Source organism: Agrobacterium sp. CG674, assembly GCF_053521645.1.
On sequence record NZ_JBNWDZ010000007.1, the window covers coordinates 113313 to 228655 of the forward strand.

Sequence of the window (115343 nt, forward strand, 5' to 3'; positions counted from 1 at the left end):
GCTTCAGACAGAATATCCATCGTCCAGAAATTGTTGGACAGCGCCGGCGAGAGCCAACCAGCCAGTTCCTGACCCGTGTGTTTGCGCACCGTGTCAAAAGCATCGCGGATGATGGCGCGCTCCTGCTCGATGTCGAGATTATAGACATAACGCGTATTGTAGATGCCGTGAGAAAAGAACTCCCATCCGCGATCCGCACAGGCCTTAATGATCTCAGGATGGTGATCGCACAGGGCGACATTCAGAGAGATAGACCCGCGAAAACCGGCTTTGTCCATCGCCGCCATCATTCGTTGCCAACCGGCGCGATTGCCATAATCACGATGGGAATATTGCAGAACATCTGGGTTTGGCCGCGCCCACGGTGTGCGGGTTGGATTGTTGGGCGGATTGTATTCGTAAAACTCGATATTCGGTGCAATCCAGACGGCGATCTTCTTGTTGCCGGGCCAGACGATCTTGGGGCGGTTGGGCCAGGGCAGGTAATCGTACAGCCCCAGATCAGACTTCATCGCGGCATCTTCAGCGGCCATCTCAGCGAACCTCCGGCTGATAGGCCTCGTACCAGGCAATGGCATCCGCAACGGGGATCACATCGCCATACTTGACCGAGATATCGTATAGATTGGCGAAATGCGGGCTCTCATGCTTGTCCGCCACACACTCCTCGGGAACGATGACGCGGTAGCCGCGCGAGATTGCATCCACCACGCAGGCGCGAACACAGCCCGATGTCGAACCACCGGTCAAGACAACCGTATCGCACTGGTGCCAGACCATCAGCGACTGGAGATTGGTCTCGTGAAATGGCGATGCCATGCGCTTGTTCATGACAATGTCTTTGACATGATCAATTTCCAAGCGCGGATCGAACTCGGCCCTGCGCGAACCGACCTTGATGTTTTGTAGCGAGTCCGGCGTGTTGGTTCGCGTACCCCACACACCACAGTCCTCACCCGATTCCATGTAAGCCACATAGGTCCACGTCACCGGAAGGCCATTACTGCGGGCAAGATTTGACAGCGTGTTGACGTATTCGAGCTGCCGAGGATCCGTTTCATAAGCGGATACGAACTCGCCCAACGAGGTGTAGGCACACTGCAAATCTATGTTGATCAGCATTGGCTTGCGACCGAATCCAAAACGCCTGCGAGTGGGATTTCGCTTGGCGTTCTCGTAAATCTGACGCGCGGTAAGCGATGACATTTCCATGACGACCTCCAGTGCATGACGACCCTTCACACGACCGAAACACAGGTCGCTTCCTCAGCAAAGGCATCGCTTTATTATTTCTATTGTTATCACTTTATATCATTTGTAAAGCCTCTTTTCATAGGCGTAGCGCTCTTTTTAGAAGACGCTTTTTGCCTGGGCAATTGCCTCGGGAATGACGGTGTTTTTGCTGATAAAGTGAGCAATAAACGCTACTTTCAGAGGGAAAAGCGACGGGTTTTTCACTCTCCCCACATTACAACAGAAGCGGATGATCACTGAAATATTTCCAAGTGGACACCGACAATGACCAAGCACATTAGCGATGGATAGCCCCAACAAACGGTCTTATACTAAAGGCGTACTCGAGGTCTGTGACGCTGAAAATTGATTATTAACAACCTTAAGATATTATCATTTATAAACAACGCCTGAGTAATGAACATCTTTGGGTTTGCTTCTTCTGACCGCTCAGCAGTCTCGCACTATAATGCTATATCACAGTCACATTCAGTGATTTGGTTCACTCCAGAGGGAGTTATACGCGGCGCTAACGCCAATATTTGCAAGACGCTCGGATATGACCTCAAAGAAATCGTTCAGCATCATCGGTTGTTTGTTTAGGCAGCAATCAAAGACTCTAATGAATATGTTTCCTTTTGGCGTCGCCTTGCAGCCGGAAAGTACAATCGCGGCCAGTTCCGCCGCATTTCAAAAAACGGTGATGATGTCTGGATCGAGGCATCCGATGATCCGATCGTCGAGAACGGCAAAGTGGTCGGCGTTGTCAAGATCGCTGCAGACATTACCGCCACCAAAATCGCGGCACTTCACAATGAGAACATTCTGAGAGCGCTGGAGCGTTCTGTCGGAATGATCGAGTTCGACCCCGAAGGGGTAGTCGTCGAAGCCAACTCCGCGTTCTGCAAAGTAATGGGCTACGAGCGCAGTGAAATCATCGGACAAAAGCATAGGCTGTTCTGTGAACAGAACTATGTTGCTTCTCAAGACTCTACTGAACTTTGGAATAAACTCCGGGCGGGTGTTTTCTTTTCAAACACATATCGTCGCGTGGGCAAGTGAACTGCACCCCGTTTCGACCGGAAAGTCGGCATAAGCAGAAAGGCTCAAGCACAGGCTTGGGTATAGGCTTATGTCTGACGAGTATCGACACGTTGAATTGCTGACGGGAGATGTGCGCCGCAGGCGGTGGACAACCGAGCAGAAGCTGACAATTATTGAGCAGAGTTTTGAACCAGGCGAGACGGTATCATCGACCGCTCGCCGCCATGGTGTTGCGCCCAATCTGCTTTATCGGTGGTGCAGGCTTTTGAGTGAGGGAGGTGCTGCAGCCGTGGATTCTGACGAGCCGGTTGTCGGGAATTCTGAAGTGAAGAAACTGGAGGATCGTGTTCGGGAGCTGGAGCGCATGCTCGGTCGCAAGACGATGGAGGTCGAAATCCTCCGCGAAGCCCTTTCCAAAGCGGACTAAAAAAAACGGATATCGCGGCCGATCTTGTTGCCGAAGGATGGTTCCCGATGAAGACCGTCGCAGACACGCTGGGCGTCTCTCGCTCGAACCTTGTCGAGCGGTTGAAAGGCAGATCAAAGCCACGCGGACCTTATAACAAGGCCGAGGATGCAGAGCTTCTGCCCGCCATTCGCAGGCTGGTGGATCAAAGGCCAACCTATGGCTATCGGCGGATCGCCGCGCTCCTCAATCGTGAAAGGCGAGCCGCCGATCAGCCTGTCGTCAACGCCAAACGGGTTCATCGCATCATGGGCAACCATGCCATGCTGCTGCAGAAACATACGGCCGTTCGCAAAGGCCGCATCCATGATGGCAAGGTCATGGTCATGCGCTCTAACCTGCGCTAATGTTGGAGGCAGTCGAGAAACGCTTCCGCGCAACCCGAGCCCCCAAGGCTATCGAGCACCTCTCGGACATTGGTTTGGCTTACACAACGCGGGACACGAGGATATTTGCCCAGGCACTCAATCTCATACCGTGCTTCACGCCGGTCGCCAGCCCGCAGTCGAACGGCATGTCGGAAGCTTTCGTCAAACCGTTGAAGCGCGACTATATCCGCATATCCAAGTTCCGGACGCCCAAACAGCGCTCCAGCTCATCGACGGATGGATCAAGGACTACAACGAAATCCATCCCCATTCCGCGCTCAAGATGGCTTCCCCTCGGCAGTTCATCAGAGCTAAATCAACCTAGCCGACCTGTCCGGTGAAATGGGGTGCACTCCAGCGTCTCGGGCCCAGATTCGTTTGCGCATCTGCTTCCAGCGCTCGGTGCCGTACCATTGGCGCCACTCTATCTCTTGATTACGCCGCCGAAGCCTTGCCTTCTCGTCCCCCTACTAATCTGCCAATGAGCGGCTTAATCATGGATATCTGGGGCTTAAGGCTCCTCAGCTTGGCCATTGTGCTCCAGCCTCGTCCTGTGCATTCTTCATCACTGGCATGGGTCAACCCTTGGGAGGAAATGGAATGGTCAAGCTAGTGAGCTTTACGCAGTCCGCAGAATCGGCGTCTCCGGTCTCGATCAACCCAGAGGCCGTTGCGGCAGTGTCCAAAGCCGGTGAGAAGACGAAGATCTTCATGAGAGCGCCCAGTGTTAACGCCCACGGGCTTGAATTCACGGTCAACGAAGACATTGAGGCCGTTGTGTACGCTCTCACACGCTAAACACCCTGCCTCCTGGAAGGCAATGTACTGATCGCGTGTACTATGCTGTGTGGGCACACCGCCGAATTGACGCAGTGCAGCAGCAACCGAATGGTCGAAGCGCCGTTGAAGCCGTCACCAACGCTCTATCGGAGGAAAGCACATGATGAGCACTCCTAGCATCGCTTGCAGCCTATCGCTTCTATTTCTGTCTGCGTTCGTTCTGTTCATTTGATCGGGCGGCGGCACGCATACCCGCTATTGGTAACCGTCCGGCAGCCCTCTGGCGAAGCCTTGCGCCATCCGTTCATTTGCCGCTAACTGGGGGCCGCAGGGCTGCAACCTCTCCGGTTCCCAAGATCATATCATCACAAAGGCAAAGGTTCATGAGCGACGATATCGATTTCTCAACAGTTATGGGCGCAAAAGAACTTGTGACACTTCGCAAGGCAATCAAGCTCACGCAGCTGGAAATGGCAAGGCATATTGGCTTAAGCAGAAGTGCCTATGTGGCCCTAGAAACCGGCACTACGACCATGCGGAAAATCCACCAGGCTGCCGCTGAAAGGGTTGCTATTTCCACCATAGCATCCAGACCCGAACTGGCGGCTGGACTACTTGACACTAAAACCGCTTTATTTCTTGTCGACGTCAAAGATGCGTCGGAAGCGCTAAAAGCAGCGGGGATGAAGTAGCCCTTCGACTCATGGCCCCGCTGAACGTTGCGCATCTCTAATTTCCATAAACGAAAACCCCACCTTGTTACGGGCGGGGCTGTTGAACTGGAGCGGGCTGTGGGAGGCGAACCCACCTTGGCAGCTTGGAAGGCTGTTGCCTCACCTCGAAGAAGCCCGCGAATATCATTCAGGAAGTTCATGCCTCCCGCGTGTTGATCCTGCGTCCCTAATCGCTGTCGCAAGGTTGACCGCCCATCCCGCGCTTCCGGCACGCCTGCTAGGCCCATCTGACGCCCTAGCACCTCACCTCTTTCGAGGCCTTCCTGATTTCATGAGGACCGGGCGTTAGAAGCCTAGACTTCCATTGCCCCCCTCAAAGGCTTCCGCCTGATGTAATCGCATGCCCAGCGCCAACCACTCGGATTACTCTACACCCTTTCGGGGAGGACGGCCGTGGCGAATTACCGCGTCATCATGCGAACTGATCGACTTTTTCGAATACCGCCGAGTCATCACTGGGAAATTTCGGCCGTTCCTTCTGCAAAATCAGCGGACTAGTACGTCCCGGGCTTTCGAAATATGTGTCAAAAGAAATTTTATTTTGGGGTCAACATTGGCTGGCAAAAAGTCATGAAATAGAATGTCATTGATTCATTAGAGATACTCCAAACAGCTCTTTTGACGATGCAACATACGGACACGTGGTCAATCCGCAAACGCAAAGCTAAGCGAAAATCTCTGTTGCGATCAAAACAAAAGCAGGGCGTAATGTTCAAAGGCCGAGAAAACGATGTGTCTCACAAACACTTGGTGTCGTTCCTCGGCCTTGGTACGGCTAAGCAGCTTGACTGCAACCGCGTATGGAGATGGTTGGGCTGGTACCCGATCATCTCCTGACAGCCATCTTGATACATTGCTTTCAACGAAGCAATATGGTTCACCCCAAAAAATAAAACTACCTTCGTGGACCCCGGCTTTACATCCGCGAATCGGCGGGCTCCTTTTCAGGTGCTGTCCACGAACGCAAACCGGATGTATCGATTTGCCCGTGTGTTTTGCCCTCTCGTGGGACACCTGCAAACCTCCCTCAAGAGGCCAGATTGTTCCGCTCTGGCGAACGTGGACCTCAATTATCTGCAAAGACCGAACTTCCAGCGCTGAACGGTTCGTTTAACCCATGCTGCTCTTCTTCGGGTCTTTCCGGTTTCGCGTATTGATGTAGCGGCTCCACTCCCATCCGCGGGCTTTACCTCGGCATATGCAAGCAGAACCTGGCGGGCATCTTCATCCCAGATGTATTTCCGGATCCAGTCAAAGGCCTCTTCCATCCGGCTAATGCGTTCTCGCGAACACTTGGCGCGGCGCATGGTGCGGCGGCGCTCCTCAGCTTCCATATCCTTCTTCCAGCGGCGCCCACCGGCAGTGTCTTCCCGCGCCATGGCGAAGTTCTCTGCCGGCGTGTGGATGTAATCCGGCATTGAGCTGCCGAAGAATTGTGGACTGACGCGCACCGGCAACGCGATGTCTGTTTCGAAAGCCTCGATCAAACGCTCGAGAATGGTTTCTTGCTGCTCTGTCATTGCCGTTGATATGGTGATGCCGTTTTGTCCTATAGTAAGATGGTGCGCGCCAACTCCATACTGATTGCCGCCGATGATTTTGTGAGTGCCCCACCCTCTCATCTCACGAAGGTATGATGGAAGCACTGCGGCTCGCTGCAAAAGAAAATGAGGAATTCACAACTTCGATCATTGCAAAGTTGCTGTCGCCGCTGCAATCGCTTTCTTTGAAGAGCAGGAACTGGAACTGCCGGTGGAACGCGTGGAGCGTCTTGCCCGCGAACTGTCAAAGACACTGCCAAACTTGCGGTTAGCGGAACTCGCTATGGTCGGCCGCCAGCACATGAAGAACGGATGGCTTTCAATTCGCCCAGGCAAAACCCGGAAATCGAGGGGCGTTCTTGTGGAGCTACCCGTGCTTCCCGCACTTCAGAAAACAATTGATGAGAGCCCTACCGGGAACATGACGTTCCTCATAACGGACTTCAACAAGCCCTTCACAGTCAACGGTCTTGGCAACAAGATGAGGGACTGGTGCGATCAGGCGCAACTGTTCCATTGCTCAACCCACGGCCTGCGAAAGGCAGGTGCTTCAATCGCGGCTGAGAATGGCGCGACCGACGAAGAGCTTATGGCCATCTATGGATAGGTGACGAAGGCACAGACCACGACTTACACCAAGAATGCTAACCGAAGACGGATCGCAACAAACGCCGTTGAGAAGGTCATGCCGGAACAAAAGAGCACAGAAAATGTCTCACAGCCTGAGGGGTTACCGAATGATGAGACAAACGGCATGAAAGCCGAATGAATTCAATGGTGATGGTAGGTTAGTGGTGCCCCTTGCCGGAATCGAACCAGCACTCCTCGCGGAACCTGATTTTGAGTCAGGCGCGTCTACCAATTCCGCCAAAGGGGCAACTTTGGAAATCTCATTCCTTGGTATGCGGCGGGACTATACGAACCGATGGTGTCAGGTCAACAGATTTTTCCGAAAATCTTGGTTTGGCGAAACTTTGTTGGGAGGTTTCGGCCACGGCTGGTTTGCAAGCGGGGTAAGAGTCCAATAGAGGCTTTAATGGGTGAATCGAAAATACCGTTTCCCGCCTTGTTTTCCACCTGATCAGGTGCTTTTAAATCTCGCGTCGAATATTGAGGAAAAGATCATGGCACGTTCAGTCTCACCTGAGAGAAACCGCAGTATGTCTGCGATTGCGGTGACAGCGGGGATGATCTTTACCGTGGGATCGGCGCTCGGCTTTCAGCATATTGGCGGCTACACGCCCTGTGCGCTCTGCCTTTTGCAGCGAGATCCCTATTATTACGCCATTCCAGTCGGCATTTTGGCCATTGCGGCCAGTCTGTTCAAAATGCCTGTCTGGATCATGCGCGCGGCACTCATCCTCGTTGGCATTGCCATGGTGATTGGTGCAGGACTTGGTGTTTATCATTCGGGCGTGGAATGGGGCTTCTGGGCGGGGCCGATTACCTGCGCCACCGGGGCGCCATCGATCACCACCAATGCCGGCAGCTTGCTGAGCGACCTCAACGCTGTCAAACCACCATCATGCAATGACGCGGCGCTTCGGGTGCTTGGACTTTCCTTTGCCGGTTGGAACGTGATTGCAAGCGCTGTGCTTGCGGGCATCGCCTTCTTCGGCGCGACCCGCAAGGCTGCTTAAGCCGATCACGGCTGCAATTCGGTATCCCAATAGAGATAATCCACCCAGCTTTCGTGCAGGTAGTTGGGCGGGAATGACCGGCCATTATTGTGCAGGTCCTGCACCGTTGGCTGGTATGGCTTCTGATGCGGTATCATGCCTGCAATCTTGGGCAGCTTGCTGCCTTTTTTGAGATTGCAGGGCGAGCAGGCCGCAACAACGTTTTGCCAGGTAGTCTCGCCACCATGCGCGCGAGGAATGACGTGATCGAACGTCAGATCATCATGCGATCCACAATATTGGCACTCGAATTTATCCCGCAGAAACACGTTGAAACGTGTGAATGCGGGATTTCGTGTGGGCTGCACATAGGTCTTGAGGCTGACGACACTCGGCAACCGCATGGAGAAGCTTGGTGAACATACCGAGTGATCATATTCTGCAATGATGTTCACGCGGTCAAGAAAAACGGCCTTGATCGCGTCCTGCCAGGACCACAACGACAAGGGGTAATAACTCAGTGGCCGGTAGTCTGCGTTCAACACGAGCGCAGGCAAAGCCTGTGGTGAAACGGCAATCGTCAAGGGCGTCTCCTGACCGATTCTGCATCTACATCTTGTATATTAGGTCTGTTGTTACAGGATTGTGAAGCCCATAAATGAAGCTCTCAAAGAAAGGCTTATTTCAGGCGATTGGAACCGCTTCTCGGCGCGTCTTGGATGCGTAGTAGGCCCAGAAAAGCCGGGCAGCTATGGACCTGTAGGGCGACCAGCGCATCGCGATTTCTGCCAGCACTTTAGGGCTGGGGCGGGCATCCATCTGAAACGCTCCAGCAACCGCAGCCTGTAACGCAACATCGCCGGATGGAAAGATATCGGCATGGCCGCCACAAAACATCAGATAGACCTGAGCCGTCCACGGGCCGATGCCATTAAGCGCAGTGAGCAGACGAAGCGCTTCCGCCTCATCCAGACCATTCAGCCTGCCAAGATCCAGTGAACCGCTGGCTATGGCGCTGGCTACGCCATGCAAGGTTTTCGCTTTCGCCCGTGAGAGCCCGAATTGCGGCTCGATGCCTGTTACTGCCGCAAGGTAATTCTCCGCGCTCACCACCTTCATCTCGTCCAACATCCGGCGCCATATGGCATCCGCGCTGGCGCGGGAGACGACCTGCGAGACGATGATGTGTGCCAGACCGGAAAATCCTGGTTCGCTCAACCGCAATGGCAACGGCCTCGCTATCGCAGCGACGCTCTCTAGGCGGGGATCTATTTTCAAAAGGGCCGCCAATCCCCTCTTCGATATCATCAGCATTTCGAATGATGTTGACCAAGGCGGCTCACCACATAGGACTTCATCTTGGCGAAGCACCAGAAACCATGGCAGAAGAAACCATGTCTTTGCTTTCAGGTCAAAAGCCGGTTTTTCGCTTCGCCCCCAGCCCCAACGGGCGGCTTCACCTTGGCCATGCGTTTTCTGCGATCCTCAATCACGAGATGGCAAACGCCACAGGCGGGCGGTTTTTGCTGCGGATCGAGGACATTGATCTGACACGCTGCACGGCTGAATTTGAACAAGAGATCTATAAGGACCTTGAATGGCTTGGTCTTGGATGGGAAATGCCTGTGCGCAGGCAATCGCAACATTTCGAGCATTACAAAAAAGGGCTGGAACATTTGATCGAGGCGGGACTGGCCTATCCCTCTTTCATGAGCCGCCAGGAAACGAAAGCCTTTGTGGCGAGCTATCAGGCCGATGGAAAAACGTGGCCACGCGATCCCGACGGGGCGCCCTTATATCCACCGCTGGATAAGCAAAGATCACCCGCAAACGTCGCAAGCCTTCTGTCTTCAGGGGTCAAACACGCCTGGCGGCTCGACATGGAGAAGGCGGTATCGACGCTCCAGTATTCAATCGCCTGGGAGGAAAACGGCACCAGAACGAAGATGACTGTCCAAGCTCAACCGGCTTCCTGGGGCGACGTCGTGCTCTCTCGCTCGGATGCACCGTCAAGCTATCATCTCTCTGTCGTGCTGGATGATGCGTTGCAGGGTGTTTCCCACGTGGTTCGCGGCATTGATTTATACCATGCAACATCCGTTCACCGGTTGCTGCAGGAATTGCTTTCACTGCCGGCACCTCGCTACCATCATCACCGCCTCATCCTTGATGATGAGGGCAAGAAGCTTTCCAAGAGCATTGCTAGCACCGCGCTGAGCGCGCTTCGGGATCGCGGCCTGCGGCCGTCAGATATCCGCAGCCTCCTCAGCATCTAATGCCTCTCTCAGGCTGCCGCTGTGGTAACCCGCCTTGATGATGTGGCGGACGCGGTACTTCATCAAAGCGGCGTTAACTTCGGCCCCCAGCATGAAGATGACACCGACCATGTAGAGAAAGACCAGCACGATCATGACCGATGCCAGACCGGCATAGGTCGCGGCGTAATTGGCGAAGGTGGCCAGATAATAGGCGAATATGGCTGCACCGATGACCCAAAAGAGCAGCGTCAACACAATGCCTGGCAACACATCCCATATCCGCCGTCTTCCCGCTGGAAGCCACAAATGCGCAGCCGCCAGCCCGACAGCCAGCACGATGATGGTACCGTAAAGCCCAAGATTCGAAACCGTTTCCAGAAAGTCTTTCAAAAGCGGAAAGCGGGTTTCGGCGAAAGACAGCGCGACCGGAACCGCAACGAGAACAATGCTGATAACGGCGAATATGGTCACGGCAATGACGACATAGAACAGGCTGAGCAGACGCGTAACGTACCACCAGCGGGTCTCGCTGACCCGGTAGGCGCGATTGAGCGAGATTCGGATGGCCTCTACGCCGTTGGATGCAAAATAGGCGGCTGCCAGCACAGAAATCGTCAGCAATCCACCACGCGGGATGGTCAGGACCTGTTGTACTTGTGCGGCAAGAGGGGCTGCAATCGCCTCCGGCCAGGTATCGAAAATGATATGCACTGCCGTTTCGGCAAACTGATCGGCACCCAGAAAACTGGCCAGCGCCGTTCCGAAGATCAGAAAGGGAAACAAGGCGAGGAGGATGGAAAGTGCCACATGGCTCGCCATTGCCCAGCCGTCGTCCTCTGCGAAGTGGATATAGGCGTCCCAGGCGACCTTACGGACGATGTCCAATGCGGCGACCATGTCACCTCCTAAATCGACATTTCAATTGTAACCCACGGCAATATATGGGAAGGCAAGCATCGCTTGTACAGCGCGTGAAACCGTGCGGCGGTTCCAAAGATTCCGAAAAAGAATTGCGCACTACTGAATTTTGCCCGCAGATATTACTTAAGCTTTATACGATGTTCGTTCTGAGGAAAGACCTTCCATGACTGAAAAACCGGTCATCATCATCACCGGCTGCTCATCTGGGATTGGTGCATTTTGCGCGCAAGCGCTTCACCATGATGGCTGGCGGGTTTTTGCCACCGTGCGGCGGCGGGAAGATGCGCGAGCGCTTGAGCAGCAGGGCATCGAAACCGTGCTGATGGACTATACAAAGCCGGAAACCATTGCCGCATTGGTCGACGAGGTAGTTGCAAAGACCGGCGGGAGGATCGACGCGCTGTTCAACAACGGAGCCTATGGCCAACCGGGTGCTGTCGAGGATTTATCGGTCGATGTGCTGCGCCAGCAGTTTGAAACCAATGTCTTTGGTTGGCACGACCTGACATGCCGGGTCATTCCCTTCATGCGCCAGCGCAAGATGGGCCGTATCGTTCATTGCTCGTCCATTCTCGGTCTCGTACCCTACCGTTTTCGCGGTGCCTATACGGCGTCGAAATTTGCGCTTGAGGGCTTGGGCGTGACATTGCGCATGGAACTGCAAGGCAGCGGCATTCATGTCAGCCTGATCGAACCGGGCCCCATTGCCTCGAAATTCACGGCAACGGCGCTGGCCCATATCAGAGGCAATATCGATCTCGAAAATTCTGCCCACGCCGAGGAATACAAGCGACAACTCGCGCGGCTGGATGGCAGCGGGCCGCCGAACAAGCACAAGCTTGGACCGGATGCCGTGTACAGCCAACTGAAACATGCTTTGACTGCGACCAACCCCAAGCCGCACTATCTGGTCACCACACCAGCCAAGCAAGCCATGATCCTGAAACGGCTTTTGCCTGCCGGATTGTTTTACCGTCTGCTGCGCAAGTTCGACTAGCATTCGCGTAATCCAATCAGCTACAACGCACGTAATAGGCACAGGTGGCATTTTCGGGAAGGTAGAGCATGTCCAGTTTCGCAACGGTTCTTGCAGTCATCGTGATGGGTCTGGTTGTGCTTGTGTTGATACGCGGGCTGTTCAACATGCTCAAAGGTACCGATGCCAACAAATCCAACAAGCTTATGCAGTTGCGACTGCTGTTGCAGGCGATTGCCATCATACTGATCATGTTCGTGCTGTGGCTGACAGGCGGCGGACGATAAGATCGCAGGAGTAAAACATGGTCAAGCTGAACAAAATCTACACCCGCACCGGTGATGACGGCACGACGGCTCTGGTTTCCGGTCCGAGACGCACAAAATATGACATGCGCGTTGAAAGCTACGGCACCGTGGACGAGACGAATTCTGCCATCGGCGTTGCGCGCCTCCACACATCAGGCCTGCCTGAACTTCATGACATGCTGTTTCGCATTCAGAACGATCTGTTTGATCTCGGTGCTGACCTCGCAACACCGGAAACCGGTGAGGTTCTTTCCTATGAGCCTTTGCGAGCCGTAGAAACGCAGGTCACGCGTCTGGAAAATGAGATCGATGCATTGAATGCGGATCTTTCGCCGCTCAAATCTTTCGTTCTGCCCGGCGGCACGCCAGCAGCGGCCTACCTGCATCTTGCCCGCACCATGTCGAGACGCGCAGAGCGCCAGATGGTGGAGCTTTCACGGATGGATGGTGAGGTCGTCAGCCCTGCCGCGCTGAAATACATCAACCGGCTCTCCGACTTTCTGTTCGTTGCGGCGCGATATGCCAATAACGCGACCAATTCGGATGTGCCTGACATATTGTGGGTTCCGGGCAAGAACCGCTGATCCACGACGGGGCCTATTCGCATGTTCATTCCATTGCACGATGCGAATTCGCTCAAGCATATCAAATTGCAGTGGGTAACCCTGTCGCTGATTGCAGCAAACGCGCTCGTCTGGGTGCTGGTAGGTGTATTTGCCAGCATCCAGGACGGGAACGCTGCGATCCTGGGGTTCGGTTTCATTCCCGCTGTGATTTTTGACGGCGCGCAACTCGATCCCGCACTTCAAATCATTCCAGATCAGATGACGGCCGTCACCTATGCTTTCATGCATTTGAGCTTCTGGCATCTGGCCTCCAACATGCTTTTCCTCTGGGTCTTTGGGGATAATGTGGAAGACGCGCTGGGCCATTTTCGCTTTCTGGTCTTTTACCTTGCCTGCGCGGCTGCGGGCGCGCTGTTCCACGGAGTTGTTTCACCCTCTTCGCAAGGTCCGCTGATTGGTGCCTCAGGAGCGGTCTCTGGCGTTGTCGCCGCCTATCTTTTGCTGCACCCCAAGGTGCGTGTGTGGATTTTGGTGTTCATGCGCATTCCGATTCCCCTGCCCGCATACATTCCGCTTGCGCTTTGGACCGGCCAGCAATTCTTCATGCTGGCCTTCGGCTTGCAGGAGCAGGTGTCCTGGGGCGCGCATGTGGGTGGCATTCTGGCGGGCGCTGTTCTCGTACTTTTTCTGCGCAGGCCTGACGTTCCGCTGTTCGACCGCAAAATTGTCACGCCCCGCGCTGTCGAGCATGTAATTAAGCGGCCCTAGGTCTATATCGTGTCGCAAACGGGACGACGTTGCGAAGGTAATCCATGAAGATTGAGACGAGGATTGATATTTACGTTCACGTTAACGTAAGATATCTCCACAGCGCATGAGATCATGAGCATTGCTCCGTTGAATTCACGGAAAAAATGCGTATCCATGTCGCAACTTGATTGTCAGGAGGACCATGTGGTGTTTGCGCCTGTGGTCAGGAGTTGAAGGAAGGTTATCGATGAAGATCCTTGTCCCTGTGAAGCGTGTCGTGGACTATAACGTGAAAATCCGGGTCAAGTCGGATGGATCGGGCGTAGAGCTTGCCAACGTCAAAATGTCGATGAACCCGTTTGACGAGATTTCCGTTGAAGAAGCGCTTCGCTTGAAAGAAGCTGGCAAGGCAGAGGAAGTCGTCGTCGTTTCGATTGGCCCGGCCAAGGCAGAAGAAACCCTTCGCACCGCGCTTGCCATGGGGGCAGATCGCGCCATCCTGATCGAGACAGACGAAGCAGTCGAGCCGCTGGCCGTTGCCAAACTCCTCAAGGGCGTCGTTGAAGCGGAAGCTCCTGGTCTTGTGATCGTGGGCAAACAGGCCATCGACGATGACAGCAACCAGACGGGCCAGATGCTGGCCGCTCTTCTGGGCTGGGGCCAGGGCACCTTCGCCTCCAAGGTCGAACCATCGGACGGCAAGGTCGCCGTTACCCGCGAAGTCGACGGTGGTTTGCAGACGGTTGAGCTGAAGCTTCCCGCAGTTGTGACCACTGATCTTCGTTTGAACGAGCCGCGTTACGCATCGCTGCCGAACATCATGAAGGCCAAGAAAAAGCCTTTGGACAAGAAGGCACCGGCTGATTTCGGCGTCGATATTGCCCCACGCCTCAAGGTTTTGAAGACCGAAGAGCCCGCAGGCCGCAAGGCTGGCGTGAAAGTTGGCTCTGTTGCTGAACTGGTGTCGAAGCTCAAAGCTGACGGCGTCATCTAAGGATAAGCGAAAGGGAGATTATACCATGGCCATTCTTCTTCTGGCAGAACACGACAACGCGACCCTTTCCGACCAGACAGCAAAGACGCTGACGGCGGCAACGCAGATCGGCGGCGACGTGACAATTCTCGTTGCCGGCTCCGGTGCACAGGCTATCGCCGATGAAGCTGCCAAGCTCGCCGGTGTTTCAAAAGTCCTGCTTGCCGATGACGCATCCTACGGCAACGCGCTGGCGGAGCCGCTGGCTGCGCTGATCGTTTCGCTGGCCCCATCTTACGACGTCATCATCGCGCCAGCGACAGCATCGGCAAAGAACGTCCTGCCCCGCGTGGCTGCCCATCTTGATGTGGCGCAGGTGTCTGAAATCATCGAAGTCATCTCGGCTGATACATTCAAGCGCCCGATTTATGCTGGCAATGCCATCCAGACCGTTCAGTCGACGGACGCGAAAAAGGTCATCACTGTGCGCACGGCAACATTTGCCCCCGCCTCTACCGGCGGTTCTGCCCCGGTCGAAGCAGCAGCCGCTGCGGAAAACCCTGGCGTTTCCTCTTTCGTATCGGATGCGCTAGCGTCCTCTGACCGCCCGGAACTGACATCTGCAAAGATCATCATTTCCGGCGGCCGCGCCTTGGGTTCGGCAGAAAAGTTCAAGGAATTGGTGCTTCCAGTTGCCGACAAGCTAGGTGCTGCCGTCGGCGCATCCCGTGCAGCGGTTGACGCAGGCTATGCACCCAATGACTGGCAGGTGGGCCAGACCGGCAAGGTCGTCGCTCCGCAGCTTTACATTGCGGCAGGCATTTCCGGTGCCATCCAGCACCTCGCGGGCATGAAGGACAGCAAGGTTATCGTTGCCATCAACAAGGATGAAGAAGCGCCGATCTTCCAGGTCGCGGATTACGGCCTTGTCGCGGACCTCTTCGACGCCCTGCCTGAGCTTGAAAAAGCACTCTGATCCAGTCTAATTTTGAAAGCGGCGCGTTTTTCCAACGCGCCGCTTTCGTTTTTCGGCAATATGCGTAACATCACCGCCGAGCCGCAGTGCCCAGACCATGCCCTACAGGAGAACTACACCATGACAGCCCCTATCAAGAATGTCGGTATCATTGGAGCCGGTCAGATGGGGTGCGGCATTGCGCATGTTTCGGCACTGGCCGGTTACAAGGTTCACATTTATGATCTTGCCAAGGATCGTATCGAGGCAGGTCTTGCAACCATCAACGGCAATTTGGCCCGGCAGGTCAGCAACGGCAAGATGCAGGATGAGGAGCGCAAGGCAGCCCTCGCGCTGATTTCCGGCTCTTCCGACGTCAACGACCTTGCGGCGATGGATCTGGTGATTGAAGCTGCAACGGAGCATGAAGAAACCAAGCGCAAGATCTACGCTCAGATCTGCCCCGTGCTGAAGCCCGAGGCGCTGTTGGCAACCAACACGTCCTCGCTCTCCATCACACGCCTTGCCTCTGCCACCGACCGCCCTGAGCAATTCATGGGCATCCACTTCATGAACCCCGTTCCGGTAATGAAGCTGGTGGAACTTGTGCGCGGCATCGCCACCGGCGAACAGACCTTTGAGACAGCCAAGAACTTTGTTCGCTCGCTCGATAAGGCGATTACGGTGGCGGAAGATTTCCCTGCCTTCATCGTGAACCGTATTCTTCTGCCGATGATCAACGAAGCGATCTATACGCTTTACGAAGGCGTCGGCTCGGTCGAAGCCATCGACACGGCCATGAAGCTCGGCGCAAACCACCCGATGGGACCGCTGCAACTGGCAGACTTCATCGGCCTCGACACCTGTTTGTCGATCATGCAGGTTCTGCATGATGGCTTGGCCGACAGCAAATATCGCCCCTGCCCGCTGCTGGTTAAATATGTCGAAGCGGGCTGGCTTGGCCGCAAATCCGGTCGCGGCTTTTACGATTACCGTGGCGAGACACCGGTCCCGACACGGTAATCAACACCAGCCTTATTTCGCTTTTGCAAACTCCACGAGTGCCTTGGCGTCCTGGCTGTCCCAAGCCGCCGGGCCGTTCATGGAGCCGAGCAAGCATCCACTGTCATCGATCAGCAATGTTGCAGGAAGGCCGAATGCAAGGCCTTCCTTTTTCAAGGCGTTGAACACGCCCATGGAACTGTCGCGGTAGAGCTTGAGCGAATCGATCCCATATTCGCTCATAAATGTTCTCGGCTTCTCATCGTCACCCGTATCGATGTTGATCGTGACGACTTCGAAATTATCCGCGCCCTTTTCCTTTTCCAGAGCGTTCAGCGCAGGCATTTCCTCGCGGCATGGAACGCACCACGTGGCCCAGAGATTGAGAACAACGGTCTTGCCCTTGAAGTCTGCCTGGGACATCGCCGCCCCATCCGGTCCCTTAAAGGACAGCGGAACGACGCGTGGCCGCTCGCTTGCCGACATGGCCGCGACATCGCCCTTCAGAAATGGCTTCAAGGATGCAATCCGCTGTGCCGCACCCTCACATAAACCCGATTGTGCCGCGACTTCCCCTTGAACCTGATCTTCAGACCCAATAAGCCTGAACATCACGACGCCCGCGCCGCAGACGATGCCGGCCAGGGCAGCAATTGCAACAAGTCTGGCGGAAGGAAGCCTGAAAGGCCTTTTTTCTGTCATTGAATACTCCAGGGCAGGCAAACATGGCTGATGGCACCGAACAGAAATCCTCCAACCAGATGTGGGGCGGACGTTTCGCTTCCGGTCCCTCTGCCATTATGGAAGAGATAAATGCCTCAATCGGCTTCGACAAGAAGCTTTATGCGCAGGACATCCGCGGCTCAATAGCGCATGCCACCATGCTTGCCGCAAAAGCCATTATTTCTGAGGAAGATAAAGACAAGATCATTCACGGCCTGAACACGATCCTGTCAGAAATTGAGGCGGGCTCGTTCGTTTTCTCGCGCAAGCTCGAAGACATTCACATGAACATCGAGGCGCGCCTCGCCGATCTCATCGGCCCGGCAGCTGGACGTCTTCACACGGCACGTTCGCGCAACGATCAGGTCGCGCTCGATTTCCGCCTTTGGGTGAAAGAAGAACTGCAAAAGACCGAAGCCATGCTGACGGGACTGATCGCGGCCTTCTTGGATCGCGCCGAAGAACATGCCGATACCGTCATGCCGGGCTTTACCCATCTCCAGACCGCCCAGCCGGTGACCTTTGGTCACCACTGCATGGCCTATGTGGAAATGATCGGCCGGGACCGCGCCCGTGTTCGCCACGCCATCGAACATATGGACGAAAGCCCGATTGGCGCTGCCGCACTTGCCGGCACTGGATACCCTATCGACCGCCACATGACGGCAAAGGCGCTCGGTTTCCGTGAACCGACGCGCAACTCAATCGATACTGTATCGGACCGCGACTTTGCGCTGGAGTTCCTATCAATTGCGTCGATCTGCGCCACGCATCTGTCGCGTCTGGCCGAAGAAATCGTCATCTGGTCGACACCGCAATTCGGGTTCATCCGTCTGTCGGATGCCTTCTCAACCGGCTCCTCGATCATGCCGCAGAAGAAAAACCCTGATGCTGCAGAGCTTGTTCGCGCCAAGACCGGTCGTATCAACGGGTCGCTGATCGCTCTTCTCACCATCATGAAAGGCCTGCCGCTGGCCTATTCCAAGGATATGCAGGAAGACAAGGAACAGGTCTTTGATTCCGCGGAAAGCCTGGAGCTTGCCATCGCGGCCATGACGGGCATGGTTCGCGACTTGGAGGTGCGTGCCGACAAGATGCGCCAAGCGGCCGGTTCCGGCTACTCGACCGCCACAGATCTGGCCGACTGGCTGGTGCGTGAGGCAGGTCTACCCTTCCGCGATGCCCACCACGCTACCGGCCATGCCGTCGCCCTTGCGGAAAAGAAGGGATGCGATTTGAGCGACCTTTCGCTGGAAGACTTACAGTCCATCAATCCGGCGATAACGGCTGGCATCTTCGATGTTTTGTCGGTTGAGGCCTCTGTCGCCAGCCGCACCAGCTTCGGCGGTACAGCACCATCGGAAGTGCGCAAACAGATCGCCTGGTGGCGGACCAAGAACTGATCTTGGCCAACGTGCAGGGCACCGTTCAGCCGCAGATGCCCCGCACGGCAACGTTATGCCAGCATCAAAAGAAACAGGGTGCACAAGTGCCCTGTTTTTCGTTATCAGGAATGCAGAGATTTCCTTTGGATAGGCCCATGTTTTTAAAAACCTTGCGTAGTTTCATTGTTCCAGTCGGCATGACGCTTGCCGTCGGCCTCGTTCTTTCAGGTTGCGGCCGCAAAGGCGATATCGATCCGCCGAGCACGCCCCGGGAACAGCGCAACATCCGCTCGACGGATGACAAGGTGCAGCCAACACCAGAGCGGCCGTTTATTCTCGACAAGCTTCTTTAAGGTCAATCGCTGTGAACCATTTTCACTATATCGACGGCGTGCTCCACGCCGAAAACGTTGCTGTGCCTGAAATCGCCAAGGCTGTCGGCACACCGTTCTACGTGTATTCCACAGCGACGCTGGAGCGGCATTATAAAGTGTTTTCTGACGCATTTGCCGATGTGGATGCGATGGTTTGCTATGCCATGAAGGCAAACTCAAACCAGGCCGTTCTCAAAACGCTGGCAAAGCTTGGCGCTGGTATCGATGTCGTGTCTGGTGGGGAGTTGCGCCGCGCGCTGGCGGCAGGTGTTCCGGCAAGCCGCATCATGTTCTCAGGCGTTGGCAAGACCGTTGCTGAAATGGATTTCGCGCTGAGTGCTGGCATCTACTGCTTCAACATCGAGTCCGAACCAGAGCTGGAGGTGCTGAACCTGCGCGCCGTCAAGGCCGGCAAGAAGGCTCACGTTTCCTTCCGCATCAACCCCGATGTCGATGCTGGTACCCATGCCAAGATTTCGACGGGCAAGAAGGAAAACAAATTCGGCATCCCCTATGAGCGCGCCCGCGCGGTCTATGCCCACGCAGCCACCCTGCCCGGCATCGAGGTCAGCGGCATCGATATGCATATCGGCAGCCAGATTACTGAATTGCAGCCGTTCGAGGCTGCATTCCGATTGCTGCGTGCGCTTGTGGAAGCACTTCGCGGCGATGGCCACACGATCAGCCATGTGGATATTGGCGGTGGCCTTGGTATTCCCTACCGAGACGATAACAATCCACCACCCCTGCCGGACGCCTATGCCGACATCGTCAAGAACGAGCTGAAGAGCCTGAACTGCAAGATCGTGACAGAGCCCGGCCGCCTGATTGTCGGCAATGCGGGAATTCTGGTGACGGAAGTCATCTATGTGAAGGATAGCGGCGAAAAGACATTCGTCATCGTCGATGGTGCTATGAACGACCTCATCCGCCCAACTTTGTATGAAGCCTATCACGGTATCCGGCCTGTTGTGCAGCCCATGCCCGACGCACCGCGAATCAAGGCGGATATTGTCGGCCCTGTCTGCGAGACAGGCGATTATCTGGCGCTCGACAGAGATATGGCAGCACCACAGCCCGGTGATCTGATTGCAGTTAGCTCCGCCGGTGCCTACGGCGCCGTTCAGGCCGGAACCTATAATTCTCGCCTGCTGGTGCCGGAAGTTCTGGTCAAAGGCAGCGAGTTTCACGTCGTGCGCCCTCGCGGAACTTATGACGAACTGATCGCTCTGGATTCTGTGCCCGCCTGGCTTGAGTGATCACAATTGAGCGAATAGGCCTTAAAAACGGGGGTTAGCGTCGGCTTCCCCTCGTCTTCGCCATAAAGAGTGTTATCCTGACGCTCGTTGCACGGAATTGTTTTGCTGTCTCGGGATGGTGAAATCGGGTGGCCAGAACCGGGAGAGCGGATTAATGACCACATCGGTTAAGGGCGGAAAAGGGGCTTTCCAAGACAGGCCTGACCTTGCGCGGCGCGTGGCATCCAAACGTCTGATCGCAAAGCTGGTTATTGTTTCAGAGCGGATCGCACCCAAAACCCTGTTCCCGCTTTCCATTGCCGCACTGTTCGTCTCCCTGTCATGGTTCGGCCTTTACCGGCAAATGCCAGATGTGCTGCGCCTCGCCATCATTTTCATTCTCATCTTTGCCTTCATCAGTTCGCTTCTGCCAATTGCTCGCCTTAAATGGCCAACGAAGGACGAGGCCTCCCGCCTGCTGGAAGAGCGCAATGGTTTGGCTCACCAACCGGTCGGCGTCCAGGAAGACGAACCCGCCTTCGATACGCCTTTTGCCCGCGCACTTTGGAAAGAGCACCAACTGCGCATGGCAAAGCGGATTGCGGAGCTTGATGCGGGGCCGCCTAGGCCTGACATCGCCCGCCAAGACCCTATGGCGCTGCGCGCCATTCCAGCGCTTGTACTGTTTGCGGCTTTCGGCTTCTCGTTCTCGAATGGTGCCGGGGACTTTATCGATGCCTTCCGGAACCGTCCCTCAGGCGGGCTGACCAATCCGGATATTCGCCTCGACGCCTGGGCCACTCCGCCCTCCTACACCGGACGCGCGCCCATTTTCCTCACAGGCAGCAATGCCGCAACAAATGATGTAGTGTCTCTTCCGCAGGGCTCAAGACTCACCATTCGCATGACAGGCGGGAGTGGCGAAGAGGTCATTACCTTTGAGCCGGATGTGGGTGGAGAGGTGAAAACGCTTATCCCCGAAGGCGCTGAAAAGGCCGATGCGCAGACCGTCGCGACAGCTGAAACCAAGGACGCTTCTGCGCCACGCGCACCACGGACCTATGGCATGGATGTGTCAGAAAGCGGCTTGGTGGAAGCGAATGGCCAGCGTTGGCGGTTCAATATCATCCCTGATCAAACTCCGACGATCGCGTTTGACAATCTGCCGCGCCGTGCGGTGAATGGTGCACTGGAAATCGGCTTTACCGCCAAGGATGACTACGGCATTCGTGAGGCCCATGCGGTGATTGAACCCATTGGCGTCGAAACAGGCGCCACGCCGCTATATCCCCCGCCAGAATTCAAATTGGACCTGCCACGCCAAAATCCCCGTGACATGAAGGGTGTGACCAGTCGCAACCTGACAGAACACCCGATGGCTGGCAAAAGGGTGCGGATAACCCTTGTCGCGACCGATGGCGCCGGACAAATCGGTCGTAGCCCTCCACAGGAATTGACGCTTCCCGGCAGGAATTTTTCAGAGCCTCTGGCCGCATCCATTGTGGAGCAGCGCCAGATCTTTTCACTCGACACACGCCAGATGCCCAAAGCCGTCGCCTTCAACGAAGCCGTGGGCATGAGACCTGCCGAGACAATTCCAAACTCCACGCATTACCTTCTGCTGCAGTCTGCACAGACACGCATGAAGCTTGCCTATAATGAGGAGATGCTGAAAAACACCGCCGATTACCTGTGGGAAATCGCACTCGGCATTGAAGACGGTGATCTTTCACAAGCCGAGAAGCGACTGCGCGATGCACAGGATGCCCTCGCGGATGCCATGGATCGCAAAGCGGGCGACGAAGAGATCGCTAAGCTGATGCAGGAGCTTCGCGACGCCATGAACGAGTTCATGCGTGAACTTGCGCAACGCATGCAGAACGCTCCACAGAACAACATGAACCAGCAGGCGCAAAATGTTCTGCGTCAGCGCGATCTGGAAAATATGATGAACCAGATAGAAAATTTGGCCCGTTCTGGTAACCGCGAAGCAGCACAGGAAATGCTCTCGCAATTGCAGCGCATGATGAACAATCTTCAGGCCGGTCGTCCCCAGCGTGGGCAGCAAGGCCAACAGCAGCAACAGAACAGCCAGTTGCGCCAGCAAATAGACAAGCTTGGCGAGATCATGCAGCAACAGCAGAAGTTGATGGACGAGACCTTCAAGCTGGATCAGGCACTGCGTGATCGCATGCAGCGAGGCGATCAGCCTGGGGCGCAAGAAGGTGGCGAGCCGCAAATGGGTGAGAACGGCCAACAGGGCCAGCAACAGCAGAACCCGACCGACCAGATGACGGCCGAGCAGTTGCGTGAAGCCTTGAAGAAGCTGCGCCAGCAGCAGGACGGACTTGGAAAGCAACTCGGTGAATTGCAGCAGGGTCTGCGCGATCTGGGTATGGAGCCCGGCCAGAACTTCGGCAAGGCCGAGCAGGAAATGAAGGGTGCAGGCCAGGCGCTTGGCGATGGACAAGGCGAACAGGCAGTCGAAGGACAGGGTAACGCCATGAATGCCCTGCGCCAAGGCGCGCAGGATATGATGGGCCAAATCATGCAGGCGATGCGCCAGCAGGGCCAGCAGCCCGGCCAAGGCCAGGAAGGCATGATGGGACAGGGCGGCCAGAACGGTCGCGATCCGCTTGGAAGGCCGCGCGAAAGCAACGGCTCGGATTTCGGTGATAATCAGGTCCGGGTTCCCGATGAAATCGACGTTCAGCGCGCCCGCGAAATACTGGAAGCCATCCGAGAGAAGCTGGGGAACAACCCGCCCGGCGAGATCGAGCGTCGATATCTCGAGCGCCTACTGGACATTCAGTAAGCTGTACAGCGGAGTGTCCGACGGCGACAACCTGATCTCCTGCGCAAACATCTTGCTAGATGATGAGAACGGTGCTGTGTCTGTGGCAGTTGCTCTGTTTTCAGTATAGAACGCAGCATCAACAGCTCAATCATGCCGTATGCCCTGCGCGCTCGATAACAAGGATCACGATTTGGCCCTTTCCAACCCGCCACTCTCACTGGACACGCTGGGATGGTCAGATTTCTTCGCAGATCAGGTCAAGCCAGATGAGATGGACCTGATACCCGCGCGCATTGCCTCTGTTCACCGCGCCCGTATTGAAGCTGTCAATGTCAACGGGCAAGTCGAACTTGATCTGCCTCCCAATTCCAACACCGCAGATTTTGCGGTGGGAGACTGGGTGCTGACTGACCCTGCAACGGGCATGTTCGTTCTGCGGCTGCAAAGAAAATCCGTGTTTCAACGTCGGTTGGAGGGCGGTCACGGCCATCAGCTTGCCGCAGCCAACATCGATACACTGTTGATCGTCACATCGTGCAACGCAGATTTCAACCTCACACGGCTGGAGCGTTATCTCGTCATGGCCAATCAGGCTGAGACAACCCCCGTCATTGTGTTGACCAAGGCTGACACCACTGACGACGCAGCAACGTTTCAACAACAGGCAGAAGCGCTTCAGCGCGATCTGCCCGTCATCGTCCTGAATGCACGTTCAGCCGATGCGGTCTCCGCGTTACGGCCGTGGTGTGGTGAAGGTCAGACTTTGGCTTTGGTTGGCTCGTCGGGAGTCGGCAAGTCAACGCTTGTCAACACGCTTTCAGGCCTTGGACCGGACGCAATGCAGAAGACCGGGACCATTCGCGAGCAGGATGCGAAAGGACGCCATACCACAACGGCACGATCACTCCATGCCATGTCCAATGGCGGCTGGATCATAGATACGCCAGGCATTAGAACACTTTTTGTCAGTGATGCCAGCGACGGTATCGATACCCTGTTTGCGGAAATAACGGAACTTGCCCCATCATGCCGATTTCGCGATTGCACCCACGCCCATGAGCCGGGATGTGCCGTGCAAGCCGCGGTGGCGCGTGGCGAAATCGACGGCGACCGTGTGAAACGCTGGCGCAGCCTTTTATCCGAAAATCGCGACAGGACACCCGTTGCCAGCGGGCCGAAGGGCAATAAAACGATCAAAAAAAAGAAATACTGAGCGCCTGCAATTGATCGCCGCCAACGGTAGATCGCGCGCGGCAAACGCCGAACTGTGGGCAGGAAAGCGATTGTAATCTCTCAGCACTATTGCTCGAATAAATCCGTTGTTTAGAACGCGAAAAGCTTAGGCACTATCATCCCGTTCAAGCGGAGCTGTTGATGAAGATATTGCTGATTGAGGACGATACCGAGCTTGCGGAGTGGCTTCTGAAAGCATTGGCTCGCTATAACTTCATGACTGAGTGGACGGAAGATGGGGCCATCGCCAACCAGCGCCTCCAGACAGAGGAATTTGACGCGGTCGTACTCGATCTGGGGCTTCCGGAAATGGACGGTCGGTCGCTGCTATCGACCATGCGAGCGCGTGGAGATGCCACGCCAACGCTTATCCTCACAGCAAGAGACACATTGGCTGAACGAATAGAAAGCCTCCATCAGGGCGCCGATGATTTTCTTGCAAAGCCTTTCGCTGTCGAGGAGTTGGAGGCGCGATTGGTGGCTCTCGTGCGCCGCTCGCATGGCAAGAACGCTGGCACGTTTTCATCCGGTCCGCTGAGCTACCATTCTTCCGAACAGCGTTTTTCCCTTCATGGAGAGCCACTGGAACTGACACCGAGGGAGCATTCGATGCTGCGTATTCTCCTGCAACATGCGGGAGAGCCCATGTCGAAACAGAAAATCATCGACCGGATGTTTTCCTATGACGTGGACATCCAATTGGACGCTGTGGAAGTCATCGCCCACCGTCTTCGCAAGAAGCTGGGCGATGATGTTCACATCCGCACTCTGAGGGGCCTCGGTTATGTTCTCGAGGTCGACCCGACGTGAGAGGGCAAGCAGGTCGCCGACTGATTGTCACGCTCGTCATGTGGACTCTGCCCGCTTTGATGCTTGGCATGGTGTCTACGCTCTGGTTCAGCGCCACCACAATCAACGAACTTGCAGACAGTGCCTATGATCGCTCTCTGGCCGGTGCAATACGGGCCATCGACGCCAATATTTCCACCGAAAGCGGGGGCGTGGGCGTTGAACAGCCTTACCAGCTTTTCAAATTTTTCGAGCTGACGGCTCAGGGCGCTGTCTATTTCAACGTCTATACCGATGATGGCCTGGTTCAAATCGGCGATGTCCTGCTTCCACCTGCTCCAGCCCTTGCGAAAGGCGAGCTGCGGTTTCAGGATGAAACCTATCTTGGTCAGGAAATCCGGCTCGGCTCACTGAAGCGCCCTCTTTCGCCAAAGCTGCCGGACGGAACGCAGATCATCATTCAGGTTGCAGAAACGAAAGGATCGCGCCTCGGCTTTCAGAATGAATTGATCACGCGCGCCATTCTTCGTGACCTTCTGGTCATTGTGGCTCTATCCGTTCTGCTGGCTGCCGGTGTTTATGCGGCAGTTAAGCCACTTAACCGGCTGCGTGAAGCAATCGACAAGCGGCAACCTGATGATCTGACATCCATTGAAGTGGCGTCTCTGCCGCTTGAAGTGCGCCCATTGGTGGAGGCGGTCAATCGGCTGATGCAGCGCAATGTCGAGCAGGCCGATCAGCAACGGCACTTTCTGGACGATGCCTCGCACCAACTCAGAACCCCAATGGCAATCTTAAGAACACAGATCGATGTTGCGCTTCATCAGACGGAACTGGACGAGGTTCGAAAGACGCTGACATCATCACGCGATGTGCTTGACCGCTCTGTCCGCACGACGAACCAGCTTCTGGCACTTGCCCGCGCGCGAACATCCCATGGCTATGACACATATCCGCAGGAGCGAATATCGCTTGAAGAGACCATAGCCGACACTGTCCGAATGTTGTGGTCTCGCATCCGTGCGCGGCGCATGGAATGTGTCTTCGACCCGCCGCCCTACACTGTGCATGTTCGCGCCAATGCCGGGCTTTTGCAGGAGGCACTCGTTAATATCATCGATAATGCGATTGCTTATGCGCCACCTAAATCCGTCATTTCCATTCGACTTCTGACCGACGAGCAACATGCCATCATCGAGATCACGGACGAGGGTCCTGGTATGAGCGCAGAAGAGATTTCCCATGCGGGCACCCGTTTTAGACGGGGTTCCACAAAGAGGTCTGGCGATGGCAGCGGCCTTGGTCTGGCAATTGCCTTGACCGTGGCGCGTGCATCCGGCGGAACGATGGAGGTGCGCAATCGCGCAGACAAAAGCGGGCTCATCGTCTGCATCTCCTTGCCAAATCTTGACTCGTCCCCGCTTTGAAAGCTGATTGAAAGCTGCGATCAGATATAGCGGAAGCAATGCGGATGGAGGTCCGCATTCTTGATTTCCGGAGGAGATTTTTATGAGCGCCTATATTCGCGCAGCGTCCGCGGCCGCTATTCTATCTGCTGTTTTCACTGTTCCAACTATCGCGCTTGCGGAACCCGCAAAACCCGAATGCATCGCACCGGCCCAGCCTGGCGGCGGCTTCGACATCACCTGCAAGCTTGCCCAGGCATCCCTGCAGAAGTCTGGCGCACTCAAGGCACCATTGCGCGTCTCATATATGCCCGGCGGTATTGGCGCAGTTGCGTATAATGCCATCGTTGGCCAGCGCCGCGCAGAACCCGGCACGATCGTTGCCTTCTCTGCCGGCTCGCTTCTCAATATTGCCCAAGGCAAATTCGGCGCATATTCTGAAAAAGATGTTCGCTGGGTTGCCAATATTGGAACCGACTACGGCGCAGTCGTCGTGCAACAGGACAGCCCGCACAAATCCCTCACCGAGCTGATGGCTGCCATCAAAGCCGATCCGACTTCTGTCATAATCGGTGCAGGTGGCACCATCGGTAGCCAGGACTGGATGAAGGCGGCAATGGCAGCACGGGCTGCGGGCGTTGATTACAAAGCCATGCGGTTCGTAGCGTTCGAAGGTGGCGGTGATTGCGCGACGGCTCTTCAAGGCGGCCATGTCCACGTCTGCATGAACGATGTTGGTGACAGCCAGGCGGCAATCGATGGCGGCGCACCGCTGAAACTTCTCGCCATATTCTCCGAGCAACGCCTTACCGGGAAGCTGGCAAATGTGCCGACCGCTGTCGAGCAGGGTTTCGACATCAAATGGCCCATCGCACGCGGGTTCTATGTCGGACCAGAGGTTAGCGATGCGGATTACAAATGGTGGGGCGATGCTTTTGCCGCGACCATGAAGTCTCCAGAATATGCAAAGCTGCTTGAGGAACGCAATCTGTTTCCATTGCCGATGACGGCGGACGAAACCACTGCATTCGTCAACAAACAGGTCGCCGCATATAAAACTCTCGCAGCCGACTTTGGCCTGACGACAAAGTAGGATTGCAACGATGACACAGGATCGCTTCCTCGGCGTCGCAGCGCTAGCGTTGGCCGCTTTCATGATAGCCTATGGCTACAATCTGCAAGCGCCATTTGCCTACGAACCGGTAGGACCACGCGCATTTCCATTGATGGCCGCAGGCGCCATTACGATATGCGGATTGCTGCTAGTGCTGAAACCCGGGCAAGCGGATACGACAGAAGGATCGGGCATCAGCCGCCCGATCCTCGTTCTTGCTGTTTGCCTTATGGCCTACGCTCTCCTTTTCCAGCCACTCGGCTTTGTCCTATCGACAACGGTGATGATGGTTCCGATTGCGATGGTGTTTGGAGCGCTGTGGTGGCAGGGCGCAATCACAGGTGTGCTGCTTGCCGTTTCATCCTACCTCCTCTTCGACAAAGTTCTTGACGTTATCTTGCCTGTTGGACCCCTGGGGGGAATGATCTGATGGAAACCCTTTCTTATTTGGGCCATGGCTTTGGCATTGCGCTGCAGCCCACAAATCTTTTCCTGGCAGCGATTGGGGCCGTTGTCGGCACCATGGTCGGCGTATTGCCCGGACTTGGACCGATCAACGCTGTTGCCATGCTGGTACCCGTTGTCTTTGCACTCGGCCTCACACCGGAGTCATCGCTGATCCTGATGGCCGCCATCTATATCGGCTCGGAATATGGAGGCAGAATCAGTGCAATCCTTCTGAACGTTCCCGGCGAAGCTTCGGCGGTCATGACCGCCATCGAAGGATATCCGCTAGCACGGCAGGGCAAGGCGGGTATTGCTCTGTCGCTATCTGCATGGACGTCCTTCGTCGGCTCGGCGATCGCGACCGTTGGTATCGTACTGGCGGCTCCCGTTCTGGCGCGTTGGGCGCTCGCCTTTGGCCCTATCGAATATGTTGCGCTGATGGTGTTTGCCTTCGCATGCCTGACAGGCCTGCTGACTGACCAGCCGGTCAAGGCACTGCTTGCCATCATGCTTGGCCTTGCAATTTCGACAGTGGGCATTGACGCAAATTCCGGCGTCTATCGCTATACATTCGGCTCCCCCAATCTCGTGGATGGCGTCCAGTTCGCAACCGTCGTCATCGGGCTCTTCGCCATCAGCGAACTCCTGATCATGCTTGAGAGCATGAAAGGTGGAGCCGCTCCGCGCATCAAGCAGCTTGGGCGACCGCTTTTCAACCGTGCAGAGATGAAGTTCACCAATGCTGCAACACTGCGTGGATCTCTGATTGGGTTCTTCGTGGGAATCCTTCCCGGTGCTGGAGGAACGGTTGCCTCTGCACTCTCCTACACGACCGAAAAGCGCGTGGTTGAGCGCAGTGATCCAGAGGGCAGCCGTTTTGGTAACGGTGATATGCGCGGTCTCGCATCCGTTGAAGCCGCCAATAATAGCGCTTCGAACAGCAATTTCATCCCTATGCTGACGCTAGGTATTCCAAGTTCGGGGACTACCGCCATCATGCTCGGTGTGCTCACCCTCTACAATATCACACCGGGACCTGCCCTTTTTCGGTCGCAGCCCGATCTTGTATGGGGCCTGATTGCATCACTGTTCATCGGCAACGTCATCCTGTTGGCAATCAACATTCCCCTGGTCGGCCTGTTTGCAAAAATGCTGTCCGTGCCAGCCTGGGTGCTTGTGCCCTTCATCGTGGTCATCAGCACTATCGGTGTTTATTCCGGCAAATCGACAACGTTTGATCTGGTGCTGATGGTCGTGCTTGGCGTGGGAGCCTATTTCCTAAGACGGTTCGGCGTACCCATGGCGCCGCTCATTCTCGGGCTCGTTCTTGGAAAAATACTGGAACAGAGCTTGAGGCGGGCACTCTCCCTCTCTGCGGGTGACGTGGCGATCCTCTGGTCCAGCCCAATCTCCATCGCACTGTGGGTCATGGCTGCTGCTGTCCTGCTCACACCGCTGCTCATGCCACGGTTTAGAAAATGGCGGGAAAAGAGTGTGGTGGAAACCGACTGAGCAAGCGCACATACTCGATCCGATCGGACCAGAGATGCAAAAGCAGATACGACTTGTCAGGTGCACTGCGCATCCATACGCAACACCTGGTCCGTCGCAAGTCTGCCCTGCTTTAGAATTGCAAAGGATCGATCGGCAAACTTTATAAACGTTAGCACGAGAACATAGGTATATCCCGCGCCCTCCATTGCAGAGCCGGGCAGAGCTTGAAACACTAGGCCATAAAGGCCTTTTGGCACGAAGACGTCACGCATATTTGTGACCGTGCCAATCTTTAAAAGTGAGTCGACCTCGAAAGGAACCTGAACCGCCCACTCAGCGCCAGCATCCAGTTTTAGTTCGTCACAGACATCAATTCGGAGAACGCACTGCCCATCGTGATCCGGCACTCCGAAACCTACAATACCTTCCGACCAGGCAAAGCCTTGATCTACGTGATCATCATCCCACAGCAAGCCCGGCAGTTGCAGATTAGCGTGTTGAACGACAAGTTGGGTATACAGTATCGTTAAATCAAATTCCGTAAGCACAGCAAAAATCTCACTGCTAGAAATTATATTCAGAACATGGAAACATGAATTGTGTAGATCAGCCAGAGACAACTATTCCGCTGGCTGAGCCACCAACTCCAAGTCAGACGATACATCCATTTCATCATCTGCTTTGCGGATTTCAAAGACAGGATTATCGTCTTTTACAAACCTGAGCCGAATGCCGTGCTCGAACTGCTTGTCCGCGTAAACGCCATGAGGCAGCAGTTCAAAAAACAATTGATATTTCGCGGCCTCTCCAATCGAGACCCTTTTTTCTTCTGTGATAGAGCCCACGGTAACGGAATTGTCTTTGATCCGAACAAACGGCGTCAGGATGATCCGCGTCGGTTCACCAACGAAGGCTGACGCCTCCGAATTCTGAAGCACTTCCACAATGTAATTCTCACCGTCCGGCACTCTGAAGGAAACGCTTTCGGCGCGCCAGGAAAAGCCTTGCGAGACGTGTCGCGGCTTCCAATCATTAAAAGGGTTATAGAGACCGTGATTGAAAACTGCCAGTTGCTGGTGGCTTATAAAAAGAGGAGTAATTTCCGTGATTGTCATCATCCTGCGCACCGGCCTCAAGTTTTTCCAGAGTGTTTTTACCGGAAAACTAAAGCCTTTCTCGGTCAGGCTGGCGCGTTCCTCAAACAAGCCGCGCCTCAGAAATCGCGATAATACTTTGAATCATCACAAAACCAGTGAAATATTCAACATCAAGAGAATTCAATATTGAAGGTGCGCCAATGATCGAAAAATTCTTTAACCTGTTTTTTGGGCGAGGTAGTTCCGCTTTTCACCAATGCTGAATACGTTACACCGCCCTTATCCGATATACTCGAGATTAGATTACCAATTCTCTCTGCAGATGAGGCGACGACGAATATATCCCTGTCGTCACTGACGTAGATGCACGCGTATCCGGGAGAGAAAATGAATTTGTCCTGATCTACAAATTCGCTTTCAGTTTTTACGGCTTCTGAAAAGGATTGTATTTTTACGTGGTCGTCCGGCTTTCCAGCGACCGTGATGAACAGGTCGCGACCCGCAAAGAACTCATCGAAAGACTCATATTCTTCATCGCTCAACCAATCGACGCCGAAAAAAATCTTGCAATCGTTCTCCACGCAGAACTCTTCATCGATACCAAAGCGATCAAATTTCATCGTAAACCTCAACTCGACGGGCTGCCGGGATATCTATATTTCCGGAAGGGTCTTCCGTTCGGCTTTATGATATCCAGTGTAGGGCCGTTGCTTTTACTATTGGGCCTGACCGTCACCGTGCGGCCATCAGAGAGCTTACCAATTCGTACACCGTTGCCCTTGTCAACCTCGTTGCCTTTTACGAGGTCATCGAAGTCTTTATTTGCATCATCGAACGTGCCGGGCCGGTCCTTGTTGAAGTCCTTATCTCCGGGCTTTTGAACCGAATCTGCATCCATCTCAGCGATTTTTTCTTCTTCTTTCTTTGCTTTCTCCTCGGTGCAATCTCCCGTGCATTCAGATGCATCACTGCTATTCAACGTGTTGCTCGCGTCACTATCAGCCTCTGACATTTCGCTGACGATATAGATGCCGCCAATGGTGACGACGGCAAGAAGACCATAAGCAACCCAGCCTGGTGGCCCACCTGCCAGAAGTGGAGCGCCTAGCGCAAGTGACGTCATGAAGACACCTCGCTGTTGCTTGCTGCAGTTTGCACCGACCTGAATAACAAGCGAAGCTTGGTGTCGGGCGTGTGTTCACCGCCATTTCTCATGTACTCGACGACACCGGGCTGGCGCAAGAGCTGGCCCTTGGTGATGGCCTGCAAATAACACCAACGACCGAGATCCGCTTCAGACCGCACGCCGAGCGATCTCGCTTCTGTCATATGCGATGCTATCCAGCGGTCACGATCTTGCTGCTTGAGGTGACGCAGGTTGCTTGAAGCATTCCGCTCCAGATAGTGTGAAATGCGTTGGGAGGATACGTCATCTCGCAACAGAGAGATGTTCTTAATCTGAACTGGGGAAAGCGTCAGTACGTCTTTGCCGTGATGTTGCGCAGACGACGCTTGTCTTGCCCTCTTGACGCCGCCGCCCCAAACCTTATCCGGCGCGAAGATAATCTGCGTCGCGGGGCCGAATAGACGCGCGAGTTGAGCCTCATCCAGAGCCGGGATCATCTGCATCATGACATTTGCGTCCGCATGTCTGAAGATGACCATTTCCTGCCCGGCGGATGTCAGGTGTTCTGACGGCCACACCTCGCCTGCAGTGGCAACCTCCTCGTCATTCCGGACGCGCGACACTTCGTTTGGAGACTGGTTATCTTTCCAGTTTTTCGGCACGGATATGCGGTTGAGGCCCCGCAGGTGTTTATAGAGGTGCTCGGAATTCAAGCCGTTTTCGCCCGTCCAGAACACGGCTGCGGGCTTTCCATCGCTGAGCATAACGACTTGCCGAAGGCGCTCGATGACCAATGCCGGGTCATCATTAACATGTGCGGGCAGCATTCCGCCGCCGGTCGGATCACCCGCCTGCAAAGAGGCGACCATTTGTGCCGAGAGAGCGGTGGAGCGCGCCTCAAGCTGCTCATCAGAAATGTCGTCCGCGCCTTCCTCGGCCAAGGTCTGGTCAGTCGTTGCGGGCAGCGCCGGCTGATACGGGTTGATCAGCCAAGGCCCGCCGAGGATGACCGCGTAGTCGCCGCCGGCGTAACGATAGAGCGGTCTGTGAGAGACATTGGCCGCTTTCAATAGTTTGGGAAGATCATCAAATTGGGAGCCATCCATGACGGCAAAAACGCGCTTGTCGGGATCGGAGACAAGGTCTGAAACGCTTTTCAGCAAAGCCTGAGCGACTGAAGACAGTTGGGTCTCGTCAATGGCATCAGGTGTCATAAAGTCTATCCTCGCACCATCGGCATCGACTGGGACGCCATGCTTTTCTGACACTCGGTCCCGCCCGCTCCACCCGACCCTGAACCGCCCTCATCACCGATGAAGACGTTAGACGAACCCGTCTGCGCCTGCCCTCCGCAATCGATAGCATCACCGATGCGCCCGGCAGGCTTGCCGTTGATGAAGACGGTGGATGAGCCAGCAGCTAACTTCCGCCCATGGACTGGCTCCGGGCACACCGGGCAACCATGCGGCACATAGGCATCACCAACGCGCATCAAGGGCTTATTGTTGACGAAGACGTTGGAGCTTCCGCCAGTCGCGAGGGTTGGCGGGAAGTGGCAGGCGTGGCCGGAGCCTATGTCGGTGCGGCGGTGGCCTGGGGGCATAACTGACACTCCAATTCGAGTAAAAAAGAGGCACCTGCATCACAGCAGAGGTAATTTCTCGTTCAGTTTATTAGTTAAAATGCGCTCCGAATTTGCTCTTTCAATTGCCGCCAAGATTGTCGAGGCAGTGGAACATGGTCTTCTATCCCACGCAGCCAATCGCCGCTGGCATCTCGTCCAGTATGAGCCTTATTCCAATCCGATAAATCCATTTCGCCAGCAGCGACAATCTGCTGAGGTGAACCGTTGCCCGTATAATCATTTGCAAGATCGACATGAACCTTGGGGCCTAAAAGATCGCCAGGCAGCCAATCCACAGTCAGCAACGTACGTGTCATCGGCAATGATCTGCCGCTCGGAAGCTGGGTGGCAGCTGTGCCTATACGAATGTGAGTCCCCAAAAATATAACTTTTTTAGAAGAGTCTAATAGGAAGCTTTCGCAGTTTGGAAAACCATCGCCCGATATCGCAGAGGAAACTTGAATCCTTTTGCTAGAGCGATTGATTCGAAAACTGAACTCGTGAGTGACATCCAAGTCTGGAACCATTCCGCCCCAACGCTCCCACACTTTCGCGCTGCCTCCTCGCGTATCAGAACCACCGTCAGAAATATTGCCCCCTAATATGAAGTGGCCTGCGTCAGTATCTGCTCCGTAAAACGCAAAGTTTTTGCCAGCATAGGATAAGCGCCCATTAACACTCTGATCTCCGTCTTCACGATATGGCGTAATTTTTCCTGAAATATTCTTTCTTGGATGCTTTCTTACTTGCGAATAATCATTTGCCATCTTCGGCAAAATATCGCCACTTTTAGTCCAGTCATTTTGTGGCAGATCTACTCCACGGTCCCCAACCTCGTCCCTAGCCATTGTCTCGACAGCACGATGTCCACGCAACTCAAGGATTCGAGGTATAACTTCATTAGACGAAGGATCGGAAGTGCATATCTGATCGACAAACTCCGAAGCCTTAAGATCAATTGTGACTTGGTGAAATATTCGAGACGTTACTCTCGTGCTAGATGAGAACCCGCGCGCGTCACCATGGAAACCCAGGCCGCCAACCCCAAAATTTCGATCAGGGTGGAATGAGCGTGTGATGAGAGTAAAATAAGTCATTTTGTATCCCTCACATAAGCATCTATCGCAGCATCGGATAAGGCAATTACCCGGCCTGCCGGAAATCGATCCACAAGTATTTGCTCTGGATTTGCAAAACGGAATGCAGTTGCGAATGTTGACGTGAGTATTCGTGCCCACCCCTCATCATAATGAGATCCTTGAATATGAATGACACTAAACGAAGGCCAATCCACCTGTTGTCTCGTCTCAGGATCTGTGACCTCAGCACTGCCGACTAGAATTTCACGACTTTGTAACGGTGCTTCCCGATTCTGCGGAACAGACTCTAACTTGAAACTGTAGGTACCGCCTTCCGGGTAAAAGAATTCGATGATTGTCGCAGGCGATGAAACCCGGACATGAAACTCTTTTTCTTGTTGACTTTTATTGGGCACGGAGCCGGGCAGAAGACGCCATTCTTCATCAGCAATGGGACGTCCAGATACTATAACTGCTCCACCTCTTTCAAGTATCGGCATATCAACATTAATAATCAAGCGAGTCGACAAATTTGGCTCCTTTGCCTGGTTAATTGTGAATGCAGAAAAAGTTACAACAAGCAAAACGGACAACGAAATTATATATTTCCTCAAAAACCCTCCTGAAGACATGTGCTTAATTTAAATCTATGCGGCTAGCGGTCATCTTTATATTTTCCTCCTTTTCGATAATGAGATTTTTTCCTTTTATCCTCACCGTACCGTCTGAAAGCATGCGTAACTCTGATTTACCGCAACGAAAGACGATTTCCTCATGAGCATCAATCGTCTTTATGCCGCCCACGACCTCACTTGATGTAGTGACGGCGCTCTCGTAGATAGCACCACCAACATTAAGAGTATGGATACCTCCTACAGTCACGATATTTGCTCCTCCAACTGTAAGCGTTGAAGCACCGAGTGCGTTGATCGAAATCGCGCCTGCAGCGTTGACAGTATAGTGCCCACTACCACTCATTGATGACATGGTTTTAGCAAGGAAATACCCCGCATCTCTTACCCCAAAGGGACTTGAAGCAAGCAGACCACGCACGACACCACCACCTATACCTGTCCCTATGTTAAGCGTAGCATTTTGCCCGATATGTGTCACTTGACTGGATTGAACCTCCGTTAGAGATGCACCACCCACAGATGTAATTTTGTTGGCATCCACCCTCTCAGTCGCGTGGTTAAGTACTTTCAGCGTTAGGTCTTTCTGCGCATGAAGAAAAATTTCTTCCAGCCCGTTTTCGTCTTCGAAGCTCAACTCATTGAAGCCTTCCCCCTTATGCGTCTGGGTCCGAAACGTGCTCTTAGTCTTGTTCGCAGGCAGTTCATACGGCACCGTCTGCCGCGCATTTGGCACCACTCCCGTCACCAGTGGCCGATCCGGATCGCCATCGACAAACGCAACCATCACCTCCATGCCAATGCGCGGGATGATCTGGCCGCCCCACGTGGAGCCGGCCCAGTTTTGAGCGACGCGGACCCAGCAGGTATCTGTGCCGTCTTTCTTGGCCTTGCGGTCCCATGGGAACCATAGCTTGATGCGACCGTATTGATCCGGGTGGATTTCTTCGCCTTCGGGACCGGCAACGATGGCTACCTGTGTGCCTTCAATCTTCGGACGTTTCGTGGTGCGGTGAGGGGTCAGCGGTACGCGGGCGGGTATGGCCTCGAAGGTGTTGCGGTATTCCGGCTCGTTGCTGTTGGTCTCATAGGAGCGGTCCACTATCGTGTGGCTTGCTTTTATGATGACGTGTTCTTCGTATTCGTGCTCGGGGTGCGCAACTTCGTATGGGGTAAAGCGCCGACCGGCTTCGAGAATGCGGGAGGTCGATCCGCCGAAGACGCGGTCATGGTCGGCCTCGATGGATTGTGCTCGCAGTTTCTGCGCACGCTCTGCCTCTTCCACCGTTTTGATGCGGGCAGGATATTCGTAGAGCTCGCGCTTGGTCGCATCCGGCATCTGCACCAGCGATGGCGTCATATTGCTTGGCACCATGCCGGGTGTCTCGAAATTCCAGTCGGCACCGGCACGTTGGCCCGACACATAGGAAAAGCGACGAGCCCATTCGTTAATATGGTTGCGGTCCGACGAACCCTGTGCCAGTCTCACCTTGCCTTCACCCTGTGCTGAAGGCGACGGTCCAAGCCAGCCATTGGCGGTATCGGCCACATGCAGTTTGTGAGAGCCATCTTCGTGGCTGAACCAGTAAAAAAGCCCATCTTCTTCGAAACGTCTCAGTAAATAAGACAGATCATCTTCGTTAAACTGCACGCTATAGTGCTGCACTGGCAGGACTTTGATGATGCCTGAAGTATCCGGGGCGGGAATGCCGTGCTCGGAAAACAACGTCTCAACGATATCCACCGATGTCTTGTCCATCCAGATACGGCAATCGGAGCGGCGGGATAGAAGCCACATTTGCGGGCGGATGGTCATGGCGTAGGAGCGCAGGCCACGGGTGATGGGTGGTCCTTCATGAAGATCCGTCACCAGACCATTAAAGGGGCGGCGGATGCCGCTGCCCTCTTCGCCGTCGCCCTGTTGCACCTCGATGGAAACATCGACCAATCGACCGATCAGCTCTTCCGGTTTCACTGCTTCCTGCTTGGCACGGACATTCAGCTGTATCTCGAAGAGCTGCGACACACCTTCGCTGATCACCATCCGCTCCGGCAGCAGCTGGTCTTCGCCGAGCGGCGACTTGACCTTCAAAACACGACTGGCCTGGATGAAATCGGACGACGATGGTTGTTCGGTCACAGTCTATCTCCGCTATACATACGCAAAAATCTCGAGCTCAACGCAATTAGAGACGCTCTCCGACAAGATATGCATATTTGAACTTCGTCGCGTTGTTCGGGACGTCATCGATTTTCGGACCAAACATCAGCTCAGGCGTCAAAACGGTGCCGATCTCTTTTCCCGATTGTGCAGTTCCCAGCAGGTAGATGTCTCGCGACATAAACACCTGATTGCCGAAGGAATTGCCGATGGCGTAGTTGACCTGCAAGGCGAATGCGCCGTGGCCTTTCTGGAGAAGGGCTTGCTTGATTTTGGCATCGTTCGCCTTCAGCCACTTCTTGAGCCAGACCGACAGCGAGTATTCATTGACCCCGCCCGAAATCTGACTGAAGACGGCAGCGACAGCACCTCCAGCGGCCATCCGCGAATTAAATTGGCGAGGCCCATCCGGCAGAGACATATAGGATGAGTCAGGACCCTTCCCCATGCGTTGAACCGGTACGACTTCATCCTCGCGCACCGGGCGCACGACGAAAGAGTCCGTTGAAACAGCAAAATTTGGCATTGATAACTTCTCCCAGCAGCGTCCGAGAGCGGACGGTAAACACCTGGCACAAATGGAACCTGCGCGTATCCGAACTGTCGGAACTGCGATGACGCAAGAGCTGGCCCGGCGCCCCATGGAAGCGCCGGGCCGGACCGATTTGTTAGCCGGCCTTAGTTGTTGCCAGATCGTAAGAAGCGATCATTGGCGCCTGCTGCGTGTTGTTTTCATCGGCAGGCGTGTACTTAACTTCCATCTTGGTGAAGTTGAGCTTGATGGTTTCTACCGGACGATCACCGCTGGAATCGACGGAGTAGCTGGCGATCAGTGTGTTCGTCAGCAGGTACTGGATGTAGGTGTTGCCTGGGTCACCTGTCGTTACGAGATGGATCGTCGCAAGCTTGCCCTGGCGGCCAGAGCACGCTTCACTGAAAAGCTTTGTGGAGGACGAGTCGCTCACCTTGGTGAGAATAACTTCCGAAATGGTGGGCTCGGAGGCTTCGCGGTTTGCAGCAGAACCAGCAGAGGTGTTCATGTTGCGGGATACATTCCAGTGAATGGCCTCGATATCCATCCACTTGCGGTGTTCTTCGTGAGTCGCATCACCCTGAATACCGTCGATCTGCAAATAAATTGGCATGCTTAATGCTCCTGTAGCTAATGAAAGACCTCTTGCTCCGAGGTCGTGTTTGCCTCTCAACTACTGCCGCATGCGCCGGGACTTCCCATCCGACGCGGCAACTTTATCCACTGCACCCTTTTTGGCTGCTGCGAATTCATCACTTTCCCCAGCCGCTTCGACAATGATGTCGAAACCGCTTTCACCAAAATCGACAGTCACTCGCTTCACCTTTTCGCCAGCGATGACCTTTTCGAGGAAAAAGCTGGAGAGTGGCGGCAACAAATCCCTGCCAATCATGATTTCGATGGCGCGTGCGCCAATTTCGCTCGAGCCCGCCCGTCCGACCAGCGCGTCACGGGCGCGATCTGACAGAGCCAACTCCGTGCCGTAAGCGTCATGGACGCGCCCGCTGACCTTTGCGATCTGCATATCGACAATACGGGAAAGTTGCTCCGGCCCTAAAGGCATGAACGGCAGAATGACCGTTCGGCCGAGGAATGCAGGTTTGAACTGTTTCGTCAGTTCCGGCATCAGCAGCGCTTCCAGAGCCTCTCCATCGGGCATCGTATCCGGGTCGGCAGCGAGTGCCGTCAGCATTTCCGAACCTGTATTGGCCGTCATGAAAATGGTGGTGTTCTTGAAGTCGATGTCCCGGCCCTCGCCGTCCTTCAACATGCCCTTGTCGAAAACCTGATAAAATATATCCTGGACGCCCGGATGCGCTTTGTCGATTTCGTCCAGCAACAGCACGCCAAACGGGCGGCGGCGAACGGCCTCTGTCAGAACGCCACCCTCACCATACCCCACATAACCGGGTGGCGAGCCGAGAAGGAGGGAGACCTTATGCTCTTCCTTGAACTCGGACATGTTGATCGTCGTCAGGTGGCTGTTACCGCCATAGAGCATGTCAGCTAGCGAAAGCGCGGTTTCCGTCTTGCCTGTGCCCGACATGCCAACCAGCAGGAACACTGCAGGCGGACGACGCGGATCGGACAAACCCGCGCGGGCAGCGCGCATGGCATCGGCAATGCGATCAATCGCCCAGTCCTGACCCACAACCCGTTGCTTCATGCGCTGGTCAAGCGATCTCGCACTCTCAATCTGGTCCGCTAGCAATTTACCAAGGGGGATACCAGTCCAGCGCGAGACAACAGCAGCAATCATTTCCCGGTCAACAACTGTCGGGACCAACCTCTCGTCACTGTTGTCAGGGGCTATCGCCAAAGCTTTGCGCTTCTTTTTGGCAGCATCAGCGCCGCCCTTGCCGTCGTCTTGCACACTCAGCGCGGCGATTTCCGCGTCGTAGCGCGAATGCAATCCCTCAATCGCTGTGTCCAGATTGCCGATCTCAGCCTTTATGGCATCGATGCGGGCGGTGATGTCTTCACTGGCCGGTTCACGCGTAAGCCATTCAAATTCGGTGGAAAGGAGCGTGCGTTCATTCTCCATGGATCGCAGCTTTTCAGGAAGCGTCTGGCGCGCCAGCGAAACAGCGGCAGATGCCGTGTCCAGCAGACTGACGGCCTTGTCGGGCAATTGGCGGGCTGGCATGTAACGCGCAGACAGTTGCACTGCAGCGACAATCGCCTCATCACGGATAATCACGTCGTGATGCTTCACAAAACTATCCGCAACACCACGCAACATGCGAATAGCCGTCGCTTCATCCGGCTCGCGCACATGCACAGGTTGGAACCGGCGGGTCAGAGCCGCGTCCTTTTCGAAGTATTTCTTGTATTCAGCCCAGGTGGTGGCGGCGACAGTCCGAACTTCACCTCTGGCAAGTGCAGGCTTTAATATATTTGCTGCATCACCCTGCCCGCTGGCGCCACCGGCACCAACCAGACCATGTGCCTCGTCAATGAAAAGAATGATGGGATCGGTTGAACGCTTTACCGCGTCAATCACCCCGTGCAACCGCCTCTCAAACTCTCCCTTCACACCAGCCCCAGCCTGGAGCAGCGAAAGATCAAGGCTTAAAAGCCGAACATTTCGCAATTTTTCGGGCACATTGCCTGACACAATTTCCAGCGCCAAGGCTTCGGCAACGGCAGTTTTGCCAACGCCAGCCTCTCCCACCAGAATAGGGTTGTTCTGCCGACGGCGCGTCAGGATATCAACCATCTGGCGAAGTTCATCGTCACGGCCAATGACAGGATCCAGCTTTCCCGTCCGCGCATCGTCCGTCATGTCCTGCGTGTAGAGGCGCAAGAAATCATTCTGCTCTTTGCCCGCACCGCCGAGCACCGGATCCGTTCGATTTTCTGTCGGTTGGGAAGCGTCTTCAGTGCGCAAACGCTCTAAAGCGCCGCGATCCATGAGTTTCAGCGAGGGAAAAGCGGCGCGGACCATGCTGCGCAGGGATGCGTCTTCGTCCAGAGCCAGCAAAAGATGCAGCAACGAAATTTTCGGCCGGCCATCCTGCAGGGATGCCAGAAGCCAGGCTTCTCGACCCGCAGTCAACACGTTTTGGGAGAGCGCCAGCGCCTCGCCGTCACCAATCGCTGCCTCATCAAGGGCGCGATCAATCTCGGATTGAAGCTTGTCTGTCGGTATCTGAAGTTGTTGGAAAAGGTCAGCGTTGGTGTCCGATTCTACAACTGCACACAACCAGTGGGAAATATCTACAAATTGATGTCCGCGCCGCGCAGCAATCGATGCAGCGCTTTCAAGTGACACACGCAACCCCGGCTCAAGCGCTTCTACAAGGCGATTGAGATCAATTTGCGACATGCAGCGAGCCTCCAGTTTGGATCATTCCACAACGTGACGTGGCATAGTTAGGTTGCTAAAACTCGCTTGTCTAGCCGAAAGTTGCATTTTTATTTGGAGAGTTTAAAAAGGGGTGGTCACAATTATGCCTCATTTTCCATAAGTCTGTTCAGTGAATAACATTACGTAACGGAAGTAACTGTCACAGAACTATCATTTTTTACGGGGGATAAACTGGCTTTGGATCTCAATGAAGACATTTCAGTTAAAGAATACCTTGGAGATTGTGGAGAAAATATTCGCTCCAACCAAAGAACTCGCGAACTATATTACAAAATTAAAGACGAAAGAAACCAAGCAAGAGCAGAAGAGCGCACTGTCTCACCACAAGAAGTTCTTCGGGTTTCTAATAAATGGACAGAGGTCAGCAATCTCGGATTGCAAATTATATATTCGGAAAGCCGCGACGTTGAAATATTAGCATGGCTTGCTGAAGCAGAACTACGCTTAAAGGGCTTTCTCGGGCTGCGTGAAGTTTACCGCGTTACATATGATATATTTTGCAACCAGTGGGACTCGGTTCGCTCTATCAGCGACGAGGATGATGATGAAAGATTTGCACCCTTTGCCGGTTTGAACGGCATTGGCAGCGAGGGAACGCTCATTCAGCCTCTGCGCCTCAGCTCTCTCATTCCTGGCGGCAAATTCGGTGAAAACACGCTGTGGGATTTCCAGCTGGCGCAAAGATCCTCCGAAACCAAACGCAAGGAAGAGCTGTATAATGCGGCGTCCGAAGCAGGCATTGCGGCCATGTCGGCCCATCTTGCGCAGGTCAATGCGTGTCTGTCGCTGTTTGATGAGATCAGCACGATCCTGTCGCAGAAATGCGGGGCGAATGCGCCTGCCAGTTCCAACATTCGCAACGCCCTGATCGAGGTCGCAGCCGCTATCCGCGCACTTGGCGGGCGCGACGAAATACCTGCTGCCGTCGGCGAGATTGCACGGATAGCGGAGAATGGTGGCGCGCCATCACAGCCAGAGGTTCAGAAAACAGCGATAAAAAATCCCGAAGAAATCGCTTCACGTGACGAAGCGTTTGAAACTCTTCTTACAGTTGCGCGTTATTTCCGCCGAATGGAGCCACATTCTCCGATATCGCTGGCCATTGAAACACTGGTTCGCAGGGGGCGCATGGATTTTTCAGAATTGCTCGCGGAGCTTTTACCCGAGGCGCAGGCACGCAACGCCGTGCTGACTGCTGCAGGCATAAAGCCCGGCGGCGAGAACAACGGAAAATAGTGAAACCACGGGAGCTTGAGCGCTCTCTTCAGTCAGCAATGCCCAAAAGGCATCAAGGAGGTTTGAATGGCAAGTGTGCACGAAAAGCTGGAGCGGGTTCGCAAGCCCCGCGTTCACATCAAATACGAAGTAGAAACCGAAGGCGCGATGGTGGTGAAAGAGCTGCCGTTTGTGGTTGGTGTTCTGGGCGATTTTTCCGGCAACCCAACGCAGCCGCTAAAGCCATTCGGTGAGCGAAAATTCGTTCAGATCGACCGCGATAATTTCGATGAAGTCATGCGCCGCATGACTCCCGGTCTGAACATTGCCGTCCCCAACACGCTGCATAACGATGGCACCGATATTCAGGTGAACCTGAAGTTCGAAAGCATGGACGATTTCCTTCCGGCGTCGGTTGTCGACCAGGTGCCTGCGCTGAAAGCGCTGCTCGATGCCCGCAATGAATTGCGTGACCTGCTGTCCAAGGCGGACCGGTCGGAAGACCTTGAACGCCTACTGGAGGATATCCTTCAGAACAAGACGGATCTCGGCAAGCTCGTATCCGAACTGAAAGAGAAGAATGGCGCACCACAGTAATTCGCTGCGGTTCAACCTGCATTGATGGCCCCGGCGCACGGGGCTTCACATGTTCTAGCGGCGAAAGAAGCCGCATTTGGAAGGATTGAAAAATGAGCGCTGAGAGCCTGCTGAAGAATGAGACACAGGCAACAACCGAACAGGACGGCGGTCTGCTGTCCAAGGTTGTCGCTGCCACTCGCCAAACCGAACCCGATCGCGCCCAGAACCTGCTGCGCACGCTGACCGACCAGGCGCTGAAAGGCACCGTCAAATACGATCGCAACCTGACCGTTACGTTGAACCAGGCCATTGCTGAAATCGACAAGGCTATATCCAGCCAGCTTTCGGCCATCATGCAATCCCCGGAATTCACCAAGCTCGAAGGCACATGGCGCGGACTGAACTATCTCGTCAAAAACTCGGAAACCAGCGTCAATCTGAAGATCCGCGTTCTCAACGCATCCAAGCGTGAGTTGGGCCGCGATCTTGAAAAGGCTGTGGAATTCGATCAGTCACGGCTGTTCAAATCCATCTACGAAGACGAGTTCGGAACACCCGGTGGCGAGCCTATGGGTGCCATCATCGGAGACTACGAATTCGACAATTCGTTCGATGATATCCAGCTGCTCCAGGGCGCGTCATCGATTGCCGCTGCCGCCTTTGCGCCTTTCATTTCGGCTGCGAGCCCGCACATGTTCGGCTTTGACGATTACCGCGACCTGGCACGGCCGCGCGATCTCGAAAAGATCTTCGACACTGTGGAATATGCGAAATGGCGTAGCTTCCGCGAGAGCGACGACTCACGCTTCGTAACACTGGCCCTTCCGCGGGTTCTGGCACGCATGCCCTATGGCCCGAAGACAAATCCTGTGGACGAGTTTGCCTATGATGAGACGAATGGTTCCCCTAATGGTGACCTGCCGCATGATCAGTATTGCTGGATGAACGCGTCCTACGTCATGGGAACGAAGCTGACCGACGCCTTTGCCAAATATGGCTGGTGCACGGCCATTCGCGGCGCGGAAAACGGCGGCAAGGTTGAAAACCTGCCTATGCATGTCTTCTCCAGCGATGACGGCGATCTGGATCTGAAATGCCCCACTGAAGTTGGCATTACCGACCGTCGGGATGCCGAACTTGGCAAGCTCGGCTTCCTGCCGCTGTGCCATTACAAGAACACGGATTATGCCGTCTTCTTCGGCGCGCAAACGGCCCATAAGCCGAAACTCTACGACCGCCCGGAGGCAACTGCCAATGCCGCGGTTTCGGCTCGCCTGCCTTATATGATGGCGACGTCTCGTTTCGCGCATTACCTGAAAGTCATGGGTCGCGACAAGATCGGCTCCTTCATGGAAGCATCCGATTGCGAAGTCTGGCTCAACCGCTGGATCTCCAACTACGTCAACGCCAATGACGAAGCGGGCGAAGAGTCGCGAGCGAAGTATCCTTTGCGGGATGCGAAAGTGACCGTTCAGGAAATTCCGGGGAAGCCGGGTGCCTATAACGCAGTCGCATGGATGCGTCCGTGGTTGCAGATGGAAGAGCTGACCACATCGCTGCGCATGGTCGCTCGTATTCCTACCAAGAACTGAACCAAACAGGAGATGGGGGCTTTTCGGCCCCCATCCCGGCCTTCTTGCCCGGAGCCCATTCATGCCGCCACGGTCCGTTTCGGACATTCGCAGTCAGGCCGATCAGCTCATCGCGCTGATCGACGACGCGCTGAATCGCCAGGTTAACGCTATTCTGCACCATGCCGATTTTCAGGCCATGGAAGCACGGTGGCGTGGCCTTGCCATGGTCGTGCGCGAGGCGAGCCGTAGCCCCGAGGTCAAGATCAAGCTTTTGAATGCGAGCTGGCGTGAACTGGCGCGCAGCATGGAAAGAGCGACCGACTTCGATCAGAGCCATCTTTTCGAAATCGTCTACAACCGCGAATTTGGCATGCCCGGTGGAGAACCCATCGGCCTGATGTTGGGCGATTACGCATTTTCCCCTGAGGATATAGATGGTGTAGACGGCATCACGACATTGTCGCAGATCGGCATGGTGGCTGCTGCCGCGTTCTGCCCGTTCATTGCCGGTGCCTCTCCGTCCACAATCGGATTGCAAGATTTTTCGGAACTGGCCCGCGTGCAGGATTTCTCATGGCTGAAGCAGGAGAAATCGCGCCTGCGCTGGAATACCTTGCGCGCCCGCGATGACAGCCGCTTCATCGGCCTCGTTGCGCCGCGCATCCTTCTTCGCTCGCCCCACAAACCCTTCTCCCGCCGACGCGAAGACCCCTTTCCGTTTCGCGAACACATTGGCGAAGATGGAGATACACTGCTGTGGGGCAACCCGGCTTTTGCCTTTGCCTCCGTGGTGGTGCGCAACTTCATCGATTCAGGCTGGTTTGCCGATATTCGCGGCGTAACGCAGGATGAGATCGACGGCGGAATGCTGTCTTCCTGGCAGCTGCCGCCGCTTGATCTGGGCATCGAGAGCAACGGCCTTTCCGCCCAGCCGCCGGTGGAAATGCAGCTGACCATGGGACAGGAGCAGCAATTTTCCGATCTCGGCATCGTGCCCGTTTCAACGACGTATCTGTCGAGCATGGCGATTTTCAATGCCAATCAGTCCCTTCACGCCCCCGGCCACTATTCCAAGGAAAGCGCCCGCCAGAACGCGCGGCTGGCCGCCATGCTGCAATACGTGCTCTGCGCTTCCCGCTTCTCGCATTACCTCAAGGTCATCATGCGCGACGATATCGGCCAGTTGAGCGATGCGCTGACGATTGAGCGCAAATTGGAAAACTGGTTGTCGTCCTACACTTTGGGCAACGACGATGCCGAAGCTTCGCTTCGCATCCGCTACCCGCTGCGCTCAGCTGGCATCAAGGTTTACGAAATTCCCGGAAAGCCGGGCAGCTTTTCCTGCACGGTGCGGCTGCAGCCGCATTTCCAGCTGGACGACGTATCCACCAGCTTTCACCTCATTGCCGAGACAACCACGCCAACCGCATCGATTACGCGGTCTTCGCCTGAGCCACAAAGGATACAAGCATGACACTTCGCGACGACATCACCCGCCTCATCGATGCCGACCAATTGCAGGAAGCGATTGCCCACGCCCGGGACCATGTGAAGAAAAACGCCTCCGAGAAAGAGGGTCGCTATCTCTACATCGATCTCCTGATACTGGCGGGTGAACTTGAAAAGGCGGACGCCCAATGCAACGTGGCCTCAACCTTCTCCCCTCAGGATGCCGTCGGCTTTTCCCTTTTCCGGCAGCATTTGCGGGCCATGGCGGCGAGGGTAGCATGGTTCGAGAAAGGTGCCGTTCCCGACTTCACACATGGACCATCCGAGCTGGACCAGCTGGCCATTCAGGCCAATATTGCCGCCCGTGAAGGTCAGCTGGAAGCCGCTCGCAAGGCGTTGGCCGAGCTGGATGAGAAGCGTGCTGAAATTTCCCTCACCGTGAACGAGGGCAAGGCGGGCTACATCCGCGACCTCGACGACCGTGTACCTCACGCGCTTGAAGTGCTGACCAACGGCGGAAAATATCTCTGGATCGATTATGATCGGATCGAAAGCCTCGCCATCGAGCCCATGAGCCGTCCGCGTGATCTCGCCTACCGGCAAGCGGAATTGACCCTTCGCGATGGCGCTATCGCCTCGGTCCTGCTGCCCGCGCTCTACCATAGCAATGACTCCAGCACATCACTGCTGCTGGCGCGCGAAACAGTCTGGGACGAGGACGCGGCGCTTGTGACTGGCAGGGGTCAACGCTGCCTGATTGTTGGCGATGATCTCGTGCCTTTCCATGAAATCTCCAGCATGTCGGCACCGGCGCATGAACAAGAAAGGCAGTCTGCCCTTGGTTGATCCGCTGGAACAGTACCGCCCCAAGCAAAGAACTTTGGCTCGCTCGGTTCTCGACCGGCTGCTGGACGACGCGCCGGATATGGAGAGCGATCCGCCGACAAGTCTTTCCGACCAAGTGCGGGAGATGCGCGAAGTCATCAGGCGCGATCTAGAGCAGTTGCTCAACACCCGGCGCAATCCGGCAGGTCCGCCCGCTGTATTGAAGGAGCTGACGGACGCGCTGGTGAGCTATGGCGTGGACGGCATTCTCTCGGCAAATCTGGTCACCGACCAATCTAAGGCAAAGCTGGCGCAGACAATCGAAAGGCGGATTTCGATGTTCGAAACGCGCCTGTCGGACGTGACAGTGACGATCGTAAAAAACCGCATTGATGGAGACCGGGCTTTGCGGATGCGGATCAACGCGACCTTCCGCCTTCATGAAGGTATGCCGCCGATCAGCTTTGAGTCCAAGATTGATCCATCGACGCAGCGTTTCCTTGTGGAGGCGGGTCATGGCTGAGGGCTTTCTCGAAAAATACAATGACGAGCTCTTCGCATTGCGAAAGCGCGCGTCGCGCTTCGCTGCCGCTTTCCCGAAGATTGCTGGCCGCCTCCGCATGACCGGCGAGGTTGCCGATGATCCGCATGTCGAACGGTTGATACAAAGCTTTGCCTATTCCGCAGCCCGCGTTCGCCAAAAGCTGGATGACGAGTTTCCGGAGCTTTCCGACAGCCTGTTGGAGACGCTGTACCCGCATTATCTTGCACCGCTGCCCTCCATGAGCGTCGTGCATTTTTCGCCGAGCCCCGCGCTCGCAACCGTGCAGACCCTGCCCCGACATAGTGAAATTCTGGCCGAGCCGATTGGCGGTGAAAGCTGCCGGTTCCGCACCACACAGGACGTCCATATCGTACCGCTGGAAATCGCATCCGCAACGCTTGCCAGCCAGCCGATCGATGCGCCCTTTTCGCCCTCATCCGCTGGAGCCGCATCGTGTCTGCGGATTTCATTGCGCACCACCTCGCCCCGGCCCACAAGCTTTGGCGAAATGGGTCTGAATTCATTGCAGATCTTTATTTCCTCGGCGTGGCAACAGGCAACGGCACTTCATGAACTACTGACCAACCATTGCATCGGGCTTGCGCTTGCGCAGCATTCCGAAGACCGCAACGCCGTATTTCTACCGCCGTCGAGCCTGAAGCCATCGGGCTTCTCGAAAGACGAGGCGATGCTGCCCTACCCGGCAAACAGCTTTGATGGCTACCGCCTGCTGACAGAGTTCTTCGCGCTTCCGCAAAAGTTCCTGTGTTTCGATATCGCAGGGCTCGATCAATGGGGCGGGAGCGACTGCGAGCTTTACATCTATCTTGATGCCGCCGACTCTCGCCTCGAGAGAATGATTGCAGCGAAGGATTTAGTGCTCAACGCGTCGCCCGTCATCAATCTTTTCAAGCAGAGCTGCGAACCGTTGACGCTTGATGGCACCCGCACGGAATATCGCTTGCTGCCGGACGCAAGACGGCAGCGGACCCGCGAAATCTACGGCGTGGAAAACGTGCAATTGACCACCCGTTCAGGCCAGATTGAGAAGACATCCCCCTTCTTCGGTCGCACGCAACGCAGCAACGGCTCCAATGTGTTCTGGCAGACCTATCGCCGTTTTGATGATGATGACGGTTCCTCCGATACGGATATTGCGTTCATCGATCAGCAGCGTGGTCCTTTGGGCCCGCTTGATGTCGTCGCCAGCGTCGATACGCTGTGCATCAACCGCGAGCTGCCAAGCCAGCTTCCCTTTGGCGGCGGGCATCCCTTTCTGCAGCTTTCGGCAGGCAACGAGGCCGTGGGCTCGATCCAGGCTTTGATGCCGCCAACGCCCGCCATCCGCATGAATGAACGTTCGGCGCGGGAATGGCGGTTGGTCTCGCATCTGCTGCTCAACCACCTTTCACTATTCGATAATGGTGGCGCTCCGCTGAAGGATATTCTCTCCCTTTATGCCTTCCGCGACTCGCCTGAAACGCGGCAGCTGGTGGAAGCGATTACATCAGTCGAAGCCCGCAATTCCCATGCGCGTATCGGCTCTGCCATGGTTCCCGGCACTGACATCACGCTTGAATTCGACCCGGCAATGATCGACAGGCCGGCGGCCTACATCTTCGCCAGTGTGCTAAACCATTTCTTCGGGCTCTATACGTCGATCAACAGTTTCACACGCCTGACCGCAACGATGCGCGGCCACTCCGAACCTCTTGCCCGTTGGCCTGCCCGTGCGGCGGACCGACCCCTGTTGTAGGAGGAAGACGATGCAGCGTGAGATGCTCGACATTGAGAAACAGCAAGCAGAGCTTCTGGCAACCAACCCAGGTGGCTTCGAGCCTGCAACGGCGTTCCGGGTTGCGCAGCATCTGTCCTCCAATGATGAGCTGACGATCGGATCGCATAACGGTGCCCGCCCTACCCCCGTTGTTATCAGCGGCTATCGCAGGAAGAATGGCACGCTCGAACTGCGCTCTGCCTTTGCCCCTATCATCGGGCCGCTTGGTTCCTTGCCGCCGAGCTATTCGGAATTGCAGCAACGCGAGGAGCGCAATCGCTCCAAGGCGTTGACGAGCTTCTTCAACCTGTTTGCCGCCCGTTTCAGCGAACTCTTTGTTTCGGCGACCGAAAAATACCGGATGGCGCGTGGCCTGCGCTGGTCGCACGACCGCGAAAACAATGCTTTTCGCAAGACCTTGCTGGCCCTGACCGGCTTTGGCACTGCAGGTTTGAGTGATAATGCTGGCGTCAAGGACGACGTTCTCCTTCGGTTCAGCGGCCTGTTGGCAAATCGCAATCGCAACACGACGGCGCTGACTTCGATGCTGCAGGAATTCACTGGCCTACCGGTCACGATCGAGCAGTTCTGCAGACGCTGGGTGCCGCTACCTGTCCACGAGCAAAGCCAGCTTGGGCAGGCCGGTGGCTTACGTCTGGGCCAGAACGTGACAGCGGGCAGCGCCATCGAGGATTTCAGCAGCCGCTTTCGCATCGTTCTCGGTCCGGTTGGCTATTCGGACTATCTCGCGCTGACGCCCGGCTCGAAACGGCTTGCCGAAATCTTCGCAGTGGCACGCCTTTTCGTCGGCAGCGGTTTCGATTTCGATGTTCAGGTCATTTTGAAGAAAGAGGACATTCCGTTTTGCCGCCTTGGCCAGGACGCTTCCCCGGCAAGGCTTGGTTGGAACAGCTGGGCGCGGGTGGCACCGGCAGGCAAGGATAGCATGGATGCGATCGTAACCGAGCGCGAAGGCTCGGCGGTCTCAAGCGTGAGGGCGCTATCGTGAAACTTGTGCTGAAGGACACACAAACGAACGGCGCAACCAAGCCTAACCAATGGAGCCTCGAACACGGCAGTCGCATGATTGGGCGTTCCAGCGACAGCGACTGGCAGATGAACGATGATGCAAGGCGAGTCTCCAAGCATCATTGCACTATTTCCCGGGATCAGGCCGGGTTCTTCATTGTCGACCAAAGCGCCAATGGCACGCAGGTCGATGGGCGGCTGCTGCTGGAGGGAGAGACGAGCCGCCTGCAAAGTGGCTCACGCATCGGCATCGGCACGCGCACTTTCGAGGTCGTGATTACCGGTGAGGCAGAGGCGGATTTTAGTGATCCCGATCAGTCACTGCGCATCAGCGACGAGACAATGACAATCTCGGCAATCCTCTCAGACATTGCCCCGAGCGGTCGTGCCTCACGTGGGCCGATCGCCGCAGGCGCTTCCAATGATGGCTGGCCTGATGCTGCACCAAGCCCATCGGGGAAGAAGACAAAGACCATTTCGCGCAATGTGGAGGTGGGCTGGGATGCCCCGCCCTCTACCAGTGGCGTTGGGACCGTGCTGCCAAATGACTGGAACGAGGAGCCGGTTGAAAGCAGCAAACACGAACATACGGATGCAATGAACATTCCCGTACTCGTGTCCCGCCCTGCAAAGCCGAAGCCGGACGCTCAGGATTTCGACGCGATCTTCACACCGGAATCGGAAACGCAGGAAAAGGAGCCGGAGGCTTTGAACAGCACGCCGGGTCATGACCCGGTCGATGATCTTTTGACGCAACTGGAAAGAGAAACGGCAGAATGTTTGGCCGTTCTGGATATCGACCCGGCCGACCTCGCGCATGAGACCGATGCAACGACCGACAGGGCGCGACTTGAAGGCCTCATTCGCCAGCAACGGCTCCTTGCGTCATCGCTCGAAACGCTGATCCGTACCTCCACGCTCAAGCTGGAGCCAAGGCTAATTGAAGCGAAGGCAGATGCGCAAAACGATTGGCGCACCCTGCTTGCCCGCAAGCAATGGCGGCAGATGATCAGCAGGACGGATTACTGGTCCACATTCAAAAAGCAATTCGACGAGGGTGGCCGAGCTTTATCGGTCAGGGAGTTTCTTCAACGGGCAGCGCGTGGAGACGCCGCACCTGAAGAGGCTCTCAACCCACGCCAAACAGACACCAAGGGGGTAAGCAACCAAGATGAGGCATGAAAACCGTGTCGCGTGGAGCGAGGGCATGTTCCTTCGCGTTCAACATTTTCAGCAATCCGACCGCTGGACGGAACGACTTGTGCGCAACACGACGCGCAATCTCTCGCCATATCCATGGGGTGTGGCAGAGATCGGCATAGACCGCAGTGCACTGGCAATCGGGCAGTTCGCCCTGTCCAATCTGCGCGGCATCCTGCCGGATGGCACGCCGTTTGAAGCCCCCGAAGATACCGACCTTCCGTTGCCGCTCGATCTGGATGAAAGCGTCAAGAATGCCATTGTGTATCTGGCACTTCCGGCCCGCCAGCCGGGCAAGGCTGACATGTCCACCGGTGGAAAAGCCGATATCAACAGCGTGCGGATTGTTGCCACGACCTATGAGGCCACGGACGCCAATGTCGATACCGATTTCGTGGCACCCATCGAAGTTGGACGGCTGAGCCTGAAGTTCCTGAAAACCGGCGATGATCTTTCCGGCTATGACCTCATCGGTTTGGCTCGCGTTGTTGAAGTTAGGTCTGACCGCGCCGTAATCCTGGATCCCGATTTCATCCCGCCCGTGCTGAACTGCGCCGCGTCATCGCGGCTGAGCGAACTTTTGACCGAACTGCTTGGCATCGTCAGGCACAGGGCACAGGCCATTTCGGAGCGGATCGGTGATCCGACTATCAGAGGCACGGCGGAAGTGGGGGATTATTTCCTTCTGCAGATCCTCAATCGCGCCGATCCGCTGCTTGCTCACCGTTCCGCCAATGCAACGCGCTTCCACCCCATTCGCTTTTACGAGGACTGCATTCAGCTGGCCGGTGAACTTGCCACCTTCACGACGGATAAAAAGCGTGCAACGGATTTTCCGCCCTATCGGCATGACGATCTAAAGACCAGTTTTGCCGCGGTATTCGATGATCTGCGCACATCGCTCTCAGCGGTTCTGGAGCAAGCCGCTGTCGCGATCGAACTGGTAGAGCGCAGGCACGGCGTGCGCGTCGGAACCATTCACGATCGCACCCTCCTGCGCGATGCCGGTTTTGTGCTCGCGGTACGCGCAGACATGTCCGCCGAGGATATTCGCCGCAAACTGCCAGCGCAGATCAAGGTCGGTCCGGTCGAGCGTATTTCCGAACTGGTCAATGTGGCGCTTCCGGGTATTCCCGTCCGGTCTCTGCCAGTGTTGCCGCGCCAGCTCCCCTATCGCTCGGGCACGATTTACTTCGAGATCGACACCAAGTCACCTCTTTGGAAGCAGCTTGAAACCTCTGGCGCCATTGCGCTGCATCTCGCGGGTGAGTTCCCTGGCCTTGAGATGGAAATGTGGGCCTTACGCGAATGAGCAACGACAAGCCTTCTTCATGGCAGGATTTGCCGACAGTGGTGGAAATTACCGACGAGAGCCGGCTTCGAAACAAGAATGCCCGCAACATGGCTGCCATTCTTGATGACATCATCGAGACTGACATCGTGCCCTCGCGCGCGGGACGCGGCGACAGTTCGCTGCCGATCGATGCGCTGCTTTCCAATTTCCGTTTCGGCGGAGAAGAGGTGCCAACGCTGGTGCAATCGGCAGCGCCGTTGCTCAACCTCGCGCATGTGCTGCGCTTCAGCGATGTTGAGCCGGACCCGGAACATCTGCGCCGCGCTTGCATGGAAGCCATCACGCGTTACGAGCGCGACCTGGGGTCGGCGCGTATAAGCCCGGAACGCGCCAGAGCCGCTCATTACGTGGTCTGCGCGACCGTGGACGATGTCATCCTGAGCAAGCCTTGGGGCGTGCGTGCGGGCTGGGCGCGCTCCGGCCTCGTTTCCACCTTCCATAATGATGTAACGGGCGGTGACCGCGTATTCGACATTCTCGACCATTTTCACCAGTCGCCGGGTGCCAACAAGGACCTTCTGCTGCTCCTCTATCTCAGCCTTTCTTTGGCGTTTGAGGGGCGCACACGCGTTTCCGCCAAGGGAGCGCTCGAGCTTTCCCGCATCCGCGACAGCCTCTATAAAACGCTGATTGGCCAATATGGCGTCTTTGAGCGTGAACTGTCTCCGCACTGGCAGGGTGTCCAAGCCCGCCACACGCCGCTGCGCACCATGGCAGCACTCTGGACGCTGCTCTCACTGATCGCACTGGCATTTGCCTTTGGCTATCTGTTCTTCACCCTGTCTCTGAACAGCGCCTCCGACACAACCTTCGAGCGGCTGGCATCGTTGCCGCCAACGGATACGCCGAGTGTGCTGATCACAACACCACCAGCCCCACCCGAAACACCCACAATCGCCGCGCAGCAACCGAGAGCCGAGCCACCAAGGACTGTCGTGCCGCCAAAACCGACGCGGCTGGATAATCTGATGGCTTTCCTCCAGCCAGAGGTTCAAAGAAATCTGGTAACGCTGGCAAATGTGAATGGGCGCCTTCGCGTGCGCATCAACAATTCCGGCCTCTTCAATGTGGGAAGCGCAGACGTCAGCCCGCAATTTCGTGATCTGATCCAGCGCATTGGCGGCGCACTTGCGGCCGACAAGTTCCGTGCGGTTGTTATCGGCTACACGGACAATGTGCCGATCAAGACCATCCAGTTCCCATCAAACTGGCATCTTTCGGAAGCACGCGCCAAGGCGGTGGGCGATATTCTCTCCACCTTCACCGGTCCCGACGCCATCCTGACTGAGGGCCGCGCCGATAGTGACCCGATTGCGGACAACAATACCGCCGAGGGGCGCGAGAAGAACCGCAGAACAGAAATCATGGTGCTGACCAATCCCGGCGAGCAACTGAGCGAAGCTGGTATTCTTTCCCCCTCGATAACAACGACAACCGGACAGCAACCAGGTGAGGCCCAGCAATGAATCCGCTGAGTTATTTTTATACGATCCGGTCATATGTCGATAGCTACGCTTCCCTCATCGGCAGACGGTTCATCTCGTTGCTGTGGGCTGTGGCGATCTGCGTCGTCATCTGGTTCTACGGCTATCTCGTCAGCTTCGGCACGTTCAAGCCGTTCGGAACAACCCAAGCGCGGTTGATCGCCATCGGCATCATCCTGCTGATCTGGATCATCTATATCGCTGTCACGCTGTTCCGCGCGCGAAAGCAGGACAAGGAACTTGTTGATAGCATCGAGCAGGAGGCCTTGAACAACAGGAATGCAGAGGTCGGGGAAATACAAACCCGCCTGAAAGAGGCGCTTGCCCTCTTGCGCCGCGTTACAAAGAAGCGGTTTGGCTATATCTACGATCTGCCTTGGTATGTGATCTTCGGGGCACCCGGTTCCGGTAAGACCACGGCGCTGACCAATTCCGGCCTGCAATTTCCCTTGGGTGACGCTCTGGGCGAAAGCGCCGTGAAGGGTATCGGCGGCACGCGAAACTGCAATTGGTGGTTCACGGATGAGGCAATCCTCATCGATACCGCGGGTCGCTACACCACACAGGACGACCTAGACGGCTCATCGAAGGCCGGATGGGAGGGCTTCCTTAACCTCTTGCGCCGCTATCGTCGCTCCCAGCCAATCAATGGTGCGCTCGTCACTCTATCCATCCACGACCTTCTGACGCGCGACCCGGAAGAGCAGCGGCAAGAGCTTCGCTCCATCCGGCAGCGTCTGTCGGAACTGGACGAGTACCTGCACGCCCGCGTGCCTGTTTATGTCGTGTTGACAAAGGCCGACCTTTTGGATGGCTTCATCGAATTCTTCGATGGCTTCAACAAGACGGATCGCCATCAGGTCTGGGGCACGACATTCAAGCTGGACGAAAGCTATTCTGGGCAGGATCTTCCGCAACGCTTCCTCGAAGAGTTTGAACTGTTGCAGCAGCGTGTCGATGCGATGCTGATCGAACGGTTGCAACAGGAGCAGAATGCCGAGATTAGGGGCCGCATTTTCCGCTTCCCGGCAGAACTTTCCAAGCTCAAGGACAGACTGCATGAGGCACTGAGCGAGCTTTGCGCCAGTTCGCCTCTCATCGAATCGCCGTTGCTCCGGGGTGTCTACTTCGCCTCAGGCACACAAGCGGAAGCTGGCACAACAGCGCCTCGCGCCCACCGCAGTTACTTTCTGGTACGCCTTTTCAAGGACGTCATATTTCCGGAAGCCGCACTCGTCATGCGTGACAAGCGCCTTTCCGGCAGACAGTTGCTGGTCCGGCGCATAGCATACGGCGTATGTACGGCTGTCGTCGCCATCGTCTTTGCTGGCTGGATCTTCACCTATTTCGCCAACACGCAGGCGCTGGCGGAAGCAGACCGCAAGCTCAACGCCTATCAGCAGCTGGTACAGGGCATTCCGGTCCGCAACGTCTCGGATGCAGATTTTCTCCGCATCCTGCCAGCGCTCGACAATCTGCGCGACGTCAATTCCGGTTTTCAGAAGGATCGCGTCTGGAACGTTGGCTTCGGCCTGGATCAGGAAGAAAAGATCGCGGGACGGCAGCGGGACGCCTACCAGCGCGCGCTGAATGCATTGCTCCTGCCACGCATGATCGTCCAATTGCAGAAACAGTTGCAAGATGAAAACGATGTTGCCCGCACGTTCAACTCACTCAAGCTTTACGGCATGCTGGGTGGTCTTGGTAATCTGGACCGAGAATTCATGACTGTGCAGTCGCAGGATATGTTTGCCTCACTCTATCCGGGGGATGGGCGCGCTGCTGCCCGCGATGCACTCAATCGACACGCTCGCGCTCTGGCCACTGGTGCACTTGCACCGATTGAACTTGATGCGAGGCTGATATCCAAAGCGCGAGACACGATCCGGAATCAGGCGATAGGAGCGCGTGCCTATGATATCCTGGCGGGCCTGCCGCAGGCACGGGAGCTTGCGGAGTGGAGTCCATCTGGCGCTTTCGGCCCACTTGGAGAACGTGCCGTAGAACGTGAAAGCAAGGCACCGCTAGTGGATGGTATCGAAGGGCTATTTACCGCCAATGGATACCGCAGCGTCGTCATTCCACAGGTGTCGTACGCCTCTCGCGTCGCATTGTCTGAGGCCTGGGTTCGCGGGTCTGACGATGCAATTCGTGGTGCAACGGTGGAAACCGTGGCGCAGGCTGCGCTTCAGATTTACTTCGACCGGTTTGAAAAACGCTGGAACGACCTTCTCACGGATGTCCGCATCAAGCCTTCGCAAAGCCTTGGTGACGCGGTTGAAACCACTCGCATTCTGGCCAATGATCGCAACATCGTCATTGAAGCCGCGAGATCCATTGCCGATGCCACAGACCTGCGCCCCAATGCGGGGGCAAGTTTGACGACGCTTGCCTCAACCGCAGACGGCGACAATACGGCTGCGATTTTGTCGGCGACCGTCGATGCCTCCGACCCCTACGGCCCTCTGCGCGACATGCTGGCGGTGAAAGGTTCAGGCAGCGCCAACCAGCAAACTGGCAGCAAGGACGCTGGTTCACCTTCCGAACAGCTGCTCGCAAATATCAAAGAGTTGCATGAGCAATTGGCACGCTCCTCGACGGCATCGGACGAGGTCGCGAAGGTGTTCGATGTGGACAGCCAACTGACGAAAGCCAATCAGGATCTGTTGCAAGAGGCCCGTCAGCTTCCCGCACCGCTCGATATATGGGTTGCTGGCCTTGCAGCCGACGTTGGCTCGCTTGCCGTCAAATCCGCCCGGGGCCGGATTGCCGATCTTTGGGCGGCAGAGGCTGCGTCACTATGCTCATCCATCGTTTCCGGACGCTACCCATTTGATCGGGCGTCGCCGAGAGATGTTGCGATGGCGGATTTCACGAGGCTTTTCGGGCCGACCGGCACCTTCCAGACGTTCTTCAAACAGCGCATGGAGCCATTCGTGGACAAGACGACAAACCCGTGGGGTTGGAAGGGCACATTTGGCGCGACGAGCATACCGAGCGACGCCATTGCGCAGTTCGAAAATGCCGACAAGATCTTCCGCGCATTCTTTCCCAATGGAAGTGACGTGCCAGCCGTTTCCATCAACGTAAAGCCGGTTTCGCTGTCTCAGGCATCCAGCGCGGTGATGCTGGAAATCGAAGGCGAGCGGGTCGTCTATTATCATGGTCCGGTTCAGGCGAAGTCCATCACGTGGCCATCGGAGGCCAATTCCGCCAATCTTTCGCGCATCGCCTTCCAGCCAGGAGGTTGGCAGCAGGCGAAAACAGAAAACGGAGACTGGTCTCCTTTCCGCCTGCTCGATGATGCTAAAATCGATAATCAGGCCGGTGATCTGTTGCGAGCGAGGTTTGAAAATAGCGGTCAGGTGGCAGAGTTCGATATTCAATTTGGATCGGTGCTCAATCCTTTCAGGCTGGACGCGCTTGCGAAGTTTAGCTGCCCTGCTCAATTCTGAGCGACAGATGTCACCTTTAACGGAGGGGATGATGACAATGAAACTAGACCGATGCCGCAGAGCTGACTTGTCAGTCTGATGGCAAAGCAAGTCAGCACTCCCGTTAAAGCCGCAGTCGAAAGCGATCGGATCGGCTTTTTCGGGAAAATCCAGAGCCACGGAGATTTCCTCTCCGAGGGTCTGGACCGCGATCTTATCGGCGCCATCGATGGCTGGGTACAGGCAGGAATGCACGCCTGTTCCGATGCATTTGCGTCGCGCTGGAATTCCGTGTTTTCCGCGTCCCCGCCATTGCGCTTCATTACCGAGCGCGGAATTTGGGGGCCCAATGCCTATGCGGGTGTTCTTCTTCCCAGCCGGGACAGGGTTGGCCGTAAATATCCGTTGGTCGTCTTGGCTCAAATGGCGGATTTCAACTATCACCCAAGAACGATCTATCTTGATGATACGTGGTTCATGGCCGCAGAGGCGGTGGCCGAAACATCCATGACACAAGACTTCGACATGCAGCGTTTCACCAGCGCGATCAAACGTTTGCGAATGCCCAAGCCCAAAGGCGAAGATGAAGATATCAGGTTTTCAGCCCGCTCCGGGGAGCCGATAAGCCTGTGGTGGTACATCGACGCCGACACGCGCCGCGCCCGCGGCATGAAATTCGAAGGAAAGCCGAAGGCAACGGATTTCGTGAAGCTTTTTCGTGAGCAGATTGCCACGGATGAGGCGGCCACGGATGCAGCCCCTGCCTCAACACCGCCTCAGAAAGCGACGACCGAAACCAAACCGGCTGTCCCACCAAAACCCGCCGCTGCGCCAGCTCCGCCGCCGCAAGCTGCACCCGCGGCTTCACTTGTTTACAGTTATGCCACCCATCCGGGCACGCGCCTCAGCGTTAACGCGGATGCGCTGTTCGTCTCAAAGAGCCCTGCTCTCTTTGCCATTGCCGACGGTGTGGGAGACAGCAATGCAGCAGTCGAGGCTGCAAGGCTGACGATGAATGCGCTGACAGATATTCCCAGCAACGACCATGCTGAATTTGTCGCGCAGGATATCAAAGGCAAACTCGGGACCGTCAACAGCCTGTTACTGTCACGCCAGATTGGCCCAGAAGCGCCAAGGCCAATGGCAAGCGTGGTTCTGGCATCTGTTGTTGAAAACACTCTCAGAGTTTTATGGTCAGGCGATGCGCGCGCCTACCTGATGCGTGATGGCACAATGCATATGCTCTCGCGTGATCACGTCATCGTCGGCATAAGGAAGCAGCTGTCGCAATGCCTTGGGCTTTCCCAACAGTTCCGTCCAGATACACTAAGCGAAGAATGGGGCTTACACGACCGCCTGCTGCTTTGCAGTTTTCCACTGATACAGGCACTGAAAGAGCGCGTCGTTGCTGAGATACTGCAAGAAACGAGGATCGATGATTGCGCCAATGCTCTGATACAGGAAGCACTTATCGAAAATATCAGAGAGAATACCAGCGCGATCGTGATTGGAAACCGGCTTGAGCAGCAATGACGAGGTTGTTAGGCGTTTTGCCGATTTGTGGACGGCGATACGACAGTCCGACGCACCGAACGACGTGATAGATCGTGTTCGTGATGCGCTTGACCGCAAGGCGACGGCGCTGGCTCGTCAAAAGCCTGACTATATCGAGAACAGTTTCACTGTCGAGGCTGTGGCCCACGAAACGGAAACCACACAAATCCTGCAGGTAATGCATCGCGACCTGGGCACCTCATTCGCCATCAAGACGGTGCCGGAAAAAGCGCGTGATGACGCCTTTCTTGTTCAGACCCTGCGAAGAGAAGCTGAGATCGGCCTTTCCATGCGGCATCCCTGCCTTCAGGAAGTTTCGGCCCTGCTGCGGCTGACCGACGGGCGGCCGGGCCTATTGCAGCCGTGGACGCCTTTTACGTTGGCGTCTCTACTGAACAGCAGGAAAGTGACGCCGCATGAGATCAACGCCTCCTTGCATCGGCTCCTTGGCGCTGTAGCTGCTCTTCACGCTGCGAATTTCGTCCATGGCGATATCACGCCCACAAATCTTTTGGTTCCAGACGGGGAACTCGATAAGGCGAGGCTTGGGGATTTCGGGATCACGTTGAAAACAGGCGAATGCCACCATATGCACGGCATCAAGCAAGCGGGTTCACCCGCGTTTTCAGCGCCGGAGCAAATGGCGGGCGAAGCGGCACATCCGAAGCACGATATCTATTCGGTCGGAAGGCTCGCAGAGCGGATGCTGAGTACCCTCGATGGAGAGGCGGATAAAAAGCTCATGAGATTTGTGCAACTATGCACCTTATCAGATGCATCAAAGCGCCCTCGTTCTGCTACCGATGCGGCTCTTCTTCTCAGCGGCGAATGACGTTACATCACCGCCGCCTCGGCAAAAGTCAGTTTTAACCGCCCGGCTGAGGCGCTGCTGCGGTTGGCACGCTCTTCTGGAAGACCGTCAGCAGCTTTGCAGAATCCACGAGTGGCGCATTGCTGGCATAGAGAACATCGCCCTTCTGCATCTGGAAGAGCTGCATCAAGGCGATGCTGGACGCATCACGCATGTTGACGTGGTAAATCACCGGCTTCATTGTTGATGTAAAAGCGATCGGATCCTTCGAGCCAGCAGGTGCCCTGGTCGGTACATTCACAATCTCATTGCGGAAAACATACACGTTGCGGGCGTCAGCACGGTCATCCAGCAAACCACCGGACCGACCAACAGCCTGCGCAAGTGTCATCTTGCCAGTTTCGAATTGAAACTCGCCAGCGCTTTTAAATGCGCCCAGCGCAGTGAAGCTAGAGGCATCGCCATCGATCATGATCTGGTCATCTGGTGACACACGAATATTCTGGCGATCTTCCCGCATGATGCGATCCAGAGAGGCGCTGGCGCGTTGGCTTCCGCGAACAACGGTCACCTGCGCTGCAGCCGGTGCGACCGTCGGCCCACCAGACTGGTTGATAACATCAAGCACGCGTTCCTGTCGGGCAGTCAGGGCAATCTTGCCGGGCGTCTTGACTGCTCCGCTCAGCATAACCGCGCTGGTCGGCTTATCGACAACTGTTACAACAGCCTGGGGATTGACCGCAGACCCCTTGAGACCCGTCACGACCTGCGACTGCAGTCCCTCGGGTGTCGAGTCGATCACGCGCTTTTTGCCTATGAAGGGCAGATTGACGCTGCCGCTCTGATCAACCGTAAAGCGTCCGAGGTTGAGTGTCTTGCTCTGCGTAGAAGAAAAAAGTCCATCTTCGCCCGTATCAAATACAGTGATGTCAATAACATCGCCGCGACGCAGACGCTGAGAATTATAACCAGTATTGCGCAAGGCAGTCAGGCCGGGGCCGTTAGCGCTTTCCAGCGAAGACTGCAACAATGGCGCAGCAGGTGCATCCGCCAATTCGATAACACGAATTTTTTCGTTGGTTTTAGGAAGAGTTGCTGACCGGATATTTCCGGCAGTCGGACCATCCGAGGGCTTTGCACAACCGGCCAACAAAGCCAAAAGAAGTACCGACGCAACCTTCTTCATCCGACATCCCCGCAACAGAATCACATACACGCAGGAATAGCATCAAAGCGATGATGGGCAACAACAGTGAAGCTGAAAATTGAAAAGATGAGAACGGTAACAAGCGCGCTGTTGCCTTTCAGCAACCACTTACGTAACGTAAGGCATTGAATTTTATGACACTTGGCGATGCACAGCTCAACTGGCGAGCTCAGACCCTTAAAATTCACCCCTCATAACCGACGGATGCGGCCTCAAGGCTACCGCTGCGCATGCCTGTCGATACTGCTTGGCTAGGCAGCTAGCAGGCGGCGGAAACTGGTCCGCCGCCTGTCTCAAAATTAGAAGCGGTAGTTCACGCCGCCCTTAACAACGTGGTCGGTCAAATCCGTGTGCGAGGCGACGCCGTTGGAGAAGGTGCGAACATCGTCTGTGGCTACATAGTTGTATTCAACCTTGGCAGATACCTGCGGCGTAAAGCGGTGCTCTGCACCTGCGCCGAGCAAATAGCCTTCCTTCATGCCGTCTGGGCCGGTTACACCGCCGCTATCACGCAGGCTGGTGACGGTCAGACCGGCTGTGCCGTAGACGAGCGTGTCGTCGAGCTTAACACCGGCGCGAACTTTCGCGGCTGCGCGCCAGCGTTCCTTGAGGTTACCATTTGGCACCTTGGCACGGGTGTCGCCCAGATGCGTGGCTTCAACTTCACCACCAACGACGGCAGATCCGAGATCATAGTCGTAACCCGCCTGCGCGCCGAGCGCCAAGCCCTTGCCGCCCTTGAAAGGGTTGGCGCTTGGCATAGCCGCACCGATGTGGCCGCCGACATAGGCACCAGTCCAGGAGGTCTTTGGTTCCTCGGAATAAGCAGGCGGCGGCGCCTCGTAGGATGATAGATCTGCGGCCAACGCCGGTGCTGCCGCAAAGGAAACAAGGGCTGCAGCTGCAACAGATTTCAGGGTCTTCGACATAGGTTTACTCCACACTTTGTTCTCACACTGTGGCCCAAGCTGGCCACTAAATTCTAAAACACATCCTGGACTGTGCGTCTGATTGCGGTTTTGACTAAGAATGGCACAAAGGTAAGGCACGTTCCGCAATTCCGTTAGAATTTGCCTAAAACTTTAACTGTATGGATAACAAAGGGTTAACTGCCTGGGCTCATGCAAAGCTGCCAGTCGCTACGCAAAACCGCGCATTATCCGCAAACGCCTGCCGGATGCGGCATACCGCTCATCAAAGACGGCTTATCGGCCGAATTGGAACAGAATCTGCCCCGAGATCATTTCTGTCGCAAATCATACGAATTATTTCCCTCAATATCACTGATGATGACGTCAACGATAACGCGGCCAAAACAGGAATAACCATGCGAGAAACCGACAGCAAAGCAATGACTGGCGTTGAAGGACTGGATGACGTTTTATCTGGAGGTCTGACACGGCGTCACGTGTTTTTGCTTGAGGGATCTCCCGGCACCGGCAAAACAACCATATCGCTTCAGTTTCTGATTGAAGGAGCTAAGAGAGGCGAAAGCTGTCTCTATATAAGTCTCTCGGAGTCTGAAGAGGAGTTGCGCGACAGTGCGGCGTCTCACAATATGGTCCTGCACGAGAACATTGAAATTTTCGAACTGGTGCCGCCGGAAAGCCTGCTAGATGCGGACCAGCAGCAAAGTCTGCTCTATTCCTCCGATCTGGAGCTGGGTGAAACGACGAAGCTGATATTTGACGCCTTCGAGAGGATAAAACCTGAACGAGTCGTCATCGATAGCCTTTCGGAAATTCGATTGCTTGCCCAAAGTTCCCTACGCTATCGGCGCCAGATATTGGCACTGAAGCACTTTTTCTCGAAGTCGGGTGCGACGGTTCTACTACTGGATGACATGACCGCTGATACTCTCGACAAAACGGTTCATAGCGTCGTGCATGGCGTTATTCACCTTGAAGAACTCTCCCCGAACTATGGTTCGGAACGTCGGCGCGTGAGGGTTTTGAAGTATCGTGGACAATCCTACCGTGGGGGCTATCATGACTTCGTCATTCGCACCGGTGGCGTCGAGGTATTTCCGCGCCTCCGTGCTGTCGAACACAAGACGACGTTTATGCGAGATACGCTAAGCAGCGGCATTGAGAGTCTTGATGGGCTCCTCGGTGGCGGCATTGATCGCGGATCTAGCACGCTCCTCATTGGGCCTGCTGGCACAGGGAAAAGCATTTTCGGCATCCATTTCGTTGCCGCCGCCTTGGCGCGTGGGGAAAAGGCAGCGATGTTTATCTTCGATGAAGAACTAGGCCTGCTCTTCAATCGAATGAAACATATTGGCATCGATCTGGAGGCAATGCGCGACGAAGGCAGCCTCTACATTGAGCAACTCGATGCGGCCGAACTGTCTCCGGGTGAGTTTGCCCAACGCGTGAGAGAACAGGTCGCAAAATATGATGCGAAAACCGTTCTGATCGACAGTATCAACGGGTATCAGGCATCAATGCCCGAGGAAAATGCGCTTATCCTGCATATGCACGAGCTGCTACAGTTCTTGAATAGGCAAGGAGCAAACACCTTCCTGACGGTTGCGCAGCACGGCCTTGTCGGCGACATGAAATCTCCTGTCGATGTAACTTACCTAGCAGATACGGTTATCCTGCTTCGTTATTTCGAGGCTGTCGGCCGCGTCAGACGGGCTGTGTCGGTGATCAAGAAACGAACTGGCATGCACGAAGATACGATACGTGAATACAAGATCAACGAGAGCGGCTTGACGCTCGGAGAACCGATTTCGTCCTTCCAGGGCGTGCTGAGGGGTGTCCCGTTTCTGATGCCCGAAAAGTCTATCGATTCTCCAGATTAAGAAAGCTCGGAAAATTATTGATCCCGGACACTTCGCTCTCATCTACACGCCAAATGGCAGAGATGGTGACATAGCAAAATCTATCCTCGCAGAAGCAGGTATAGACTCACGATCGGTCTCCTCTTTGCCCGGCATGGTATCGGCGCTGGGCGAGGATGTGGCATTTGTCGTCGTGACTGAGGACACGTTGCGCTCTGCAGACTTGCGGGGCCTTTCCGACTGGATCGGCGCGCAAGCCGCGTGGTCCGACCTGCCCTTCATCGTTCTGACCCATCGCGGTGGAGGGCCAGATCGCAACCCGATAGCTTTGCGGCTCTCGGAGATTCTCGGCAATGTCAGCTTTCTGGAACGACCGTTCCATGTCACCACCTTCATCAGCGTCTCCAGAACCGCATACCGAAACCGTCTTCGCCAGTTCGATGCCAGAGCCAAGATCGAAGCATTAGCAGATAGCGAATTGTGGCTCCAAACCGCGTTAAGCGCGGGCAGGCTCGGCTCGTGGCAGCTTGAACTGTCGTCGATGCGCCTTATCAGCTCTGTAGCGTGCAAGACCATATTCGGATTTGAGGCGGGTGCGGCTTGGACCTATCAGGACCTTCTAGCTAGGGTCCACCCAGACGACCGCTTGCGCGTGGAAGCTGCGGTTCACGATACCGTCGAAAATAGTAGTGAATATGCCATTGAGTACCGGATTATCCGGCCCGATAGCTCTGCGCGTTGGGTGGAAACGAAAGCACAGCTTTATCGTGACAGGCGGGGCCTACCGAGCAAGCTGGTCGGCGTCGCGGCTGATATAACGGAGCGCAAGGAAATCGTTGAGCGACAGCGCCGCGTGAACGAAACGCTGGAGCTACGCGTAGCCGAGAGAACGGCGGAATTGCTGAAGGCCCATGAAACTGTCATGGCCGAGGTGGATCACAGGCAGAAAGCCGAAGAGCAGCTGCGGCAAGCGCTGAAGATGGAAGCCATCGGCCAGCTGACCGGCGGTGTGGCTCATGATTTCAACAATCTGCTCATGGCCGTCATGGGCAATCTGGAATTGCTGGCAAAGCACGTCTCCGGGGATGAGAAAGCCACCCGGCTTATTGATGGCGCGCTGAAGGGTGCAAAGCGTGGCGCGTCGCTGACCCAGCGGCTTCTGGCATTCGCCCGCAGGCAGGACCTGCAGGTCAAACCGGTCGATATGCCCAAGCTTGTTGAGGACATGGATGAATTGCTCCGCCGCTCCGCCGGCTCGCGTATTTCGATTGAGCGCGCGATTGATGCGGATCTGCGTTTCGCTTTGGGCGATGCGAACCAGATCGAGCTGGCTCTCCTCAATCTCGTCGTGAATGCACGAGACGCCACGCCTGATAGCGGCACCGTGACGATCAGCCTGCGCGAAGACACCATTGAGCACTCGACGCCAGAGCTTTCTGTAGGAGACTATATCGTTCTCTCCGTTGCAGATACAGGCGTTGGCATGGACGCAGACACCTTGAAAAAGGCGATTGATCCCTTCTTCTCGACCAAAGAACTCGGCAAGGGCACGGGGCTTGGCCTTTCCATGATCCACGGACTGGCGTTGCAGCTGAAAGGCGCACTTACTCTCCACAGCACGAAGGGACTAGGCACAAGAGCTGAGTTGTGGGTGCCGGTCTATGCCGATGATGCGGGCTGCCCCACGGAACCGGCCCTGCCCGCTCAGGTGGACAACTCGTCCATCGACAGGCCATTGAGGATTCTGATGGTCGATGATGATCCGCTGATTGCTATGAGCTCGGTCGACATGCTGGAAGATCTTGGGCATGACGTCGTCGAGGCAAATTCCGGGAAGCAGGCGCTTGAATTGCTGGCCAGCGAACGCCAGTTCGATCTGCTGGTGACGGATTTTTCGATGCCAGGCATGAATGGTGCGGAGCTATCCCGCAGGGCGCGCGAGTTGATCCCCAGCCTTCCTATCTTGATCGCCACCGGCTACGCAGAGCTGCCGGAAGGCACCGATCTGGAAATCAACCGACTGGGTAAACCCTACACGCAAGACCAGCTCGCAAGCGAAATATCGAAGGTGATTGCTTCCCACTCTGTATAAGCTATTAGCAAAACATCAGACAAATAATGAATTGATTGGCAAATCGGGTAAATCATCATATGTATGTGATGATATCGATGTCGTTCTCATCCATGAGTCTCCGAAATGCACCTCAATCGAAAAGAGCGTCCTAAAAACGGGGCTTCGCTCGTCAGCCAGCTCAGCGGCATTCTGCGGGACGTTATCGCATCCGGTCGATACAGACCGGGAGACCGGTTGCCCAGTGAGGTGGAACTGACAGAGGAGCACGGCGTGAGCCGCACTGTTGTCCGTGAGGCCATCGCTGCGCTGCGCCACGACGGTCTAGTCGAAGTTCGGCAAGGGGCGGGCATATTCGTTTTGAAAACGGAAAAGGACGTCCGACCGCCCGTCAACGTAGATAAGGCGAGGCTTTCTTCGGATCTGGAGGTACTGGAAATCAGGACCCCGCTTGAAATTGAAGCCGCCGGCCTTGCCGCTCTTCGCCGCTCCCCCTCTCAGGAAGAAATAATCTTCGATTGCCATGCCCGTGTACTGGATTGTATCGAAAAAAACCAGTCCATCCGCGAAGCCGATCTAGCGCTGCATTTCGCAATTGCGGCAGCAACGAACAATCCCCTGTTCACGCAGTTTCTCGAACTGCATGGCCCAGCGGCCATTCCGCAATCCAGGTTTGTTCCGAAACTAGAGGAAGTCGACCAAACCGCCTATCGACGCCTGATCCACAGGGAGCACGAGGCTATCATTGTTGCAATTTCAGACCGCGACGAACAGGCCGCGAAGCTTGCCATGCAAGAGCACTTGCGTGGAAGCCAGCTCCGCTATCGCGAGATGATGCGCGATCTGCGCGGGATTTCCGCCAACTAAAAGCTCACAATTCAAGCGACATCTGCGCCCCATATTTCCAGCTGCGTGAGCGCCGGAAAAGGTGACGGATCATCTGCTTTTTTGAGGTCGTGGACCCGCACCCATTCCACAATTCGGGGTGAAATCGCAAAGACCTGCGCAAAGCCGGATTTGAGCAATGGAACGGTCAGTGTATGGCCATCAGAAAATGTCAGGCTGGCCTCACTCCACCATGCATCATGGGGGAAGTCAGCGCGGAGATACAAGATGACCTGATCTATCTGGACGGGCCTTGCGAAATCAAGCGTCAATGCCGCCATCGGATCCTGATTGATGCCCCAGCTCGTATAGGGCCAGAAGCCGTGGTCCGTATTGGCTTTTTCGCCATCGATGGCATTGCGGGCTGCAAAAACAGCCTCTCCGCGCGTTTCCACATTGGCGCTTGAATGTGGAAAGAGCGTGTTGTTTTCGTGGTGGTCAAACGGGTTGAGGGCCAGGTTACGGCGTGTTTTCGCCTCTTGTTGATCAACCACACAGACCGAGATCCGGTGCAATTTTCCCAGAAATGCATGGGGTGGATAGGTCTTGCGGGTCGCCCCGAAGGGAACAGGTAGCGAAAAATCGGTTCCAGCCATGAAAACACGTGCTGACGGCATTCCCGCATCAAGGCTGACATCCAGATGGCACGGCTCTGTTGTCTCAATAACGATCCTGTCACCTTGTGCATATTCGCAGCGATAAACCAGAATGGCTTCATCGTCCGCGCTCGTTTGGGCCAGGACCCTTCCCGTAGCTTCAACGACTTTCAATGTTAGCTTCATCGGCATTCTCCCTTAGCGGATGACAAGGCGAAGGCGATTGCCTTTGAGTGGAATGAGTGTGCGGTATATGGTCTCGGGCCAGGACTGGCGCAGACGCTGATCATCGATCTTGATCGCTTCGACGGTCGGGATACCTCCCCCCTCGACATCAACAGATGCGAGGTCACCAATGACCAAAGCATCTCCATCAACAATGGGCATTTCTGCTGTCATGAGCGACAAAACGGCATCGCGCCCACCGTTCTGCTCCTCAATGATCTCCACGTGCTGGCCACGAACAAGCCGAACCGTTCTGGTGTAGCTTTGCACGCCAGCCTCAGGCGGATAGGCCGCAGCAAGATCGAGCGATATCTCTGCGCAATCATCGCCAAAATCGACCTGAAAATTTCGAGCCGCAAAAACCGCGCCATCGGCCTGCATGACACAGCCGAAGGTGGGAACGTTGTGAAAGGCTGACTGCATCGTCCAGATGTCATAGCGCTGCTGCGAGAAAGTCTTCGCCGTGTAGGTCTCCACTCCAACATCGATGAGAAGCGGTCGCTCATTCTTGTAGAGCGTTATGCTACCGACATCATTGTGGTTATGGCTCTCACCATTATTGCCGCCCTTTACGGCAAGATCGAAGATGTCGTCGCGGGCAATCGCGAGTTCAATGCCGGGATAAAAAATGTCACCCTTTTCGGGCGGCGGCAGAGACTTCTCTGTTAATTCCGTGCCGAGCAGGACTGCCTGCACCCGATACCAGAGGTTCCACTCATCCTGCATCAGCCGCTTGGATGACGTCCGCCACCGCTCTGCGGCGAAGGCGTGAAGCTGGGGGGATGCGATGGCTTTGCCGACCCAGTATTCACGCAGGCCACAGGTTTCAAACCGTGCCGGAGCATCTGCAAAGTTGAAGAACCTGTTTTCAGCAACGTGCATATGCCTGATGAATTCCGCCATATTGCGAAGCTTGTCGTTGCCGAGAAGGGGCGACATGACGCCGGGTGCCGCCTCGTTGAGAACCGCGATGGCGCCGAACATGCACAGGGTTGCATGCCCATAATACAACGCGCCCTCCTCGCAGGCTCCGTCAGCCGCATAGTCCTTTTGAAATGCATCGAGGCTTTTGAGCGATTGCTCCGCAACGGCGCGGCGCGTAGCCTGCCCGGTGGGGCGCAAATATGTGGCGAGCAGCACATTCTGCGTGATCCACGCCGTCCAGTTGTTCATGCGCTCCGCACCATTTCCCATCCACCAGAAGTGCCGCGAAAGGTATGGATCGGCTATGCGCCGGTCGATTTCGGCGGATATCCGCGCAACCAGCGTTGGATCGAGCATTGTGTGGAGCAGATGCGACACGAGCGCCAGATTGGCCGCTGTTTCCGCTGCGAAAAGATCAATGACAGGGTTTTGCGGATCAGGAAGTGGCGTTCGCGGGCCACCCCTCACATGGGCATTGTGCGCTGGCAACTGCCAGCCACTCTCTTCGCATATGAGCCATAGGCCATCCGTTATAGAGGCCAAAAAACGGCCTTCGCCTTTGATACATTCGCCCAGAACCAACGCATTGAGCTTGAGTCGACGGGCGAAATAAAGCGCCTCGAAGCGCGAGCGATTTCCGTTGGACGTATATTCCAGATAATCGCTTGCGAGGATGACAGACCATTGCTCATCCAATGCCTTCACAGCCAGATCGACAAGCTGCGCACGGCTTTCCTCAGACGCACAAGCGCGAATGCGGTCAACGGTGACATCCGCGGCAAAGTCTCCGAGCCTTTCTGGCAAGAGCGGTATCATTTCTGCAAACACGCCCTGAACCTCCCGCGCATCCGATGTCAGATGTCCGCTCCTATCATACGTCTTTTCAAATCTCCAGAGAATTTGTCTGATGTTATGTGAAGTTGTTTGACCAATGCGGATTCTGTGTTATCAAAACGGCAGGAGGCGTCAGGCTGAAAAGCTGATCGCAGGAGATGTTGCAGCCGGTCTACGCCGATCATGATGACGGTTGGCCGACAATGGGAGAAGTGCCGTGGCCACTACGACCGCGTCTGACACGCAGGCGGCCCCATACCGCAAAAAGAAGGTGCGTATCGTTTCAAAAAAACGACGCAGATTCGAAAATGCGTTGATCGCCTATTCCTTCATCGCCCCCAATTTCCTTGGCTTTGCCATCTTCACGCTCGGCCCTATCCTCTTTGCTTTTGCGCTGGCGTTCATGCATTGGGACGGCTCAAATGCGATGAGCTTTGCAGGGCTAGACAACTTCTGGCGCTTGTTCGAAGACAAGGCCTTCATCTCCGCATTCTGGAACACGATTGTTTACACCGTGGTTTCCGTGCCTGCGACGCTGGCCTGCGCGCTGGGCCTTGCCGTTCTCCTCAACCAGAAAATCCTCGGACGTGATTTCTTCCGCACGGCGATGTTCTTTCCCTATGTCGCTTCACTGGTCGCCGTGGCCGTTGTCTGGAACATGATTTTCAATCCGGAAATGGGTCCGGTCAACATGCTGCTTTACACCCTTGGCATGGACCCTGCCGATATGCCGGGCTGGGCGGCGGACAGGCATTGGGCCATGGTCACGGTGATCCTCTTCGGCATCTGGAAGAGCATGGGTTACTACATGGTGATCTATCTGGCCGGATTGCAGGGTATCAATTCCGAACTGTATGAAGCGGCGGGGCTAGATGGTGCCAATGCATGGCAGAAGTTCATCCACGTCACCTTGCCACAGCTGGCACCGACCACATTTTTTGTGACCGTGATGCTCACGATCCAGTCTTTCAAGGTGTTCGATCAGGTCTACATGATCACTCAGGGCGGACCCGGCACGTCGACGCTCGTTCTCGTCTACCACATCTATAACGAGGCCTTCATCTCCTGGGATCTCGGCTATTCCAGCATGATTGCGTTGGTGCTGTTCTTCCTCGTGCTTGCCGTCACCGTCATCCAGTTCAAAAGACAGCGGGAGGACTGAAGCGATGCGCATCATGGGCAAAAAAGTCACGCTAGGAACCATAGCCGTCTACGCCACTATCATCGCCATTACCATCGTAATGCTGCTGCCTTTCGTGTGGATGCTGTCTGCATCGCTCAAGCTCAGCCGCGATGTTTTCGCCTTTCCCATCGAGTGGATACCGTCGCAGCCGCGCTGGGAAAACTACACCGAGATCTGGACGAAGATCCCGCTGGCGCTGTTCATCTACAACACGTCGAAACTGACAATCATCGTCACGATCATGCAGCTGCTGACGTCAAGTTTTGCGGCCTATGCCTTTGCGAAGCTGAACTTTCCCTACAAAAACACGCTGTTTCTGGGTTACATCGCCACAATCGCCATGCCTTGGCAGGTCTATATGGTGCCGCAGTTTCTATTGATGCGGGAGTTCGGTCTCAACAACACGCACCTTGCGCTGATTTTGCTGCAAGCCTTCACGGCCTTCGGCGTGTTCCTCATGCGGCAATTTTACATGTCGATACCCAACGAACTGTGCGAAGCGGCGCGTATCGATGGTATGAACGAGTACCAGATTTGGGCGAAGATCATGCTGCCGCTTTCCAAGCCTGCGTTATCGACGCTGACCATCTTCACCTTCGTCACCACCTGGAACGACTTTCTCGGGCCGATGATCTACCTGACGAAAACCGAGCTGAAGACGATCCAGATCGGGCTTCGCATGTTCATCTCACAGTATTCAGCCGAATACGGGCTGATCATGGCCGCATCGGTCGTGGCGCTCATCCCGGTGCTGATCGTTTTCCTGGCGCTGCAACGTTTCTTCGTCGAAGGCGTCGCCTCTTCCGGGATCAAGGGCTGATATCATGCTGCAAGTTCCAACCACGCAACCCAACCCGATCAGCGACGCCGAAATCAGTGCCGCGATGGCGACCGCTGTGGAGCAGGTGCGCCGCAATCTGCCGGAGTTTACTTACAAGGCGCAGAACCATTCGAGCGTTGGCAACGTCTATCCAGCCGTGGCCAACAACCAGTGGACTGCGGGCTTCTGGCCCGGCCAGATTTGGCTTGCCTTCGAGCATACCGGCGACAAGGTCTTCCAATACGCAGCGCAGATACAGGTCCAGAGTTTCCTTCACCGTATCGAACATCGCATCGAAACAGACCACCACGATATGGGGTTTCTCTACTCGCCCTCCTGCATCGCCGCGTGGAAACTCGTGGGCGATGAGGATGGCGCACGCGCAGCCCTGATGGCGGCCGACCAGTTGATGGAACGGTTTCAGCCTGTTGGCCAGTTCATCCAGGCGTGGGGAGCCAAGGGCAACCCCAATGAATATCGGTACATCATCGATTGCCTGCTCAACCTGCCCCTTCTCTACTGGGCAGCGGAGCAGACGGGTCGCGAAGACTATCGCGACGTTGCCTTGGCACATGCCCGCACGACCCTTGCGCATTCTGTCCGTCCAGACGATTCCACCTACCACACATTTTACATGGACCCTGAAACCGGAGCGCCGGTACGGGGTGTGACGAAGCAGGGATATAGCGACGAGAGCTACTGGGCGCGGGGCCAAGCCTGGGGCATAGCCGGTATGGCGTTTTCCTATCGCTATGAGCGACTTCCTGCCTATCGAGATGCTTTCGAGCGGCTGCTCGCCTTTTACCTGAAGCGTCTGCCAGACGATCTTGTGCCCTATTGGGATCTGGTCTTTTTAGACGGGGACAATGAGCCGCGTGACAGCTCGGCAGCGGCCATTGTTGCCTGCGGCCTGCTGGAAATGGCCGATCTAGAAGAGCCTGAAAAGGCGGAACAATATCGCGATCTGGCGCGGCGGATGATGAAAAGCCTTGTCGATGGCTATTCAGTAAAAGACCCTGGCATATCCAACGGGCAGCTTCTCCATGGCACCTATTCGAAGAAGACACCGCACAACACCTGTCGCGGTGAAGGTGTCGATGAATGCGTGTCCTGGGGTGATTATTATTATCTGGAAGCACTGACGCGTCTTTCGCGCAAGTGGGCATCCTACTGGTGAGCGCGTGAGGGAACAATGGCAAGCATTTCGCTGAAAAAACTGAACAAGACCTTTGGCGCGCTCAAGGTCGTTCACGATATCGATCTGGAAATTGCCGATAAGGAATTCATCATTCTGGTCGGCCCCTCTGGCTGCGGCAAGTCCACAACCCTGCGCATGATTGCCGGGCTGGAGGAGATCTCCGGCGGTGAGCTTCGCATTGGCGATGATGTGATGAACGACGTGCCGTCCAAGGACCGCGACATTGCCATGGTGTTCCAGAATTATGCGCTTTATCCGCATATGACGGTCTACAAAAACATGGCGTTTGGTCTGCAACTGCGCAAAGCTCCACGCGATTTCATTGACGAAAAGGTCAAGGAAGCAGCCAATATTCTCGATATTACCCATCTCTTGAACCGCAAACCAAAAGCTCTGTCCGGCGGGCAGCGCCAACGCGTGGCGCTGGGCCGTGCGATGGTGCGCAACCCGGAAGTCTTTCTTCTGGACGAACCGCTATCCAACCTGGACGCCAAGTTGCGTGGCACGATGCGCGCCGAAATCAGCAAACTACACAAACGGCTGAATGCGACTTTCATATATGTGACGCATGACCAGATCGAAGCGATGACGATGGCAGATCGCATCGTGGTGATGAAAGACGGGCACATTCAGCAGGTAGACACACCGCAGCAGCTGTATGACCGCCCCATCAACATGTTCGTCGCCGGTTTCATTGGCGCGCCACAGATGAACATGCTGCCGGTAACGTTAAAGCGTGACGGTGGAGGTTTCACTGTAGTCTTCGACGGAAAGCCCATGCCTCTGCCCGCCAATATCGATGTGGAACGGCTGCGGCCTTATGAAAACAAGAATGTAATCCTTGGCATTCGCCCGGAGAATTTTCACGAGTTTGCGCCAGCAGATATCGATGCGGCCAATACCGTGCCGTTCAACGCATCACTGGAACTCGCCGAGCCGATGGGATCGGAGGTTCATCTTAATCTCGTGGCTAGCGGGAAGGCGCTTATTGCGCGTGTGTCTCCGCGCTTCAAAGGCAAAATTGGCGATGACATCACACTCGTGGCCGACCTGACCGGCGCGCAGCTGTTCGACCCACAAACGGAACGTTCCATTCTCTACTAAACCGCTGGGAGGCGCACGATGCAATGGCTTGAAGGGCTGTGGACAAGGGAGGGAGCCGGGATCGACAAGGATGCCCCGCGCGCCACTGGCCTTGCCCTGTTCTTCGACATTCTCAAACGGGAATGGTGGGAACTGGTGAAGCTCAATCTGCTCTTCCTGATAGCCAGCCTGCTTGTGGTAACGATCCCGGCGGCAACGCTGGCCATGGCACGGGTTTCACGCTCCATCGTTGCGGATGAAAACACCTATTTGCTAAGCGATTTTACAGAAGCATTTCGGCGCTACGCATTTCGCGGCACCCTTCTTGTTGCTGTCTGCGCGTTGGTGATGGCTGCTGGCATATGCGCCGTCATGACCTATGCAAGATTGGTTCAGGATGCGCTGATCTACAGCCTGCCATTGGCGGTCAGCCTCGTCATGACCGTTTTTGTCGCCTTAGGTTCGGCCTATGCCATCGTGCTGACCGTCACGCACGAGCTTTCGCTTGCAACCCTTTTTCGGCGGGCCGCTCTTCTCGCATTGGTAAAACCTTTGCCGATGTTTGCAGCTCTGGCATTCGCGGCCGCACTCTGGCTGGCGCATATCCTGCTTTATCCGGTGTCGGTCTTCATGCCCGCCACGATCAATTTTTCGCTTGGCATATTTGCGATCTGCTTTGCCGCAGCGCAGGCGCAGAACTCTCGCCTTACAGGGACACGTTATTCACAAGATCACTAAAAATCGAACACAGTCCGGGAGGAAACCGACTATGGAATTCAACACAACACGACGTGCATTCGCTTTGGCCACCGCAGGTATCAGCATCGCCATGAGCATGGGCGGCGCGGCCTTTGCGCAGAGCGATGCGCCTGTCACGCTCAAATGGGCGCTCTGGGATCTTGATAAAGGCGCCTATTTCAAGCCGCTGATGGATGCCTATAAAGCCAAGCACCCCAATGTAAGCTTTGAGCCTGTCGATCTCGGTTCGCAGGACTACACACAGATGATCTCAACGCAGCTGACCGGCGGCTCCAAAGACATCGACATCGTCACCATCAAGGATGTTCCCGGCTATGCCAACCTTGTGCGTGCCGGAAACATCACCGATCTCAGCAGCTATATGAAAGACCAGAAGATCGACCCGAAAGGATATGGCGGTCTAATTGAGGAAATGACGGTCGAAGGCAAGATCTACGCCTTGCCGTTCCGCTCGGATTTCTGGATCGTCTATTACAACAAGGACATCTTCGACAAGGCAAGCGTCCCCTACCCCACCAATGATATGACATGGGCACAGTTTGATGAGATCGCCACCAAGCTCAAGGGCGGCATGGGGGCAAACCGCGTCTACGGCGCGCTGCTTCACACATGGCGCTCAACCGTTCAACTGCCCGGTATTCAGGATGGCAAGCAGACGCTGGTGGATGGAAATTACACGTTTCTGAAGCCCTGGTACGAGCGTGCGCTTGCGCTACAAAAGAGCGGCGCAATCCCCTCCTACGCATCGCTGAAGACCTCCAACACACACTATTCTGCCCTGTTCTTCAACGGCACCATTGGCATGCTTCCCATGGGAACATGGTTCATGGGAACGCAGATCGCCAAGGTAAAATCGGGCGAATCCAAAAGCGCCAATTGGGGCATCGTGAAGTTCCCGCATCCCGATGGTGTGGTAGCAGGCACGACCGCTGCGCAGATTTCAGGCCTCTCGGTCAATTCCAACTCCGCGCATAAGGAAGCAGCACTTGATTTCATCAAGTTCGTGACCGGCCCAGAAGGTGCCGCCATCGTGGCCTCGACAGGCACATTCCCGGCGCTACGCTCTGACACTGTCGCGCAGACCATCGCAGCCCTCCCTGGCTTCCCACAAGACCAGAACAGCAAGGATGCGCTGAAAGCTGGCAAGGCCTATCTGGAAATGGCCGTCAACCCGAATGCCGCAAAGATCGAGGTTGTTCTGAACCGCGTCCATGATGCGCTGATGACCGACAATATCTCTATCGAAGATGGCATCAAGGACATGGACGATGGCGTAAAAGCCATCAAATAAACAACAGGCGGTCGCGGGGGCACCTCGCGACCGCCGTTTTCATGATCCCAATTGGAAGATTTGCCGTGCATCACGATAGCGCCAAGGCCAACCCGCTTTTTCACAATCCGCTACAGACGCGGGACGATCTTGCAAAAGCGGTGATGGATCTTTTCAATCCGCTTCTGCCGTATTTCTCTGAAGGTGGCGCAAGAGTGCGGCTGAGTGCAACGGGGGCAATATTCGATTTTCCTGCTGCCGAGCTTGAGGGTTTTGCACGGCCGCTTTGGGGTATCGTTCCCTTGGCCGCGGGCGGATATGACTTTCCGCATTGGGACCTGTACCGGCGCGGATTAGCAAACGGCACCAATCCTCACCACGACGAATATTGGGGCGATGTCTCGGACAGAAACCAACGATTGGTGGAACTGGCAGCCATTGGTTTTGCGCTGGCCTTGGTGCCGCAGCACATCTGGGAGCCATTGAGCGAGACCGACAAACAGGTCGTCGCCGACTATCTTCTGGCTGCGCGTGACCGCGAATTCGTTGACAATAACTGGAAATTCTTCCGCGTGCTGATCGATCTCGGTCTCACCAGGGTCGGGGTCACTTTCGACACGTCTAAGACGGACGCCTATCTCGATGAGCTGGAAGCGTTTGACATCGGCGATGGCTGGTACCGCGATGGGCCAGTGCGTCGGGTTGACCACTACGTCCCCTTCGCCATGCACTTTTACGGCTTGATCTATAGCGTTCTCGCCACTGGCGATGATGAGCGAAAAGCAAGATTGCTTCAGCGCTCCAGAAGTTTTTCAGCCGATATACGCCATTGGTTCGGGCCAGACGGCGCCTCGCTCGCCTTTGGGCGCAGCCAGACCTATCGTTTCGCGGCAGGCGGTTTCTGGGGCGGCCTTGCCTTTGCCAATCTGGAGGCGCTGCCGTGGTCTGAGGTCAAAGGCTATTACATGCGCCACATCAGATGGTGGTCAAAGCTGCCGATCTGTGATCGCGATGGCGTACTATCCATCGGTTATGGCTATCCCAACCTGTTGATGAGCGAGAGCTATAATTCCCCCTGCTCGCCTTACTGGGCGCTCAAGTTCTTTCTACCTCTGGCACTTACCGCCGACCATCCATTCTGGACAGCGGAAGAAGCCGCGCCTGGAACATTTGCCGAACCGATCCCTTTGTCGAAGCCCGGCATGGTCGCGTTCCACACATCAGGCAATGTGGTTGTCCTCTCTTCCGGCCAGCAGCATGACAAGATGCGCGGCGCGCAGGAGAAATATTCGAAATTTGTCTATTCAACACGCTATGCCTTCAACATCGAGGCAGACGACCGCCATTTTGCAGCAGCGAGCTTCGATGGCATGCTGGGTCTATCGGACGATGGCATTCATTTCCGTACACGCGAGACGATGGAAGAGGCGCTTATTTCGGGCGATAAGCTGTATTCCCGCTGGCGACCGTGGCGGGATGTGGTGGTCGAAACATGGCTCATACCGCAAAACCCGTGGCATGTGAGAGTTCACCGGATCAAAACTCCCTACGGCCTAGAAACATCCGAAGGCGGTTTTGCTATCGAACGCGCCGACTTCAACCGCGATACGTCTGAGATTAGCAACGGCAAAGCCATCTGCTTTGGTCAGCAAGATATCAGCGCAATTGTCGATCTATCGCCTGGATCGCTGCGCGATGGCTTGGCTCATTTGGCGATTGCCAACACCAATCTCATCCATCCCCGCACGCTGGTGCCGCAGTTGCGCGGTGCGATAGCCGCAGGCGAAACCGTTTTGATTACGGCAGCTCTGGCCCTGCCTACGGGAGACCAGGCTAAAGCCGCTATGGGCAATATCCCCGCGGCACCTGACCTCGCTGCGCTGGAAGATCACTTCAATCGCCTGGGCAAGCGCGTCGATGCTTTCGCGCTCTAATCGCTGATCAGGCGGTATCCGACACCGGGTTCCGTCTGAACAATCTTTGGCTGCGTCGGATCGCGCTCGATTTTCTGACGAAGCTGGCCAATGAAGACACGCAGATAATGCAGGTCTTCTTCATGGGCAGGTCCCCATACCGATGTCAGAAGTGTTCTGTGCGTGACGACGCGACCAGCATGCTGCGAAAGCAGTGTCAGCAGATCGTATTCCTTGGGCGTCAGCCGAATGGATTGACCGTCTCGCGACACGATGCGCTGCACGACATCGACGACAAGACCGTCCGCGTGCACGATGGAAGGAGCCTTACCGGCATTTGCCCGGTGACGCATCGCCGTTCTGATGCGGGCAGTCAGTTCGCCAATTCCAAACGGCTTTTCGATGTAGTCATCAGCGCCCAGGTCAAGGGCAGCAATTTTCTCCACCTCGCGGTCACGTGCGGAGAGAATAATAATGGGAATGTCAGACCAGCCGCGAAGACTTGATATCACGTCCTTGCCATCCATATCCGGCAAGCCAAGGTCCAGGATCACGGCATCGGGCGCAGCGGTCGCCACTGCTTTCAGCGCTTCGGCACCATTCTCGGCCTCAATGACATCATAACCGGCGGCAACCAGCGCTGGCCGCAGAAATCGCCGGATCTGTGGTTCGTCATCTACGACGAGAATACGGGCAAGTGTCATGATGATCCCAAAGTCTGTTCTTTTTCCTCTATCGGGAAACGCATGACAATACGAGTGCCCCTCTTTCTCACAGCCGGGCTTTCAGCATGGATGCGTCCGCCAAGCGCCTCCACGAAGCCACGGGCAATGGAGAGGCCGAGGCCCGTTCCGGGTGAGCGCCCATCCGTTTTCGAGCGGCGGTAGAACTTCTCGAAGATCCGGTCGAGATCAACGGCGGGAATGCCCTTGCCCTGATCCGTGACTGATAACACCAGCTCTTTGCCATCCCGGCGCGCATAGATATTGACGGGTTCCCCCCCACCATATTTCGCTGAATTATCCAGAAGGTTGAACAGAACCTGTTCCAGAAGCACGCTGTCGCCGCGCAACAGCGGCAAATCCGTCGCGATGCCGGTTTCGAAACTCTGTGCGGGGAAGTATTTGCGCGCACGCTCTGCTGCGGAGCGCACAACATCGCTGACATCAACCCATTCGCGCTTGGCCTGAAGTGTCCCGGTGGAAATTCTCGTCATATCGAGCAGATTGGCAACGAAACGGCTCAGACGTGCGCCTTCCTCCTCAATTGATTGCAAGAGATCGTCGCGGCTCTCCGGCGTCATCCGTTCGCCCAGTTCCCGAAGGCTCGTCACGGCACCGGTTATGGTGGCAAGCGGTGTGCGCAAATCGTGGGATATGGAGGATAAAAGGGCCTCGCGATAACGCTCGCTTTCCAGCCGCACCGCCTGTTTTGCGCTTTCCGATGACAGGCGCGCACGGTCGATTGCCGTTGCGGTCTGGTCTATGATGGCGGAGAACATGCGCTCGGCATTGGAATCAAGCGGTTCGCTGCCAATCTCATAACCACAGACACCGACAACACCATGCGGGCTGGTGAGCGGCCTGAACTGAAATCGGCAATTTGGCAAGGTGCCCGTGCCAGCCCCCGCCGCTTCCTTCCTGGAGTTGGCCCATCGTGCAGCGGCTATCTCGGAAATGCCAAGTTCGGTATCGGGTGGCCATGCGGCTGCCGTTTCCAGCATATCGCCGTTGGGTCGCAGAAGCACGATGTTGCGATTGATGCCCGCATGCAACTGGCTGACGGAAGCCCACAGTACCTCATCGACATCGGCCGTGCCGGAAAGCTTTCGCGCAAAATCATAGAGCGCCTGCATGGCCGCTGCCCGTGCCCGCGCCGTTTTTGCCTGATCGCGAATGCGCGAGCCAAGACTACCCGCAAGTACGGCAGCCACAACGAAGATAAAGAGCGCAAACACCTCATGGGGAGACGCGATGGTGAAGGTGTAAAGCGGCGGTATGAAAAAGAAATTATAGGCCAACGCCGAAAGCATCGCCGCCATCAGGGCTGCGGCAAAACCGGCATAGGTGGCAGCAGCCAGCACCGCGATCAGGAATAGCAGCGAGATATTGGGAAGATAGACAATGCGGTCAATCAGCGCGCCAAGCAGCACCGCTGGCAGCACGCATGTAAAGGCGATGCCGAAAGGCCTTGCGAGGGTCGGCAAAGGCGGAAGTACGAATTTTCGACCGGTTTTACGCGACGTATTGTCATCCGCAGTCACAAGGTGCAGACCAATGCCGCTCGTTTCCTGCGAGAGAGCATCGGCGAGGCTTGTGCGCAACGGATTTCGCAACCACCGTCGGCAATGCGAACCGATCACGATCTGCGTGGCGTGCTCGCGTTTGGCAAGCTTCATGATCTCGGTCACGAAATCAGTACCCGTCACCCGGCGCGTTTCAGCCCCCAGCTTCTCAGCAAGACGGAAGGTGTCATCGATGCGCCGTAAATCGTCGTCGTCCATCGTCTCCCGGTCAGAATGAGAAATATTGACGACCAGCCACGGGGCATTCAAGCCCGAAGCAAGGCGGCTCGCCACACGCACGACCTTCTCGGAAAGCCCATCCGCACCGATGCAGACCAGTAACCGCTCGGCGGTAGCCCATGGGCCTTCGATGGCGTTCTGCCTGAGATAATCGATCATCTGGTCGTCCACCCGGTCAGCGGTACGCCGAAGCGCCAGCTCCCGAAGCGCCGTCAGATTTCCCAGGCGAAAGAAGCGGTCGGCAGCACGTCTGGCACTCGCTGGAAGGTAGACCTTGCCGTCTTGGAGGCGCGTGATCAGTTCTGCGGGCGGTAGATCAACGAGCAGGACGTCATCTGCCTTTTTCAGCACGGTGTCGGGAATTCTCTCGCGCACATTCACGCCCGTGATCTGTGCCACGAGATCGGACAGGCTTTCCAGATGCTGGATGTTCAGCGCGGTCCACACATCGATACCCGCTTCGATCAGCTCGTCTATGTCCTGATAGCGTTTAGGATGCCGGAAGCCTTCCGGGTTGGAATGGGCAAGTTCATCGACGATGATGATGGCGGGCTTTCGCAAAAGCGCTCCATCAAGATCAAATTCCTGCAAATCCTTGCCGTGGTAGGACACCGATAGCCGCGGCAAGATTTCAAGCCCGTCCAGAAGGGCGGATGTTTCGGTGCGACCATGGGTTTCGGCAAGCCCGACGACGATGTCTGCCCCATCGCCACGCAATCGCTGCGCCCGGTTCAACATCGCATAGGTCTTGCCGACACCGGGGGCAGCGCCTAGAAAAATCGTCAGCTTGCCCCGGCGGTCTTTCTCCGCCAGGGCAAGCAATGCATCAGGATCGGGACGGTTTGTCTCGTAAGGCTCGTGTGTCGGCATTCGTATCAGCTCTTGAGCGCATCCAGCGCGAGATTGAGTTCTAGCACATTCACGCGCGGCTCACCGACAATTTCAAGAGCCGCTTTCTCGGTATGTTCAAGAAGCAGATTTTGCACTTGTTCGGGAGTCAATTGGCGCGAAGCAGCCACGCGGGCGACCTGCGCCTGCGCAAATTCCGGCGAAATATGCGGATCAAGACCCGAGCCGGATGCGGTGACGCTATCGGCAGGAACAGCGCCCGTGATGCCTGCTGTTTTCAGCCGTTCGATATCAGAGGCCACACGGTCCTTCAGCTTGGCGGACGTCGTGCCAAGGTTTGAGCCGGAAGACGCAGCAGCATTATAGGGGTCAGGCGAAGTTGCCGAAGGGCGCGGCCAGAAATAGCGCTCGGACGTGAAATTCTGGCCAATCAGGGCAGAGCCGACAACAGCATCACCCTGACGAATGACGCTGCCATTCGCCTGCTGCGGCATGACAAGCTGAGCAATGCCGGTGACCGCCAGCGGATAGGCAACGCCGGTCACCAGCGTCAGGAGAACAAGAACGACAAATGCGGGTCGAAGAAATTTAAGCATGATTACACCAGGTGCAGGGCCGAAACGGCGAGATCGACAATCTTGATTCCGGCAAAGGGCAGAAGCAAACCGCCTAGGCCATAAATCAGGAGGTTACGGCGCAACAGGGCGGCCGCGCTGGATGGCCGGTATGCGATGCCCTTGAGCGCCAGAGGAATGAGCGCGATTATGATCAGGGCGTTGAAAATGACCGCAGACAGAATTGCCGATTGCGGCGAGGACAGGCCCATGATGTTGAAGGCGGCAAGTGCTGGATAGGTGGTGACGAACAAGGCCGGGATGATCGCAAAATATTTGGCGACATCATTGGAGATGGAAAATGTCGTCAGCGATCCACGCGTCATCAAAAGCTGCTTACCGATTTCGACGATCTCGATGAGCTTGGTTGGGCTGGAATCGAGATCGACCATGTTGGCGGCTTCGCGTGCGGCCTGCGTGCCGCTCTGCATGGCCACGCCCACATCGGCCTGGGCCAGAGCTGGCGCGTCGTTGGTGCCATCACCACACATGGCAATCAGGCGACCGCCCTGCTGTTCGCGGCGGATATAGGCCAGCTTGTCTTCGGGCGTTGCCTCGGCCAGGAAGTCATCGACACCGGCTTCGGAAGCGATTGCTGCGGCGGTGACTGGATTATCGCCTGTGACCATGACGGTGCGAATACCCATGGCGCGAAGGGCTGCAAACCGTTCCTTGATGCCGGGTTTCACCACGTCCTTCAGGTGGATAACGCCGAGCAGGCGTTTGCCGTCTGCCACACCCAGAGGCGTGCCGCCAGACCGAGCCACGCTTTCAACCGCCTGCAGGAATTCACGCGGAGCGTCCTTGTCGGTCATGCCGGTAAACTTCAAGACGGCATCGATGGCACCCTTGCGCAATTGATGGGTGCCCATATCCACGCCGGAAAGCCGGGTCTGGGCGCTGAATGCAATCGTGTTGTCAACCACAGCCTTTGGTGCAGCAAGGCCGAACTCTCCAGTGGCAAGTGCTGCAATGGAGCGGCCTTCCGGTGTTTCGTCAGACAGGCTGGCAAGAAGGGCGGCTTCTGCCAGCTGGTGCTGGGTCACGCCCGGAGCCGGAATGAAATCCGCCGCCATGCGGTTGCCGAAGGTGATCGTACCGGTCTTGTCCAACAGTAGCGTGTCAACATCGCCAGCCGCTTCGACCGCACGGCCGGACGTGGCAATGACGTTGAAGCGAACGAGGCGATCCATACCCGCAATACCTATCGCCGACAGCAATCCGCCAATCGTGGTAGGAATGAGGGTGACGAGGAGAGCTGCCAGAACGGTTACGGAGAGGACAGTGCCGGAGTAGCCAGCAAGGCCCCAGATCGTAATAACGACGATCAGGAATATCAGCGTCAGGCCGGACAGGAGAATGGACAGGGCTATCTCATTCGGTGTCTTCTGTCGTTCGGCACCTTCGATGAGCGCGATCATCCGGTCCACGAAGCTTGCGCCCTGCGGGGTGGTGATGCGGATTTTGAGCTGGTCGGACAGAACCTGCGTTCCGCCCGTTACAGCCGAACGGTCACCGCCGGACTCGCGGATAACCGGAGCAGATTCGCCGGTGATGGCGCTTTCATTGACAGACGCGACGCCTTCGATCACCTCGCCATCGCCGGGTATGAGCTCCCCGGCATCAACGACAACGATATCGCCCACGGCAAGCATGGTGGCGGGAACAGACTGCGCCACACCATTGGCATCCAGCCGACGCGCGTTGAGATCCGAGCGGCTGCGCTTCAGGCTTTCGGCCTGTGCACGACCTCTGCCTTCGGCCACGGCCTCGGCAAAGGTTGCAAACAGAACCGTAAACCAGAGCCATGCGGCGATCTGACCGGAGAACCCAGCTGTGCCGTTGCCGGTTAGCAGGTCGCGAATGAAGATGACGGTCACCATGGCGGCCACGACTTCGGTTACGAAGATGACAGGTGTGCGGTAGAGTTGTCTGGGATCGAGCTTCACGAAGGCCTGCCGAATGGCGGGGACGACGATTGCAGGATCGAAAAGACCAGATTGTGCTGGCTTTTGTAACATGAGTGTTTTCCTTTAGAAGGTCTGGCCAGCGAGCATCGCGAAATGTTCAACGATCGGGCCAAGTGCCAGAGCCGGGAAATATTGCAGCCCGCCGAGAATGATGATGATGCCGATCAGGAGGCCGACAAACAGCGGGCCATCCGTCGGGAACGTACCATTGGAGGCGGGAACCTTGACCTTTGCAGCAAGCGAGCCAGCAATAGCCATGACAGGAATGACATAGGCAAAGCGACCCAGAAGCATGGCAATGCCAAGCGTTGTGTTGTACCAGGGCGTATTGCCGGAGAGGCCCCCGAACGCCGAGCCGTTATTGCCAGCGGCCGACGTATAGGCGTAGAGAATTTCAGAAAGCCCGTGCGGACCCGCTGTGCCGATGCTGGCAACCGCCATGGGCAGCATGGCCGACACCGCTGAAAAACCGAGGATAGCAACCGGCAGGATGAGAACCGCCAGCATGGCGCATTTCATTTCCCGGCCTTCGATCTTCTTGCCCAAAAATTCGGGCGTTCTCCCCACCATCAGGCCAGCCACGAAAACGGCCAGAAGCGCAAAGACGAGCATGCCGTAAAGACCAGAACCAACACCGCCGGGCAGAATTTCACCGAGCTGGATGAGGAACATGGGCACCAAGCCGCCAAGGCCTGTGAAAGAGCCGTGCATGCCGTTGACGCCACCGTTGGAAAGGCCCGTCGTCACGGCTGCATAAAGAGCGGTCATGGCCTGACCGAAGCGCACTTCCTTGCCTTCCATATTGCCCTGAAGCGCATCCACGCCCAGCGATGTCAGGATGGAGTTGCCCGAGGCTTCCGCCCAGTAGATTACTGCCACACCCGAAATCAAGAGAGTGGCCATGGCCGACAACAGCACCCAGCCCTGGCGGCGGTTGCCCACCATTTGGCCGAAAGTGTAGACGAGCGCGGATGAAACGCACAGCATGGCAAATATGTTGACGTAGTTTGCAAATGCCGTTGGATTTTCAAATGGATGAGCCGCATTGGCGTTGAAGAAACCGCCGCCATTCGTGCCCAGTTGCTTGATAGCCTCCTGGCTTGCGACAGGCCCAAGAGAAATCACCTGCTGTGCACCCTCAAGCGTGGTTGCCGTAACACTGGCATCCAGCGTCTGCGGCACACCCGTCCACACGAAAACAAGCGCGATAACGATGGCGAGCGGCACGAGAACGTAGAGCGTGGCGCGGGTCATATCGACCCAGAAGTTTCCTAGGGTTGTGGCCTGCGAACGCATGAAAGCACGCGTGAATGCCATGGCAAGCGAGATGCCGACGGCAGCCGACAGGAAGTTCTGAACGGTCAACCCAACCATCTGGCTCAAATGGCTCATGGTCGCTTCACCGGCGTAGTTTTGCCAGTTCGTGTTGGTAATGAAGCTGACAGAGGTGTTGAAGGCCAGATCCGCCGGTACGTTTGCAAAGCCCTGCGGATTGAGCGGCAGATAGGCCTGGAGGCGCAGGATCGCGTAAAGAACGAGAAAGCTCGCCAGTGAAAAGGCAAGCATCGACAGCGTATAGGTAAGCCAGTTCTGTTCTTTTTCCGGGCTGGCGCCAGCGGCGCGATAAATACCACGCTCGATGGGGCTTAAGACCGGCGACAGAATGGTTCGTTCACCTGAAAACACCTTCGCCATGTAAAGTCCCAGCGGTTTGACAACGCAGAGCACGGCGAGGAAAAGGAGGCTGATCTGCAGCCACCCGAGAATGGTCATGGACGTTCTCCCGTAAGGTCAGAAGCGTTCGGGACGCAAAAGCGTCACGACGAGGTAGACGACAAGAGCGCCGGCAACGGCCAGCGCGAGCAAAGCTTCAATCATGTCGCCCTCACAGCTTGTTCAGCGCACGTGCATAAACGGCAAAGCCGATCAGCAAGGCACTGCCTCCGAGGATGAAGAAAAGGTCAGACATGTGGGTCTCTCCATTTGTTGAGAAACCCACCCTACGCCCTGACCACGTCAGGGTTCGATTGGGAATGCAGGCCCGCTACATAAGGAAAAAATAAAGATTCCTTACAGCTGCGATCAGACCGGGACACCATCATCCAGCTTTTGCAGAAAGGCTTGCGCGCTGTCGGTATAGTCTTTCCGTTTTTCCTCGCTCATACGCCGCCACGTGGCGTAAGGCTGAGCAAGCCTGCGATTGCCGAACAGTTTTTCAGCATTCCGATCCAGAAAATCCCAGTAGAGCGCATTGAAGGGACAAGCGCCCTCACCGGTTTTGCGCTTCACATCATATTGACAGTTTTCACAATAATCCGACATGCGGGAAATATAAGCGCCGCTGGCGGCATAGGGTTTCGAGCCCAGCAGACCACCATCGGCAAACTGACTCATGCCTATGACATTTGGCATTTCAACCCATTCATAGGCATCGGCATAGACTTCCAGATACCACTCATGAAGCGCATGGGGATCGAGCCCCGCCAGCATGGCGAAGTTGCCGGTGATCATCAGGCGCTGAATGTGATGGGCATAGGCATTTTCAATGGTCTCACCAATCACCGTCGCCAAACAGGCCATGTCGGTTTTTGCCGTCCAGAAGAAATCCGGCAGCGGCCGCTTTGCGGCGAAGAAATTGCGCTGCGCATATTCAGGCATGAAGCGCCAATAGATACCCCGCATATATTCCCGCCATCCGATAATCTGGCGAATGAAGCCCTCGACGGCGTTGATCGGCGCATCGCCTTGCAAATAGGCACGTTCAGCGGCCTGGCAAACCGACAGTGGGTCCAGCAAGCCAATATTGATGTAAAACGACAGCAGGGAATGATTGAGGAACGGATCGCCGGTGACCATGGCGTCCTGTGTTTCCCCAAATTTGGGAAGAAAGTCAGAAATGAATGCGTCAGCAGACGCCTGCGCATCAGCCCGCGTCACGGCAAAGGCAAATCCATTGGCTGATCCCATGTGATCTGGAAAGCGCGCTTCGATGAGGTCCATCACGGCACGGGTCGTTTCGTCTGGTGCAAACCGCGGATGACGGTGGCGAAATAGATCGGGCTTGCCCGGGGATCGGTTTTCGCTATCGAAATTCCAGCGCCCGCCCGTGGGAACATCGCCCTCCACCAACAGCCGGGTTTTGCGGCGCATATCGCGATAGAAAAACTCCATGGTGAGTTGCTTGCGGTCATCGGCCCAACGGGCAAACTCCTCATGCGAGCAGAGGAACCGGTCGTCCGCGCGAATGTCGACATGGACATTGGTTTCTGCTTCCCAGCGTTTCATCTCGGTCAGGACGCGCCACTCACCGGGTTCGGTCACCACAATTGTCTGAGGATGCAGATCGTCGACCGCTCTTTTCAACTCGCCTGTGAACGATCCCGTGTTGTCTTCATCATCCAGTCGCACATACCGGACCGTGAAACCGAGACCGGCTAGCTCTTCCGCAAAATGGCGCATGGCCGAGAGAATGAAGATAATTTTCTTGCGGTGGTGCCGGACATAGGTGGTTTCCTCAGCAACCTCGCACATCAGGATCACGTCGCTTGCTGGGTCCGCCCCGCGAAGGCTGGACATCGACGGAGAGAGCTGATCCCCCAGAATAAAGACAAGGTTCCGACAATGCGTCATGCAGAAATTTCCTCATGTTGTAGGGATATTACGATCAGAATCAGCAAAAGGATGACGCCGGCGGGTCGAATATGAGTCCTTAGCGCATTTGCTTGCATGTGAGCGTCATCATCGCTTTTCACACACGATTTGCGGTCATCGAATTGCGCAACAAACCCGCCTTGACCACAGTGAGAAAGACGTTGACGTATCGAAATCCGTCTCGCTTGACAGATTTGAACTAACTGGTACAAACATTGTGTTGCCGATGGATTGATGCGCGGGAGGCGCTGGTTTCGGCAAGATACAAGGACGGTGCAAAACGTCCCGCAAAATGGCAGGAGCAGAGCAAATCGACGCTTTGCGAGATTGGGAGGACAGATGTCATATACGCTGGATTTCTCGGCAGTTTACGACCGCCTGCCGGAATTGCTTTTGGCGTGCCTCGCAACAATCGGCCTCGCGCTTGCAGGCATGTTTCTGGCAACGATTATCGGCGTACTGGGTGTTGTCGCCCGTGGATCTTCCTTCAAGCCGCTGCGCGCACTCGTCATTGCCTTTGTCGAGATCATCCGTAACACACCGTTTCTGGTCCAGATTTTCTTCATCTTCTTTGCGCTCCCCCAGATGGGCCTGCGGTTGAACCCCACGACAACCGCCATTGTTGCTCTGGCCTTGAACGGCGGCGCCTATGCGATCGAGATCATTCGTGGCGGTGTAGATGCGGTTCCAAAGGGGCAGATCGAAGCAGGGCTGGCGCTCGGATTGCGCCGCTCGCAGATCTTCCGTCACATCATTCTGAAGCCTGCGCTGCGCGCGGTCTATCCCTCTCTGACCAGCCAGTTCATCATGCTGACGCTGACAACATCGGTTTGCACATCGATTGCGGCCTATGAGTTGACGTCCGTTGCCCAGCGGATTGAGGCTGAAACATTCCGTTCGTTCGAGGTCTATTTTTCCATCACGCTTCTCTACCTCGTCATTTCGTCTCTGATGATGGCCGTTTTCGCTTTGATTTCGCGCCTGTCATTCAGCTACCCGGTCAAGTGAGGCAAAGGCGATGACACCTATCGGCACCAACGAATTGTTCTTCCTGATGCAGGGTCTGAAATGGACCGTGGCATTGGCGCTCATCGGCTTTATCGGCGGCGGGGTATTCGGCCTTTGCGTTGCCATGGCCAGAACAGTCGACAGCAAGATCGGCCAGCGTGTGACCGCCGCTTACATCGCCATCTTCCAGGGAACGCCGCTGCTGATGCAGCTCTTCGTCGTCTATTATGGCGTGGCACTGGTGGGCCTTGATATCGATGCGTGGCTTGCGGTGGCCATTGCATTCACGCTGCACGCCAGCGCGTTTCTGGGCGAAATCTGGCGCGGCGGCATTCAGGCCGTGCCGAAAGGCCAGACAGAGGCCGCCAAGGCACTCGGTCTGCACTATGTTTCGCGCATGAAAGACGTCGTCCTGCCGCAGGCTTTCAAGATCTCGCTGCCTGCGACCATCGGCTTTCTCGTCCAACTCATCAAAGGCACGTCGCTTGCCGCAATCGTCGGTTTCGTTGAGCTGTCGCGCGCCGGACAGATCGTTTCCAACCAGACATTCAAGCCTCTGACGGTCTTTGCCATCGTTGGCCTCATCTATTTTCTGATCTGCTGGCCTCTGTCTCTATGGGGCGCTGGGGTGGAAAAGCGGCTTCAAACCGCATCACGCTAAAACATATCATCTGCTTTGTAAGGAGGAGCAAAATATGAAGTTCATGAGCAAGACAATCAATCGCCGAATGGTGCTTGCGCTCGCCGCAGCCACCGTAACCCTGCCACTTATGGCGTCGAACAACGCTTTTGCCGGCACGCTTGAAGAAGCAAAGACCAAAGGCACCGTCGTCATCGGTATCCAGGGAGATAATTCCCCATGGGGCTTCGTCAATTCCAGCGGCGTTCAGGATGGTCTCGACGCCGACATCGGCAAGGCATTTGCCGACCACCTCGGCGTCAAGGTTGAGTTCGTACCGCTGGCGGTCGCAAACCGCATTCCTGCTCTCATGACAGGCAAGGTTGACGTGCTATTTGCCACCATGGGCATGACAGCAGAACGTGCAAAGACCATCCAGTATTCCCAGCCTTACGCGGGCAACGTTCTCTCGGTTTATGGACCGAAGGACAAGAAGATTGCTGGCTACGATGACCTGACAGGTGTTTCGGTTGGCGTTCCGAAGTCGAGCGCAATGGATACGTCCATTACCGCTGGCGCTGGCTCCAAAGCCAATATCCTTCGCTTCGATGATGATGCTGCCAATATTCAGGCTCTCATCTCAGGTCAGGTCGAAGTGGTCGGTGGCAACCAGTTTTACGGTGATCGCCTCAATGCTGCGGCGGCTGGAAAATACGAATCCAAGTTTGACCTCACCACGCTCTATAACGGCGCAGGCACTCGTCCGGGCGAAAAAGACTGGAACGCATCCGTCAATGAGTTCCTGGTGAAGATCAAGGGCAATGGCGAACTGGCGAAGATCTACACGAAGTGGATGAAGCGGGACGTTCCGGCCTTCCCGGAATCCCTCCCTGATATCCCCTTCACCGTAAAGTAAGCTGGAGGCTCCCATGCTGCAAACCACCGATACACAAGTTCCGTTGATCGCTCTTGAAGCGGTGGAAAAGTGGTATGGATCCTTTCATGCCCTGAAGAATATCAATCTGACGGTTCGCAAAGGCGAGAAAATCGTGCTTTGCGGGCCGTCAGGCTCAGGCAAATCAACGTTGATCCGTTGCATCAATCACCTTGAAGACATTCAACAGGGCACGATCACTGTCGAGGGAACCAAGCTGACGTCGTCCGCAAGTGCCATCGACACGGTCCGGCGTGAAGTCGGCATGGTGTTTCAGAACTTCAACCTGTTTCCGCACAAGACCATTCTAGAAAACTGCACCCTTGCGCCCATGCGCGCGAAGGGCCTGTCGAAGGCGGACGCCGAGCAGACAGCGCGCAAATATCTCGAACGTGTCCGAATCCTTGATCAGGCAGACAAATATCCGGCTCAATTATCCGGTGGCCAGCAGCAACGCGCAGCCATTGCGCGCGCGCTTTGCATGGAGCCAAAGGCCATGCTGTTTGATGAACCGACATCGGCTCTTGATCCAGAAATGGTCAAGGAAGTCCTCGACACCATGATCGGACTTGCCAAGGATGGCATGACGATGATCTGCGTGACCCATGAAATGGGATTTGCCCGGCAGGTGGCAGACCGCGTTGTATTCATGGCTTCCGGTGAAATCATTGAAGAAGCGCCGCCGGAAGAGTTCTTCAAGAACCCTCAGCATCAGCGGACCCGCACATTCCTTGGTGAAATTCTTGCGCACCATTAGTGCGCGTTCCCCTCTTCCAAGCAGCCTTTCCCTGATGAGAATACCGACATGACAGACAGAAAAACATTGAAGGTCGGGCTGATCGGTGCCGACATCCAGCTTTCAAAAACACCAGCAATGCATATGCGAGAGGGTGCTGCGCATGGCATCGACTACGCCTATGAATTGATTGACATCATCGCCAGAAACGTACCGGAAACTGCGCTGCCGGAGCTTCTTGAAGAGGCGGAAAGTCTCGGGTTTGCAGGGGTCAATATTACCCACCCCTTCAAGCAGCGCGTGATACCGCTGCTACACGAATTGTCTGACGATGCGCATATGCTGGGCGCCGTTAACACCGTCGTATTTCGCGATGGCAAGAGAACCGGTCACAACACGGACTGGTACGGCTTTTATGAGAGCTTCAAGAGAGGGCTGCCGAATGCAAAGCGCGACCGGGTTCTGCTCATTGGTGCTGGCGGGGCTGGTGTCGCTGTCGCTCACGCCGCTTTGAAACTGGATATTCAACGCCTGGATATTCTCGATCAGGATATCGCCCGCGCAGAACAACTTGCAGATAATCTGAATGGCCGGTTTGGCAAAGGCCGGGCGTTTGCGGTCGCAAAGCCGGAAGAGTCCTTGCCGCATGCAGATGGGTTAATCCACGCAACCCCCACCGGGATGCCGGCACATCCCGGAATGCCGGTACCATCAGCCTTGATTGAGGAGCGCCATTGGATCGCGGATATTGTCTACATGCCGTTGGTCACCGAGCTGCTGGCCGAAGCGACACGCAAAGGCTGTCAGGTTCTGCCGGGCGGCGGGATGGCAGTGTTTCAGGCAGTGGACGCCTTCAGGCTGTTTTCCGGTGAAGAGCCCGATCCGGAACGCATGAGTGCGCATTTCAGAGAACTTTGCATGGATGAGGCCACAGGATGACATATCCAAAGCATGGGGACCACAAGACTTGGAACGACCCTACTGACCGGCTTTTTCGGTAGCCCGGATATGCTCAACCCGAAGCACATAGCGCAGCACCATTTCCGCGACATGCTTCGAAAGGGTTTCCTGACCATCGTCGGTAAACAGGTTGCCACCGAAAATGAACGAGAAGGTCGCAGCATTCGAAACGTTGAAGAACGACAGCGCGCTAATCTGCCAGTGCAGTTCAAGCGCGCCGACGCCCTCACGAAAGACGCCCTTTTTTTGGCCACGCACGAGAACATTCTCCAAGGCATCGATCGCGGGGCGGTTGAGCTCCCGGATCGTTTCAGAAGCCTGCATGTGACGGCCATGGTGAACGTTCTCGATCATGACCATTCGTATGAAAGCAGGATGGCGACGATGGTGATCGAAGGTAAACCGACAGAGTTTTTCGAGCGCGGCAACCGGTTCCATCTCGTCCAGTTCAAGTCCGCTTTCACCGCCGCGCACCTGCGCATAAGCAGCTTCAAGCGCCTGTTGGTAGAGGCCTTCCTTGTCTCCGTAGTAGTAATAAATCATGCGCTTGGATGTGCGGGTACGCGCAGCAATTTCGTCAATGCGCGCGCCAGACAGTCCGTTTTGCGCAAACTCATCCATGGCAACGCAAAGAATATCGCGCCGCACACCCTCCGGATCGCGTTTGGCTTGCCGGGGCGCAAGGGTGCTGTTCGAGGTCTCCGCTTTCGTCATCATACACCTATCAATAGTCCAATCGGCCCGAACTGAAACCGTCACTATTAACTAATTAGTACATAATCACGGAAAGGAAGGCAATATGGTCATCTCCGGCATCGAGACGCAGAAGCACCCCATGCGGACCTCCATCGCGACCGTTTCCATCAGCGGCGAGTTTCCCGAAAAGCTTGCGGCAATAGCCAAGGCGGGGTTTTCAGGGGTCGAAATCTTCGAGAACGATTTCCTGACCTATGACGCCTCCCCCCGTGAAGTGCGTGCGATGGTGAAAGACCACGGCCTGGAAATTACCCTCTTCCAGCCCTTTCGTGATTTCGAAGGCATGCCGGACCACCACCGCCAGCGCGCATTTGAGCGCGCAGAGCGCAAGTTCGACATCATGGGAGAGTTGGGCACGGAACTTATGCTGATCTGCTCGAATGTATCGCAGATTTCGCTGGGTGGAATAGACCGGGCCGCTGCCGATTTCCATGAGTTGGGAGAACGTGCCGCAAAGCACGGTCTGCGCGTCGGTTACGAGGCTTTGGCTTGGGGGCGTCACGTCAACGACCACCGCGATGCCTGGGAAGTCGTGCGCCGAGCCGATCATAGCAATGTCGGCATCATTCTGGACAGTTTTCACACGCTGTCGCGCAAGATCGACCCGAACTCGATCCGCTCCATTCCCGGCGACAAGATATTCATCGTGCAACTGGCGGACGCCCCGCTGTTTGACATGGACCTCCTCTATTGGAGCCGCCATTTTAGAAACATGCCGGGCGAAGGGGATCTCCCGGTCGTTGACTTTATGCGGGCCGTCGCCGCAACCGGTTATGCCGGGCCATTATCTCTAGAAATCTTCAACGACCAGTTCCGTGGCGGCTCCGCCCGCCTGCTCGCAGAAGATGGCCACCGTTCGCTCATCAATCTCATGGACAAAGTCCACCGTCTCGAGCCCGATATTCGTATTGACGTGCCCAATATGCCCGCGCCGGTGGAAACAAGTGGCGTGGAATTCGTGGAGTTCACGACGGGGCAGAACGAGAAGGCCGAGCTCGAAACTTTATTGACCACACTCGGCTTCTCGAAATCTGCTCGCCACTGCAATCGCGAGGTTGAGCTCTACACGCAGGGCGATATTCGCATCGTCATCAATACCGACAGCACCGGCGACAGCTTTGCCGGCGCGTCCTATTCGGTGCATGGCACGAACGCCTATGCCTTCGGCCTGAAGGTCGATGATGCGAAGGCAGCACTGCAGCGGGCGGCCGCACTCGGTGCACCCACCTTTTTTGAGCCGCGCAAGAGTGGCGAAGCCTCAATTCCAGCCATTCAGGGCGTCGGAAATGGCGTGATCTACTTCCTGGACGGCTCGCCCGACCTTGCTTCCATCTGGGACAAAGAGTTTTCGCAGCTTCCTTCGCAAACCACTGGAGATGCCGGACTGACCCGCATTGATCATCTGGCTCAGACAACGCGCTACGATGAAATGCTGACATGGCTGCTGTTTTACACGTCGACTTTCTCCATGCGCCGCACGCCCATGGTCGATGTGGTGGAACCGGGCGGCCTTGTTCGCAGCCAGGCAATCGAAAGCCTTCCCAAGCCCGACTTCCGTCTCACGATGAACGGTGCCGACAACCGCAAGACGTTTGCTGGAAAGTTTCTAGCGGAAGGGTTCGGCACCAGCATCCAGCACATTGCTTTCTCGACCGACGATATATTTGCAACGGCGCAGGCACTGCACGCACGCGGCTTTCAAGCCCTGCCTATCTCCCGCAACTATTATGATGACCTAGAGGCACGTTTCGGGTTGGAGCCAGAGTTTTCCGACGCGCTACGCGCTTCCAGCATTCTTTACGACCGTGACGACCACGGGGAATATTTCCAGATCTACAGCCAAACATTTGGCGAAGGCTTCTTCTTCGAGATTGTAGAAAGGCGGGAGAATTATGCGGGGTACGGCGCCATGAACGCGCCATTCCGCATCGGCGCACAGCGTCGGTTGCTCCGCCCGGCGGGAATACCCCGAGACTAAGCGTCAGATGTGGTCAGGCATTTGGATCGCCGACCCGAAAGCCGAGGCGGTCAAGGCCGCGCTGGACTTCTGGCGCACCCATGAACAGCGCCCATAACAGGCCGGAACGATAGTTCTCCATCATGGCCACGATGGGGCCCTGGTCAATCGCCAGATGCGTTTCTGCCATCCAACCGGTAACCGGCGAGAAGGCATCGACAAAGCCGTAGCGCGCCATCAGCTTGCCGCCGTCGTAACTGAGGAATGCGCGAGCCGCGGCAGTCGCTTCGTCAGGGCACACAGGAAAACTGGAGAGCGCAGCGGTCGGGGAGATGATGTCATTATCCTGCGTTGGAGAATGAACGCGGTAGCCCTTCGGGCCATCGCTGGCGGTCATTCCCCAAAGATCCGATCCGGGATATTTTGACTGACAATGCGCGTAGTTGATCCGCGTGTGCGCCTCCACCTGTTGCCAATAATCCGCATAGGTATCGGAAAGGCCCCTCGGGTCCAGCGTACAGAAGGAATATTGCGAGAGAAACAATGGCCCGCCATAGGGTTCGCCCAGCGGCAAGACCGTTCCCAAATAGGAGTTGCCATTCACCATGTCCCCCGACCGTGCCCATCCCTTGTGGTAATGGACCGGATCAATCGCGTGTTTCTCAGCGCCTGCGGCCAGCACATAGCTAACCAGGGCTTCATTCCAACCGGTGATGGTCAGATCCAGCGACCATCGCCGTCCGGGGCTCCAGTGCCACCACAGCGGGCCATCCGTTGCCCGCGTGTACCAGTCCCACTCGACGGATCCTATCAGGTCATTTGCAAGGGCGCGAAAGCGGGTTTCAGCCAATGTGGAACGGTAGAAATACTGCCGGGCGCATATCAGTCCTTGTAGCAGAAAGGCTGTTTCGACCAGATCACCGCCATCATCTTTCGGCCCAAAGGCAATGACCTCGCTGGTTTCACCATGAATGAAATGAGCAAATGCACCGTGAAAACGCTTGGCCTTGTGCAAGGCTGCGACCATCCGTGTGACACGATCCAGCGCCTCGTCACGGGTTATCCAGTGCCGTTCTGCACCCACGACGATTGCGAGAAACGAAAAGCCAGTGCCTGAAACGGACGCAATTTCGTTGATGACCGAGCCATCAGAGCGCAGGCGGTCTCGTGCCAATCCAGAAACCGGATGACTGCCGAGCCAGAAATAATCGAAGGTACGTCGCTGAATGTCTTCAACATCGTCGGGCAGTGGTCTTTGAGGGACAAGACCCTGCCCATTCCATATCTGATTCTCGGTATCCAAAATGCTGTCCGGCGTCCATGATAAGTTCGCCACCCTATCCCAAACAATTGGGCGATATTATAGCCACTTGCGCCGACAGGGGCCGTCATTGACGGCTCACAATCGACGCAAGGTTCCATTGCCATGACATCCGCTTGGGTTGAAAGACGCCTATTCGAACACGAACAGCGTATCTCCCGCCTGCAGATAGTCACCTTCCTTGACACGCAGACGAACCGTGCCTGCCTTGGGTGCTGTTACCTGCGTTTCCATTTTCATGGCCTCCATCACGGCAACCAGATCGCCCTCTGAGACCGCAGATCCATCTTCCACCTTGAAAGACTGAAGTGTTCCCGAAACGGGCGCGACGATACCGGCGTTTTCGGAATGCGTTTCCGATGCGGGCTTACCCGCACCGCCTGCGGAACCGAGGCCAGCCAACAACAGATGCGGAAGGCCAACGGCGACACGCTTTCCGTCTATCTCCAGCCATGTGCGTGTCATCGCAATGTCGTCGACAGGCTTTTGCCGCTCCATCGCATCCGGCATGTCGGCAAAATCCGTCTCGATCCAGCGGGTATGAACCTTGAAACCATCAGTCCCGATAAAATCTTGCGTATCAATCGCTGCCCGGTGAAAGGGCAGAACGGTCGCCACGCCCTCAATGCGGAATTCCTGCAGCGCACGGCGTGCACGGCGCAGCACCTGCTCCCGGTCCGTGCCAGTCACAATCAGCTTTGCCATGAGGGAATCGAACACGCCCGGGATTGTCGATCCGGTGACGACACCGCTATCCAGACGGATGCCGGGGCCGGATGGCGGATCGAACACGGAGATTGCGCCGGGCGTTGGCAGAAACCCGCGACCGGGATCTTCTGCGTTGATGCGAAATTCCATGGAGTGTCCACGTGGCTCAGGCGTTTCGAGGATCTGGAGCGGATGCCCCTCAGCCACACGAAACTGCTCGACGACCAGATCGATGCCCGTGGTCTCTTCCGTCACCGGATGCTCGACCTGAAGGCGCGTATTGACCTCAAGAAACGAAATCGTGCCATCCACGCCGAGCAGGAACTCAACCGTTCCCGCGCCGGAATAACCCGCCGCAGCGCAAATAGCCTTGGCAGAATCGTGGATTTTCTGACGCTGCTCAGGCTGCAGGAACGGCGCTGGCGCCTCTTCAATCAGCTTCTGATTTCGACGTTGCAGCGAACAATCGCGTGTACCCAGCACAACAACATTGCCGTGCTTGTCAGCAATGACCTGCGCTTCGATATGGCGCGGGCGATCCAGGAACCGCTCGAGGAAACATTCGCCACGGCCAAAGGCGGCTGTGGCCTCACGCACGGCGGAATCATAGAGATCGGCAATCTCTTCCATCTTCCATGCAACCTTGATGCCGCGCCCACCACCGCCATGCGCCGCCTTGATGGCAACAGGCAAGCCATGCACTTGCGCAAAGGCGGTCACTTCGGCAGCCGTTGCGACGGGGCCGTCACTACCCGCAACCAGGGGAGCCCCGACGCTCTTGGCAATGCGTCGCGCCTCGACCTTGTCGCCCAGCACTGTAATGACATGAGGATCAGGCCCGATCCAGATCAGGCCTGCATCGATAACGGCCTGCGCGAACTCTGCTCGCTCGGACAGAAACCCATAGCCCGGATGGACAGCATCCGCGCCGGAACGCTTGGCGATGGCAATCAGTTTGTTGATATCGAGATAGGTTTCCGAAGGACGCACGCCCTCCAGCCCATAGGCTTCATCTGCCAGCTTTACGAATAGCGCATCCTGATCAGGGTCCGCATAAACGGCGACCGAACCGACACCGTAATCACGGCATGCACGGATGATGCGCACGGCGATCTCGCCACGATTGGCAATCAGCACTTTTTTCATGGCTTGTCTCCCGAAAGCTCTGTGTTCTTGCTCGCCGATATCTCGGCGAAAGGCCCAAGCGGGCGAAACTGGATTTTGGCGTTCACCGGAATTTGCCCCGTGAGATCAAGGTGATGCTCGGCAACGGCAGCGACAACCGGATAACCGCCCGTCAGCGGGTGATCGGCCAGAAATAGAACCGGCTGACCGCTGTGGGGTATCTGGATTGCACCTGTTGCCGTGCCTTCACTGGGAAGCTCAGCGCTGTCCCTGCGTTCAAGCGGTGTGTCACCGGCAAGGCGAATGCCCACGCGGCTGGATTGCGGCGTAACTTGCCAAAGCTGACTCGTCAGTATGTCTAAGCCAATCTGCGTAAACCAGTCACTGCGGGGACCCATAACGACATCCAGCGTCACAACATCGTCTTTACCCGGAAGGTCAAATGCAGGTGCTTCATTGATCGAGACGCTGGAAAGGCCTGACGTCTCGTTGCGCAGGTGAATGACCGAACCAGCGGTTACAGCCTCAGGCCCAACCATGGCCAGGGTGTCGGTTGCAGCACTTCCGAGAACAGCCGCAACGTCAAAGCCGCCACGGACGCTGAGATAACAGCGCATGCCTTTTACGGGATGTCCAAAGGTCACCACGTCGCCCGGTTCCAGCGCGATCGGCACATAGGCAGAGCTCTCAAAGCTATAAGCATCCGATTTAACGGTAATGACGCCAGCGGCACCGGCAATGCCGACAACGGCGCGGCTGGTTGCCTTGAATGAAAAGCCGCCCAGCGTGATTTCCAGACAGGGCGTATTAACACGATTGCCGACAATGCGGTTCGCCGTGTTGAAAGCGGATTGATCCAGCGCGCCGGAGGCGGAGACACCCTGCCCCGTCTGCCCGAAACGTCCCCGGTCTTGAAACAGCACCGGCATGGGTGCGGCCAGAACCTCGAACCGGGCCGCCTCTGGTTTCGCGGTGGCCTTGGCTGCAGCAGGCTTTGATTGGGCAATATCGACCTTGCCGCTTTCCTTATCCATATCAAAAAAGCGCACGCGGTAACCGGGCTGAAACAGCGCGCCGGGTTCACGCTCAATATCCCACATTTTCAGGGGTGTTGTACCAATAATCTGCCACCCCCCGGGACTGTTTTGCGGGTAGACACCGCTGAAAGCCCCTGCAAGCGCAACCGATCCCGCCGGAATGCGCGTGCGCGGGCTTTGCCTGCGCGGCACATGCAGGGCCGGATCACCACCAACAAGATAACCGAAGCCGGGCGCAAAACCGCTAAAGGCAACGGTGAATTCGCTCTGCGTATGCCGCTTGATGACCTCATCAACGCTGAGGCCAGTCAATTCCGCAACATCAGCCAAATCTTCACCATTATAACGCACCGGAATTTCTACCAGCTGGTCGGAAGGCGCTATCTTTGCGGAGAGATCGCGGGTCGCGATGTCAGCCGCCAGTGCCTGCGCGGAGATGATCTCGGGCCGGAAACGGATCATCAGCGTTCGCGCTGCTGGCACTGTTTCTTCAATGCCATGAACGGGATCGGCATGAAGCGAGGCAAACAGGGCCAGCGTCTGATCGAGATCAGCAAGTTCAACGAGGATCGTCGTGAGACTGACCGGTAAAAAACGCATCTTGTCCTCACGCATGATAGGCCGAATCCGGAATGTCGGTAATGAACATGTGCCCCGGAGAATGGGTAATCGCAAATGGCACGCCTGACGCCATCACGGCCGCCTGAGGCGTGACGCCACAGGCCCAGAATACTGGCACTTCGCCGGGCTCAATGCGCACGGCATCGCCGAAATCAGGCTTAGCCAGATCAGCAATGCCAATCTCTGCCGGGGAGCCGACGTGAACGGGTGATCCATGAACGGCGGGAAACCGGCCCGAAATCGTCGCCGCATCGGCAACTCGAGCAGCAGGAATAGGACGCATGGAAACGACCATATTGCCCTTCAACCGTCCTGCCGGACGGCAGGGCTGGTTGGTCAGATACATTGGCACATTGGACTTGTCGGTCATGTGGCGGATTTCGATGCCAGCCTCCACCATGGGTGTCTCGAACGTAAAGCTGCAGCCGATGAGGAAGGCGACGAGATCCTCGTGCTCAGCCCAGGCCGCAGTGGCATCGGCGGTTTCTTCTGCCAGTTTGCCATCCCGCCAGATGCGATAGAGCGGCAGATCCCTGCGCAGATCGGCATCCGGCGCCAGCAGAGTTGTTGGAGAGCCCGGATCGGACACATCCAATACCGGACACGCTTTGGGGTTGCGCTGCGCATAGAGCAGAAAATCAAAAGCCCAGTCTCGAGGCAAAACGATCATGTTGGCCTGTGTGAAGCCCGGTGCGATGCCGGATGTCGGCGCAACCAGACCGTTGCGATACTGGGCGCGGGCAGCGCGCGCCGTATCCGCATTGGTATGCTGAAGATAAGATGTCGGAATGGTCATCGCTGGCCCTTTACGGCTTTGAGATGAAAGAACGAATGACGATGCCCTCGGCTTCGAAACGCTGCCGGATCTGTTGGGTGATGGCGACCGCCCCCGGGCTATCGCCGTGAACGCAGATCGATTGCGCTTCGATCCTGATAACGCTGCCATCAATGGCTTCCAATGTGCCGTCCCGGGCAAGCTGCACCATGCGCTGCGCGATCTTGTCAGCATCATGCAGAACGGCGCCCGCTTCACGGCGGGACACGAGTTGGCCATCTGGCGTGTAGGCACGATCCGCGAAAGCCTCGGCAACAACCGTAAGGCCTGACTGACGCGCAAGTTCTAAAATGGGAGCATTGGCGAGACCCATCAGGACGAGGGATGGATCAACGGCCTTGATGGCATCAATCACGGCCTGACCCTGCACAGCATCATTGGCAATGCGGTTGTAAAGCGCGCCATGCGGCTTGACGTAACGAACGGATGTGCCCGCCGATTGCGCCAGCCCCTTCAACGCACCGATCTGATAGATAACGTCGGCCATCAGGTCTTCGCGCGTAACATCCAGATCGCGGCGGCCGAAGCCGACGCGGTCCGGATAGGAAACATGGGCTCCCACGACGACATTTTTCTCGGCAGCGGCCTTCACCGTGCGGAAAATGCCCGCCGGATCGCCCGCATGAAAACCGCAGGCAATGTTGGCACTGGAAACGACTGCCAGCATGGCTGCATCATCCCCCATGGCCCACGCGCCGTAGCCCTCGCCAAGATCGCTGTTCAAATCGATGGAAGCCATGTTTGTGTTCTCCTTATGCGGCTGAGAAGAGCAGAGCGAAAATCGGCCCGATCGACTTGTAGCCCATATACCAAGTCAGTGCGCAGACGATAACGCCGAGCGCAAGAAGCCAGCGCGGATAGCGATAACCGGCCATAAGATCAGAGCGCGCCCAGGCAGCATAGACAAAGATCGACAGGCCGATGGGCAGGATGAGACCGTTCAGTCCGCCAACGAAGACCAGCATCTGCGCTGGAGGCGTGGTGATGATGACGTAGAAGAACAGGGAGACTGCGATGAAGATGACAGTCGCAATGTTGCGAGCCCGTTCACTGATGTCCTGTTTGAAAACGGTGATGAAAGAGACCGACGTATAAGCGGCACCGATGACCGACGTGATGGCCGCAGCCCACAGAACGACGCCAAAGATCCGCAAGCCGATATCGCCCGCAGCGGCCTGGAAAGCCTGAGCTGCGGGGTTTGCACCCTTGCCCGATACATCAATGACAACGCCGCTGGCGACCACACCCAGAATGGCAAGGAACAGAACGTAACGCATGATGCCGGTGACCGCGATACCCGTGAGTGCCGCACGGTTGACGGCACCGAGATTTTCAACGCCGACCATGCCCTTATCAAGCAGGCGATGAGCACCGGAATAGGTGATGTAACCACCGACAGTGCCGCCAACAATCGTCGTGATGGTCGCGAAATCGATGGTCGATGGCAGGAATGTCTGGAACAGGGCATCGCCAACAGGCGGGCCGGAAACAAAGGCAACATAAACCGTCAGAACGATCATCAGGATGCCTGCGAAAATGATGAACCTGTCTACGGCCATTCCGGCGCGTTTCGATAGGAAGATGCCAATCGCCAGAAGCGCGCTCAGCGCACCGCCCAGCTTCGGATCCAGACCAAGCATGGCATTAAGGCCAAGGCCCGAACCGCCGATATTGCCGATATTAAAGAACAAGCCACCAACGATGACGAGAACAGCGAGCACATATCCCGAACCCGGTATCGCAGCGTTCGCGATGTCGGAAGCGCGCATCCGCGTCAGTGTGACGATGCGCCAGATGTTCAGCTGAACAACGAAATCAATCACGATGGAGGCCAGAATGGCAAAGGCAAAAGCAGCGCCGAGCTTGGTTGTGAATGTTGCGGTCTGTGTGATGAAACCGGGACCGATGGCCGAGGTCGCCATCAGAAAGACAGCTGCGGTCAGAGACGCTCGTCGGGATTTAACGAACTCGGCACTTTGAGCTATTTTTGTAGGCTCCATGGATTTTCTCCTTAGCGCATCCGCCCCTCGCGGATACTTTAAAGCAACTTTGGCGGCATCTACAAAATTGTCAACATTGTTGAACAATAAAATTATATCGTTCTTTCATTCTGCGCAATTTTTGGCACCATTGGCGCGAAACTAAGCATCATTTTTATCTCCGTTGCCATGTTTTTGTGATATTGCAGCCGGCATCAGCAACACCGCCATCGGGACAATCGACTGCGAATGAACGGCCACCAAGACAACACCGTGATGGAATCACTGCCGCTAGCGGATCGGGTAGCGCGGGATATCCGCGATCTCTTGATCACGGGGGCATTGGTGCCAGGGCAGAGGCTTTCCGAAGCAGCCTTCAGCGAACGCCTCGACGTCTCCCGAAATTCGCTGCGCGAAGCCTTCCGGCTGCTGACAAAAGACGGCCTGTTGCGGCATGAAGCCAATCGCGGTGTTTTCGTTTCGACGCCTAGCACGGACCAGATCATCGATATCTACCGCGTCAGACGCATGCTGGAATGCGGGGCGCTGCGTCAGGCATGGCCAAAACATCCTGCGACCACCACGATGCGTGATGCGGTCGAGGCTGCGAAGATCCACCGCGAGCGGCAGGAGTGGCGGGAAGTTGGCAGTGCCAACATGAAATTTCATGCAGCCGTCATTGATCTTTCCGATAGCAGCAGGCTGAGCGATTTCTATGCGCGCGTTGCCGCCGAACTTCGCCTTAGCTTTGGGCTGTTGAACGACCCGGAACAACTGCATTCTCCCTTCGTGGATATGAACGAGCAGATACTGGGCCTGGTGATCAAAGGAAAAGTGGAGGACGCGGCCACACAAATGGACCTTTACCTGAACCTTTCCGAGCGCACTGTGCTGAAGGCACTGGAACGCGCCGGAAAGTGACCGGATAAAAACTGCACGTGGATACCACACTAACAGTGGAAAGCCGCGCAGCATTGTGCCATGACGAAACCAATTACGCGGCCGAAGGCGCCAAATCATGCGTCATGACCGCTGCCATGTGGAATGAGTGCATTATGCAGGACAATACCAACGGCTCCGTCATCGTCATTTCCAGCCACGTGATGCGTGGTTCTGTCGGCAACCGTGCAGTCGTGTTTGGGCTCGAGACTTTAGGCTTTCCAGTCTGGGCCGTTCCCACCATCGTCATGCCCTGGCACCCCGGCCATGGACCATCGACCCGTCTGCGGTTCGACAATGCCGAATTTGATTCCGCGATGCAGGATTTGGCGACATCGAAATGGTCCGGTGAAGTGCGCGCAATACTCACCGGTTATTTCGGAAGCGCCGATCAGGTGCGCTCCGTCGCGCGGCTGATCCGCGACATGAAACGAGCAAACCCTGATCTCATCTATGTTTGCGATCCTGTTATGGGCGACCAGGGTGGGCTATACATACCGCAGGAAACCGCACAGGCCATCCGCGATGAACTCATACCCCTCGCAACGGTTTCCACGCCAAACCGATATGAGCTGGCGTGGATGAGTGGCGCAGAGCTTGAGACAAACAATGAGATCATCGATGCGGCTTTGGCGCTTGGTCCGCCTAAAATGCTTGTCACATCGGCTGTTCCGATGACGGTGGGCGGGATAGGCAACCTTTTCCTCAGCGGTCGTCATGCGCTTCTTGCCGAACATCGTGCAATTGAGAACGTGCCGAACGGTCTGGGCGATCTTCTTTCGGCGCTTTTTCTGGCTCGGCTGCTGCAAGGACTAGACGATGAAAAGGCGCTGCAACTGGCAACTGCAAGCGTTTTTGAAGTTCTCGCCCGCACGATGAAAAGAGGATCGAACGAACTGACGCTGGAGACCGATGCGTCCAGTCTTTCCACACCTATGGCCATGGTGCAGATGCGCCATCTCTTGCATCCATCCCGCAGCAAGCGCAAATAACGGATCGTCACGTAGGATTTTCAACACGCCGCGCTTCTCTGCGAGCCTGGCCCAGCAAAACGGTACTGCGTCATCATGAAAGATTTTCCTGACTACCTCCTCAATGGCTACAAGAACTTCATGAGCGGTCGCTACACCGATGAGCGTGAACGTTACCGCGCATTGGCAGACACCGGGCAAAAGCCGCAAACGTTGATCATTGCCTGTTGTGACTCCCGTTCAGCGCCGGAAACCATTTTTGACTGCGGCCCGGGAGAGCTGTTTGTGGTGCGAAATGTCGCCAACATGGTTCCGCCCTATGAGCCTGACGGTCAATACCACTCGACGTCTGCCGCCGTTGAATATGCGGTGCAGGTCCTCAAGGTAAAAGACATTGTCGTCATGGGCCATGGCCGTTGCGGCGGCATACAGGCGGCACTCGATCCGAACCTGGAACCTCTGTCGCCCGGCGATTTCATTGGCAAGTGGATGAACATGGTCAAGTCCGCTGCCGAGCAGATCCAAAGCAACGACGTTATGACCTCGGGTGAAAGACAAACTGCAATGGAGCGGGTTTCCATTCGCAATTCCATCAGCAACCTGCGCGCATTTCCTTTCGTCAAGGCTCAGGAAACCGCGGGAAAGGTCAGGTTGCACGGTGCATGGTTTGATATTTCAACTGGGGAACTGTGGATTATGGACAGCAAGACTGGCGATTTCCGCCGTCCATGAGCAAAAGTCCGAGGCACTCTCGGACTTTAAGCCTTGAAGGCACCCCAAAAAAGAATGACCGCACACATGCGCGGTCATTCCTTTCTCGGAGGCGACGAGATCGCCTTAATATCTCAGTGGATTATTGGCCGTCGATGGCCTTGCCGATGAAGGCGATGGACTGCTGATAGACGCTTGCAGCGTTCCATCCCTGAATGGCACCGTAATTTGTCTGGCCCTGCTGATATCCAGCACCGCGCTGCCAGCCGTGACCGACCAGAAAGTTGGCGGTCGAAGCAAGTGCGTCGGCGCGAGAACCGACCAGATCAATGTGGCCATTGCGGTCGAAATCGACGCCATAACGCACGACGTTGAGAGGAAGGAACTGAGTCTGGCCGATTTCGCCATGTGCCGCGCCCTTGGCAGTAACGCTCAGATTACCGCTTCCGACCAGTTTCAACGCAGCATAAAGCTGTTCGGTGAAATATTCGGAACGACGGCAATCATAGGACAGCGTCGCAACTGCGGACATGGTGTGCTGGTTTCCAAGGAAAGCGCCGAAGCCGGTTTCCATGCCCCAAATGGCGAGCAGCGGGCCAGCCGGAACGCCATAGGCGCGTTCGATATTGGCAAAAAGCGCTGCGTTGTTCTTCTTCATGGCCTTGCCACGCGAAATGATCGCCTGACCACCGCGCTTCTGCATGAACTGATCGAAGGAAAGCTTGAAACTGTGCTGACCACGGTCTGCACGGATCGTTGCCTGATTGTATGAGACACTCGAAAATGCACGATCCAGAACTGATGGGCTGACGCCCCTGCCCGCAGCTTCCTGCTTGAATGCGCCGACCCAGGCATCAAAGCCCGCCGAAGTATTACCGCACTGCGCCGCCATAGCCGACGTTGCCGCCATTGCGGAAACCATAACTACGCCAACGGAAAAAGCTTTTAGTGCCCGCATCAGAATTTGCCTTCAAAGTTTTTGGGTTCGCGCCCTAACTCGGTCACCACTTGACTGAGATGTATGGCTTTCAGCCTGCCTGCTGACATCAAAACCGGCAAATAAACAGCCCGTGATGAACAGTTTGTCTGAAAACCCGTCCATTCCCACAGTGGAATGGGCGGGTTATAGTTAACAATTGTTAAAAAATAGTATCAAGCCGCACTGCGTGGCTTGATGAGGCCACGATTGACGAGAAGCTCGGCGATCTGGATAGCATTCAGAGCCGCGCCCTTGCGCAAGTTGTCGGATACGACCCAGATGTTAAGACCGTTTTCAACAGTCGCGTCTTCGCGAATGCGCGAAATGAACGTCGCGTCTTCGCCAGCGCACTCGACCGGCGTGATGTAGCCGCCATTCTCATGCTTGTCGATGACCTGGCAGCCGGGCGCTTCACGCAGAATATCACGCGCCTGATCGGCTGTGATTTCGTTTTCGAACTCGATGTTCACGGATTCCGAATGGCCGATGAAGACAGGAACGCGCACGGCTGTGCATGTAACCTTAATCTTCGGGTCCAGCATCTTCTTCGTCTCAGCCAGAACCTTCCACTCTTCCTTCGTGTATCCATCTTCCATGAAGACATCGATGTGCGGAATGACGTTGAAGGCGATACGCTTGGTGAACTTCTTCGTTTCGACAGGATCGGCAACAAATACCGCACGTGTCTGCTGGAAAAGCTCGTCCATACCTTCCTTGCCTGCACCGGACACGGACTGATAGGTCGAAATGACGACGCGCTTGATCGTCGCCGCATCATGCAAAGGCTTCAGGGCAACAACGAGCTGGGCCGTGGAGCAATTCGGGTTTGCAATGATATTGCGCTTGCGGAAGCCTTCGATAGCGTCAGCATTCACCTCTGGAACGATCAGTGGAACGTCCTGATCATAGCGCCATGCGGAAGAGTTATCGATGACGACGCAGCCCTGGGCGCCGATTTTGGGGGACCACTTCTTGGATACGTCTCCACCAGCAGACATCAGGCAAATATCGGTATCGGAAAAGTCGTAGTTCTCCATATTGGAGACCTTCAGCGTGCGGTCACCGTAGGACACTTCCGTGCCCTGGCTGCGAGCCGACGCCAGCGCGACAACTTCATCTGCCGGAAACCCGCGCTCAGCGAGAATATTGAGCATTTCACGACCGACATTGCCGGTAGCGCCTGCGATTGCAACTTTGAAACCCATGATCAAGCTCTCTTTCTACCTCTCCTCGTTTTTGGTGAGGGGGAACCCGCAATTCAGCGGCTTCCTTCTTCCCCGACCAAACCGGGGAGAGAGCGGTGGGCCAGAGACGTCAGACGGTTTTAATCGTCGTTTTGGCCGTAATTCGGATGGAGTAGGCAAGGCGCGACCGATCACCGGCAAAATCTGCCGGGTTATGCATGACAGTCATGTCTGAGACATGTCTCATCAAAATCGTGCTCCTTTTCTCGGCAAAGCTATTATGGTGTTTGCATTTCCTGTCAAGCGCAAACACGCCGCAATTTGGTCTGCCTATGCGTAGCGCCGCCATGCCGCGTAAGATTTCTGACCCTACTGAATTAGACTAAAGTCATAAGCCAAAAGGATCGCTCTTCCTTTCGTTCATTTTCTGCCACTCTGTGTGCAGGTGCATCGTGCCGCAAGGGCAGTCCGTGGGAGTCGGACTGTTGCGATGTGTCACTCATCGATCTGTGGAGGACAGAAAATGGCGAACGTAGTAGCCGCGGGCAACGAAAAGGCCCGCCCCATGACGGGTGAAGAGAAGAAGGTGATTTTCGCCTCTTCTTTGGGAACGGTCTTCGAGTGGTACGACTTTTATCTCTATGGCTCACTAGCCATCTACATTGGCGCGAACTTCTTCAGCCAATATCCTGAAACAACGCGCAACATCTTCGCGCTGCTGGCATTTGCCGCAGGCTTCCTCGTTCGTCCGTTCGGTGCGCTGGTGTTTGGACGCCTTGGCGACCTCGTCGGCCGCAAATACACCTTTCTTGTCACCATCCTGATCATGGGCTTCTCGACCTTTCTGGTCGGCGTTCTGCCCAATGCATCGCAAATCGGCATTGCGGCACCGATCATCCTCATTATCCTGCGCATGCTGCAAGGTCTGGCGCTTGGTGGTGAATATGGTGGTGCTGCCACCTATGTGGCCGAGCACGCGCCGAATGGCCGTCGCGGCTATTACACATCCTGGATTCAGACCACGGCGACACTCGGTCTGTTCCTGTCGCTCATGGTCATTCTCGGCGTGCAATTTGCCGTCGGCCGTGAAGCATTCGCCGATTGGGGCTGGCGCATTCCGTTTCTGCTGTCCGTCATTCTGCTTGGCGTCTCCGTCTGGATTCGCTTGAAGATGAGCGAATCGCCTGCCTTCAAGAAGATGAAGGAAGAGGGAAAAACCTCGAAGGCTCCACTCAGCGAAGCCTTCGGCCAGTGGAAAAACGCCAAGATCGCGATCATCGCGCTTGTGGGTGCCGTCATCGGACAGGCCGTTGTCTGGTACACAGGTCAGTTCTACGCGCTCTTCTTCCTGCAGAGCATTTTGAAGGTAGACGGACAGTCCGCCAACATCATGGTTGCCTGCGCTCTTCTTCTCGGCACCGGCTTCTTCGTGCTGTTCGGTTGGCTCTCCGACAAGATCGGGCGCAAACCCATCATCATGGCAGGTCTGGTTCTGGCCATGCTGACCTACTTCCCGCTGTTCAAGGCACTGACATGGGCAGGTAACCCTGCACTCGCACAGGCTCAAGCCTCGGTTCGTGCAACAGTTACTGCCGCACCTGGCGATTGCCGCTTCCAGTTCAACCCAACCGGCACGGCCAAATTCACCACATCCTGCGATATCGCGACCTCATTCCTGACCAGAAACTCCGTGCCTTACGATGTTGTCGGAGGACCGGCGGGCCAGCCAGCAACGGTCAAGATCGGCGAAAAGACCATCACAAGCTATGATGCAGCCGCCGCCGGTGCAAATGCCGCAGCAAACGACCGTGCATTCCAGAAGCAGATCAATATGGCTCTGCAGGAAGGTGGATATCCACTGGTGCGCAGCGCCGCTCAGGTTCCCGCATCAAAGCTTGATGCCTTCATTGCTGCAAACCCGGAACTCGCGCTGAATGCCGATACCGTCCGCGCAACACCTGCTAAAACAGTGCCTGCCGAAAAGCTGGTGGCTGACAAGCTGATGACAGCGCCCGAATTGAACGGCGCGACTGAGATGGCCGTCTATACGGTTGCAGGCGGTGGTGCATTTGCCATGGTCGCCGACCCAGCCGCTGTGAACTGGATCGCCATCATTGCGGTTCTGACCATCCTCGTCATCTATGTGACGATGGTCTACGGCCCGATTGCCGCTCTGCTGGTGGAAATGTTCCCAACCCGCATCCGCTATTCCGGCATGTCCCTGCCCTACCACATTGGTAACGGCTGGTTCGGTGGTCTTCTGCCCGCAACTGCATTCGCCATGAGTGCTGCCAAGGGTGATATCTACTACGGCCTTTGGTACCCTATCATTTTCGCAGGTATCACACTGGTCGTCGGCCTCCTGTTCCTGCCCGAAACCAAGGACCGCGACATCCACAAGATGGAATAGGTTGCACCATCACCCAAAAAACAAGAACCCGGCGAGATCATCGCCGGGTTTTCTTTTTGGGAGTCTGGAAGAGGTCAGAATGAAAGAGCGGCCAGTTCCTGATTGACCAGATCGCGCCATGCACGGTTCTGCACCAGATCGGCGAGAAACAGGCCTTCGACGGCGAAAAATGCAGCCGATGGATCGGCATGATCCACTTGGTTTGCCGCAGAGAGGATTTCGTCCTTGCGAGGATCATTCGGGATGCCACGCTTGTGAACAGACGCGATCCACAGGGCGACCACATAAGCAAACTCGGCGGCATCGTGCCCCGCAGCCAACGCCTCAACCGCGGCAGCCATGATCCGCTGCGGTAGCTTCTGACTTGTATCCATCGCAATCTGCTCGTTGCGGTGGGCAATCGTCGGGTTGGCGAAGCGTTCAAGCAATTCGTTTTGGTAGTAAGGAAGATCAATGCCCGGCACGGGTTCGAGCGTGGCAGCGGCTGCCTTCATGTGCCGCTTCACCTTTTCCACAAACTCCGGCACCGCCATGACATCGCGCACGAACTCCAGATCGTGGAGAATGCCCAAATGCGCGATGAGCGTATGCGAGCCGTTCAGAAGCCTAAGCTTCATGTTTTCATAAGGCTCAACCGCCTGCGTAAAGACGGCACCCGCCGCCTCCCACGCTGGACGCCCAGAAACGAAATCATCCTCGATCACCCATTGCAGAAAGGGTTCCGTTTCGATGGCGAGGCGGTCCTCAACACCCAGCAACTGTGCCGCACGTTGCCGCGTTTCATCCGTCGCCGCTGGCACGATGCGGTCCACCATGCTGCATGGAAATTTGCCGTTCTCGTTAATCCAGCGTGCCAGTTCGGGGTCACGTCGCTCTGCCAGTTCCAGAACGAGACGGCGAACGACATGGCCGTTGGACGGAAGATTGTCGCAGCACAGCACCGTAAATGGCTTGAGACCTTGCGCGTGTCGTCTGGCAAGACCTTCAACAAGATAGCCTATTGCACCTACAGGAGCATGCGGATTGGCGAGGTCTGAGGCGATTGATGGGTGCTTCAGGTCTAACCCGCCTGTCACGGGGTGTAGGCCGTAAGCCTTTTCGCTAACGGTCAGGGTGACGATGCGGATATTCGGATTGGCCAGATGGCCAAGAACAGCCTCTCTCTGTTCGGCTGCGCAAAGCCAATTCACCGTTGCACCGATGATTTCAGCGCGATCACCCTCAGCACTTCGAACGATGACGGAGTATACGCCATCCTGTTCTGCCAGCGCCTGGACAGGCTCGTTCGAGCGCAAGTTTACGGCGACGATGCCCCAGGGGCCGAAGCTGCTCTCCAGTGCTTTTTGCGTAAAGACAGCTTGATGGGCCCGGTGGAAAGCACCCAAACCGAAATGCACGATGCCGGGCTTCAATGCCATGCGATCAAAGGCAGGGACGGTAACGGTTTGGGGCAACGAGGTGGAGGCAGTTAATCTGTTCATAATGCTATACTCTACCGAACTGTGGATGAAGAAGCGTGCGCTCGATGCCACGCAACTCGGCCAATCCCTTGAGGCGACCGATGGCGGGGTAGCCGGGCTGCGCGCCGCGCTTGATGTCGTCAAGAATTTCCTGCCCGTGATCTGGCCGCATGGCGATGCGATGGTCTTCGCGGCCAACTGTGCGGCGGCGCTTTTCTTCTCCCAGCAACGCAGCTATGACGGCCACCATATCGGTTGCGCCTTCCAGATGCTCGTCCTCGAAGAAGGAACATGGAGCCGTGTCGGTGTCGCGTGTAACGTTGCGCAGGTGCACGAAATGGATACGGTCCGCAAAGGCCTTCGCGATCATCGGCAGATCATTATCCTTGTGGGCACCCAAAGACCCAGTGCAGAGCGTCACCCCATTTGCCAGACTGTCGACCTGTCCCAACATATGCGCGTAGTCGGCTTGCGTAGAAAGGATTCGTGGCAGTCCCAGCAACGGCCAGGGCGGATCATCGCCATGGGCGCAAAGATTGATGCCGACCTCTTGCGCCACCGGCACGACCTCAGACAAGAAATCCACCAAATTGGATTGCAGCCGCAAACGGTCTACGCCCTGATATGACCTTAGCTTCTCGAGAAGCTGGTCAAGCGTGTAGCCATCAGCAGATCCCGGCAGGCCCGCCCCGATGTTCCGCCCCAAGGAGATGATTTTGCTATCCGGCATTTCGGAAAACCGTCTGGCAGCGTCATCAATAAGCCATTCTGGATAATCGGATTTTGCGTCGGGCCGTTTGAGAATGTGAATGTCGAAAGCGGCGAAATCCACCAGGTCGAACCGCATGGCCTTCGCACCGTGGCGCGTTTCCCAACGCAGATCCGTGCGGGTCCAATCCAGAACAGGCATGAAATTGTAGCAAACAGTGCGAATGCCGCTAGACGCCAAACGTCGCAGGTTCTCTTGCCAATTGGCAGTATGGTGTTTCCAGTCCCCGGTCTGGGTCTTGATGTCCTCAGAGACAGGAACGCTCTCGACCACGTCCCAATAGAGGCCACCGGCCTTGATGGCTTCGTGCCGCTTTACAATGTCATCGACAGGCCAGACCGCGCCGGTTTCGATGTGATGCAGCGCGCTGACAATGCCCTCAGCACCCGCCTGCGCGGCATCCCGCACCGAAACCTTATCCACGGGGCCGAACCAGCGCCATGTGTGCTTCATATCTTTATCCTTCAGAACTTAGTGAGTGCCGCCAAAGGTGATCTGCACCTTGCAGGCAACGGAGCGATCACCGGCCTGCTCGAATGCTTCGACAGCCTTTTCAAGCGGAAATTCATGCGAAATGATCGGGCGAACATCGATCATGCGCGACGAAATGAGCTGCACGGCAACGGCAAACTCCTGATCGAAACGCTGCGAGCCTCGCCAGACGATCTCTTTGCCGACGAGGCTGTTCAGTGGGATTGTAATATCGCCTGTCACGCCGACCTGAACGATGGTGCCGCGCGGTTTGATGGCTGAAAATGCCGAGCGCAATGCTGGACCGGCGGCTGAACAATCAAAGACGACATCGAATGTGCCTTTACCCTCCTGATAAGGTAAGAGCCCTTGTGGGTCTTTGGCGACATTGATCGTCCGGCGGGCACCCATGGACGGCGCTCGGGAAAGTGCCGCATCGGCAAGATCCGTGACGACAATCTCCGCCGCACCGGCATGTCTTGCTGCCGCAACCGTCAGCAGTCCGATGGGGCCAGCGCCGGTCACAAGAACACGTTTGCCTTGGAGATCACCAGCCTGCGCCACCGCATGAAGGCAAACCGCGAGCGGCTCTGCGCACGCCGCCTCAGCAGGAGTGGTATTCCCTTCGAAAGAAAAGCACTGCTTTGCCGGAACGACAAACCAGTCGCGAAACATGCCCTGCTCATGGGGAAGACGCATGGCGCTCCCCATGAAGCGCATGTCATGGCAATGAATGGGTTGGCCGATGGCGCAGTGGGGGCACGCGCCACAGGGTTGTGAAGGGTTGACCGCGACGAGCGCGCCGACCTCAAGACCCGTTACACCATCGCCCAAAGCTTCGACATAACCCGATGCTTCATGGCCTGAAATGATCGGCTCTCGCACCTGAACAGGCCCGAAGCCACCATCCTGGTAGTAGTGGAGGTCAGACCCGCAGATGCCGCCCGCAGCCATACGAAGCAGCACCTCGCCCGCGCCCGGTTGCGCGAAATCCTGCGTTTCGACCTTGAGGTCCTGCCTGCCATAAAGACGCGCGACGCGTGTCGACATGAATGTCTACTTTCGTTTCGTGATGAGGTGAGCCCGCGCGGAGAGCCGCGCGGGTTCTAGGTTTAACGGATTAATCCCATCTCCGTTGGCAACCACAAGGTGACAGCAGGAATGAAGGTGATGAGGATGAGGGCGATGAACAGGGGCACCAGCCACGGAAGGATCGCCATCGTTGTGCGCTCCACCGACAGTCTCGCCACCCGCGACAGAACGAACAGCACCATACCGAGCGGCGGATGCAGGAGGCCGATCATCAGATTGAGCGTCATGATGATACCGAAATGCACCGGATCGATATCGAACTGCAAAACCAGCGGTAACAGGATCGGAACGAGGATGGTGATGGCCGCAATCGTATCAAGAAAACAGCCAACAAACAGCATCAACAGGTTGACGAGGATAAGGAATATCCACTTGCTGTCCGTGAGAGTCAGAATTGCCGCTGACAGAACTTGCGCGGCCTGAGAGACCGTCAACAACCACGCAAACACCGATGCCGCCGCCACAATGAAGAGGACGGACGCCGAAGTCTCAATGGTATCAAACGTTGCTTTGGCCAGTGTTTTGAAGGTCATGGTGCGATAGCGCACAAGGCCGAGAAACAGCGACCACAACACAGCGGCAACGGCTGCTTCGGTGGGCGTGAACCAGCCCATGGTCATGCCGCCAATCAGAATGACCGGCGTCATCAGCGCCATGACGGCTGAGAAGTCGAAGTACCAGTCACAGGCAATCAACACGACAAGCGCAATGACAATGGCCCAGTTGAGCGACAGTCCGAGCGACGTCATCACATAGACGCTGACCGGGACAAGCATAACTATAAGAACTTCCAGCGATGCGCCGAAGATGGTGCGCAGGCTGAATGGCGTATCGGAACCCCAGTTCTTGATATAGGCAAAAACCGTCACCGTAATCATCATCAGCAAGGTCATGACCACGCCAGGAACGATTCCCGCCATGAAAAGAGCGCCAATCGAGACATTGGCCATCATTCCATAGATCACGAAAGGCAGGGATGGCGGAAAGATCGGTCCAAGCGTTGCAGAGGCTGCTGTAACACCAACTGCCGCTTCGATAGGATAACCGTGATCCTTCATGGCCTTGATTTCGATGGTGCCAATGCCGGCCGCATCTGCAAGGGCCGTTCCAGACATGCCAGAGAAGATGACCGAGCCGATAATGTTGACCTGGGCGAGACCACCCTTCATCCACCCCACCAGGGCAACGGCGAAGGAATAGATGCGCCCGGTTACGCCAGCGGAGTTCATGAGGTTGCCCGCTAGAATGAAGAACGGGACGGCCAGAAGCGGAAAGCTCTCGATACCCGCAATCATGCGCTGTGCGGCGATGATGTCAGGTGCGACATTGAAGGCGAGAATGTAAAGAAGCGATGCTGATGCCATGGAGATGGCAACCGGCAGGCCGATGAGCATCAGAAGGAGGAACGAGCCAATCAATACCAGCATATCAAACCTCCTCCACGCTCTGGAACTCTTCCGGTCTCTCAAGAACGGAATAGCCACGCCTGATATTGGCGATGAACACCTGTATGGAGCGGAGGAACATCAGCACAAATGCCGCAAAGACCGTGTAGAAAACAATGCTGCGCGGCAGCGCCACGGTGACCATTTCCTCACCCTCAACAATTTCCAGATAGCGCCACATCAGCCATGATGTGTAAGCGAAAAATCCGATGCGCAGCACATCTACAGCCAGAGACATGACGCGTGTCAGATGCGGCGGCAGGTAGTGGTAGAGAACATCAACCTGAATATGGCGAGACATGCGCACGCACATGACGGAGCCCATGAACACGACGGCAATCAGGCAGTTGACGGCAATCTCTTCTGTCCAGGCGTAACTGTCGTTCAGCACATAGCGGGTAAAGAACTGCAGGAAGACGCAGCCTGTCATGATCCAGAAAAGAGCGAGCGTCAGCCAATCCTCGAAAGCATAGACAGAGAGATCGGCATTGGGTGGTGGCTCATCGAATGTATGGGCAAGTTCCTCAGGCGTGACCTGAGTATGAATTTCCTGCGACATTGATTTATCCCGACTGAGAAGAAAAGGCGGCGCGGCTCGAAAAACCGCGCCGGGCACGGGCTTACTTGATGGCGCGAATGGCTTCCCAGTCGGCCTTTTCGTAACCAAAGTCCTCGAATTTGACCTTCTCGATCACGTTCTTTTCAAAGTCGGCCTTATCAACCTCAGTCACCGTCAAGCCACGCGACTTGAAATCGTCGACCAGTTTGTTCTCGCGCTCCTCGATGATCTTTGTCGTGCGTGTTGCTGCTTCCTGCATCACATCGACAAAGATTTTCTTGTCCTGCTCCGAAAGGCTCGCCCACCGGCTCTTGGAAATGACCGTATTGAGATGATCGACAATGTGGCCGGTCAGCACGATGTTCTTCTGCACCTCGAAGAATTTCTTCGCCTCAATCGTCGTCAGCGGATTTTCCTGCGCATCGACAGTTCCGTTCTGAAGCGCCAGA

General features: G+C 56.0%; 104 protein-coding genes, 2 tRNA genes and 1 pseudogene (2 of these 107 cut by a window edge). 60 read left to right on the forward strand and 47 right to left on the reverse strand.

Annotated features, from left to right (window positions below):
- A protein-coding gene (locus ACQZ51_RS18260) for a polysaccharide deacetylase family protein (RefSeq protein ID WP_448779391.1) crosses the window boundary here: on the reverse strand, positions 1-533 show its 5' portion. The gene continues 415 nt to the left of window position 1, outside the view; the window shows 533 of its 948 coding nt (coding positions 1-533); its start codon is at positions 531-533; its stop codon lies beyond the left edge, outside the window.
- Position 534: 1 nt separating this feature from the next.
- A complete protein-coding gene (locus tag ACQZ51_RS18265; protein WP_448779392.1) occupies positions 535-1212 on the reverse strand; it encodes an isochorismatase family protein in 678 nt (225 codons plus the stop codon).
- 630 nt (positions 1213-1842) lie between these two features.
- Here ACQZ51_RS18265 and ACQZ51_RS18270 point away from each other — a divergent pair.
- From ACQZ51_RS18270 to ACQZ51_RS18295, 6 genes are all read left to right on the forward strand, one after another.
- Positions 1843-2295: a PAS domain-containing protein gene (locus ACQZ51_RS18270; RefSeq protein ID WP_448779610.1), complete on the forward strand. Its 453-nt coding sequence runs from the start codon at positions 1843-1845 to the stop codon at positions 2293-2295.
- A 70-nt stretch (positions 2296-2365) separates the two neighbouring features.
- A complete protein-coding gene (locus ACQZ51_RS18275; protein WP_448779393.1) occupies positions 2366-2704 on the forward strand; it encodes a transposase in 339 nt (112 codons plus the stop codon).
- 47 nt (positions 2705-2751) lie between these two features.
- Positions 2752-3090, forward strand: a complete 339-nt coding sequence (locus ACQZ51_RS18280) for an IS3 family transposase (protein ID WP_448779394.1) — start codon at positions 2752-2754, stop codon at positions 3088-3090.
- Complete coding sequence (locus ACQZ51_RS18285; protein ID WP_448779611.1) at positions 3053-3436, forward strand: integrase core domain-containing protein; 384 nt, start codon at positions 3053-3055, stop codon at positions 3434-3436. Before ACQZ51_RS18280 ends, ACQZ51_RS18285 begins: the two co-directional genes overlap by 38 nt.
- Before the next feature lie 275 nt (positions 3437-3711).
- Complete coding sequence (locus ACQZ51_RS18290; protein WP_448779395.1) at positions 3712-3909, forward strand: hypothetical protein; 198 nt, start codon at positions 3712-3714, stop codon at positions 3907-3909.
- A gap of 365 nt (positions 3910-4274) precedes the next feature.
- On the forward strand, positions 4275-4583 hold the full coding sequence (locus ACQZ51_RS18295; RefSeq protein ID WP_448779396.1) for a helix-turn-helix domain-containing protein: 309 nt from the start codon (positions 4275-4277) through the stop codon (positions 4581-4583).
- Positions 4584-4671: 88 nt separating this feature from the next.
- Here the strand turns inward: ACQZ51_RS18295 and ACQZ51_RS18300 are convergent.
- Positions 4672-4743 (reverse strand) — tRNA-Gly (locus ACQZ51_RS18300).
- 952 nt (positions 4744-5695) lie between these two features.
- Complete coding sequence (locus ACQZ51_RS18305; protein WP_448779397.1) at positions 5696-6145, reverse strand: hypothetical protein; 450 nt, start codon at positions 6143-6145, stop codon at positions 5696-5698.
- A gap of 232 nt (positions 6146-6377) precedes the next feature.
- On the opposite strand from ACQZ51_RS18305, the gene ACQZ51_RS18310 reads away from it, so the two are divergent.
- The gene (locus tag ACQZ51_RS18310) at positions 6378-6773 is read left to right on the forward strand and encodes a tyrosine-type recombinase/integrase (protein WP_448779398.1); all 396 of its coding nucleotides are present in this window, start codon (positions 6378-6380) and stop codon (positions 6771-6773) included.
- Between the two features lie 185 nt (positions 6774-6958).
- Here the strand turns inward: ACQZ51_RS18310 and ACQZ51_RS18315 are convergent.
- Positions 6959-7043: transfer RNA gene (locus tag ACQZ51_RS18315), tRNA-Leu, on the reverse strand.
- A gap of 247 nt (positions 7044-7290) precedes the next feature.
- Here ACQZ51_RS18315 and ACQZ51_RS18320 point away from each other — a divergent pair.
- The gene (locus tag ACQZ51_RS18320) at positions 7291-7806 is read left to right on the forward strand and encodes a disulfide bond formation protein B (RefSeq protein ID WP_448779399.1); all 516 of its coding nucleotides are present in this window, start codon (positions 7291-7293) and stop codon (positions 7804-7806) included.
- A 5-nt stretch (positions 7807-7811) separates the two neighbouring features.
- Here ACQZ51_RS18320 and ACQZ51_RS18325 read toward each other — a convergent pair whose 3' ends face one another.
- Both ACQZ51_RS18325 and ACQZ51_RS18330 read right to left on the reverse strand, forming a co-directional pair.
- A complete protein-coding gene (locus tag ACQZ51_RS18325; protein WP_042619917.1) occupies positions 7812-8369 on the reverse strand; it encodes an HNH endonuclease in 558 nt (185 codons plus the stop codon).
- Between the two features lie 100 nt (positions 8370-8469).
- Positions 8470-9118: pseudogene (locus ACQZ51_RS18330) on the reverse strand (DNA-3-methyladenine glycosylase family protein).
- 46 nt (positions 9119-9164) lie between these two features.
- Here ACQZ51_RS18330 and gluQRS point away from each other — a divergent pair.
- Complete coding sequence (gluQRS, locus tag ACQZ51_RS18335; protein WP_448779613.1) at positions 9165-10061, forward strand: tRNA glutamyl-Q(34) synthetase GluQRS; 897 nt, start codon at positions 9165-9167, stop codon at positions 10059-10061.
- On the opposite strand, the gene ACQZ51_RS18340 is transcribed toward gluQRS, so the two are convergent.
- Complete coding sequence (locus tag ACQZ51_RS18340; protein ID WP_448779400.1) at positions 10032-10940, reverse strand: YihY/virulence factor BrkB family protein; 909 nt, start codon at positions 10938-10940, stop codon at positions 10032-10034. The genes gluQRS and ACQZ51_RS18340 overlap by 30 nt on opposite strands.
- Before the next feature lie 187 nt (positions 10941-11127).
- Here ACQZ51_RS18340 and ACQZ51_RS18345 point away from each other — a divergent pair, with 187 nt between their 5' ends.
- The 7 genes from ACQZ51_RS18345 (at position 11128) to ACQZ51_RS18375 (ending at position 16515) form a co-directional block, all read left to right on the forward strand.
- Positions 11128-11961 (forward strand): SDR family oxidoreductase, encoded by an 834-nt coding sequence (locus tag ACQZ51_RS18345; protein ID WP_448779401.1) that lies wholly within the window; start codon positions 11128-11130, stop codon positions 11959-11961.
- 68 nt (positions 11962-12029) lie between these two features.
- Positions 12030-12227 carry a twin transmembrane helix small protein gene (locus tag ACQZ51_RS18350; protein WP_042619921.1) on the forward strand — a complete coding sequence of 66 codons (198 nt, stop codon included), beginning with the start codon at positions 12030-12032 and terminating at the stop codon, positions 12225-12227.
- A gap of 17 nt (positions 12228-12244) precedes the next feature.
- On the forward strand, positions 12245-12832 hold the full coding sequence (locus ACQZ51_RS18355) for a cob(I)yrinic acid a,c-diamide adenosyltransferase (RefSeq protein ID WP_448779403.1): 588 nt from the start codon (positions 12245-12247) through the stop codon (positions 12830-12832).
- A 21-nt stretch (positions 12833-12853) separates the two neighbouring features.
- Entirely contained in the window at positions 12854-13582 is a 729-nt protein-coding gene (locus ACQZ51_RS18360) for a rhomboid family intramembrane serine protease (protein WP_448779405.1), read from the forward strand.
- A gap of 229 nt (positions 13583-13811) precedes the next feature.
- On the forward strand, positions 13812-14558 hold the full coding sequence (locus ACQZ51_RS18365) for an electron transfer flavoprotein subunit beta/FixA family protein (protein ID WP_448779407.1): 747 nt from the start codon (positions 13812-13814) through the stop codon (positions 14556-14558).
- A gap of 25 nt (positions 14559-14583) precedes the next feature.
- Positions 14584-15513, forward strand: coding sequence for an electron transfer flavoprotein subunit alpha/FixB family protein (locus tag ACQZ51_RS18370; protein ID WP_448779409.1), 930 nt, complete (start codon positions 14584-14586; stop codon positions 15511-15513).
- A 120-nt stretch (positions 15514-15633) separates the two neighbouring features.
- Positions 15634-16515, forward strand: coding sequence for a 3-hydroxybutyryl-CoA dehydrogenase (locus tag ACQZ51_RS18375; RefSeq protein ID WP_042619967.1), 882 nt, complete (start codon positions 15634-15636; stop codon positions 16513-16515).
- A gap of 12 nt (positions 16516-16527) precedes the next feature.
- On the opposite strand, the gene tlpA is transcribed toward ACQZ51_RS18375, so the two are convergent.
- The gene (gene tlpA, locus ACQZ51_RS18380) at positions 16528-17196 is read right to left on the reverse strand and encodes a thiol:disulfide interchange protein TlpA (RefSeq protein WP_448779411.1); all 669 of its coding nucleotides are present in this window, start codon (positions 17194-17196) and stop codon (positions 16528-16530) included.
- A 23-nt stretch (positions 17197-17219) separates the two neighbouring features.
- Between tlpA and argH the strand changes: the two genes are divergently transcribed.
- The 10 genes from argH (at position 17220) to ACQZ51_RS18430 (ending at position 29512) form a co-directional block, all read left to right on the forward strand.
- A complete protein-coding gene (gene argH / locus ACQZ51_RS18385) occupies positions 17220-18620 on the forward strand; it encodes an argininosuccinate lyase (RefSeq protein ID WP_448779413.1) in 1401 nt (466 codons plus the stop codon).
- A gap of 11 nt (positions 18621-18631) precedes the next feature.
- Complete coding sequence (gene lptM, locus ACQZ51_RS18390; protein ID WP_448779615.1) at positions 18632-18955, forward strand: LPS translocon maturation chaperone LptM; 324 nt, start codon at positions 18632-18634, stop codon at positions 18953-18955.
- An 11-nt stretch (positions 18956-18966) separates the two neighbouring features.
- On the forward strand, positions 18967-20235 hold the full coding sequence (gene lysA / locus ACQZ51_RS18395) for a diaminopimelate decarboxylase (RefSeq protein WP_448779414.1): 1269 nt from the start codon (positions 18967-18969) through the stop codon (positions 20233-20235).
- Between the two features lie 154 nt (positions 20236-20389).
- On the forward strand, positions 20390-23029 hold the full coding sequence (locus ACQZ51_RS18400) for a TIGR02302 family protein (RefSeq protein ID WP_448779416.1): 2640 nt from the start codon (positions 20390-20392) through the stop codon (positions 23027-23029).
- A 139-nt stretch (positions 23030-23168) separates the two neighbouring features.
- Positions 23169-24224, forward strand: coding sequence for a ribosome small subunit-dependent GTPase A (rsgA, locus tag ACQZ51_RS18405; RefSeq protein WP_448779418.1), 1056 nt, complete (start codon positions 23169-23171; stop codon positions 24222-24224).
- Between the two features lie 161 nt (positions 24225-24385).
- Positions 24386-25054, forward strand: coding sequence for a response regulator (locus ACQZ51_RS18410; protein WP_448779419.1), 669 nt, complete (start codon positions 24386-24388; stop codon positions 25052-25054).
- On the forward strand, positions 25051-26460 hold the full coding sequence (locus ACQZ51_RS18415; protein WP_448779420.1) for a sensor histidine kinase: 1410 nt from the start codon (positions 25051-25053) through the stop codon (positions 26458-26460). The genes ACQZ51_RS18410 and ACQZ51_RS18415 overlap by 4 nt, the downstream gene beginning before the upstream one ends.
- A gap of 82 nt (positions 26461-26542) precedes the next feature.
- Positions 26543-27532, forward strand: a complete 990-nt coding sequence (locus ACQZ51_RS18420; protein ID WP_448779422.1) for a tripartite tricarboxylate transporter substrate binding protein — start codon at positions 26543-26545, stop codon at positions 27530-27532.
- A 10-nt stretch (positions 27533-27542) separates the two neighbouring features.
- On the forward strand, positions 27543-27983 hold the full coding sequence (locus ACQZ51_RS18425; protein WP_448779424.1) for a tripartite tricarboxylate transporter TctB family protein: 441 nt from the start codon (positions 27543-27545) through the stop codon (positions 27981-27983).
- Positions 27983-29512, forward strand: coding sequence for a tripartite tricarboxylate transporter permease (locus ACQZ51_RS18430; protein WP_448779426.1), 1530 nt, complete (start codon positions 27983-27985; stop codon positions 29510-29512). The genes ACQZ51_RS18425 and ACQZ51_RS18430 overlap by 1 nt, the downstream gene beginning before the upstream one ends.
- A gap of 56 nt (positions 29513-29568) precedes the next feature.
- Here ACQZ51_RS18430 and comJ (ACQZ51_RS18435) read toward each other — a convergent pair whose 3' ends face one another.
- The 12 genes from comJ (ACQZ51_RS18435) to tssH form a co-directional block, all read right to left on the reverse strand.
- Complete coding sequence (gene comJ, locus ACQZ51_RS18435) at positions 29569-30042, reverse strand: competence protein ComJ (RefSeq protein ID WP_448779428.1); 474 nt, start codon at positions 30040-30042, stop codon at positions 29569-29571.
- A gap of 72 nt (positions 30043-30114) precedes the next feature.
- Positions 30115-30699, reverse strand: coding sequence for a competence protein ComJ (gene comJ, locus ACQZ51_RS18440; protein ID WP_448779430.1), 585 nt, complete (start codon positions 30697-30699; stop codon positions 30115-30117).
- 62 nt (positions 30700-30761) lie between these two features.
- Positions 30762-31211 carry a hypothetical protein gene (locus tag ACQZ51_RS18445; RefSeq protein WP_448779432.1) on the reverse strand — a complete coding sequence of 150 codons (450 nt, stop codon included), beginning with the start codon at positions 31209-31211 and terminating at the stop codon, positions 30762-30764.
- A gap of 8 nt (positions 31212-31219) precedes the next feature.
- Positions 31220-31714: a hypothetical protein gene (locus ACQZ51_RS18450; RefSeq protein WP_448779434.1), complete on the reverse strand. Its 495-nt coding sequence runs from the start codon at positions 31712-31714 to the stop codon at positions 31220-31222.
- The gene (locus tag ACQZ51_RS18455; protein ID WP_448779435.1) at positions 31711-32931 is read right to left on the reverse strand and encodes a hypothetical protein; all 1221 of its coding nucleotides are present in this window, start codon (positions 32929-32931) and stop codon (positions 31711-31713) included. The genes ACQZ51_RS18450 and ACQZ51_RS18455 overlap by 4 nt, the downstream gene beginning before the upstream one ends.
- A gap of 5 nt (positions 32932-32936) precedes the next feature.
- Entirely contained in the window at positions 32937-33320 is a 384-nt protein-coding gene (locus ACQZ51_RS18460; protein ID WP_448779437.1) for a PAAR domain-containing protein, read from the reverse strand.
- A gap of 74 nt (positions 33321-33394) precedes the next feature.
- On the reverse strand, positions 33395-34438 hold the full coding sequence (locus ACQZ51_RS18465) for a hypothetical protein (protein WP_448779439.1): 1044 nt from the start codon (positions 34436-34438) through the stop codon (positions 33395-33397).
- A complete protein-coding gene (locus ACQZ51_RS18470; RefSeq protein ID WP_448779440.1) occupies positions 34435-34950 on the reverse strand; it encodes a hypothetical protein in 516 nt (171 codons plus the stop codon). Before ACQZ51_RS18470 ends, ACQZ51_RS18465 begins: the two co-directional genes overlap by 4 nt.
- 106 nt (positions 34951-35056) lie before the next feature.
- Positions 35057-37192, reverse strand: coding sequence for a type VI secretion system tip protein TssI/VgrG (gene tssI / locus ACQZ51_RS18475; protein ID WP_448779442.1), 2136 nt, complete (start codon positions 37190-37192; stop codon positions 35057-35059).
- 46 nt (positions 37193-37238) lie between these two features.
- Positions 37239-37739: a hypothetical protein gene (locus ACQZ51_RS18480; protein ID WP_042619943.1), complete on the reverse strand. Its 501-nt coding sequence runs from the start codon at positions 37737-37739 to the stop codon at positions 37239-37241.
- Positions 37740-37881: 142 nt separating this feature from the next.
- Positions 37882-38358, reverse strand: a complete 477-nt coding sequence (locus tag ACQZ51_RS18485; protein ID WP_042619944.1) for an Hcp family type VI secretion system effector — start codon at positions 38356-38358, stop codon at positions 37882-37884.
- A gap of 60 nt (positions 38359-38418) precedes the next feature.
- Entirely contained in the window at positions 38419-41073 is a 2655-nt protein-coding gene (tssH, locus tag ACQZ51_RS18490; protein WP_448779444.1) for a type VI secretion system ATPase TssH, read from the reverse strand.
- Positions 41074-41292: 219 nt separating this feature from the next.
- On the opposite strand from tssH, the gene tssA reads away from it, so the two are divergent.
- The 14 genes from tssA (at position 41293) to ACQZ51_RS18560 (ending at position 59965) form a co-directional block, all read left to right on the forward strand.
- Positions 41293-42351: a type VI secretion system protein TssA gene (gene tssA, locus ACQZ51_RS18495; RefSeq protein WP_448779446.1), complete on the forward strand. Its 1059-nt coding sequence runs from the start codon at positions 41293-41295 to the stop codon at positions 42349-42351.
- A 66-nt stretch (positions 42352-42417) separates the two neighbouring features.
- Positions 42418-42927, forward strand: a complete 510-nt coding sequence (gene tssB, locus ACQZ51_RS18500) for a type VI secretion system contractile sheath small subunit (protein WP_192065660.1) — start codon at positions 42418-42420, stop codon at positions 42925-42927.
- A gap of 92 nt (positions 42928-43019) precedes the next feature.
- Positions 43020-44501, forward strand: coding sequence for a type VI secretion system contractile sheath large subunit (gene tssC / locus ACQZ51_RS18505; RefSeq protein ID WP_192065662.1), 1482 nt, complete (start codon positions 43020-43022; stop codon positions 44499-44501).
- Positions 44502-44562: 61 nt separating this feature from the next.
- Positions 44563-45957, forward strand: a complete 1395-nt coding sequence (tssC, locus tag ACQZ51_RS18510) for a type VI secretion system contractile sheath large subunit (RefSeq protein WP_448779447.1) — start codon at positions 44563-44565, stop codon at positions 45955-45957.
- Positions 45954-46778, forward strand: coding sequence for a type VI secretion system accessory protein TagJ (locus ACQZ51_RS18515; RefSeq protein WP_448779449.1), 825 nt, complete (start codon positions 45954-45956; stop codon positions 46776-46778). The genes tssC (ACQZ51_RS18510) and ACQZ51_RS18515 overlap by 4 nt, the downstream gene beginning before the upstream one ends.
- Entirely contained in the window at positions 46771-47280 is a 510-nt protein-coding gene (gene tssE / locus ACQZ51_RS18520; RefSeq protein ID WP_192065929.1) for a type VI secretion system baseplate subunit TssE, read from the forward strand. The genes ACQZ51_RS18515 and tssE overlap by 8 nt, the downstream gene beginning before the upstream one ends.
- Positions 47273-49057 (forward strand): type VI secretion system baseplate subunit TssF, encoded by a 1785-nt coding sequence (tssF, locus tag ACQZ51_RS18525; protein ID WP_448779451.1) that lies wholly within the window; start codon positions 47273-47275, stop codon positions 49055-49057. The genes tssE and tssF overlap by 8 nt, the downstream gene beginning before the upstream one ends.
- Before the next feature lie 10 nt (positions 49058-49067).
- Positions 49068-50087: a type VI secretion system baseplate subunit TssG gene (gene tssG / locus ACQZ51_RS18530; RefSeq protein ID WP_448779452.1), complete on the forward strand. Its 1020-nt coding sequence runs from the start codon at positions 49068-49070 to the stop codon at positions 50085-50087.
- Positions 50084-51289 carry an FHA domain-containing protein gene (locus tag ACQZ51_RS18535; RefSeq protein ID WP_448779453.1) on the forward strand — a complete coding sequence of 402 codons (1206 nt, stop codon included), beginning with the start codon at positions 50084-50086 and terminating at the stop codon, positions 51287-51289. Before tssG ends, ACQZ51_RS18535 begins: the two co-directional genes overlap by 4 nt.
- The gene (gene tssK, locus ACQZ51_RS18540) at positions 51279-52619 is read left to right on the forward strand and encodes a type VI secretion system baseplate subunit TssK (RefSeq protein ID WP_448779455.1); all 1341 of its coding nucleotides are present in this window, start codon (positions 51279-51281) and stop codon (positions 52617-52619) included. The genes ACQZ51_RS18535 and tssK overlap by 11 nt, the downstream gene beginning before the upstream one ends.
- A complete protein-coding gene (tssL, locus tag ACQZ51_RS18545; RefSeq protein ID WP_448779457.1) occupies positions 52616-54127 on the forward strand; it encodes a type VI secretion system protein TssL, long form in 1512 nt (503 codons plus the stop codon). Before tssK ends, tssL begins: the two co-directional genes overlap by 4 nt.
- Positions 54124-57600 (forward strand): type VI secretion system membrane subunit TssM, encoded by a 3477-nt coding sequence (tssM, locus tag ACQZ51_RS18550; protein ID WP_448779459.1) that lies wholly within the window; start codon positions 54124-54126, stop codon positions 57598-57600. Before tssL ends, tssM begins: the two co-directional genes overlap by 4 nt.
- Before the next feature lie 78 nt (positions 57601-57678).
- A complete protein-coding gene (gene tagF, locus ACQZ51_RS18555) occupies positions 57679-59112 on the forward strand; it encodes a type VI secretion system-associated protein TagF (RefSeq protein WP_448779461.1) in 1434 nt (477 codons plus the stop codon).
- Complete coding sequence (locus tag ACQZ51_RS18560; protein WP_448779463.1) at positions 59099-59965, forward strand: protein kinase domain-containing protein; 867 nt, start codon at positions 59099-59101, stop codon at positions 59963-59965. The genes tagF and ACQZ51_RS18560 overlap by 14 nt, the downstream gene beginning before the upstream one ends.
- Positions 59966-59999: 34 nt before the next feature.
- Here ACQZ51_RS18560 and ACQZ51_RS18565 read toward each other — a convergent pair whose 3' ends face one another.
- Positions 60000-61130: a polysaccharide biosynthesis/export family protein gene (locus ACQZ51_RS18565; RefSeq protein WP_448779465.1), complete on the reverse strand. Its 1131-nt coding sequence runs from the start codon at positions 61128-61130 to the stop codon at positions 60000-60002.
- A 320-nt stretch (positions 61131-61450) separates the two neighbouring features.
- Positions 61451-62080, reverse strand: a complete 630-nt coding sequence (locus tag ACQZ51_RS18570) for an outer membrane protein (RefSeq protein WP_448779467.1) — start codon at positions 62078-62080, stop codon at positions 61451-61453.
- Positions 62081-62478: 398 nt separating this feature from the next.
- On the opposite strand from ACQZ51_RS18570, the gene ACQZ51_RS18575 reads away from it, so the two are divergent.
- The 3 genes from ACQZ51_RS18575 (at position 62479) to ACQZ51_RS18585 (ending at position 66877) form a co-directional block, all read left to right on the forward strand.
- Positions 62479-63960 carry an ATPase domain-containing protein gene (locus tag ACQZ51_RS18575; protein WP_448779469.1) on the forward strand — a complete coding sequence of 494 codons (1482 nt, stop codon included), beginning with the start codon at positions 62479-62481 and terminating at the stop codon, positions 63958-63960.
- Positions 63961-64093: 133 nt separating this feature from the next.
- Entirely contained in the window at positions 64094-66031 is a 1938-nt protein-coding gene (locus tag ACQZ51_RS18580) for an ATP-binding protein (RefSeq protein ID WP_448779617.1), read from the forward strand.
- Positions 66032-66136: 105 nt separating this feature from the next.
- A complete protein-coding gene (locus tag ACQZ51_RS18585) occupies positions 66137-66877 on the forward strand; it encodes a FadR/GntR family transcriptional regulator (RefSeq protein ID WP_448779471.1) in 741 nt (246 codons plus the stop codon).
- Positions 66878-66888: 11 nt separating this feature from the next.
- Here the strand turns inward: ACQZ51_RS18585 and ACQZ51_RS18590 are convergent, their stop codons facing one another.
- On the reverse strand, positions 66889-67677 hold the full coding sequence (locus ACQZ51_RS18590) for a DUF7402 domain-containing protein (RefSeq protein WP_448779473.1): 789 nt from the start codon (positions 67675-67677) through the stop codon (positions 66889-66891).
- A gap of 12 nt (positions 67678-67689) precedes the next feature.
- Positions 67690-69468 (reverse strand): heparinase II/III domain-containing protein, encoded by a 1779-nt coding sequence (locus tag ACQZ51_RS18595; RefSeq protein WP_448779475.1) that lies wholly within the window; start codon positions 69466-69468, stop codon positions 67690-67692.
- A gap of 277 nt (positions 69469-69745) precedes the next feature.
- On the opposite strand from ACQZ51_RS18595, the gene ACQZ51_RS18600 reads away from it, so the two are divergent.
- The 7 genes from ACQZ51_RS18600 to ACQZ51_RS18630 all read left to right on the forward strand — a co-directional run bounded on the left by ACQZ51_RS18600 (position 69746) and on the right by ACQZ51_RS18630 (position 77721).
- The gene (locus ACQZ51_RS18600) at positions 69746-70636 is read left to right on the forward strand and encodes a carbohydrate ABC transporter permease (protein ID WP_448779618.1); all 891 of its coding nucleotides are present in this window, start codon (positions 69746-69748) and stop codon (positions 70634-70636) included.
- Between the two features lie 4 nt (positions 70637-70640).
- A complete protein-coding gene (locus tag ACQZ51_RS18605; protein ID WP_243258261.1) occupies positions 70641-71477 on the forward strand; it encodes a carbohydrate ABC transporter permease in 837 nt (278 codons plus the stop codon).
- Between the two features lie 4 nt (positions 71478-71481).
- Positions 71482-72654: a glycoside hydrolase family 88 protein gene (locus ACQZ51_RS18610; RefSeq protein WP_448779478.1), complete on the forward strand. Its 1173-nt coding sequence runs from the start codon at positions 71482-71484 to the stop codon at positions 72652-72654.
- 15 nt (positions 72655-72669) lie between these two features.
- Positions 72670-73779 (forward strand): ABC transporter ATP-binding protein, encoded by a 1110-nt coding sequence (locus tag ACQZ51_RS18615; protein ID WP_448779480.1) that lies wholly within the window; start codon positions 72670-72672, stop codon positions 73777-73779.
- Between the two features lie 18 nt (positions 73780-73797).
- Positions 73798-74496 (forward strand): DUF624 domain-containing protein, encoded by a 699-nt coding sequence (locus ACQZ51_RS18620; protein ID WP_448779482.1) that lies wholly within the window; start codon positions 73798-73800, stop codon positions 74494-74496.
- Positions 74497-74527: 31 nt separating this feature from the next.
- A complete protein-coding gene (locus tag ACQZ51_RS18625; RefSeq protein WP_448779484.1) occupies positions 74528-75808 on the forward strand; it encodes an ABC transporter substrate-binding protein in 1281 nt (426 codons plus the stop codon).
- A gap of 65 nt (positions 75809-75873) precedes the next feature.
- Positions 75874-77721 carry a DUF2264 domain-containing protein gene (locus ACQZ51_RS18630; protein ID WP_448779485.1) on the forward strand — a complete coding sequence of 616 codons (1848 nt, stop codon included), beginning with the start codon at positions 75874-75876 and terminating at the stop codon, positions 77719-77721.
- On the opposite strand, the gene ACQZ51_RS18635 is transcribed toward ACQZ51_RS18630, so the two are convergent.
- The 7 genes from ACQZ51_RS18635 to ACQZ51_RS18665 form a co-directional block, all read right to left on the reverse strand.
- Positions 77718-78404, reverse strand: coding sequence for a response regulator (locus tag ACQZ51_RS18635; protein WP_448779487.1), 687 nt, complete (start codon positions 78402-78404; stop codon positions 77718-77720). The two genes, ACQZ51_RS18630 and ACQZ51_RS18635, sit on opposite strands and share 4 nt — an antisense overlap.
- A complete protein-coding gene (locus tag ACQZ51_RS18640) occupies positions 78401-81094 on the reverse strand; it encodes an ATP-binding protein (RefSeq protein ID WP_448779489.1) in 2694 nt (897 codons plus the stop codon). The genes ACQZ51_RS18635 and ACQZ51_RS18640 overlap by 4 nt, the downstream gene beginning before the upstream one ends.
- Before the next feature lie 5 nt (positions 81095-81099).
- Positions 81100-81669: a potassium-transporting ATPase subunit KdpC gene (kdpC, locus tag ACQZ51_RS18645; RefSeq protein WP_448779490.1), complete on the reverse strand. Its 570-nt coding sequence runs from the start codon at positions 81667-81669 to the stop codon at positions 81100-81102.
- Between the two features lie 2 nt (positions 81670-81671).
- A complete protein-coding gene (gene kdpB / locus ACQZ51_RS18650) occupies positions 81672-83708 on the reverse strand; it encodes a potassium-transporting ATPase subunit KdpB (RefSeq protein ID WP_448779492.1) in 2037 nt (678 codons plus the stop codon).
- A 12-nt stretch (positions 83709-83720) separates the two neighbouring features.
- The gene (gene kdpA, locus ACQZ51_RS18655) at positions 83721-85430 is read right to left on the reverse strand and encodes a potassium-transporting ATPase subunit KdpA (protein ID WP_448779493.1); all 1710 of its coding nucleotides are present in this window, start codon (positions 85428-85430) and stop codon (positions 83721-83723) included.
- Between the two features lie 18 nt (positions 85431-85448).
- The gene (gene kdpF, locus ACQZ51_RS18660) at positions 85449-85535 is read right to left on the reverse strand and encodes a K(+)-transporting ATPase subunit F (RefSeq protein ID WP_065700206.1); all 87 of its coding nucleotides are present in this window, start codon (positions 85533-85535) and stop codon (positions 85449-85451) included.
- 204 nt (positions 85536-85739) lie between these two features.
- Positions 85740-87287 carry a cryptochrome/photolyase family protein gene (locus tag ACQZ51_RS18665; protein WP_448779495.1) on the reverse strand — a complete coding sequence of 516 codons (1548 nt, stop codon included), beginning with the start codon at positions 87285-87287 and terminating at the stop codon, positions 85740-85742.
- Between the two features lie 360 nt (positions 87288-87647).
- Here ACQZ51_RS18665 and ACQZ51_RS18670 point away from each other — a divergent pair, with 360 nt between their 5' ends.
- The 5 genes from ACQZ51_RS18670 to ACQZ51_RS18690 all read left to right on the forward strand — a co-directional run bounded on the left by ACQZ51_RS18670 (position 87648) and on the right by ACQZ51_RS18690 (position 91544).
- Positions 87648-88316: an amino acid ABC transporter permease gene (locus ACQZ51_RS18670; RefSeq protein ID WP_042617078.1), complete on the forward strand. Its 669-nt coding sequence runs from the start codon at positions 87648-87650 to the stop codon at positions 88314-88316.
- Positions 88317-88326: 10 nt separating this feature from the next.
- Positions 88327-88977, forward strand: a complete 651-nt coding sequence (locus ACQZ51_RS18675; protein WP_448779496.1) for an amino acid ABC transporter permease — start codon at positions 88327-88329, stop codon at positions 88975-88977.
- Positions 88978-89044: 67 nt separating this feature from the next.
- Positions 89045-89851, forward strand: a complete 807-nt coding sequence (locus ACQZ51_RS18680; RefSeq protein WP_448779620.1) for a transporter substrate-binding domain-containing protein — start codon at positions 89045-89047, stop codon at positions 89849-89851.
- Positions 89852-89864: 13 nt separating this feature from the next.
- Positions 89865-90626, forward strand: a complete 762-nt coding sequence (locus ACQZ51_RS18685; protein WP_448779497.1) for an amino acid ABC transporter ATP-binding protein — start codon at positions 89865-89867, stop codon at positions 90624-90626.
- Between the two features lie 48 nt (positions 90627-90674).
- Complete coding sequence (locus ACQZ51_RS18690) at positions 90675-91544, forward strand: shikimate dehydrogenase (protein ID WP_448779499.1); 870 nt, start codon at positions 90675-90677, stop codon at positions 91542-91544.
- A gap of 39 nt (positions 91545-91583) precedes the next feature.
- On the opposite strand, the gene ACQZ51_RS18695 is transcribed toward ACQZ51_RS18690, so the two are convergent.
- Complete coding sequence (locus tag ACQZ51_RS18695) at positions 91584-92279, reverse strand: TetR family transcriptional regulator (protein ID WP_448779622.1); 696 nt, start codon at positions 92277-92279, stop codon at positions 91584-91586.
- 121 nt (positions 92280-92400) lie between these two features.
- On the opposite strand from ACQZ51_RS18695, the gene ACQZ51_RS18700 reads away from it, so the two are divergent.
- Positions 92401-94299: a bifunctional sugar phosphate isomerase/epimerase/4-hydroxyphenylpyruvate dioxygenase family protein gene (locus tag ACQZ51_RS18700; protein ID WP_448779624.1), complete on the forward strand. Its 1899-nt coding sequence runs from the start codon at positions 92401-92403 to the stop codon at positions 94297-94299.
- 13 nt (positions 94300-94312) lie between these two features.
- On the opposite strand, the gene ACQZ51_RS18705 is transcribed toward ACQZ51_RS18700, so the two are convergent.
- The 6 genes from ACQZ51_RS18705 to ACQZ51_RS18730 form a co-directional block, all read right to left on the reverse strand.
- A complete protein-coding gene (locus ACQZ51_RS18705; RefSeq protein WP_448779501.1) occupies positions 94313-95581 on the reverse strand; it encodes a glucoamylase family protein in 1269 nt (422 codons plus the stop codon).
- A gap of 150 nt (positions 95582-95731) precedes the next feature.
- On the reverse strand, positions 95732-97453 hold the full coding sequence (locus ACQZ51_RS18710) for an acetyl/propionyl/methylcrotonyl-CoA carboxylase subunit alpha (RefSeq protein WP_448779503.1): 1722 nt from the start codon (positions 97451-97453) through the stop codon (positions 95732-95734).
- Positions 97450-99069 carry a 5-oxoprolinase subunit B/C family protein gene (locus tag ACQZ51_RS18715; RefSeq protein ID WP_448779504.1) on the reverse strand — a complete coding sequence of 540 codons (1620 nt, stop codon included), beginning with the start codon at positions 99067-99069 and terminating at the stop codon, positions 97450-97452. Before ACQZ51_RS18715 ends, ACQZ51_RS18710 begins: the two co-directional genes overlap by 4 nt.
- Before the next feature lie 7 nt (positions 99070-99076).
- Positions 99077-99886: a putative hydro-lyase gene (locus ACQZ51_RS18720; RefSeq protein ID WP_448779505.1), complete on the reverse strand. Its 810-nt coding sequence runs from the start codon at positions 99884-99886 to the stop codon at positions 99077-99079.
- Positions 99887-99896: 10 nt separating this feature from the next.
- Positions 99897-100664 carry a LamB/YcsF family protein gene (locus ACQZ51_RS18725; RefSeq protein WP_448779507.1) on the reverse strand — a complete coding sequence of 256 codons (768 nt, stop codon included), beginning with the start codon at positions 100662-100664 and terminating at the stop codon, positions 99897-99899.
- A 13-nt stretch (positions 100665-100677) separates the two neighbouring features.
- Positions 100678-101925, reverse strand: a complete 1248-nt coding sequence (locus ACQZ51_RS18730) for an NRAMP family divalent metal transporter (protein WP_448779510.1) — start codon at positions 101923-101925, stop codon at positions 100678-100680.
- Positions 101926-102153: 228 nt separating this feature from the next.
- Here ACQZ51_RS18730 and ACQZ51_RS18735 point away from each other — a divergent pair, with 228 nt between their 5' ends.
- From ACQZ51_RS18735 to ACQZ51_RS18745, 3 genes are all read left to right on the forward strand, one after another.
- Entirely contained in the window at positions 102154-102825 is a 672-nt protein-coding gene (locus tag ACQZ51_RS18735; RefSeq protein ID WP_244656334.1) for a GntR family transcriptional regulator, read from the forward strand.
- Between the two features lie 134 nt (positions 102826-102959).
- Positions 102960-103835 carry a pyridoxal kinase PdxY gene (gene pdxY, locus ACQZ51_RS18740; protein ID WP_448779626.1) on the forward strand — a complete coding sequence of 292 codons (876 nt, stop codon included), beginning with the start codon at positions 102960-102962 and terminating at the stop codon, positions 103833-103835.
- Positions 103836-103910: 75 nt separating this feature from the next.
- Positions 103911-104546, forward strand: a complete 636-nt coding sequence (locus ACQZ51_RS18745) for a carbonic anhydrase (protein ID WP_243258284.1) — start codon at positions 103911-103913, stop codon at positions 104544-104546.
- Positions 104547-104667: 121 nt separating this feature from the next.
- On the opposite strand, the gene ACQZ51_RS18750 is transcribed toward ACQZ51_RS18745, so the two are convergent.
- Both ACQZ51_RS18750 and ACQZ51_RS18755 read right to left on the reverse strand, forming a co-directional pair.
- Positions 104668-105483, reverse strand: coding sequence for a lytic murein transglycosylase (locus tag ACQZ51_RS18750; protein ID WP_448779513.1), 816 nt, complete (start codon positions 105481-105483; stop codon positions 104668-104670).
- 194 nt (positions 105484-105677) lie between these two features.
- Positions 105678-106709 (reverse strand): aspartate-semialdehyde dehydrogenase, encoded by a 1032-nt coding sequence (locus tag ACQZ51_RS18755; RefSeq protein WP_448779514.1) that lies wholly within the window; start codon positions 106707-106709, stop codon positions 105678-105680.
- A gap of 502 nt (positions 106710-107211) precedes the next feature.
- On the opposite strand from ACQZ51_RS18755, the gene ACQZ51_RS18760 reads away from it, so the two are divergent.
- On the forward strand, positions 107212-109098 hold the full coding sequence (locus ACQZ51_RS18760) for an MFS transporter (protein ID WP_448779515.1): 1887 nt from the start codon (positions 107212-107214) through the stop codon (positions 109096-109098).
- A gap of 74 nt (positions 109099-109172) precedes the next feature.
- On the opposite strand, the gene ACQZ51_RS18765 is transcribed toward ACQZ51_RS18760, so the two are convergent.
- From ACQZ51_RS18765 to ACQZ51_RS18790, 6 genes are all read right to left on the reverse strand, one after another.
- On the reverse strand, positions 109173-110582 hold the full coding sequence (locus ACQZ51_RS18765; RefSeq protein WP_448779628.1) for a mannitol dehydrogenase family protein: 1410 nt from the start codon (positions 110580-110582) through the stop codon (positions 109173-109175).
- Position 110583: 1 nt separating this feature from the next.
- Positions 110584-111780 (reverse strand): mannonate dehydratase, encoded by a 1197-nt coding sequence (gene uxuA, locus ACQZ51_RS18770; protein WP_448779516.1) that lies wholly within the window; start codon positions 111778-111780, stop codon positions 110584-110586.
- Between the two features lie 18 nt (positions 111781-111798).
- Positions 111799-112848: an L-idonate 5-dehydrogenase gene (locus tag ACQZ51_RS18775; protein ID WP_448779517.1), complete on the reverse strand. Its 1050-nt coding sequence runs from the start codon at positions 112846-112848 to the stop codon at positions 111799-111801.
- Positions 112849-112910: 62 nt separating this feature from the next.
- Positions 112911-114317: a TRAP transporter large permease gene (locus ACQZ51_RS18780; protein ID WP_448779519.1), complete on the reverse strand. Its 1407-nt coding sequence runs from the start codon at positions 114315-114317 to the stop codon at positions 112911-112913.
- Position 114318: 1 nt separating this feature from the next.
- Complete coding sequence (locus tag ACQZ51_RS18785) at positions 114319-114894, reverse strand: TRAP transporter small permease (protein WP_448779521.1); 576 nt, start codon at positions 114892-114894, stop codon at positions 114319-114321.
- 61 nt (positions 114895-114955) lie between these two features.
- Positions 114956-115343, reverse strand: partial view of a sialic acid TRAP transporter substrate-binding protein SiaP gene (locus tag ACQZ51_RS18790; RefSeq protein ID WP_448779523.1) — the 3' portion only. It continues 587 nt past the right edge of the window; 388 of the gene's 975 nt are visible here — the last part of the coding sequence; the start codon falls outside the window, past its right edge; it ends in the stop codon at positions 114956-114958.

What these genes read in the sequence shown, in the direction of transcription:
- ACQZ51_RS18280 (WP_448779394.1), top strand. Translation starts at nt 2,752, where the DNA reads ATGAAGACCGTCGCAGACACGCTGGGCGTCTCTCGCTCGAACCTTGTC.
- kdpB (WP_448779492.1), bottom strand. Translation starts at nt 83,708, where the DNA reads ATGTTACAAAAGCCAGCACAATCTGGTCTTTTCGATCCTGCAATCGTC.
- ACQZ51_RS18690 (WP_448779499.1), top strand. Translation starts at nt 90,675, where the DNA reads ATGACAGACAGAAAAACATTGAAGGTCGGGCTGATCGGTGCCGACATC.
- ACQZ51_RS18430 (WP_448779426.1), top strand. Translation starts at nt 27,983, where the DNA reads ATGGAAACCCTTTCTTATTTGGGCCATGGCTTTGGCATTGCGCTGCAG.
- tssF (WP_448779451.1), top strand. Translation starts at nt 47,273, where the DNA reads ATGGCTGAGGGCTTTCTCGAAAAATACAATGACGAGCTCTTCGCATTG.
- ACQZ51_RS18340 (WP_448779400.1), bottom strand. Translation starts at nt 10,940, where the DNA reads ATGGTCGCCGCATTGGACATCGTCCGTAAGGTCGCCTGGGACGCCTAT.
- ACQZ51_RS18450 (WP_448779434.1), bottom strand. Translation starts at nt 31,714, where the DNA reads ATGACGTCACTTGCGCTAGGCGCTCCACTTCTGGCAGGTGGGCCACCA.
- ACQZ51_RS18360 (WP_448779405.1), top strand. Translation starts at nt 12,854, where the DNA reads ATGTTCATTCCATTGCACGATGCGAATTCGCTCAAGCATATCAAATTG.
- ACQZ51_RS18350 (WP_042619921.1), top strand. Translation starts at nt 12,030, where the DNA reads ATGTCCAGTTTCGCAACGGTTCTTGCAGTCATCGTGATGGGTCTGGTT.
- ACQZ51_RS18750 (WP_448779513.1), bottom strand. Translation starts at nt 105,483, where the DNA reads ATGCGGGCACTAAAAGCTTTTTCCGTTGGCGTAGTTATGGTTTCCGCA.
- ACQZ51_RS18605 (WP_243258261.1), top strand. Translation starts at nt 70,641, where the DNA reads ATGCGCATCATGGGCAAAAAAGTCACGCTAGGAACCATAGCCGTCTAC.
- ACQZ51_RS18665 (WP_448779495.1), bottom strand. Translation starts at nt 87,287, where the DNA reads ATGACGCATTGTCGGAACCTTGTCTTTATTCTGGGGGATCAGCTCTCT.
- ACQZ51_RS18670 (WP_042617078.1), top strand. Translation starts at nt 87,648, where the DNA reads ATGTCATATACGCTGGATTTCTCGGCAGTTTACGACCGCCTGCCGGAA.
- ACQZ51_RS18375 (WP_042619967.1), top strand. Translation starts at nt 15,634, where the DNA reads ATGACAGCCCCTATCAAGAATGTCGGTATCATTGGAGCCGGTCAGATG.
- tssL (WP_448779457.1), top strand. Translation starts at nt 52,616, where the DNA reads ATGAGCAACGACAAGCCTTCTTCATGGCAGGATTTGCCGACAGTGGTG.
- tlpA (WP_448779411.1), bottom strand. Translation starts at nt 17,196, where the DNA reads ATGACAGAAAAAAGGCCTTTCAGGCTTCCTTCCGCCAGACTTGTTGCA.
- argH (WP_448779413.1), top strand. Translation starts at nt 17,220, where the DNA reads ATGGCTGATGGCACCGAACAGAAATCCTCCAACCAGATGTGGGGCGGA.
- ACQZ51_RS18425 (WP_448779424.1), top strand. Translation starts at nt 27,543, where the DNA reads ATGACACAGGATCGCTTCCTCGGCGTCGCAGCGCTAGCGTTGGCCGCT.
- rsgA (WP_448779418.1), top strand. Translation starts at nt 23,169, where the DNA reads ATGCCCTGCGCGCTCGATAACAAGGATCACGATTTGGCCCTTTCCAAC.
- ACQZ51_RS18625 (WP_448779484.1), top strand. Translation starts at nt 74,528, where the DNA reads ATGGAATTCAACACAACACGACGTGCATTCGCTTTGGCCACCGCAGGT.
- ACQZ51_RS18680 (WP_448779620.1), top strand. Translation starts at nt 89,045, where the DNA reads ATGGTGCTTGCGCTCGCCGCAGCCACCGTAACCCTGCCACTTATGGCG.
- ACQZ51_RS18785 (WP_448779521.1), bottom strand. Translation starts at nt 114,894, where the DNA reads ATGTCGCAGGAAATTCATACTCAGGTCACGCCTGAGGAACTTGCCCAT.
- ACQZ51_RS18320 (WP_448779399.1), top strand. Translation starts at nt 7,291, where the DNA reads ATGGCACGTTCAGTCTCACCTGAGAGAAACCGCAGTATGTCTGCGATT.
- ACQZ51_RS18590 (WP_448779473.1), bottom strand. Translation starts at nt 67,677, where the DNA reads ATGAAGCTAACATTGAAAGTCGTTGAAGCTACGGGAAGGGTCCTGGCC.
- ACQZ51_RS18485 (WP_042619944.1), bottom strand. Translation starts at nt 38,358, where the DNA reads ATGCCAATTTATTTGCAGATCGACGGTATTCAGGGTGATGCGACTCAC.
- ACQZ51_RS18400 (WP_448779416.1), top strand. Translation starts at nt 20,390, where the DNA reads ATGACCACATCGGTTAAGGGCGGAAAAGGGGCTTTCCAAGACAGGCCT.
- ACQZ51_RS18640 (WP_448779489.1), bottom strand. Translation starts at nt 81,094, where the DNA reads ATGCCGACACACGAGCCTTACGAGACAAACCGTCCCGATCCTGATGCA.
- tssC (WP_192065662.1), top strand. Translation starts at nt 43,020, where the DNA reads ATGAGCGCTGAGAGCCTGCTGAAGAATGAGACACAGGCAACAACCGAA.
- ACQZ51_RS18570 (WP_448779467.1), bottom strand. Translation starts at nt 62,080, where the DNA reads ATGTCGAAGACCCTGAAATCTGTTGCAGCTGCAGCCCTTGTTTCCTTT.
- ACQZ51_RS18480 (WP_042619943.1), bottom strand. Translation starts at nt 37,739, where the DNA reads ATGCCAAATTTTGCTGTTTCAACGGACTCTTTCGTCGTGCGCCCGGTG.
- ACQZ51_RS18620 (WP_448779482.1), top strand. Translation starts at nt 73,798, where the DNA reads ATGCAATGGCTTGAAGGGCTGTGGACAAGGGAGGGAGCCGGGATCGAC.
- kdpA (WP_448779493.1), bottom strand. Translation starts at nt 85,430, where the DNA reads ATGACCATTCTCGGGTGGCTGCAGATCAGCCTCCTTTTCCTCGCCGTG.
- ACQZ51_RS18445 (WP_448779432.1), bottom strand. Translation starts at nt 31,211, where the DNA reads ATGAAATTTGATCGCTTTGGTATCGATGAAGAGTTCTGCGTGGAGAAC.
- ACQZ51_RS18675 (WP_448779496.1), top strand. Translation starts at nt 88,327, where the DNA reads ATGACACCTATCGGCACCAACGAATTGTTCTTCCTGATGCAGGGTCTG.
- ACQZ51_RS18775 (WP_448779517.1), bottom strand. Translation starts at nt 112,848, where the DNA reads ATGTCGACACGCGTCGCGCGTCTTTATGGCAGGCAGGACCTCAAGGTC.
- tssK (WP_448779455.1), top strand. Translation starts at nt 51,279, where the DNA reads ATGAGGCATGAAAACCGTGTCGCGTGGAGCGAGGGCATGTTCCTTCGC.
- ACQZ51_RS18290 (WP_448779395.1), top strand. Translation starts at nt 3,712, where the DNA reads ATGGTCAAGCTAGTGAGCTTTACGCAGTCCGCAGAATCGGCGTCTCCG.
- ACQZ51_RS18365 (WP_448779407.1), top strand. Translation starts at nt 13,812, where the DNA reads ATGAAGATCCTTGTCCCTGTGAAGCGTGTCGTGGACTATAACGTGAAA.
- ACQZ51_RS18760 (WP_448779515.1), top strand. Translation starts at nt 107,212, where the DNA reads ATGGCGAACGTAGTAGCCGCGGGCAACGAAAAGGCCCGCCCCATGACG.
- ACQZ51_RS18265 (WP_448779392.1), bottom strand. Translation starts at nt 1,212, where the DNA reads ATGGAAATGTCATCGCTTACCGCGCGTCAGATTTACGAGAACGCCAAG.
- ACQZ51_RS18755 (WP_448779514.1), bottom strand. Translation starts at nt 106,709, where the DNA reads ATGGGTTTCAAAGTTGCAATCGCAGGCGCTACCGGCAATGTCGGTCGT.
- tssC (WP_448779447.1), top strand. Translation starts at nt 44,563, where the DNA reads ATGCCGCCACGGTCCGTTTCGGACATTCGCAGTCAGGCCGATCAGCTC.
- ACQZ51_RS18695 (WP_448779622.1), bottom strand. Translation starts at nt 92,279, where the DNA reads ATGACGAAAGCGGAGACCTCGAACAGCACCCTTGCGCCCCGGCAAGCC.
- ACQZ51_RS18710 (WP_448779503.1), bottom strand. Translation starts at nt 97,453, where the DNA reads ATGAAAAAAGTGCTGATTGCCAATCGTGGCGAGATCGCCGTGCGCATC.
- ACQZ51_RS18345 (WP_448779401.1), top strand. Translation starts at nt 11,128, where the DNA reads ATGACTGAAAAACCGGTCATCATCATCACCGGCTGCTCATCTGGGATT.
- tssB (WP_192065660.1), top strand. Translation starts at nt 42,418, where the DNA reads ATGGCAAGTGTGCACGAAAAGCTGGAGCGGGTTCGCAAGCCCCGCGTT.
- kdpC (WP_448779490.1), bottom strand. Translation starts at nt 81,669, where the DNA reads ATGCTTAAATTTCTTCGACCCGCATTTGTCGTTCTTGTTCTCCTGACG.
- ACQZ51_RS18355 (WP_448779403.1), top strand. Translation starts at nt 12,245, where the DNA reads ATGGTCAAGCTGAACAAAATCTACACCCGCACCGGTGATGACGGCACG.
- uxuA (WP_448779516.1), bottom strand. Translation starts at nt 111,780, where the DNA reads ATGAAGCACACATGGCGCTGGTTCGGCCCCGTGGATAAGGTTTCGGTG.
- tssG (WP_448779452.1), top strand. Translation starts at nt 49,068, where the DNA reads ATGCAGCGTGAGATGCTCGACATTGAGAAACAGCAAGCAGAGCTTCTG.
- ACQZ51_RS18725 (WP_448779507.1), bottom strand. Translation starts at nt 100,664, where the DNA reads ATGGCTTCCATCGATTTGAACAGCGATCTTGGCGAGGGCTACGGCGCG.
- ACQZ51_RS18455 (WP_448779435.1), bottom strand. Translation starts at nt 32,931, where the DNA reads ATGACACCTGATGCCATTGACGAGACCCAACTGTCTTCAGTCGCTCAG.
- ACQZ51_RS18580 (WP_448779617.1), top strand. Translation starts at nt 64,094, where the DNA reads ATGGTATCGGCGCTGGGCGAGGATGTGGCATTTGTCGTCGTGACTGAG.
- ACQZ51_RS18715 (WP_448779504.1), bottom strand. Translation starts at nt 99,069, where the DNA reads ATGCGTTTTTTACCGGTCAGTCTCACGACGATCCTCGTTGAACTTGCT.
- tssM (WP_448779459.1), top strand. Translation starts at nt 54,124, where the DNA reads ATGAATCCGCTGAGTTATTTTTATACGATCCGGTCATATGTCGATAGC.
- ACQZ51_RS18730 (WP_448779510.1), bottom strand. Translation starts at nt 101,925, where the DNA reads ATGGAGCCTACAAAAATAGCTCAAAGTGCCGAGTTCGTTAAATCCCGA.
- ACQZ51_RS18420 (WP_448779422.1), top strand. Translation starts at nt 26,543, where the DNA reads ATGAGCGCCTATATTCGCGCAGCGTCCGCGGCCGCTATTCTATCTGCT.
- ACQZ51_RS18745 (WP_243258284.1), top strand. Translation starts at nt 103,911, where the DNA reads ATGAAAGATTTTCCTGACTACCTCCTCAATGGCTACAAGAACTTCATG.
- ACQZ51_RS18295 (WP_448779396.1), top strand. Translation starts at nt 4,275, where the DNA reads ATGAGCGACGATATCGATTTCTCAACAGTTATGGGCGCAAAAGAACTT.
- tagF (WP_448779461.1), top strand. Translation starts at nt 57,679, where the DNA reads ATGGCAAAGCAAGTCAGCACTCCCGTTAAAGCCGCAGTCGAAAGCGAT.
- ACQZ51_RS18285 (WP_448779611.1), top strand. Translation starts at nt 3,053, where the DNA reads ATGGCAAGGTCATGGTCATGCGCTCTAACCTGCGCTAATGTTGGAGGC.
- kdpF (WP_065700206.1), bottom strand. Translation starts at nt 85,535, where the DNA reads ATGATTGAAGCTTTGCTCGCGCTGGCCGTTGCCGGCGCTCTTGTCGTC.
- ACQZ51_RS18635 (WP_448779487.1), bottom strand. Translation starts at nt 78,404, where the DNA reads ATGACACTTGCCCGTATTCTCGTCGTAGATGACGAACCACAGATCCGG.
- ACQZ51_RS18720 (WP_448779505.1), bottom strand. Translation starts at nt 99,886, where the DNA reads ATGACCATTCCGACATCTTATCTTCAGCATACCAATGCGGATACGGCG.
- ACQZ51_RS18410 (WP_448779419.1), top strand. Translation starts at nt 24,386, where the DNA reads ATGAAGATATTGCTGATTGAGGACGATACCGAGCTTGCGGAGTGGCTT.
- ACQZ51_RS18615 (WP_448779480.1), top strand. Translation starts at nt 72,670, where the DNA reads ATGGCAAGCATTTCGCTGAAAAAACTGAACAAGACCTTTGGCGCGCTC.
- ACQZ51_RS18465 (WP_448779439.1), bottom strand. Translation starts at nt 34,438, where the DNA reads ATGACTTATTTTACTCTCATCACACGCTCATTCCACCCTGATCGAAAT.
- ACQZ51_RS18685 (WP_448779497.1), top strand. Translation starts at nt 89,865, where the DNA reads ATGCTGCAAACCACCGATACACAAGTTCCGTTGATCGCTCTTGAAGCG.
- ACQZ51_RS18780 (WP_448779519.1), bottom strand. Translation starts at nt 114,317, where the DNA reads ATGCTGGTATTGATTGGCTCGTTCCTCCTTCTGATGCTCATCGGCCTG.
- ACQZ51_RS18735 (WP_244656334.1), top strand. Translation starts at nt 102,154, where the DNA reads ATGAACGGCCACCAAGACAACACCGTGATGGAATCACTGCCGCTAGCG.
- ACQZ51_RS18370 (WP_448779409.1), top strand. Translation starts at nt 14,584, where the DNA reads ATGGCCATTCTTCTTCTGGCAGAACACGACAACGCGACCCTTTCCGAC.
- ACQZ51_RS18610 (WP_448779478.1), top strand. Translation starts at nt 71,482, where the DNA reads ATGCTGCAAGTTCCAACCACGCAACCCAACCCGATCAGCGACGCCGAA.
- ACQZ51_RS18700 (WP_448779624.1), top strand. Translation starts at nt 92,401, where the DNA reads ATGCGGACCTCCATCGCGACCGTTTCCATCAGCGGCGAGTTTCCCGAA.
- gluQRS (WP_448779613.1), top strand. Translation starts at nt 9,165, where the DNA reads ATGGCAGAAGAAACCATGTCTTTGCTTTCAGGTCAAAAGCCGGTTTTT.
- pdxY (WP_448779626.1), top strand. Translation starts at nt 102,960, where the DNA reads ATGCAGGACAATACCAACGGCTCCGTCATCGTCATTTCCAGCCACGTG.
- tssH (WP_448779444.1), bottom strand. Translation starts at nt 41,073, where the DNA reads ATGTCGCAAATTGATCTCAATCGCCTTGTAGAAGCGCTTGAGCCGGGG.
- ACQZ51_RS18460 (WP_448779437.1), bottom strand. Translation starts at nt 33,320, where the DNA reads ATGCCCCCAGGCCACCGCCGCACCGACATAGGCTCCGGCCACGCCTGC.
- ACQZ51_RS18575 (WP_448779469.1), top strand. Translation starts at nt 62,479, where the DNA reads ATGCGAGAAACCGACAGCAAAGCAATGACTGGCGTTGAAGGACTGGAT.
- ACQZ51_RS18305 (WP_448779397.1), bottom strand. Translation starts at nt 6,145, where the DNA reads ATGACAGAGCAGCAAGAAACCATTCTCGAGCGTTTGATCGAGGCTTTC.
- ACQZ51_RS18585 (WP_448779471.1), top strand. Translation starts at nt 66,137, where the DNA reads ATGCACCTCAATCGAAAAGAGCGTCCTAAAAACGGGGCTTCGCTCGTC.
- ACQZ51_RS18565 (WP_448779465.1), bottom strand. Translation starts at nt 61,130, where the DNA reads ATGAAGAAGGTTGCGTCGGTACTTCTTTTGGCTTTGTTGGCCGGTTGT.
- ACQZ51_RS18275 (WP_448779393.1), top strand. Translation starts at nt 2,366, where the DNA reads ATGTCTGACGAGTATCGACACGTTGAATTGCTGACGGGAGATGTGCGC.
- ACQZ51_RS18515 (WP_448779449.1), top strand. Translation starts at nt 45,954, where the DNA reads ATGACACTTCGCGACGACATCACCCGCCTCATCGATGCCGACCAATTG.